This window comes from Nocardia sp. CA-145437, from assembly GCF_050956485.1.
Lineage (GTDB): Bacteria > Actinomycetota > Actinomycetes > Mycobacteriales > Mycobacteriaceae > Nocardia.
In genome coordinates, this window is the sequence record NZ_CP191204.1 from 2954712 (window position 1) to 3067877 (window position 113166).

The window sequence follows — 113166 nt, forward strand, 5'->3', positions numbered from 1 at the left end:
GAACCAGGTGGCGTCGTCGGGGGAGATATTGAGGCAGCCGTGCGAGACATTGGTATTGCCCTGCGCCCACATGCTCTGCGCCAGTTCGTGGACGTAGATGCCGTCGTGGCTGATCCGCACCGCGTGATGGATGGTGGTCCGGTATCCCAGGCTGGCGTTGGTGGGCAGGCCGTAGCTCGCCGAATCCATGATCACCGGATCCGAGCTGTCCAGCACCGTGTAGGTGCCCGGCCGGGTCCAGAACGACAGCCGGCGTCCGCCGATCACCGCGGAGCCGCCCATGCCCATCGAGGTCGGCATGGAGCGCACCAGGTTTCCGTTGTCGAAGACGTCGATCATCTTGGTGTCGTCGTCGGCGATCGCCACGTGGGCCGCGCCGATGGTCACCGACACCCGCTGGTCGCGCAGGCCGAACGCGCCGTCGCCGAGCGGGATGCCGAACAGGTCCGCCGTCACCGTGATCCGGGTGCCGGGCGCGTGATAGAGCTCGGGCCGCCAGTGCGCGTTGCGATCGTCGAGCCAGTACCAGGCCCCCGCGACAGCGGGGGCGGTCACGACCTTCAGCGCGGATTCGGCGGCCGTCCGGTCCACGGCCTCGGTGAAATGGGCGACGAGCACGAAACCGACGCCGTACGTATCGTTTTCGGTGAGCTCCACCTGATTCGCCGACCGCAGCGAGACGTCGACGATCCGATCCGGCTGGGGCGTCGTGTAATTCGCGGTCGCGGTGATATCGCCGGTCTCGCCCTTGGCCACGGCCTTCACCGTGTAGGTGTGGCCGTAGCCGAGCGGTTCGGCGCTGACCCAGCTCTTCCGATCGGCGGCCGGTGCGCCGGGCAGCGGGCGGCCGGTCTCGTCGAGCCATTCCACCGAGGTCAGGGTGCCGTCGGTGACGGCGACCGTGCCGGGCGCGCGGGCCGACACCGGCTGTGGGGCCGGTGCGGGCTCGAAGCGAATCTTGGCGGGCGTGGGCGGTGTCGACGGCTCCCGGCCGCAGCCCGCGAGTACGAGCCCGCCCGCTCCGGCGAATCCGAGCAGTAGTTGACGGCGTCGCACTGCCATCGCGTGCCTCCTTCACCGGGTGCCGATGATCATGATCAGTGGATCAGCATCGGTGGGCGTGACGCGGCAGCCACGCCGACGGGCTGTGTCTCCACCGATCCGTCGTCCAACCGACACCAATTCTCGACACGCCGCCAGGGACAGCGGGAGTCAGGCGCGCAGCGGGCCGATGGTGACCGAGCCGGGCTGGCCGAAGGTCACCGCGCCGAGCTTGCGCCAATCCCAGTACAGGCGCAGCGGACGGGTGTTGTCGGGCGGGGTCACGATCAGTTCGTTGGCGATCCAGTCGGTCCCGCCGTAGGTGTAGGTGAGCGTGGCCGACGCCGATCGTCCCGGCGCGAGCTCGATGGGGTGGCCGGTCGCGCCGTTGCGCGCCGCGTGCTGCCCGGGCTGTCCCCACACCGCCAGGTCCACGCCCGGGTATCCCTGCGTGCGGCAGGTCTGCGCGGAGATATTGCGCAGCGTGATGTTCGCGGTGCGCAGGTTGGAGCCGAGCTGCTCGCCCGCGGTCACCGAGGCCTGGATCCGCGAGGTGGTGCACCACGGCGCGGTCGCGCCGGCGGCGCCGGTGAACGCGGCGGTCGAGCCCGCCAGCGCCGCGGCGGCGAGGGCGAGGGTCAGAATCCGGTATCGCATGATGTCGTCCCTTGATCGTTCGGTACCGGTGGTCGTTCGGTACGACCCGAGATTCGCCGGGCCCACCAACAATCGACCAATGGCCCACTAATGTCCGCGCGGAATACCCGCTCCCACAGTCGGTTTCGTCCAGCCGGGCACGGGTTGCGCCGACATCGCGGGCAAGGGATTCGGGGCGCGGGCCGGGAAGCCACGTCGCGGTGGTCGCAGGCCACCACGGAATCCACCCGTGCGGAGCCGGGGTTCGGCGATCGGCATCCACGCCCGCCGGGGCACATCTCCTCGACCGACCGGTTGTCGTAGGGGGCTGGACACCGGATAGGGACCGGCCGGTCCGCTAAATTCCGCCCGTCACGGCCGTATTTTCTGTCCGAAACTGTAAATTCGCAGCGCTGCCCCAATTTCTGCCGGATTCCCGAGTTGCCGACCCTGAAGCAGGCTGCTAGGAAGTAGCCACATGTTCAGGGTCCATCCATGGCGGATGGGCGAATTCCGGGGGCGGGATGATGACCGAGTCGACCATCGGCGGCGCAGGGCATGAGCATCGCGGCGGGGTCCACGACCCCGGCCCACCCGTGCCGCCGAATTTCGGCGGCACGCTGCGGCGACTGCGCGAGCGGCGGGGAGTCTCGCGGGAACGGCTGGCCTTCGGGGCGGGGGTGAGCGCCAGCTACATCACCCGGATGGAACGCGGGGAACGCGGCCGCCCCACCGAACAGGTGCTCACCGCCATGGTCCGCTACCTGGACCGGGTCGCCCGCCTGACCATGGCCGAATACCGGCACCTGCACGACCTGGCCGCGCTCGGGCAGCACGCCCCGCCGCGCGACGAGCCGTCGCTGACCGCGGCCATGCTGGACAACCTCGACGTCCACCTGCCGCATCCCGCGGCCTATCTCGACCGTCGCCTGAACGTGCTGGCCGCCAACGCCGTCCATCTGCGCACGTTCCCCGGGCTCGGCGACGACGGCAATTTCCTGCACTGGATGCTCACCGACGATCTCGCGCGGCATGTCCTCGTCGACTGGACCGGCTCGCTGCGCCATGCGATCTCGACCCTGCGCGGGCTGCTGGCCATGGAGGAGGGCGAGACCGAGGAGGACGCGCGGGTGCTGGCCGAACTCGGGCGGTTCGAGCCGTTCCGGCGAATCTGGACCGGCGATCATGGCATTCTCACCGGCGCGCCCACGGTCATGCGGCTGCGTGACGCGGTGACCGGGGTGCCGTATTCCCTGATGTGGCAGATCCTGCGGGATCAGTCGGCGACCATGAGTCCCGGGCAGCCGATCTTCGTGGTCGGACTGCCCACGGCGAGTCAGCCGCGAGACCGGGTGGTCGGTCCGTAGGATCGCCCGGGGAGGGGGCCTGGGAGGAGGCGGAACGCGGTGCCTGCCAACAGTCTCGACCGGTCGATCGTGGTGGGCGTCGACGCCTCCGAATCCGCACTGCACGCGGTGCGCTGGGCCGCGGTCGACGCCGCCCTGCGGGGCGCGCCACTGCACCTGGTGTTCGCGGTGCCCCCGGTCGCCGACGCGCCCCTGGACGAGAGCCCGGTCCGGCTGCTGCACGACCGGCTGCGCGGCACCGCGCAGGACGCGCTCGACAATGCCGTCGAGGTCGCCCGGAAAGCGGTGGGGGACCGGCCGGTTCCCGACATTCGCACCTTCCTCGTCGACGCGCCGGCGGTCACCGTGCTGTCGGCGCAGGCCGGGACCGCCTACTTCGTGGTGGTCGGCGTGCGCGGCATGAGCGCTTACCACCGCAGCCTGCTCGGCTCGGTGAGCACCGGCGTGGCGCGGCACGCGCGGGGGCCGGTGGTGGTGGTTCCCGGTGGGACCGAGTCGATTTCGGACCGACCGGTCGTCGTCGGGGTCGACGGGTCGGTGCACAGCGTGCGCGCGCTCGAGATCGCCTTCGACGAGGCCTCGCGGCGCGATGTGCCGCTGCTGGTGGTGCACGCGTGGGAAGAACTGTCCGGCGACAGCCACAGCCAGGCCGTCGAACTGCTGACCGGCATGCTGGACCGCAATGCCGCGGCCTTTCCCGGTGTCGAGGTGAAAACCCTTGTCATGGAGGGGCATCCGGCCCGCATCCTGCTCGATGCCGCCGCGGGAGCGCAATTGCTGGTGGTCGGCAGTCACGGCACCCGCGGATATCCCGGGATGGCGCTCGGATCGACCGGTCACGCGCTGCTGCACGGCAGTGAATGCCCTATCGCGCTGGTCCGTCTGCGCAATTGACCCGCTGCCCGGGCGATTTCGCGGCGACATCGCGGTACGGCCTACAAAACCGGTGCGGATGTAACCGTTTCGCCAGGAATCAGACACCCCAGCAATTTCTGGGTACATCCTGCTGAAGCCGGGCTCGCCCCGGAGGCAAGACAATTCAGAGAGTTACGACCATGCGTAGAGCAACGGCGCTCTTCGCCGCATTACTGTTGGCCATCCTTTTTTCCATCACACACCTGACGGCTCCGCGGGCCCATGCCGATGACTGCACCGGCGATTGGGCCATCGGCATCGGCGGACTGGGCGACAACACCTCGTCCATCTTCGCACCGTTCGTGAATCAACCGGTGGGTTACAACTCCGCCGACCCGATGTCGGGGTTGAACGAACTCAACCGGTTGTTCTGGCAGCATCGCAACGAATGTCCCGGCGACCACATCCGGTTGATCGGGCACAGTGAGGGCGCGGGTCTCGTCCACGCCTGGGTCACCGCACACCAGGACGTCGACAATGCCAATGCCATTCTGCTGTCGGATCCCAAGCGGGCTCCGGGTCCGGGCTGGGGCGGTTTGTCGTCCACGCCCGGCAGCGGCATCATCGGCTACCCGCTCGCGGGCGTCGACGACTGGTTCGGCGGCTTCCCGGTCCTGACGGTGTGCAACCACGACGACCAGATCTGCGACACTTCGGCCGGCTGGTGGGGCTACCTCTTCGGAGGCGCCCATGGTCGTTACGATTTCAATGTCTGGGACTACGGCGACTGGGATTCCGGCGTCTGGTACCGGTGACATCGGTCATCGAACGAATCCGAAGGGGATCAGTAGCCGAAAGGCTCTGGTCCCCTTTGGCTGAACCCGTGCCCCATCGAAGTGCACACGGCCGCACCGGAATAGGTGATCTGACAGGTCGCTCCGGCAAAGGAGACCGAGAATTGCGGATCGTGCCCGCTCACCTGCGCGATGGGCGCCAGCGCCGGATTACCGCCCGGCAGTGTGTGACTGCCGTTGGAGTTCCACTCCGGATGCGCCGGGGCCGCGGTCGAATCGATGACGATCGCGGGCACATTCGGCAGCGGGACCTGCGCGCCGAGGTAGAGCACATTCATGACGGCGGCCGGGACGATGAGATCGCATCCCACCGCGCCGTCCGCGGCGATGGAACAGTTCCATCCGCCCAGGCTGAAATATTGAGCATCCCCGACCTGCACCGGGCCGCCCGCCGTGTCGGCGGACGCACCCCCGGCTCCTGACAAACCGGCAACAATCCCGAGAATGCCCCCGCAAATCCATGCGACGGAAACCTTCACAGTTCTGGACACGCCATCTCCCTGATGCGCGAAGAAGAGTTAATGGGTCGAATCGACCATAGAGAAAAGGTATCACTCCAGGCTGCGGGCCTGGAGTTCTGTCGAGGGGGCTAGCCACAATTGCGCCCTGCTTTTCGCATCCGTGCGAACCGCGAAAGGCCCCGGGTAAGCCGAAAGTGGTACACGGCCGTGTGCTGTCGTCTGATTTCCGGGCCGCGCCCACCCGGCAATCTCGGAGAGGACAGGCGGCGCACCGGGCGTCGCCCTCCGAAGACGAGGTGAACGGAATGATTCAGGCACGCGGACTGGGCAAGCGCTACGGCGACGTGGCGGCGGTGCACGAGCTGTCCTTCGACGTGCCGCCGGGCGTGGTGACCGGGTTCCTGGGCCCCAACGGCGCGGGCAAGTCCACCACCATGCGGCTCATGCTGGGGCTCGACCACGGCAGCGGGCGCACCCTGTTCGACGGGCAGACCTACGCCGAACTCACCGATCCGCTGCGCTCGGTCGGCGTCATGCTCGACGCCCGCGCCGTGCACCCCAAGCGCACCGCCATCGCGCACCTGCAGATGATCGCCGACGGCGCGGGCATCGGCCGGGCCCGGGTCGAGGAGGTGCTGGGCCAGGTCGGACTGTGCGACGTGGCCGGGAAGCGGGCCGGCGGTTTCAGCCTCGGCATGCAGCAGCGGCTCGGGCTCGCGGTCGCGCTGCTGGGCGATCCGGCGACCATCATCCTCGACGAGCCCGCCAACGGCCTGGACCCCGAGGGCGTGCGCTGGCTGCGCGATCTGCTCAAAGGCCTGGCGCGCCAGGGCCGCACCGTGTTCGTGTCCTCGCATCTGCTCAACGAGATGGCGCATCTGGCGGATTCGCTGGTGGTCATCGGCGGCGGGCGGCTGCTGGCCGCGGAGTCGGTGCGCGAGTTCATCGGCCGCAACTCCGCCTCCACCGTCGTGGCCCGCACCGATCGGCCGCACGAACTGGCGCACCTGCTGGGCCGCAACGGATTCCGGGCCCACGTCGAGGCCGACGGCGCGGTGCTGGTGGACGGCGACGACCGCCAGGCCGTCGCGGCCCTCGCCATGCGGGCCGGGCTGATCGTCACCGAGCTGACCCAGGCCCGCAGCAGCCTCGAGGACGCCTACTTCCACGCCACCGCCGACGCCGCTCGCTACCGCGGCCACGTCGCGGCCTGACCGCCCGCATCCTCCGAAGGGAATCACTCTCATGCTCAACGCCATTCGCTACGAAGTCACCCGGCTCGCGACGGTCCGCTCGACCTGGGTGCTGCTCGCCGCCGGGCTCGCCCTGCAAGGGGTCATCGCCTATTTCTCCGCGATCCGTGACTACGCCACCCCGAACGAGCAGTTCACCGCCTCGGCGTCGGGCTTGCCGCTGCTGCTGGGCGCGCTGTTCGCGACGGCGGTGGCCGTCAACGCCTTCGGCCACGAATACCGCTACGGCACCATCACCACCACCATGCTCACCGTGCGCCGCCCCGGCCGGGTGCTGGCCGCCAAAGCGGTGACCACCGGCGCGCTCGCCGCGGTCTACGGCCTCGCGCTGATCGGCGTGACCGTGCTGGTCCAGCTGGTGACCTCGCAGCTGCCCGCCGAGACCTCGGACATCACACGGGCATTCGCCGCCGCGCCGGTGTACGTCACCCTGGCCGCGCTGGCCGGGATGGGCATCGCCGCCGTGACCCGCAACGCCACCCTCGCCATGGTCGCCGCCATCGGCATCCCGACCGTCGCCGAGACCGGCGCGGTGCTGGCGGGCGCCAGCCCGAAGCTGATGCCCTTCCTGGCCGCCGGACAGCTGGCGACGCCCGGCAATGGCAATCCGGTCCTGCTCGCGCTGCCGCTGGCCGCGCTGGCCGCCGGTGTGCTGGCGGTCGGCGGCGTCCTGCTCGCGTGCCGTGACGTGTAGGGATCGCGTGCCGACTAGGGTTGCCGGAATGAGCACGACACGGCGGATCGGCCTGCTGATCCTCGATGTCGTGCTCGCCGTCGCCTTCGGGGCGGTCGGCTTCTCGGAGGTCCACACCTCGCCCATCGGCCTGCTGCCCGCCGCCGCGGGACCGGCGGTGGCGATCGTGGCCGGGGTCGCCCTGCTGTTCCGCCGCTACGAGCCGCTTGCGGTGCTGGCGGTCACGCTGCTCGGGCATGTGCTGTCCGGTGCGCTCGCGCCCGCGCTGCCGGCGTTGTACACGGTCGCCCGCCGCTACGGCACCCGGCGGCCGACCGTGCTGGCGTCGGTGACCGCGCTGATCGTGGCCGTCGTGCCGTGGGGCGCGGGATCGTCGTGGGGACTGTTCTTCGCGCGCGGCGTGATCGTCGCCGTCACCATGGCCGTCCCGCTGCTGTACGGCCTGTGGACCAACCAGCGCGCCGAAACCCTTGCCGCCCTGCGCGAACGCGCCGAGCAGGCCGAACGTGAACAGGGTCTGCGCGCCGCCGCGGCCGTGGAAGCCGAACGGCTGCGCATCGCGGGCGAACTGCACGACATCGTCGCGCACCGGATCTCGCAGATCACCGTGCTCGCGGGCGCGCTGGAGGTCTCCGCCGACGGCAAGCCCGCCGAGATCGCGGGCACCATCCGCGCCACCGGATCCCTCGCGCTCACCGAGATGCGGGAACTGCTCGGCGTACTGCGCGCCCGCGACGGCGGGGAGGAGGCGCCGCTGCGACCCGCCCCCGACCTGTCGGCCATCGCCGAACTGATCGCCGAGGCGACCGAAGCCGGGCAACTGGTGGACCTGTCGACGCCGCCCGAACTGCCGCCGGTGCCGGGGCCGGTGGGCCGGGCGGCCCATCGCCTGGTGCGGGAGGCGCTGACCAATGCCGCCAAGCACGCGGCCGGGGCCGAGGTGCGGGTGGCGCTCACCGTGGACGGCGAACACCTCGACGTGGACGTGCGCAACGGCCCCGGCGAGCGGACCGCACTGGCCGCGGCGGGATCGGGGTTCGGGCTGCTCGGCATGCGGGAGCGGGTCGAACTCGCCGGGGGCACGGTGCATTCCGGGCCGTTGCCCTCGGGCGGCTATCGGGTGCACGCGAGCTTCCCGCTGGCGGTGGCGGAATGAGCGGTCGGGCGAACAATGGTGCGGTGAGGGAGGTTTCGTGATCCGGGTGGTGCTGCTCGACGACGAGGAGCTGGTGCGCTCCGGCATCTCCATGATCCTGGAGGCGGGCGGCGGGATCGAGGTGGTGGCGCAGGACGGGGACGGACGGTCGATCGTGGACCTGGTCGCCAAGCACCGGCCCGACGTCGTCGTCACCGACATCCGGATGCCGCACGTGGACGGGCTGGAGGTGACCCGCCGCGTGCGCGCCCTGCCCGCACCGCCCGCGGTCGTCGTGCTGACCACCTTCGGACTCGACGAATACGTCTATGCTGCACTGGAATCCGGTGCGGCCGGATTCCTGCTGAAGGACACCCCGCCCCGGGAACTCGCCCGCGCTGTCGAGGTGGTCGCCGCCGGTGACGCCATCCTGGCCCCCTCGATCACCAAACGCATGCTCACCGCGTTCACCCAGGGGCCCGGCGCGCAGCAGCCCGACGCCCTGGCCCAGCTCGAGCCGCTCACCGACCGGGAACGCGAGGTCGCCCAGGCGGTCGCCACCGGCGCCGGCAACGCCGAGATCGCCCGCACCCTCCACATGAGCGAGTCCACCGTGAAGGTGCATATCAGCCGGGTCATCGCCAAGCTCGGCCTCGAGAACCGCACGCAGATCGCGATTCTCGTGCTCCGTGCCGGATTGGCGTGAGCGCGCGTCGGTTCAGATCCGGGTCAGCGCCGCGAGCCAGGCCGCCACGGGGGTGGGGTCGGGCAGGATGTCGAGCGTGGCGGGCTCGAGCGAGTCCAGTCGCCAGCCGTCGGTGAAGGCGCGCTCGATATCGGTGCGGCGCAGGCGATGCGGTCCCCAGGTGCCGGGCTGGCGGTCGCTGAACCCCAGCAGGAAGTAGCGGCCGCCGGGGCGCAGGATCGCGGCCAGGCCGGTCACCAGGGCGGCGCGGTCGGCGCCGTCGAAGAGGTGGAACAGGCCGCAGTCCAGGACCGTGTCGAAGGTTTCGCCGAGGGTCGGCAGTTCGAGGGCGCTGTGGCGGCGGAAGGTGACCCGCAGGCCGCGTTCCGCGGCCTTGGCGCGGGCCAGGTCCAGGGCGTGGGCGGACTGGTCGATGCCGGTGGCGTCGAGGCCGTGGCTCGCGGCGAGCAGGGCGTGTTCGCCGGTGCCGCAACCCAGGTCGAGTACCCGGCCGCGCAGTTCACCGGCGGCGGCGAGGTCCGCGAACGGGCGCTGCGGGCGGTCGATGTCCCAGGGCGGCTTGCTGGCGTAGAGGGTGTCGGCGGCGTCCGGGTCGTGGTACTCGGGGTGCGGATCGCGCGGGGGAGGTGTCACCGGGATCTCCTGCCGGGAGCGTGGTCGTGCGGGGACCCTTCGAATTTATCGAGACACTGTGTCTACGGTCAAGCTTCGTTGTCCGCGTGTACCGGGCCGTCGACCTTACCGGGCGACCGGTTTCGGCGTTGGCCCTGCGGACCCAGCGGGATTGCCGCACACTGGGCTCCTGGCAAACGCCGTGTGAGGGCGGCGTTTTCACTCGGGAGTGCCCATGACCGCAACCCAGTCTCGATCCGATGATGACGAACGGCGGCTCGCCGAACTCGGCTACAAACAGGAATTGGCCCGATCCTGGTCGGGATTCTCGAATTTCGCGATCAGCTTCACCATTGTCTCCATTCTCACCGGCGGCCTGGCCAGCTACGGAATCGGACTCGCCAACGGCGGCCCCATCACCATGGCGTGGGGCTGGCCGCTGGTCTCGGTGATGGTGCTGTTCGTGGGCCTGGCCATGGCCGAATTGGCTTCGGCCTACCCGACTTCGGGCGGCCTGTACTGGTGGGCGTCGGAACTGGGCGGGCCGGTGTGGGGCTGGTTCACCGGATGGTTCAACCTGATCGGGCAGATCGCGGTGACCGCCGCGATCGATTACGGCGCGGCAATTTTCACCACCGCCGTGCTCAATGTGATCGGCATCGACATCGGCACCGACCGCACCGCCATCTTCCTGGTGTTCTCCGGAATCCTGGTGCTGCACGCGGTGCTGAACGTGATCGGCCCGCACCTGTCGGCGGTCATCAACAATGTGTCGGCCTGGTGGCATGTGGGCGGCGTCGCCATCTTCGTGGTGGTGCTGGGATTCGGTGCGCAACACCATCAGAGCATCGGATTCGTGTTCACTAAGACGGTCGACAACAGTGCCGTGGGCTTCGGCGGGGTGGCGTTCAGTTTCCTGCTCGGATTGCTGCACGCGCAGTACACGTTCACCGGATACGACGCCTCGGCGCACATGTCGGAGGAAACCCACGACGCCTCGCGGATGGCAGCCAAGGGGATCATCAACACCATCGTGGTGTCGGCGGTCGCGGGCTATCTGCTCATCATGGCGGTGACGTTCGCGATCCCGAATCTCGACGACGCCCTGGACCCGACCAAGAACAGCGGATATCCGGTCATCTACATCCTGCAGAATTCGCTGAATTCGTTCTGGTCCGGACTGCTGCTGATCATCGCCGCCATCGCCCAATTGTTCTGCGGCTACGCCTCGGTGACCGCGGCCTCCCGCATGCTGTTCGCCTTCGCCCGCGACGGCGCGGTGCCGGGATCCAAGCTGTGGGCGACGCTGTCCTCGCGGCGGGTGCCGGTGAACGCGGTCATCTTCGTGTCGGTGTTCGCGTTCATCCTGCTGATCCCGTCGATGCTGGTGCCCGCCGCCAACGCGCCGACCGCTTACGCCGCGGCGACCTCGGTGGCCACCATCGGCCTCTACATCGCCTACGGGATTCCGGTGCTGCTGCGGCTGGTGCGCGGCGATCGATTCCAGGCCGGGCCGTGGCAGCTCGGCCGCTGGTACCGGCCGGTCGGGGTCATCGCCTTGATCTGGATCGTGCTGATCAGTGTGCTGTTCATCCTGCCGACCGACGATCACGGGTATCCGTGGGTGGACGGATTCACCTGGAACTCGGTGAATTACGCGCCCATCACCCTGGTCGGGGTGGTCGGCGCGATCGCCATCTGGTGGTTCGCCTCGGCCCGGCGCTGGTTCACCGGGCCCAAGCGAACCGTGGAGGAGCCGCCGGGGGCCGAGGAGGCCCCCGTCAGCGCCTGACTACAGCGGGGTGACGTACGCCCCGGAGATGCCGCCGTCGACCAGGAACTGCGAGGCGGTGATGAAGGAGGAATCGTCGCTGGCGAGGAAGGCCACGGCGGCGGCGATCTCCTCCGGCTCGGCGAACCGGCCCGTCGGAATGTGCACCAGCCGGCGGGCGGCCCGCTCCGGATCCTTGGCGAACAGCTCCTGCAGCAGGGGAGTGTTGACCGGTCCGGGGCACAGCGCGTTCACGCGAATCCCCTGGCGCGCGAACTGCACCCCCAGTTCCCGGCTCATGGCCAGCACGCCGCCCTTGGAGGCGGTGTAGGAGATCTGCGAGGTGGCCGCGCCCATCACCGCCACGAACGACGCGGTGTTGATGACCGAACCCTTGCCGCGCTCGAGCATGTGCTCGATCGCGTACTTGCTGCACAGGTACACCGAGGTCAGATTGACCTCCTGCACGCGGCGCCAGGCGTCGATGCCGGTGGTGAGGATCGAATCGTCGTCCGGCGGTGAGATGCCCGCGTTGTTGAAGGCGATGTCGAGGCCGCCGTAGGTGTCCACGGCGGTCTGGAACATGGCCCGCACCTGGTCCTCGTCGGTGACGTCGACCTTCACGTAGAGCCCGCCGACCTCGGCGGCGGCGGCCTCACCGGCGACGGGGTCGATATCGCCGACCACGACCTTGGCGCCCTCCTGGGCGAACCGGCGAACGGTGGCGAGTCCGATGCCGCTGCCGCCGCCGGTGACGACCGCGACCCGATCCTGTAAGCGCTGCAACGTATCTCCTTCGGTTGATGGATGTCGGCGGTGCGGGCTATTCGGTGGCGAGGAAGACGTTCTTGGTTTCGGTGAAGGCCCTCGCCGCGTCGGGTCCCAGCTCCCGGCCCAGGCCGGACTGCTTGAATCCGCCGAACGGCGTCCAATACCGCACGGAGGAATGGGAATTCACCGACAGGTTCCCCGCCTCGACGCCGCGCGCCACCCGCAGGGCGCGGCCGACGTCGGAGGTCCAGATCGAGCCGGACAGGCCGTACTCGGTGTCATTGGCGATGCGCAGGGCGTCGGCCTCGTCGTCGAACGGGAGCACCGCGACGACCGGGCCGAACACTTCCTCGGTGAGCACCCGGTCGGTCGGGGAGGTGGGCAGCACCACCGTGGGCGGGAACCAGAATCCGGGGCCGTCGGGGCGGGCGCCGGTGAAGGCCACCTTGGTCGACGGTTCCAGGAATCCGGCGACGCGGTCGCGGTGGGCGGCGGAGATGAGCGGGCCCATCTCGGTGGACTCGTCACCCGGATCGCCGACCCGCACGCCGTGCACGGCCGGTTCGAGGAGTTCGAGGAAGCGGTCGAAGACGCTGCGCTGCACCAGGATCCGGGAGCGGGCGCAGCAGTCCTGCCCGGCATTGTCGAACACGCCGTAAGGGGCGGTCGCGGCGGCGCGCTCCAGGTCGGCGTCGGCGAACACGATATTGGCGCTCTTGCCGCCGAGCTCGAGGGTCACCCGTTTCACCTGATCGGCGCAACCGGCCATGATCTGCTTGCCCACCTCGGTGGAGCCGGTGAACACCACCTTGCGCACGGCCGGGTGGGTGACGAAGCGCGCCCCGACCACCGAGCCGCGGCCCGGGATCACCTGGAAGACATGCTCGGGCAGGCCCGCTTCCAGTGCCAGCTCGCCGAGCCGGATCGCGGTCAACGGGGTGAGCTCGGCGGGCTTGAGCACCACCGTGTTCCCGGCCGCGAGCGCCGGCCCGAAGCCCCACGCCGCGATCGGCATCGGGAAGTTCCAGGGCACGATGATGCCGACGACTCCGAGCGGTTCGCAGAAGGTGATGTTCACCCCGCCCGCGACCGGAATCTGATTGCCCGTCAACCGTTCCGGCATGCCCGCGCTGTAGTGCAGCACATCACGGACATTGCCGGCCTCCCAGCGGGCATTGCCGATGGTGTGGCCGGCATTGCTCACCTCGAGCCGGGCGAGCTGTTCGCTCTCGGCGTCGACCGCCTCGGCGAAGCGGCGCAGCAGCCGCGCCCGATCGCCGGGGGAGACGGCCCGCCAGCCGGCCGACGCGCGGTGGGCGCGTTCGATGGCGGCGTCGGTGGCGGCCGCGTCGGCCGCTTCGATGGTGGCCACCACGGTCTCGGTGGCAGGGTTGACGACGTCGGTCGTGGTCACCGGTTGCGCTCCTTCGCGTACTGTGCGGCCTGATCGACCAGGGCCCGCATGAGGCGGGTCTCGGTGGCGTTCTCCTCCGGATGCCATTGCACGCCCAGCAGGAACGGTCCGTCGCGGGTCTCGGCCGCCTCGATGATGCCGTCCTGGGCGTGCGCGGCGGCGGTGAGCTCGGGGGCGAGGGTGTCGATGGCCTGATGGTGGTGGCAGTGCGCCTTCAACTCCGGGCCGGTGATCTCCGCCAGCCGGGTGCCCGGCACGGTGGTGACGGTCGTGACCGTGAAGACGCCGGGCGTGCGTGAATGATCGGTGTGGCCGACCACATCCGGGACGTGCTGGTGCAGGGTGCCGCCGAGGGCGGCGTTCACGAGCTGGAGTCCGCGGCAGATCGCCAGGATCGGCAGACCCGCCTCCCGTGCCAGCTCGAACAGCCCGAATTCCGATTCGTCGCGGTCGCGCCGCGGCCTGCCCGTCTCGGGATGGGGCGCCGCGCCGTAGCGGGCCGGATCCAGGTCCGCGCCACCGGTGAGCACGAGACTGTCGAGGCGCTCGATCAGCTCGGGCCGCGCGGCGCCGGTGGGCGGCAACAGGACCGGAATCCCGCCCGCCCGCTCGGTCAGGTCCACGTAGGTGCGCGCCAGCACGGCGGCGTCCACGTCCCAGTGGCCGAAGCGGGTGCGTTCGGAGTAGGTGGGCAGGCCGATGATCGGCCGCGGTGCGGGGTCAGAGTCGTTCGAAGCCACGGATGCGCTCCCAATCGGTCACCGCCGCATCGTAAGCGTCCAGCTCGACCTGTGCGGCATTGCGGTAATGCCGCACCACGTCCGCGCCGAACGCCTGCTGGGCGACCTTGCTCTCGCCGAACAGGTGCGCCGCCTCACGCAGGGTCTTCGGTACGCGCGGGCGGTTGGAGCTGTAGGCGTTGCCGTGGAACTCCGGCTCCAGGGGGAGCTGCTGGTCGATACCGTGCAGGCCCGCGGCGATGACCGCCGCGACTGCCAGGTACGGGTTCACGTCGCCGCCGGGGATGCGGTTCTCCAAGCGCAGCGACGGGCCGTGGCCGACGGTGCGCAGGGCGCAGGTGCGATTGTCGCGACCCCAGGCCAGCGCGGTCGGGGCGAAGCTTCCGGCCTGGAAGCGCTTGTAGGAGTTGATGTTCGGAGCCAGGAAGTAGGTGAGGTCCCGTAGCGAGTCCAGCTGCCCGGCGATGAAGTGCCGCATCAGCTTCGAGGGGCCGTCGCCGTCGGTGAATACCGGCTCGCCGCCCGCATTGCGCAGGCTGATGTGGATGTGACAGGAATTGCCTTCCCGCTCATTGTATTTCGCCATGAAGGTGATGCTGCGGCCGTCTTGCGCCGCGATCTCCTTCGCGCCGGTCTTGTAGATGCTGTGGTTGTCGCAGGTGACCAGCGCCTCGTCGTAGCGGAAGGCGATCTCGTGCTGGCCCGGATTGCATTCGCCCTTGGCGGACTCGACATACATTCCCGCGCCGGACATTTCGGTGCGGATGCGGCGCAGCAGGGGTTCGATGCGCGCGGTGCCGAGCATCGAGTAATCGACGTTGTACTGGTTGGCGGGCGTCAGGTCCCGGTAGCCGCCGCGGAACGCGGACTCGTAGGTGTCGTCGAAGACGAGGAACTCGAGTTCGGTGCCGACGTAGGCGTACAACCCGTGCTCGGCCAGGCGATCCAGTTGTGCGCGCAGCACCTGCCTGGGGGAGGCGGTGACGGGCTTCCCCAGGTCGCCATGGGGGTCGACCTGCTCGACGTCGCACAGCACCAGGGCGGTGCCCGGCAACCAGGGCAACAGGCGGAGGGTGCTCAGGTCCGGCCGCAGGACAAAGTCGCCGTAGCCGGTGTCCCAGGACGACATGTCATACCCGTCGACAGTCGTCATCTCCACATCCACGGCCAGCAGGTAGTCGCAGGCCTCGGTGGCGTGGTTGAGCACTTCCTCCACGAAATACCGTGCCGAACAACGCTTTCCCTGCAACCTGCCCTGCATGTCCGTCATGGCCACCAGCACCGTGTCCACCGTGCCCGCCGCGACCCTGGCCACCAGGTCCGTCACGCTCAACATTCCGGCCCGCATCTTCGACCCCTCTCGACGCCAACGTGCTCACGCTAGGCGAACCGGACCGCGGGTGTAGTCGATACACGCAGAGATCATCGGAGTGTCACGAAGCCAAGAAGACCAAAGACAAAAGAGGACTCGAGACAAAGACAAAAGACGCCTGGAGAAGGGAGAGGGTGGCCGAGCTTGCGAGGCCCCTCACGTACCAGCCCCGCTCACGGCTCGGCCGCGCGTCATCCAGGGGAAGACGAAGGGATGGGGTTGGGCGTTTTCTGTAGAAGGTGATCCGTGCGGTCCGTGGGCTGGGATCGACGGGTAACGGCTCCCAACCTGGCGTCAGCCCCAGTGCGGTAGGGCAGGCGAGGCAACCACACTCTTTGTAGTTTTGCGAACGCGCTTGTCGCACGAGCATTCGTGACGGACGCAGGCCGAAGGGCCCCACCGTTGGTGAGGCTCGGACATGTATGAGGGGCGAGACCACCAGCGGGCCGGTGGGCGCGTGCGATCACGCAGTCGCGCCAGCGACGCTGCCATCAACTCACCGGCGTGGTGACGTTCATTTGGGCCGAGTTGGCCAGGCGCTTGGAGCGGCCCAGGTGCAGGGGGCGTCCGGCGTGGTCGAAGATCGCAAGAAACGGCTTGGACTTCTGCGCCAGCTGCAAAGCCTGTTCCAGCGGCACGGTCCCGCCTGAAGCGGTGGTCGCTACACCGGCAGCGGCTTCGACCTCTGCCAGGCTCATGGTGATGATCGTGGACACGGGCAGTCCGCGATGCTGACCCACGTTCGCCGGGCCCATCTCCGGACGCAGGAACGCCACCAACGCGTCGTGGTTGCGCTGCTCGGCGGTGAGGGTGGACATCCCATCAACACCCTGCTTGCCGAGGGTGATCCCGCGACGGCGCTGCCGGTCGGTGTCATCGGTGAGACGCCCATCGGGATCGAGGTAACCGAGGAGTCGGTCACCGACTTTGGGCAGGTCGTCAGGGGTGGAGGTGGCAGCGAAGTGGGCCAGCTGAAATTCGGCACGGTCACGAGTATCAGCGTCGACCTTGGTGGGAATTCGGTTCACGATCTTCGCGATCGCACGGGCGGAATCGACTGACACCAAACCCATTTCCTGGAACGCGGCCGTCCATGCCAGCCAGGGCTCGGCCACCCGCCCGGCTTCCTGGCGCCGCCCGAGCAACTCGGCGGCCCGCACACGAGCGCTAGCTTCGGCATGACCGATCCGCAAAGTCTGCTCGAGGTACTTCGAGGTGCGCTTCACCCCGGCCTTCTCCGGCAACCCGCGGTTCTCCACCTCGCGAATCATCTTGTGCTCGAAGCTCGCCATCCGTCCGGAGCGAATTATGTTCTACCGGACACTAAATTCCGGCCCGGGTAAGAATCCGCCGAGTGAACGGTGCCGCGATGCCCAATACGGCCAGCGCGATCAACAGGGCGACGATCATGCTGGCCAAGCACCCTCCGCTGCCCGCTCCCGCCAGCCGCCCCGACTCCTGTGCGGCCCGCACCGCCCGCCGAGAAGCCTCGGATCCCTGCCAATGCGGAGAGTTCATATCGGTCCCGCCTTACTCCCGAAAACACCGAACAACGCACCCCCGCTGCCCAGTATCTGTCGGCTACGTTCGGGTCATGCCCGGAACCGACGAATCCTCCCCGGCCCCACCCGCCCCGGCGGTGTATCTGATCACCGGCATTCAAGCGTCCGGGAAATCGACTGTCGCCCAAGCACTTGCCGAGCGGCTTCCACGGTCGGCCCATGTTCGAGGCGACGTCTATCGGCGTTTCGTGGTGAACGGTCGTGAGGACATGTCACCCGATCCCACCTCCGAAGCGGTCGAGCAATTGCGCCTGCGGCACCGGCTCGCGGCACGGACCGCCGATGCCTACGCTGACGCCGGGTTCACGGCGGTGGTCCAGGACGTTGTGCTCGGCGAGATGCTGCCGTATCTGATCGGCGAGATCCGGACGGATCCGCTGTACGTGGTGGTCCTGGCACCGAGTAGGGAGGCGGTGGCACGGCGCGAGTCGGCCCGAACCAAGAAGGCGTACGGCACCTTCACGGTCGCCGATCTCGATATCGGCCTTCGCGACAACACGCCACCTCTGGGTCTCTGGCTCGATACCTCGGACCTGACGGTTTCCGAGACCGTCGACGAGATCCTCGTCCGCGCCCGCCCCTTCGGGCGGTAGTCCCGCGCTGTCGCCGGGACTACCGATCAGGCCGTCACGCAGGCTGCATGACCGGGGCCGGGCGGCGGTTGCGCCGCCACGCGTAGACGAGGAACGCGATCAGGCCGATCAGCGGAAGTGTGCTGATCGCCCAGCTGATACCCAGTGGCGGGCCGGGCTGTTCGAGCACCTGGAGGTCGGCGAGATCGCCTTCACCGCGGCCCTGCGGGCCGTCGATGACGAAATGGAACTTCCACACCCCCTCCTGGTCGAGCGAGCGGACGTCCAGGCCCCACACATCGCGCTTGCGCGGATGCCTGGAAAGGGGTTCGGCGCGACGGACTTTGCCATTGGGCTGGTATTCGGTGAGGGTGCCGGTCTTGTCCTCGACACCGCCGTCGGGGATGAACGTGAAGTCCAGGGATTGCATGGCGCGCAGGGGCCATTCGCTGAAGCCGACGGTTATCGAATAGGGACCGGCCTGCACGTGTTCGGTGTGCACGATATTCACCGGTTGATAAGCCGACGCCGTGCCCGCGGTGGCCGCGGTCAGTCCGATGATCGCGAAAAGCGTTGCGGTGAGGGTGACGAGGCGGTTGATCATGCGCTGACCTTCTCGGAGGGGGCGGCCAGACGCAGCATCTCGCCGAACGGCCGGCCCAGGTACCCGGCCAGCGCGCCGAGCACGGCGGCCGCGACGGTGGTGGCCACGATGACCGTGGTCCGGGGTAGGTGGGCGTCGTAGATGATGATCTGCTGGACGGGGTTGAAGCCGCCGATGATCGCCCCGCCGAGGGCGCCGGCCAGGACCGGCACCAGGCGGGCCCGGGCGTCGGCGCGGCGCAGGAGCAGGTCGATCACGATGCCGACGGGGATCAGACAGAACGGGATGAGTGCCGGGGTCGCCGGAATGCCCCGAATGTGTTCGCGCAGAGGCAATCCCACGAAATCGGCGTAGGTCCGGGCCGCCCACGGCGCGAACCACCAGAACACGCCCTGGATGCCGGAGGCGAAGACCGCGGTGACGGTCGCGCCCCACCGTTCGAAGCCGGCGCCGACCACCATCAGCAGGATCACCATGAACGCGGTGACCGCCACGGTCCACCGCACCGACCCGACGCTGAGCCGCTGCACCGCCAGCGCGGTGACGGTGCTCGACGTCGCCAGATGCGCCAGCGCGAACAGCGCGCCCACCCGGCCCCACCGGTGCGCCCGCGCCGCCGCGAACACGATCACCGTGCCGACCGAGATCACCGTGCTGGACAGGAACAATCCGATGTGCGGCGGCGAGTCGATGATGGCGTCGAACCCGTAGAGACTGTGCCACCACAGATCCCACAGCCCGTACAGCAGGAACGAGGCCGCGCCGAGGGCCGCCACCATGTAGCCGAGCGGCGCGGTGAAGGTGCGGCCGAACACGCCGATACCGGGACCGCCCAGTTCGCCGTCCACCCGGCGGCCCGCACGCCCGGCGGCGGTGGTGATGAGAATGACTGTCAGACCGGTGAATCCGGCGACCGCCGCGCTGGCGTAGATGAACAGGTGCGGCAGGGTGAAGAAGGTGTCGGGACCGACATCGGTGTGCCACTGGATGTCCCAGGTGGACCCGACCGCGAAGGTCATGCTGGCGGCGAAGAGGATCGCCGCGGGTAGCCACGGGCGGACGGTGATCGGTGCGGTCGCTTCGGCGGTGAGCCCGCGACCATTGGCGGTGAGGTCCATGTGCTGCTCCTGATCCTCTTTCCTTCGATTCAATGGGCCGGAACGGAGAAGACGGCGCTCCCGGAACCCGGTGCGCCGGACAGTTTCACGGCGATCTCCCACTGCCCGGGCATCGGCAGCGTGACCGTCGCCCGGTAGTGGCCCGGCGTGACCGCGGTGGCGGTGCTCGGCGGGAGGGCATGACCCATCTGCGGCATGGCGGGCTCCACCGACACCTTGTCCGGTGTCGCGGCCGTGCCCCGGGCGTCGGTGATCTCGAGATCGACGGTGTTGTCACCGGCGTGCGCGGAGCCGCCCGACACCCGCAGTTCCACCTGATAGGGCCCGGCGGCGCTGCGGGACACCGACGGCGCGGCATCGGCGGGCCACCACAGCCACGCCGCGGCCGCCGCCAGCGCGGCGACGACGGCCACGATCACTCCGGTGCGCTTGGTCATTGCGGAACCCCCGCTCGAACGTCGACGGTGGCCGGCACGGTCATCACCGAGTAGCCGCGCTCGGCCTGCGCCCACACCAGGTACCGGCCCGGCAGTGGAAAAGTGAAGGTGAAAGCCACATTCGGGCCGAACGCGGCCACGGTCTCGTCGGGTGGTTGCGAGCCGACGGCGGGCAGCGGGGCCATGGCGTGCGCGTGCGCCCAGACGGGGACGCCGGCCGCGGCCGTTCCGGCGGGCACCCCGTCGGGCAGCGGGCCGACCGCGATGAGATGGCCGACCATGCCCAGCCAGGGCTGGAGATCGGCCGGGCCGCCGAATGCGGCCGTGAGCGTGGTGGGTTCGCCCGCGACCGCCTCGGTCGTGGTGAGCGTCGCCCCGCTCGGCGCGACGCCCTGGGCGTCGGCCGGACCGGAGTCGCCTCGGCCACCGATCCGCAGCGAGGAGCGCAGCAGTTGGACGCCGCCACCGCGCCGGGCGATCTCGGCGGCCACCGCGTAATCACCGGATGCGATGGACCCCAGGCTGACCCGATACTCGCCGGGCGCGACCCGGATCGGATGCCGATGCCACAGCCGTCCGGACGGCCCGACCACCATCAGATGCAGCAGTGCGTCATCGCTGACCAGCAGGTCGTCCACCGGCCGCCCCGTCGCCGAATCGGTCAGCGACAGCGCGAGCTCGGCCGGCTTGCCCGCGTCGGCGGGCTGCGCGCGCACCGCCAGATTGGCCGGGGGCCGTGAGTAATTCGTGGTCAGCGGCAGATCCCGCTCCGGATACGGATTTCCGACATTGCCCGAGGTCGGATCGAGCAGACTGCCCGCGGGCCGCGGCTGCGGTGCGTGCGACGACAACATCGCCCCGGTCGTGCCCACCGTCACCGCGGCGATCAACGCGCCCACCGGGATCAAGGTCGGCCAACCCCGCTTGGAGAGCAGCGCGGTGCCCAATGCCACCAGCAGCAGCGCTCCGGCCGCGAAGAATCCGCCGTAAGCCGCTCGCTCCCAGGGCGTCACCACCCGCGCGGCCACGAGGAACGGAATCCGCGCGGTGCGTTCGCCATCGGCGATGGTCAACTCCCACGGTCCCGTGTGATCCACCCGCAGGGTCGCGGCGTAGATGCCGGGCCGATCCCCGAGCTCGACGGTCCCCGTGGACGTCTCACCCCCACGATCGACGGGCGTCGCGGTGAGCGCCAGCGTCCCCGGCGCCGTCCCCGCGTGCGTCACGACCTCGACCCGTAACGGTCCGGCCTCGGCCCGCCGCACCACAACGGTCAGCTCCCGGGCCCCGAGTGACTGCGCCACCGTCAGATCGCCGCCGCTGGCGGCCCCGTCGGCCCGGGCCTGTGGCGCGAACCAGGAACCCAGCAGGGACACGCAGAGCACACCGATGATCAGGCCCACCCCGCGCAGACGAACGTTCAACGGCGGCTGCACCGTTCCGAACCTACCGAAAACCGCCGCCCGGGAAATCCCACCCGCGGGGGATATCGCCTCAGGGCGGTATCAGGGTAAACGCATCACGAGGGGGTGGAAGGCCGCCTACGACAGGTGGTTTCGAAGCCAGCCGGGCCCGACCGTTGTCGCGCCCAGGGATTCGACCCGCGCCCGCAATCCGCGATCGGCCGTCACCACCGTGATCGCGGGCATGGGATCCGAGCCCCCGACCTCGGCGGCCACCACCTCGACGATCGTGTCGTCGCCGGACCCGCCGGCCAGCACTACGCGCAATCCCGCCGACCCGCTCTCACCCGCGTCGGCGTGCCCGTCACCGCCCCGGTCGGCGGCGGCCTTGGCCGCGCCCTCCAGCACCACGATGATCCGCGTCGAGCCGGGCAGTCGCGTCCGCAACGCACCCAGTTCGCCGAGCAGCCGCCGCGCCGCCCCGGCCCGGTCGCGCCACCACCCGTCCGGCCGCGACCCGACCACATTGGCAGCGTCCACCACGATCACCTGCGAGGAATCCTGCATCCGCCCAGTCTCCACCCGATCCGCCGCGGAACGCGGGATGGGCGGTCGCGCGCCGTCCTGTGCTGTCCGGCCCGCCCGTATTGATACGGTTGCTGCCTGGAGAATCATCCGCGAAACGACAGGCAGTGATCAGTTTTGGCGTCCGAATCGATGGCAGGCGAGAGTGCGTCGCGGCGGGCCGCGCCGCCCACCCGGCGTGGACAGCGGACCCGGGGTGCGCTGATCGCGGCCGCGCGGGAGGTGTTCGAGCGGGACGGCTACCTGGACGCCAAGATCGCCGACATCTCCAAGACGGCGGGCATGGCGGCCGGATCCTTCTACACCTACTTCGACAGCAAGGAAGAGATCTTCGCCGCGCTGGTCGAGCAGGTGTCGGAGGAGATGCTGCATCCGCATGTGCGTGAGCGCAGCGGGATCACCGATCCGCGCGCCCTGATCGAGGCGGCCAACCGCGATTACCTGTTGTCCTACAAGCGCAATGCCCGGCTCATGGCCCTGTTCGAACAGGTCGCCCAGATCGACGAGAACTTCCGGCGCATGCGGATGGAACGCGGGAAGGCATTCGCGCAGCGCAACGCGCGCATGATCCGCGAACTGCAGGAGTCCGGGCAGGCCAGCGCCGACCTGGATCCGATGATCACCGCGCACGCGCTGTCGGCCATGGTGAGCCGGATGGCGTCGATGGTTTTCGTTCAGAAGCAACGGATTCCGTTCGAGAAGCTCGTCACCACCCTGACCCAGCTGTGGGTGAACTCGCTGCAACTGAAGACGGACTGACCGATCAGCCCAGGCCGCGCGCGAACTCGATCAGCGCGGCATTGACCTCCTCGGGCCGTTGCTGCTGAATCCAGTGGCCCGCGCCGTCGAGGATGAGCGAGCCGCGCAGATCGCCGAGCACCGCCGCCATCTTGTGCATCGGCGTGAAACGGATGACCGGATCGGTCGACCCGGCGATGAACAGCGACGGGCAGTCGATCTTCACGCCCTCCAGGTGCGCGGTCAGCTCCCAGGTCAGATCGAGGGTGCGGTAGTAGTTCAGCCCGCCGGTGAACCCGGTGCGGGTGAAAGCCTCCACGTAGTAATCGAATTCGGCTTCGCTGAGCCACGGCGGCAGCGGCGGCTCCGGCTCACCGGTGTCCAGGAACGTTCCCGCGGTGACGATGTCGTCACGCAACAGCGTGCGCCGCACATCCGCCGCCAGCACCGCGTCCGCGACGCCGGGCTCCTGGAACCACACCATGTAGAAGTCCTCGCCCAGCCGCTTGCGCATGATCGGCAGCGGTGGCGCCGACGAGCGCGGGGTGGCGGGCACGCTCAACCCCGCCACCGCCCGCACCCGCTCCGGGAACTCGCGAGCCAGATGCCACACCACCGACGCGCCCCAGTCGTGGCCCACGAAGATCGCGTCCTCGAGCCCGTACGCGTCCAGCAGCCCGACCAGATCCCGGCACACCGTGAGCAGGTCGTACGCCTCGATCCCGGCCGGTCGCGAACTGCCGCCGTAGCCGCGCATATCCGGTGTCAGCGTCCGGAAACCGGCCTCGGCCAGCGCGAACACCTGATGCCGCCACGAGAAGCCGAGCTCCGGGAACCCATGGCAGAACACCACCGGCGCGCCCTCGCCGTGCTCGACCACCCGCAGGTCGATGCCATTGGTCGCGACCTGCCAACTGCCCAGGCGATTCCACTCGTCCACCGGATGTGCTGTCCGCATCGGCTGTTCACCTCTCGAGACCGGGACGGTTGACGCCGGGGGAGTCATGAACTTGAATCCGACGCAGGGTTCATATTTCCATGAGCCGGCGCGTTCGATCCAGCCTCCGACGGCCCGGATCGGCGGCCGGAATCGGCTGGAGGGAGCATCCGTGCAGGTCGCGGGTAAGAATGCCATCGTCACCGGAGGAGGCGGCGGCATCGGTGGGGCGATCGCCGCCCGGCTGGTGCGGGCCGGGGCGCGGGTGGTGGTCGCGGATCTGAACGCCGACGCGGCCGCGGCCGTGGTCGCCGCGCTGGAACCGGAGTTCCCGGGCGCGGCCGTGGCGGTCGGCGCCGATGTGGCCGACACCGATCGCATCGCCGAGCTCATCGCCCGGTGCGAGACCGAATTCGGGCCGGTGGACCTGTATTTCGCCAATGCGGGCGTCATGGGCGGGGTCGGGCTCGGCGACGACAAGGACTGGGGTGTCACCCTCGACGTGAACCTCAACGCGCACATCCGGGCGGCGCGGCTGCTGGTGCCCGGCTGGGTCGAACGCGGCGAGGGGTACTTCGTCAGCACCGCCTCGGCGGCGGGGCTGCTCACCCAGATCGGTTCGGCCGCATACTCGGTCACCAAGCACGCCGCCGTCGGATTCGCCGAATGGCTCTCGGTCACCTACGGCGATGCCGGGATCCGGGTCAGCTGCCTGTGCCCGATGGGCGTGGAGACCGCGCTGCTGCGCGCGGGCGAACACTCCGGCGACACTCTCGGCATGGCCGCCACCCGCGCGGTCACCTCGGCGGGCGCGGTCCTGACCCCCGACGAGGTCGGTGAACTGGTCCTGGCCGCCGTCGACGACGAGCGCTTCCTGATCCTGCCGCACCCGGAAGTCCTCGACATGTACCGCCGCAAGGGCGCCGACTACGACCGCTGGCTGGCGGGCATGCGGCACTACCAGGCGCGACTGCTCGAGGGTGCGGGCGGGCAGTGACCACTGGGCGACCGCGCTGAGCCACCCCGAGCAGTCGCCGTGGCGGACGGTGCACGCGGGCCTGTCACAGCGGCCATGCCGGAGGCGGGTAGCCGCAACGCGCGGTGAATACCCGACGCGGCAAGGGCGACCCACGCCGCAGGCCTTGGCGAGTGCACGACGACGGCACACTCTCCGCCACCACACGTGGCTCGCTCGCTGCTGATTCGGCCCTACTTCGCGTCCGCGTAGCACTCGACGATGGCGGTGGTGAAGGGGAAGCGCACCGGCGTCGGGCCGAACGCGAGCTGACCGGCGGTGTCGGCGGCTCGGGCGATCGCGTCGGCGACGGTCGCGGCTTCCTCCGCGGGGCAGTGCACGATGACCTCGTCGTGCTGGAAGAACACCAGTTCCGCGCGCAGTCCGGCGGTGTGCAGGGCGTGGCGCAGGCCCGCGAGCACCAGCAGCGTCCAGTCGGCGGCACTGCCCTGGACGACGAAATTGCGGGTGAAGCGGCCTCGGGCCCGGGCACGCGGGGTGCTGCCGAAACCCGGGGAACCGCCTGCCTCGTCGTCGGTTTGGTCGAAAGCGGTTGCGGGCGGGCAGGTTCGGCCGAACCAGGTGCGGACCAGGCGGCCCTGTTCGCCGGCGGTGGCCGCGTCGTCGACGAAGGCGACCGCGGCCGGATAGCGTCGCCGCAGTTCGGCCATGTGGGTGAGCGCGTCGCCGGAGGTCTGGCCGTAGATCGCGCCCAGCATGGCGATCTTGGCTTGGGCGCGGTCGCCGCCGAAGGCGCGGGCGGCCAGATCGGCGTAGAGGTCCTCGCCGCGGCCCGCCACCTCCATCAACCCGCGGTCGCGGGAGATGGCGGCCAGCACTCGCGGTTCCATCTGGTCGGCGTCGGCGACCACCAGCCGCCACCCGGGGTCCGCGCGGATGGCGCGGCGCACGATCTTCGGAATCTGCAGCGCGCCACCGCCATTGGTGGTCCAGCGGCCGGTCACCGTGCCGCCCGGCAGGTACTCGGGCCGGAATCGGCCGTCGCGCACCCACTGGTCGATCCAGGACCAGCCGTGGGCGGTGTGGAGGCGGTAGAGCTTCTTGTACTCCAGCAGCGGTTCGACGGCCGGATGATCGATGTCCTGGAGCTCCCATTTGCGGGTGGAGGACAACAGGATTCCCGCGCGGGCGAACGCGCGGATGATGTCCTGGGGGAGATCGGGCCGGACCCGCACCCCCGTCCCGAACGCCCGCGACACCTCGTCGGCCAGCTCGGCCAGCCGTCGCGGCTCCGACCCGCTCGGCACGCGCTCGCCCAGCAGGGAATCGAGCAGCTCGCGGTGGACGTCGGCGCGCCACGGAATCCCGGCGCGCGACATCTCCGTCGCCACCAGCAGCCCCGCCGACTCGGCGGCGAGCAACATCCGCATGCGGGCCGGGTACTCGGCCGCGGCCGTCCGCGCCACCTGTCCCGCATAGACCTCGAGCAGCGCGGTGAACTCGTCGGTCCCGGACGGCAGTGGCACCGGCCCGGATTCGAACAGGGTCGGTTCGGTGTCGGCGGCCCGGGCGGGCGCGTCCTGGGGGACAGGGAGGCCGTGCAGGCGCGCCCACGCGGCGGCCAGCGACCGGGCTTGCCCGGACTGGCCCTGTTCGTGCCCGATCAGCAGCGCCTCGGCCGACTCCACGTCATAGCAGCGGTCGACCCGCACCCCGGCGTCGAGCAGCCGCTTGTAGATCGCCGCCGTCGACCGCCACACCCACCGCTCGACCTCCGGCCGCACCCGCACCGCCTCCGCCAGCGAGGACTCCTCGACCACCGGGCCCGCCGGACGGCCGCGCTCGTCCAGCGGGCACACCCGTGCCCCGCCGTCACCCGTCTCCGCCACCGCCCACCGCATACCGGTGAGTCTGGCAGTGGGCACAGACAATTCCGTGACACCCGACCGTGGCGGGTGTCCGCGGGGCGGGCGGCGCTACCGGAATGTCCGCTAGCTGGAGTTTTTAGCCCTGGCGAGCAGGTCCGTCAGGGCCCGCCCCCATTGCGCTGGATCGGACTCGAAGCGAGACGACCGGACGAAGAGCCAGCGCACGATAAGCCTCCGACGCAGGATGCGCCCCAGCCGGGGCCGTCGGCCGGGAGCCGCCGCTCCTGGCCCCGATCCCGGGGGCAAGGGGTGTAGGGGCAAGGGATTTGCCGGGTACGCACCGACCGTTCGCTGACCTAACGTTCAGCGTCGCAGGGTAGTCAGGTGCGGTAACTCTCGGAGGAATCGGTGTGGTTGTGCAGTTGGCCGTCGAGGCGGACGTCGCGGTGACGGGTGAGCCGCGATGGAGTCCGTTGCGGCGGATGGTGTTCCGGTATTCGTTCGTGACGCTGGGTGTTGGAATGGCCGGGGTGTGGGTGCTGCACATGCTGCTGCGGTCGGTGGGAGTCTCGCAGCAGACCGTGGTGGGTGTGGCCAAATGGACGGCACTGCATCCGCTCACGGATTGGCTGGGGGAGCATGTCTTCGGCGTCCATGTCGACTGGTCGTACACGGGAAGCGGAGATACCGCGGCGAATTGGGTGTCGCTTTTCACCCTGCTGTTCGTCGCGGTGCCGATCACGGCGGTGTGGTCGGTGCTGGACCGGCGGCGGCCGGACTATGTGCGGCTGTACGCGTGGTTCCGGATGGTGGTGCGTCTGGCCCTGATGAGCGCCCTGCTGCTGTACGGCGTCACGAAACTATTGCCCTCGCAGATGGCGTTCGCGCTGGATCGGCTGGTGGAGCCGTTCGGCGATCTGAGCCCGATGGCGGTGTTGTGGTCGCAGACGGCCAGCTCTGAGCCGTACGAAATCGCCTTGGGCGCAGCAGAAGTCACCGCAGGTTTGCTGCTGATCCTGCCGTTCACCGCGGGGCTGGGTGCGCTCCTGTCAGTCGTGGTGACCCTCCAGGTGTTCCTGCTGAACCTCAGCTTCGATGTGCCGGTGAAAATACTCTCCGGCGAGCTGCTGGTGTATGCGATGGTGCTGGCTGCCCCGGATATCGCACGCACCGTCCGGGCGCTGGTCGGGCGCGCGGTGCCGGTGCGCCGGCCCGAGCCGCTGGTCTCCTCGCCGCGCGGGCGGCGAATCCTGGTGGCGGCACAGGTGATTCTGGGGATGTGGATACTGTTCACGACTCTCGGCGAGGGGCACGACGCCTGGCAGACGTACGGAAATGGCCGACCGCACTCGCCGCTCTACGGGATTTGGAATGTCACCGAGTACACGGTCGCGGGCCAGGAGGTCCCGGCGCTGGTCGACTTCCGGTCCGCGCCCTCGGATGGCCGTCTCATCGGTCCGGCGGACCGATTCCGCCGTCTCATCTTCGACATCCCGCAGGGCGTGACCGCTCAGCGCATGGACGACTCGCTGGTGTCGTTCCCGGTGGAGATCAATACCGATCTGCACACCGTGACCATTACGAAGGATCTGGCGCACCAGTGGAAGCTTGCCGTCCTGAATTACGAACAGCCCCAGCCTGATCGGCTGATGCTGGACGGTCAGCTGGCCGGCCGTCCGGTCCATCTGCGCCTGACCCGGGTCGATCTCGACCGCTTCCGGTTGATCTCGCGTGGGTTCCACTGGGTCCAGCCGGCGCCGTACCTCCGCTAGCTCGAGTTTCAAGCTCTGCGGGCTGTGTCATGGGCCCCAGATGATCTTGAATGAAGCCCTTCGGCCAGCATCGCCGAGGTCATGGCAGTGTGAATGCGGCGCTGGATCGGGGCCGCATCGAGATCGATCGGCTGCGTCGGGCGCTGGCAGGAATCTCCGGCCTTCAGGCAGGAGATGACGTCAACCAGTATTGATGCTGTGCGCCGTCGGTGTCGGTGATGAAGACGACCGCGTCGGCGCCGTCGAGATCGGCGATCGTGAGCGGGAAATGGCCGCGCACAATCGGTTCGGCGGACACGATCGCGGGGGACAGGGCGGCGACGAGCGCCCGGGCCGGGAACAGGGCGCGGCCGGGGGTCGCCTCGGCGAGCACACCCTGGAGGGTGCCCGGAACCGGGGCGGGGGTCGCGTCGGTCGCCACGAACAGATAGCGCTCGCCCAGGGTGAAGGCGGTCAGCGCGCCCGCGTTGCTCCATACGGGCTGGTCCGGCACCCGGGGATGCAGGTGCGCATTGTGCGCGAAGACGAGCGTCGGCCCGCGCTGCTGCTCGCGCTCGGCGATCGCCAGGATGTTGTCCGCCATCATCTCCGATCGCACACCGGACAGGCCGCCGATGCGGTCGGGGCCCGGGGTGGCCATGGCGGCGTGGTAGCGCAGCAGCCCCAGCGCGGTCCGCGCGTGGGTGACGGCCTGGGCGTAACCGGTCGGATCGGTCGCGCGCAGCGAGGGTCCCGCGCGGTGCAGGGCATCGGCGAGGTCGTCGGCGATCAGGCGCAGCGCGCGGGCGCGGTCGGAGCTGCCGATCGAGGCGGACGGGTCGTACATGGCCGCCTGGTTCGTCCACTCGGCGTCCGCGCCGAGCAGCCCGTCGAGCTCGGCGACCGATGCGGGCAGCAGAGCCTTCGGCAGCCGGTCGGCCAGCGCGCACAGCGCGGACCGGGGGCTCGGCGCACCCGAATACTCCACCGGCGCATCGAATCCGTAGAACCGCACCCGCTCCGAGGGCGCGCGGCCCGCGTTGTATTCGCGCAGCCACTCGACCAGTTCGCGATTACCGGGTATCGATCCGAACCCGTGGCTGAACCCGCTGTCCAGCACGGTGTCGATCGCCACCGCCGACCCATTGACGTAGTCATCGACGATCCCCGCCGCGAGGAAATCGATCTCCAGCGCGATCGACCGGAACCCCCGGTCGGCCAGCCGGCTCAGAATGTCGTTGCGCAGCAGCGGGAATGCCGCGATCCCATGGGTCGGCTCGCCGAGCGCGAACACGGCCGGTGGTGTGGTGCGGGCGGACAACAGCTCGTCCAGAGCGAGGCCCAGGGTCGCGAGATCATCGGCTCGGTGGCCGATCGCGCTCGGCGAGGTGGGGGTGGTTGCGGACATGGCACTCCTTCCAGCAGGACTGCCTTCGACAGTATCGTTGAAGGTTCGAGTGAAACTTGTGTGATGTTCTTCCTGTTCGGAGCGGGAGAACCCTCAAAGGAGGTGGCGGTGCGCCCGATCGATCTGGCCCGCGAGCACGGCCTGTCGGCACAGGCGATCCGCAACTACGACGATGCGGGAATCCTCCCGCCCACCGAGCGCACCGACAACGGCTACCGCCGCTACACCCCCGCGCACGCGCAAGCCCTGCGCGCCTTCCTCGCCCTGCGCGCCGGCCACGGCCACGAACGCGCCGCGGAGATCCTGCGCGCCTGCCATCGCGGCGACACCGAATCCGCCTACCGGCTCATCGACGCCACCCATACCGCGCTGCACACCGAACGCGGCACCCACACCGACGTCGCGGCCGCGCTCGACAGCCTCTCCGCCACCCCGCCCGACCCGATTCCCGGCCGCCCCCTGACCGTCGGCGAACTCGCGCACCGCCTCGGCGTGCACGCGGCCACCCTGCGCACCTGGGAGACCGAAGGCATCCTGCGTCCGGAACGCGACCCCGCCACCGGCTACCGCCACTACCGGCCCGACGCCGTGCGCGACGCGGAGATCGCCCGGCAGCTCCGCCGCGGCGGATATCCGCTGGCACGCGTTGCGCACTTCCTCGAATCCCTGCACGAGGCAGGCGGAACCGAGGCGCTCACCGCCTTCCTCACCGCCTGGCAGCAGCGCCTGAACGCCCGCGGCCGCGCCCTGCTGTCGGGCGCGGCCCAACTCGACGCCTATCTCCTCCTGTGCGAGCGGATGTGACAACCTGCGCCGACATCACAACGGCCCCTGGCGCGCCCACCGGAACGGCCTAGCATCGTAGGGAGATCCCGGACCGACGGCCCGGGCGGCAGGAGGTGCGAGTCATGGCCGGCAAACCCGAGATTCGATCGATCGGCAACCTCTCCGCGCCGTCGTGGGTCCCGGTGGAAGCCTGCGCGCTACCCACCGCCGAACAACCCTTGCGCGTCGCCGAATTCGACGCCCTCTTCCGTGACGCGGTGCTCGGCTGGGACCGGATCTCGGCGACGCGGCTGCGGCTGGACCTCGACGGCAGCGCCGAGCCTCGGGCCCGCGAACTCGCCGCGCGTGAGACCAGCTGCTGTTCCTTCTTCACCTTCGAATTCGCCGCCGCGGGAACCGATCTGGTGCACATGCACATCGGCGTGCCACCCGAGCGGGCCGTGGTGCTCGACGGCCTGGCGGCCCGGGTGACGGCGGCCGGATCCGCCTGACAGCGCGTCATTCCCCCGAATCGGCTCCCGGATACGCGCGGGAGTCGGTCGTGAACTCGGGGTTGCCGTAGACCACGAGCTGCTCGCGCACCTTGCGGACCGTGTAGGCGTCGGCCGCCCGGAGCAGGGTGGGCGACTGGCTCGCCACGGTCATGAGAATGAACCGCAGGATGATGAACGGCGCGGTCAGGCCCACCCGGATCGCGTCGGGGAGGGTCAGCGTCACGCTCATGGCGGCCGCGGCCTTGCGATTGCCGCCGCAGAAGCCGAGGAAGAACACCCGGCTCCAGCTCTTCTCGATCGCGTCGGCGACCCGGTCGTAGCGCGAGCGGCCCGGGCGCAGGTACGCGGACATGGTGGAGCGGACCAGCGCACCGCAGGTGGCGTCGTCGAAGTCGTCGCGCAGGACGGCGGCCCGGCCGTGGAAGACCTCGAGGATGCCCGCCGCGGTGGTCGGCAGCAATTCCTCCGGCAGGCCCAGCAGGAAGCAGCGGTAGCGGCTGAATTCGAGGATCGCGCGTTCGCGGGCGCTGAACTCGGTGCGGCCCCGGCGGATCGCCATCGTCGCGAGCAGATACATATTGATCAGCCCGGCGGGCATCTGATCGACCTGCGGCAGCGGCACCCCGTACACGTCGGCGTCCCACCGGTCCCCGCGCGTCAACGCGTTGTAGCGCACCATCGAATGCATCAGGCGCACCATGGCCGCGGCCTCGAAACCCTCGCCGTGCCGTTCCAGCGCACCGGGCAGCGTGGTCACCGCGAAGAACGAGGCGGTCTCGTTGACCCGCCGCGCCGCCCGCCGCCCCGACAGCGCCCCGGTCAATGTCATCGGCAGGGCCGCATAGGTATTGAGGAACGTCGCCAGGAACGCGCCCCGGATCAGGACCGGTGACAGGAACGCCGCGCCGACCCGCGAATGTCGCGCGCCCTCCTCGACCAGCTCCATGTCCAGCCAGGCGGGCGTCGCCTCCATGACCGCCAGGAACGCCCGCAGTTCATCGGGTGCGCCGGGCACCGAGTCGACCCCCGCGCGGCACGCCTGCCGCAGCATCCCGATCAAGCCCTGGACGCCGTACTCCGGGGCGAGCGCCGCGTACGGGTCGGCCACCACATCGCCGAGCATCGTTGCGGTGCGCATCAATTCGACGACCCGATCGTCGGCCAGCAGCGGCTCGCGCTGCGCGACCCAGCCGGGCAGCGACGACTTGTCGCCGGGATCGACGGTGAAGCGGAAGGGGGACTCGTCGAAGTCGATCGAGCCGTAGAGGCCGGGCTGCAGTGCGCGCTGACTGCGCACGCGCTCGGCGAGTTCGGGGTAGTGCGGCGACATCGGAGCACCTCAACTTTCAACCTGTTAGTTAGAGGCTGACAGGTTGTAAGTTACCCTGTCAAGGGTGACCACCGCTCCCCGGACGCGGCGGCGGATGAGCGCAGAGAACCGCCGCGAGCAGATCCTCGACATCACCCACGAGATCGTCGGGGCGGAAGGCTTCCCCGCGGCCACCCCCAACCGGATCGCCGAGGCGGCCGGGGTCACCCGGCCCGTGCTGTATCAGCAATTCGGCGATATGGCAGGGCTTTTCGTCGCCCTCATCGACCGGGAGAGCGTCCGTGCCGCGACCCAGTTCGCGGAAGGCTTCGCGCAGGTGGACGAGACCGCCGACCCGGACCCGTTCGTGCGGGCCTTCGAGGGCGCGGTCCGAGCCATCGACGCGCATCCTGAGACGTGGCGGCTGTTCCTGTTCCCGCCCGCCGGCGCGCCGCCGGAACTGCACGAGCGCCAGGCCGTCTCCCAGGCGGCCGTCCGGGGATTCCTGGAACAGGAACTGCGGCAGGCGTTTCCGAAACTGCCCGATCCTGAATACACCGCGCGCATCCTGCACGCCTCCGGTCGCGAACTGCTCCAGTTGCGGCTCGCCGATCCCGAGCACGCCACCCTCGAACGGCTGGTCGCGCTGGTCCGGCACCTGCGCACCAACGTGCTTCCGGCGGATCGGGCCGCGGACTGACCGAATACGCTCGGATCCCGTGAGCACATCGAAGATCGTTCTCGTCACCGGAGCCGGAGCCGGATTGGGGCGCGCCATGACCCACGCGCTGACCGCCGCCGGGCATCAGGTCGTCGCGGTGGGACGCACCCGTGCCACCCTCGACGAGACCGCCGCGGCCGCACCCGGCGCGGGCGGCGTGGACGTCGTCCCCGCCGATGTCACCGATCCCGCCGCGGTGGACGAGGTGTTCGCGCACATCACGCGGCAGTGGGGGCGGCTCGACGCACTGGTCAACAATGCCGGGATCTTCGGGCCCAGCAAGCCGATCGACGAACTGTCCGCGGGAGAGTGGCGGCAGGTCGTCGACATCAACCTCACCGGCGCGTTCCTGTGCGCGCAGGCCGCGTTCCGGCTCATGAAGACCCAGACGCCGCGGGGCGGGCGGATCATCAACAACGGATCCATCTCCGCGCACACCCCCCGCCCCAACACGGTGGCCTACGCCGCCAGCAAGCACGGCATCACGGGTCTCACCAAGGCGCTCAACCTGGAAGGCCGCGCGTACGACATCGCGGTCGGGCAGATCGACATCGGCAATGCCGCAACCGAACTCACCGCGGGCATCGCGGCGGGATCATTGCAGGCCGACGGCAGCATCCGGCCCGAACCGACCATCGACGCCGCGCATGTCGCCCGGATCGTCGCCCAGACCGTCGACCTGCCGTTGGACGTGAACGTCCCGTTCGTCACCGTGATGGCGACGGGCATGCCCTACATCGGCCGCGGCTGACCGGACGGGGTGACCGCCGTTCCGGTGTCATCGTGTCGTCGGCGGGGGCCGTCATCCAGAGAGGCCAGCAGCTTCCACTGCTGTGCCGGGATGGTGAACGGCTCCGCCGGTAGGGCCTGCAAGCACACATGATCGGCGCCGGCGTCGATGTGGTCCGTGATCCGTTGCCGGACCTGGTCTTCCCCGATCGCGACCAACGCGTCGACGAGCCGGTCGCTGCCGCCGAGATCGGCGTCGGTGAAGCCGAGTCGCTGCCAGCTCGCACGGTAGCCGGGGTTGGACAGGTAGGCGCCCACGTGTGCCCGTGCGCGGGTCCGGGCGTCCGCGCCGGCGGCCCCGACCACGACAGCCTGTTCGACCACGAGCGTCCGGTCCGGTCCGAGCGCGGCGCGGGCCTGCGCGGTGTGTTCGGGCGTCACGAGATAGGTGATCGCGCCGTCGGCCCGGTCCCGAGCCAGCCGCAACGCGCTCGGACCGAGCGCCGCCAGCACGCGAGGCAACCGGCCGGCGTCCGGCAATCCGAGCTGGGCCCGCAAGGCGTCCGGTGTGTCGAGATCGTCGAGGTAGTCGCGCAGCGCGGCCAGCGGTCTGCGGTATTCGAGTCCGAGCACGCCTTCGACGACGCGGGGATTGGAGGTGCCGGCCCCGAACACGAACCGATCCGGATAGGCATCCAGGACGGCTCGGGCCGAGGCTCGCATCCAGTGCGGATGGCGGCCGTATGTCACCGCGATCCCCGTGCCGACCACCAGTCTGCTTGTCGCGGAGAGCAATCCGGCGGCCGTGACGAACGGGTCGTGCGCGAGCCCTTCGCTGAGCCAGATCGCGCCCAGCCCCAGTTCCTCCAGCTCCGCGGCCAGCCCCGTCGCCACCGTCGGCGCTTGCAGATCGAGCCCGTTCACCCAGATGCCGGTGCGCGGCAAGTTGGTCGGCAACGTCATGTTCGACTCCTGTCCACTACAATTCGGAATGCCATTCCGAATATACGGAATGGCATTCCGATTCGCCCGAGGAGTCCTGTGGAGCAAGCAGAATCACCGCCGCCGGGCGGGGCCCGAGCCGATGCCCGGCGCAGCCGCGCCCGACTGCTCGACACCGCCCGCGCGATGTTCGCCAGCGATGGCGTCGACGTGTCGTTCAATGAGATCGCCCGCCGTGCCGGCGTCGGCCCGGCCACCCTCTATCGGCATTTCCCGCGGCGAGAAGACCTCATCGCCGCCGTGGTCGGCACCAGCCTCGACGAGGTCACCGCGCTCGCGAGCGCTCTCGACGCCGAACCCGACCCCGCGGCCGCTCTCGCGCGGTGGATTGCCGCGCTGGTATCGCACATTCGCCGGGTGCGGGGGCTGTCCGAGGAGATCCTGCGAGCCCTCGAAATCCCCGACAGCCCCTTGGCCCCGCATTGCGCCGCGGCACTGGATGCGGCCGGCGCCGTGCTGGTCCGCGCCCAACGGGCAGGACGCGCGCACCCCGAGGTCAGCACCGACGACATCGTCAAGCTCGCTACCGCCATCGCGTGGACCAGTGACCGGTCCGACGTCGCCGCGGCGGCCACCGACCGCCTCGTCGGCCTTGTGCTGCACGGCATTATCGGCCCGGGCGAAACGCAACCCTCACCCGCCTGACGCCCGGCCGGGTCATCGGCTCAGGGCGGTCACCTGGTCCATGTGCGAGTGCTTCTCCGGGTTGCGGACCGCGTACAGCCCGGTGATGAGGCCGTCGTCGATCCGCAACGCCAGTACGGTGTCCACCTCGCCCTCCCGTCGCATGACCAGCGCGGGATGGCCGTTGACCATTGTGGTGTCGAACGACGCGCTGTCGCCGAATCGCCGCCAGCCCGTGGTGAGTACGCGAGCCACCGTGTCGGCGCCCACGATCGGGTGCGGCAGTGCGGCTCGGAGCCCACCGCCGTCACCGAACGCCACGACATCCGGTGCGAGCAGATCCAGCAGACCTCGCAGGTCACCGGTCTCGACCGCGCGGTGGAACGCGTCGAGCACCTCGCGGGACTCGGCGGGTGACACCGGGCCGCGCGGGCGGCGGGACGCCACGTGCGCGCGGGCGCGGTGCGCGATCTGCCGGACCGCGGCCGCGGACTTGTCCACCGCCGCGGCGATCTCGTCGTACGGCAGGTCGAACACCTCGCGCAGCACGAACACCGCGCGCTCGGTCGGGGCGAGCGTCTCGAGTACCAGCAGCATGGCCATCGACACGCTTTCGGCCAGTTCGACGTCCTCGGCCACATCCGGCGCGGTCAGCAGTGGCTCCGGCAGCCACTGCCCGACATAGGACTCCTTGCGCCGGCCCAGCGTCCGCAACCGGCCCAGCGCCTGCCGGGTGGTGATGCGCACCAGATATGCCCGCTGATCCCGCACCTCCGCGAGGTCGACGCCGATCCAGCGCAGCCACGTCTCCTGCAGCACGTCCTCGGCGTCGGCCGCCGACCCGAGCATCTCGTAGGCGACCGTGAACAACAGATTCCGGTGCGCGACGAACGCATCGGTGGCGGCGGTGGTACCGATCATGGGTGGGCTCCCGTCTTTCGTGTCATCCACTGGACACCGCGGCCGATCGACATGTGACAGCCCGCCTCAGAACACGAACCCGCGCAAGGCGAGAAACCGCATCCCCCCGACCGCCGCCATCACCGCGAGCACGGCCGTCGCCTGGCTGAGCTCCCCGAGCCCGGGCGCCCAGACATCGAGTCCCGCCAGCGCGGCCGTACTGATCACCAGCCCGACCGCGGCCAGCCCGCCGCCCTCCCATTGTGCGCTGAACCATCCGACCCGCCCGGCCGCCCGGAAGGTCAACCGCCGGTGCAGCTCGTTCGCGATCGCCGTACTGACCACCGACCCCGCGATATTCGCCACCAGCGCCCCACTGTCGTTGACCGCCATGAACATCAGCACATACGCGATATTGCTGACTCCGCCGACCACCGCGAACCGGATCAGCTGCGCGACCACATGATCCCCGCGCAGAAACCGGCTCGCGGCGTCGAGCCCACGCTCGATGCCCAGATCGATGGCCTCGAAGTCCATCGGGTTGCCGTGCATCGTCCGCAGTCCGGAATCGGCGATCAGGGTGCTGTTCACGCCACTGACAATCCCCACCCGCGCTTACACGGAGCTGACACCGCCCTGACGTGCCACTGTCACGATTATCGTCACTCGAACAAACGTTCTACTCGAGGTATTGTCCCGGACCATGCCGGAACTCTCACGACGCGACTGGGCGACGATGAACCTCAAAGAGGTGCAGCGGCAGCTGCTGAAGGCGGCGTCGTTCGGAAAGGTGCTCTCGCCCGAACAGTTGGAGAATGCCGCGGGCAAGATCGGGGAGGGCTTGCGGATCTTTCTGGACGAGACGGATGGGGGCGGTGCGGGGCGGCCGCCGTCGGATGCGGGACGGTGACCGTCCGGGTGGCTCAGTCGGGGAGGACGGCGTCAGGGGCTGCGCGGGTGCCGCGCAGGAACGAGCATGCGAGGCAGACGAGTCCGAAGAAGAGGTAGCCGAGGGCGACCTTCGGGGCGGCGGCCCAGGCCACCTCGGCGGCGTGGATGAGGCCGACGAAGCTGAGCGCGGCGCCGACCGTGGCGGCGAGAGCGGCCGCGCGGAAGCGCTTTTCGAGGATGAAGGTAACCATGGTCCCGAGCACCAGCCCGGCGAGCACCGCGCCCGCGCCCAGGGTCTTCAGGCCGTCGTAGACCACGCCGGCCTGGCCGAGCGCGCCCGCGCCGATCTTGTCGGCGGAGGTCCCGGCAGCGCTGAGCGCGTTGTCGATCTGGCCGACGCCCCACTCGGCCAGATTGGGCAGCAGCGCGGCCACCACCGCGACCGCGTGCAGGCGCGGGACGGCCTGGAAAGCCTGAGCGCCGATCAGCAGGCCGATGTAGAGCAGGATCGGGACGATCGCCGGAATGGGGAGCAAGGTGGCGAGCACACCGAAAAGGCCCAGCAGGCACATCAATCCGATGATCGCTCCACTGGCGAGCGAGTAGCCGGTGCGTCCGCCCGCGTCCTTCCAACCGGGATGGCCGATGTAGACGGCGGGCGGGAAGGGCGAACCGAAACCGGAGCCGATGATCGCGCCGAAGCCGTCGGCCAGCAGCACGCTGCGCAGGTTGTAGTTGTCGCCCGCGGCGGCGGCGCTCTCGACATTGCTCATGGCCTCGGTGAAGTTGTAGACGCCCAGCGGAATCGCGGTCGCCAGCAGGGGCGCCAGGTGCCCGAGCCCGTCGAAGAGCAGGTGCAGGCGCAGGTCCGGCAACCCGAGGGCGATATCCTGCGCGGCCCGGGAGACGTCGGGGACCGACATGTAACCGCCGATCCACCCGATGGCGGTGCCCACCAGCAGCGCCACCAGGCCGACCGGAATATTGCCGGGCAGTCGCACATCGGTGAAGAAGCCGATGAGAATGATGGCCAGCACCGGCAACCCGATCCAGGCCGCTTCCCACATCTGCGCGGCGGGCCGCATGGCGATGAAGGTGATCGAGATGCCCGCCAGCGTGCCGAGCATGGCCGCGCGCGGGGTGATCCGGCGAATGTACGGTCCGACGAACGCGCCGATCATGACGATCACGCCGATCATGAACGCCCACGCCAGACCCGCGGACCACGCCCGCATCGGGTCGTTGGTCTTCAGATAGATGGGCAGCATCACCACGAACACCACGATGAACATGTGCGGGACGCTCGGCCCGTAGGGCAGCGCGGTGACCGTCGCGCGGCCCTCACGCCGCGCGAGCCGCCGCGCCAGCAGCATGTAGTACAGATTGCCCAGCACCAGCGCCACACCCAGTGCGGGCAGTACGGTGCCCAGCACGTCGGCGCTCGGGATCTTCACCACCGCGATCGACAGCGTGGTCAGGGTCAGGACATTGACGAGGATGTTGAACGACAGGCCGAAGAAGGCATTGGTGTCGCCGCGGGTCCACCACGGCAGCGACAGCGGTGCGGCGCTGCCGGTTTCACCGGCGATCGGGGTTTCGACGGACATGGGCTTTCCTGTTCACTGGGCCGGGCTGGGGGAGACTGCGGAGGCGAGCGCGGCGCGGACCGCGGCCGAGTCGGCGACCCAGCCGAAGATGCCGCCCTGGGCGGCGATCATGGCCAGCCCGACGCGCTGGAACTCCGGGAAATACGAACCGACGCAGTCGGAGATCACCAGGCACTCGAATCCGCGGTCGTTGGCCTCGCGCACCGTGGTGTGCACGCAGACCTCGGTGGTGACCCCGGTGACCAGCAGCGAGCGGATTCCCCGGTCCGCCAGGACATCTGCCAGCTCGGTCGCGTAGAACGCGCCTTTGCCGGGCTTGTCGATCACCATGTCGCCGTCCACCGGCGCGAGCTCGTCGATGATGTCGTGCCCGTACTCGCCGCGGATCAGGATGCGGCCGAACCGGCCCGGGTCGCCGATGCGCTGGGCGGGATCCCCGCGCAGCAGTTTCGCGGGCGGGCAATCCGACAGGTCGGGCCGATGGCCTTCGCGGGTATGGATCACGGGAATCCCGGCCGCCCGTGCGGTGGCCAGCAGCCCGGCCAGCGGCTCGATGACCGTGCGCAGCAGGGCCACATCATTGCCCAGGCTCTCGCCGAAGCCGCCGGGGAGCAGGAAGTCGCGTTGCATGTCGATGACCAGCAGCGCCACCCTGTTCGGGTCGAAGGTGAAGTCGCCCGGTTGCGCCGGGACGCGGGAGAGTGCCGTCATTGCCGTTCCTTCTGTACGAGCCGGAGATCCGCGTGCGCCACGACCGGGCGCGGTTCGTCGAGCAGGCGGGCCGCCGCGGCGAGCACCACGTCGTCGGCCAACGCCGGGCCGAACACCATCACCGACAGTGGGCGGCCGTCCGCGGCGAGTCCCATCGGCACCGAGATCGCGGTGAGGTCCAGCAGATTGCCGAAGTGGGTGTAGTGGCCCAGCACGGTGTTCGTGGCGATCGGATCGGCCAGCACCTGCGCGACGGTGAACGTGGTGCCGATGGTCGGCGTGATCACCACGTCGACGGCGTCCCAGACCCGGGCCACCGTGGCGCGCAGTTCTTGCAGGCGCTGCTGCGCCCGGAAGACGTCCACCGCAGTGAATCGGAAACCGCCGGTGAGGATTTCGCGGATCACCGGCAGGATCGAATCCGGTCGCTCGGCGAGGAAGTCCTCGAACTCCACCAGCCGCTCGGCCACCCACGGGCCCTGATAGAGCAATTCGCCCGCGGCCAGGAACGGTTCCAGGCTGGTCGGCACGCGGTCGAAGCCGCGGCGTTCCAGTCGATTCCGGGTGTCGAGGTGCGCGGTGCGGAACACCTCGTCCCCGAAGAACTCCAGCTCGCCGGGATCGGGCAGTCCGACCCGCAGCCGCCCGCCGCCGAAGCGCGGCCCGCGCGCCCGGCTCCACGGATCGCGTGGATCCACGCCCGCGATCACCTCGAAGACCCGATCGAGGTCCTCGACGGTGCCCGCCATCAGCGTCAGGCAGTCCAGCGACTTGCACGCCGGGACCAGGCCCCGTGCGCTGATCAGCCCTCGCGAGGGCTTCCAGCCCAGGATTCCGTTGAGCGCCGCGGGAACCCGCCCCGACCCGGCGGTGTCGGTGGCGACGCAGAACGGCACCTCGCCGAGGGCCACCGCGCGCGCGGACCCGGAACTGGAACCGCCGCAGATCAAGTCGCCGCCGAACACCGAGCGCGGGATCGGATACGGCGTGCGGGTGCCGTTGAGGCCGGTCGCGAACTGGTCGAGGTTCGTCTTGCCGACGAACAGCGCGCCCGCCGCCAGCAGCCGCTCGACCGCGGGTGCGGTGCTGGTGGCGGTGTAGGCGTAGTCGGGGCAGGCCAGTGTGGTGGGCAGGCCCGCGACATCGATGCTGTCCTTGACCCCGAACGGCACGCCGTACAGCGGTAGCGTGCGCGCGCCGGGCCGTCGCTCGATCTCGGCGGCCGCGGCCAGCAGCTGTTCGCGCGGGACCGGTGTGATCCAGGTGCCGTCTTCGCCGCGCGCCGCGATGGCGTCCGCGACCCGGGCGGCGGTGTGGGTCGGAGAGCCGCTGCCGCTTTCGTGCGAGGCCAGGATTTCCGCGACCGTGGGGCTCGGGTTCACCATTTGTCGATTGTCGACAGAATGTGTGAAATCGGCGGTGTCGCAATGTATCCGCTGTGTTAGCGGATACCCAGGTCCAGGTAGGCCCGCTCCCCGTGCCGCAACAGCGCCTCGCGCGCGGTCGCGGCGTCACCGGATTCCAGGGCCGTCAGCAGCTCCTCGTGCCGTCGAATGCCGTTGTGGCGCTGGGTGAGCCGGGCCTCGGCGCGCAGGTTGCGCGCCATGGGCAGCTGGAGCTTCACCAGGATCGGCTCGTAGGCCAGTTCCAGCTGCCGATTACCGGACAGCGCCACGATGGCCGCGTGGAACCGGCGGTGGGCATTGTCGCGCTCGAACGCGTCCCCGGCGGCGTCGGCGACACGCATCTCCTCGAGTGCCGCTCGGACCCGTCGCAGTGGGTCGCCGTCGGCGGCCAGCGGGAACGCGCTGTCGATGGCGTAGCGCTCGAGCACCCGCCGCAACTCGAACAGCTCCAGGATGTCGGTCCGCGACCACACCGCCACCCGGAATCCGCGCCGGGGCAGATGCTCGATCAGCCCTTCTTGTGCCAAGAGCCGCAAAGCTTCCCGCACGGGCGCGCGGCTGGTGCCCAGCCGCGCGCACAGCGCTTCCTCGCCGATGCGGTCGCCGGGCGCGAACGCGCCGCTGAGCACCTCCGCCCGCAGATGCCGCGTCGCCATTTCCACCAGGCTGGGTGGCAGCACCGTCCCGTTCCTGCGCGACACCATGATTCGAGACTAACCGGACCGGTCGGGTCACACGGCGCAGGCCAGCGCGTCGGTGCCGGTGGAACGGACGAATTCCCGGTCGCCGTAACGGAATTGGGTGCCATCCCAGTCGCCGCCCAGGCCGGTGACGAAGTCGTGGATCACCGCGGTGTCGGCGCGGTCGCCGACCAGGATCAGATCGCCGGACGTGGTGAACGAGCCGCCGCCGAGCCGTTCGGCCACCGCGGGATTCGCGGCGAGCGCCTCGCCGAAGCGGGTGCGGTCCACGCCGGTGACGGTCACGCTGAAGCCGTCGGCGCGCGTGTCCGCGCCGGGCAGGTATTCGAAGGTCAGGACCGTTTCCTGGCGATAGCGCCCGCGCAGGTCGTCGGCGACCCAGCAGAGGTTCTTGTAGTCGGTGCAGGCCAGCAGGAATCGCTTGGAGCGTTCGTAGGTGAGGCCGGTGCCGGCCGACCAGGCCACGCCGTCGACCAGTTGTGATGCGACCGGCAGGGCCAGTTCGGTCAGGGCGGTGAAGTTCTCGTCGAGCTCGAGCAGTTCCAGCCGATCGGTCAGGCGCGGGTCGGCGGGGTCGGTGATGGTGGCGGTGTTGGTGGTGGCGAACAGCTCGCCGGTGGGGCGCGTGGGGTCGCCGGGGACGCACGAGGCCGGTCCGTAGGCGTGCACGGGTGCGGTGGCCGGGCCGACGGCCACGACCCCGGTGATGACGATTGCGGAGGCCAGAGCAGCGGAAACGCGGGCGGTGGTCATCTGTCCCAGTCTGCGCGCGCCCGGTCGCGGAGGGAGCCGGATCACACCGACCGGCCTTGACTGAAAATTCAGTCAGGGATTAGAGTCGATGGTGCCCGGCTCGGGCCGTTCCGTGTGTGGCGGCCGTTTGATCAGCGGGTTCAGTGGATTCAGCGCGCCGGAGAGGAATCGCCGCGCCGGGCCTTCTTTCAAAGGAGACAGTGCAATGCAAGGACGACGCCGGTTCATGCGATCGGGAATCTTGACGATGGGCGGGCTGCTGCTCGCGGGCTGTGAGGGATCCATCTCGTCGTGGTTCAACGGCGAGCCCTCGACGGGCTCGTCCCACGAGGGTCACTCCGGCGTGATGCCCGACGAGGGCGCGCCGCACAAGCGCACCTGGATGGCTTTCGGTGCGAGCGAAGCGATCTGGGGCCGGCAGCTGCTGCCGCAGGTGCGCGAGAACCTGGCCACCATCGCCTCCACCATCTCCCGCTTCGAGCCGGTGTCCATGCTGGTGCGCCAGGACGAACTCGATCTGGCGCGGCGGCTGATCGGCGGCGCGAACGTCGAACTGATCGTGGCCGACCTCGACGATCTGTGGATGCGTGACACCGGACCGGTATTCGTGCACGGCAATCACGGCAAGTCCGGTGTCGATTTCAACTTCAACGGGTGGGGCGGCAAACAGCAGCACAAGCGCGACAGCAAGGTCGCCACCGTCGTCGACGGCCGCGCCGGCGTGGAGACCACGCACACCGATCTGGTGCTCGAGGGCGGCGGCATCGAGGTCGACGGCGAGGGCACCGCGCTCATCACCGAATCCTGTGTGCTGAACAAGAATCGGAATCCCGGCTGGAAGAAGGCCGACGTGGAGGCCGAGCTCGACCATGTGCTGGGCATCAAGAAGGTGATCTGGTTACCGGGCATCGCCGGGCACGACATCACCGACGGCCACACCGATTTCTACGCCCGTTTCGCCCGCCCGGGCGTGGTGGTCGCGGCGCTGGACAATGACGAGGAGTCCTTCGACTACGACGTCAGCCGCCGCCACCTCGAGATCCTGCACAACGCCACCGACGCGCAGGGACGGCCGCTCGAGATCGAAACCCTCGAAGCGCCGGTCGATCTGCGCTACCGCGGCGCGGGCGACGACTTCGCCGCCGGATACGTCAACTTCTACGTCTGCAACGGCGGCGTCATCGCCCCGGAATTCGGTGACGCGGAAGCCGATTCGGCGGCCTACGCCACGCTGGCCCGGCTGTTCCCGGATCGCCGGGTGGTGCAGATCAATATCGACGCCATCGCCGCGGGCGGCGGCGGCATCCACTGCACCACCCAGCAGGAACCCGTCGACTGACCCGCGCGCGAAGTCCGCTCTAGACCTTCTTCACCACACTGGATTTCAGCTGCATGGCGCCGATGCCGTCGACCTTGCAGTCGATGTCGTGGTCGCCGACGCCCTGGACGAGGCGGATATTGCGGACCTTGGTGCCCGCCTTGATGCCGGTGGGGCTGCCCTTCACCTTCAGCGACTTGATCACGGTGACGGTGTCGCCGTCGGCGAGGACGTTGCCGACCGCGTCCCGGATCACGCCGTCCTCGGCCGCCGCCTCGGTCTCGGCGGTCCATTCGTGCGCGCACTCCGGGCAGGTGAGCAATCCGCCCACCTCGTAGGTGTATTCACTGGAACAGGCGGGACACGGCGGCAGCGAGTCGGACACGATCGGCTCCTCGGTGAGTGGCGGGGACGGAAGTCGGTGGGGCTCAGGCGTGGACGCCGGTGAGGAAGTCGATGATGGTGCTGTTGACCGCCTCGGGCTGCTCCAGATACCCGTAGTGGCCGCACTTGTCGAGCTGCACGTACCGCGCCCCTGGAATCGCCTCGGCCACCTCGCGGCCGAACGTCGGCGGCAGCATGCGGTCGTCGGCGAATCCGACCACCAGGCTCGGGACGGTGATGCGGGCGTAGTCGGCCAGGCGGTTGCCGGTCCGGTCCATGCGCATCTGCGCGAGCACGCCCGGCCCGGGCGCGACACTCGCCGAGTATTCGAAGATGTCGAGCCACTGCTGCGCGGAGTCGTCGGCCTCGAGGGTGGCGGGGGAGAGGTTCAGCATCGCCTTGACCGCGGCCGCGTACTCCGGCGGCAGCTTCACGCCCTGCTGCTGCAACGCCTGCTCACCCTTGTTCAGCGTGCTGGCCAGGGGATGCGAGCGGCCGGTGGTGGCCAGCATGACGGCCTTGGTCACCAGATCCGGCCGGGCCAGCGCGAGTTCCTGGGTGACGCGCGCGCCCAGCGAGGTGCCGACCACGTGCGCGGGACCGCCGAGCAGTTCGATCAGGGCCGCGGTGTCGGCGACCAGGTCCTCGATCCGCATGCCGTGGGCGCTCTCCTCCGAGGGCGCGATACCGCGGTTGTCGAAGGTGGCGACCCGGAAACCCGCCTTCACCAGGGCCGGAACCTGGTAGGTCCGCCAGACCCGGCCCGGGCTGCCGGTGCCCATGACGAGGACGACCAGGGGTCCGTTGCCGGTGACGTCGTAGTTGAGGCGAATCCCGTTGAGGGTGGCGATGGGCACGTTCGGTCTTCCTGTGGGCGGGCCGGGGAACGACCGAACCTAGCATGATTGTCCTGTTTGCTAAACTCTGCAATCACCGGGTCGGGCAGCGCATCCGGATGCCCATCCGCCCTCGGAAGGAGTGGCTCGCGACATGCCAGGACTGCAACGGCCGCTCTATCAAATGAAGGCGGATTTCTTCAAGACGCTCGGCCATCCGGTGCGGATCCGGGTCCTCGAATTGCTGAGCCAGCGCGAGTACGCGGTCTCGGAGATGCTGACCGAGATCGGCGTCGAGGCCGCGAATCTGTCGCAGCAGCTGTCGATTCTGCGCCGCGCCGGGCTGGTCTCGGCCCGCCGCGAAGGACTCTCGGTCACCTACGAACTGACCTCGCCGCAGGTCGCGGAGCTGCTGGCGGTCGCGCGAGCCATCCTCACCGGCGTGGTGACCGGCCAGGCGGAGGCGCTCGAGCACTCCGCGTAGCCGTGGGGCCCACGGTTTTCCCGGGGGTCCGCCGACCCACTGATTGCATGTTTTCTAAAATGAAAACCTAGTTGTTTCGTGAAGAGAGGTTCGCCGTGCCCGAACGTCCTACCGCCACCGTCGCGGCCCCGACCGCGCACCCGGACATCGCGGCCTGGGTCGCCGAGGTCGCGGAGCTGACCGCGCCCGAGCGGATCGTCTACTGCGACGGGTCCCGCGACGAATGGGACCGGCTCACCGCGGACCTGGTCGCCAAGGGCACGTTCGTCCCGCTGCCCGCCAAACCCAACTCCTTCTGGTGCGTCTCCGATCCGGACGACGTGGCGCGCGTGGAGGATCGGACCTTCATCTGCTCCGAGCGCGAGAGCGACGCCGGGCCCACCAACAACTGGGTGGACCCGGTCGACATGCGCACCGTGCTCACCGAGCACTACCGCGGCGCGATGGCCGGGCGCACCCTGTACGTGATCGCCTTCTGCATGGGCCCGCTCGACGCCGGGGAACCGAAATACGGTGTGCAGATCACCGATTCGGAATACGTGGCGGTCTCGATGCAGATCATGACCCGCTCCGGCGCGCAGGTCTGGGAACAGCTCACCCCCGGCACCGAATTCGTGAAGTGCCTGCATTCGGTGGGCGCTCCACTGTCGGAGGGCCAGGCCGACGTGCCGTGGCCGTGCGACAAGACCAAGTACATCGCGCACTTCCCCGAGAGCCGCACCATCTGGAGCTACGGGTCCGGCTACGGCGGCAACGCGCTACTGGGCAAGAAGTGCTTCGCGCTGCGCATCGCCTCGGTCATCGGCCGCGACGAGGGCTGGCTGGCCGAGCACATGCTCATCCTGAAACTGACCTCGCCGCAGGGGAAGACGCACTACATCGCCGCCGCGTTCCCGTCGTCGTGCGGCAAGACCAACCTGGCCATGCTCGAACCCACCCTGCCCGGCTGGAAGGCCGAGACCGTGGGCGACGACATCGCCTGGATGCGCTTCGGCGCCGACGGACGGCTCTACGCGGTCAACCCGGAGGCCGGATTCTTCGGCGTCGCACCGGGAACCGGCGCCAAGACCAATCCCAACGCCATCGCCACCATCGAGGCGGGCAACTCCATCTTCACCAACACCGCCCGCACCGACGACGGCGACGCCTGGTGGGAGGGCCTGACCGAACAGCCCCCGGCCCACCTGATCGACTGGCGCGGCCATGACTGGACCCCCGAATCGGGAACCCCGGCCGCGCACCCGAACTCGCGCTACTGCACCCCGATCGAGCAGTGCCCGTCGGTGGCCCCGGAATGGAACGACCCGCGCGGGGTGCCGATCTCGGCCATCTTCTTCGGCGGCCGCCGCGCCACCACCATCCCGCTGGTCGCCGAGTCCTTCGACTGGGCGCACGGCGTGTTCACCGCCTCGGTGTTGTCCTCGGAGACCACCGCGGCCGCCGCGAGCGCGGTCGGCGTGGTGCGCCGCGACCCCATGGCCATGCTGCCGTTCCTGGGCTACCACGTGGGCGACTACTTCGCGCACTGGCTGGCCATGGGCGCCCGCGAGGGGGCGCAGCTGCCGAAGATCTTCCAGGTCAACTGGTTCCGCCGCAGCGCCGACGGCAAGTTCCTGTGGCCCGGCTTCGGCGACAATGTGCGCGTGCTGAAGTGGGCGCTCGAACGTCTGGACGGCACCGCCGACGCCGTGCGCACCCCCATCGGCCACGTGCCCACCGCGGACGCGCTCGACCTCGAGGGCCTGGGCGCGGGTTACCGCGGCCTGGCCGGCGCGGCCCTGGCCGTGGACGTCGACGAATGGGTGCGCGAGCTGGAATCCATTGACGAGTGGTACGCGAGCATCGGCGGCAACCGCCTGCCCGACGCCTTGCGCGCCGAACTGGCCGCGCTGAGATTACGTCTGGCCGAGGCGCTCTGACCGTGGCCCACCTGCTGCCGAACCGCGCCGACTGGCTGCCCGCCGTGCGCGCCCCGGGCGCGGACCTGCTGGCCGGGCTCGTCGTCGCGCTGGTCGCGCTGCCGCTCGCGCTGGGCTTCGGCATCAGCTCCGGGCTCGGCGCGGCCGCCGGGCTGGCGACCGCGGTGGTGGCGGGCGCGCTCGCCGCGGTCTTCGGCGGCTCCCGGTTCCAGGTCACCGGGCCCACGGGCGCGATGACCGTGGTGCTGGTTCCGATCGTCCACCGGCACGGAGCGAGCGGGGTGCTGGCCGTGGGGCTGCTGGCCGGGCTCGTGCTGGTGGTGCTCGCGATCGCCGGGGTCGGGCGCGCCGTGCGCTACATGCCCGCCCCGGTGATCGAGGGATTCACCGCGGGGATCGCGGTGGTCATCGCGCTGCAGCAGTTTCCTTCCGCGTTGGGGGTCGCGCACGCGCAGGGCGAGAAGGTGTGGCAGTCGGCGTGGGATGCGGTGCGGCAGTTCGCCGTCGCCCCCGGCTGGGTGTCCCCGGGCACCGCGCTGGTGGTGGCGGCGGTCGTGCTGATCGGCGGCCGCTATCTGCCGCGACTGCCGTTCGCGCTGCTCACCGTGGTGCTGGCGACCCTGGCGGCCAAGGTCTTTCACCTGGACCTGACCCTGATCGGGGCCATCCCGTCCGGATTGCGGGCGCCCACACTGGATTTCGTGCACCTGGACCAGCTCGGCGGGCTGATCGCCCCGGCGGTGGCCGTGGCCGCGCTGGCGGCGCTGGAATCACTGCTGTCGGCGACCGCGGCCGACTCCATGGCCGTGGGCACCCGCCACGATCCCGACCGCGAACTGTTCGGGCAGGGCCTGGCCAATATCGCCGCCCCCCTGTTCGGCGGAGTGCCCGCCACCGGGGCGATCGCGCGCACCGCGGTGAATGTGCGCTCGGGCGCGCGGACCCGGCTGGCCGCGCTCACCCATGCGGTGGTGCTGGCGGGCATCGTCTTCCTCGGCTCCGGGCTGGTCGCGTCGATTCCCTTGGCGGCCTTGGCCGGCGTGCTGCTGGCCACCACCGTGCGCATGGTCGAGACCGCCTCGCTGGCCGCCATCGCCCGCGCCTCCCGCGGCGACGCGGCCATCATGGCGATCACCTTCGGGGTCACCGTCGCACTGGACCTGGTCAGCGCGGTCGCCGTCGGGGTGGGCATCGCGGTGCTGCTGGCGCTGCGCACGGTCGCCAAAGAGGCGCGGCTGCACCAGATTCCGCTCGACGACGCCGACCACCTGGCCGAGGAGCACGAGCTGCTGCACGACCACATCGTGGCCTACCGCCTCGACGGGCCGCTCTTCTTCGCCGCCGCGCACCGCTTCCTGCTGGAACTGGCCGAGGTATCGCAGGTGCGGGTGGTCATCCTGCGCATGTCCCACCTCACCGCGCTCGACACCACCGGCGCGCTCACCCTGCGCGACGCCGTCGGCAAGCTCGAGCATCGCGACATCACCGTGCTCATGTCCGGCCTGCGCGAGGACCACCGGCGCACGCTCGCGGCCGTCGGCGCGCTGCCCGGCCCGGGCCACCTGTTCGATCAGACCCCCGACGCCATCGCGGTCGCCCGCGAACTCGTCTCCCATCCCGCCGAAAGCAGGCATCGATGAGCACGAACGACACCCCGAATCCCTGGCAGCGTCTGCGCTATATCGCGGGCGGCGCCCTGCCCGCGTCGATGCACCCGTGGGTGATCGAGGATCTGACCGGGCCCGGGGCGGCCCGCCGCTACATGCTGCGCATCCTGATCCCGATCATTCCGCCGCTGTGCCTGTTCCTGCTGATTCCCGGGCCGCTGTGGATGGGGGCGTCGATGATGGCGCTGCTGTACCTGCCGCTCATCTACTTCACCGCGGCGCTGATGTACGTGTTCCGGCGGGCTCGCCTGGCCAAGCACGGCCTGGACCCGAATCTGGCCGATCAGCGCGAACGCGCCCGCGCCGCCGACGCCCGCGCGGCCTACGAGCGGGCGCACGGGCGCGGCTGAGGTCGCGTGGGGTCAGTGCAGGTAGCGCTGGATGAACTCGGCGAGGATCGCGGCGCCGTTGCCCTTGATCTGATCCCAGGAGAACGGCAGCTGCTTGACCTCGGCGTAGGTGCGGGTGCCCGGGGCCACCGGGATGTCGGTGCGGGCGGGAATCATCTTGTGGGCCGCCGAGATCTGCTGGGCCTCGGGGGTGAACATGTAGTCCACCAGCGCCTTCGCGGCGGCGGGGTTCTTGGTGGTGTTCAGGATGAAGACCGGGCGCGGCGTCACGATGGTGCCCGAGGCGGGCGAGATGACCCGCAGCGGAACGCCTTTGGCGGCCGCGTCGTAGGCCGCGTAGTCGACGCCGCCGAGGATCACCGCGCAGCCGTTGCCCGAGCCGACATCGTCGAGGGCCGGACCGTTGCCGCCGCGCACCACCATCCCGTTGGCGAACAGCGCGTCGAAGACGGCCCAGGTGTCGTCCTTGCCCCACGCGCTGACCATGGCCGCCAGCAGGTCGCGTGCGGTGCCCGATTCGCGGGGGTCGGGCATGATCACCTTGCCGCGGAACTCCGGCGCGGCCAGGTCGGCCCAGTCGTTGGGCAGGCGCGGGGACAGCTTCGTGTTGACCACCAGCGACATTCCGCGGGGATCCTTTCCGAAGGACCCCGACTCACTCCGGGCTCCACAGCAATCTCGCGCGCACAGTAGGTATCGCGGGCGAACTCGCAGGGTGTATCGGGTGAACGAACGGTGATATCCGATTCGCGCCAACGCGTGAGCTGTGTCACAGTTTGGTAGCGGTTCGCATCAATCGCCGCAAACGCTTTTCGTTCCCTTTGCCTTGTCTTTACGCTTACCGCGTTCTGCCTAGCGTCGTGGTTCTCCAGCCTCGCCCGCCGCTGCCTCTCGATGCCAGTACATGTTGACCGATGAACCGGGCGGCCCCGCCGTGCCGGCGAAGGAGAAATATGTCCACCGACACCGATCAGCCTCCACGGACGTCGCTTCCCGGTCCCGCGCGCCGGGACTCGTGGGCCACCCTGGTGCGCCACGACCTCCCGGCCTCGCTCGTCGTCTTCCTCGTCTCGCTACCGCTGTCGATCGGCATCGCGGTGGCCGCGGGCGCCCCCGTCGCCGCCGGTCTCATCGCGGCGGTGGTCGGTGGGGTGGTCGCCGCGCTCTGCGGCGGCTCGGTGCTACAGGTCAGTGGGCCCACCGCGTCGCTGACCGTGGTGGTCGCCGAATCCATCAACCAGTTCGGCTGGGCCGCCACCTGTTTCATCACCATGCTGGCGGGCGGACTGCAGATCCTGTTCGGGCTCAGCCGGATCGCGCGCGGCGTGCTCGCCATCGCGCCGGTCGTGGTGCACGCCATGCTCGCCGGGATCGGCATCGTCATCGCCCTGCAACAGGTGCACGTGCTGCTGGGCGGTGACACCCTGACCTCGTCCTGGGCGGCCATCGCCGGGCTGCCGCACCAGCTGGCCTCGGTGAAGGCCGGCGACCTGTGCATCGGGCTGGTGGTGATCGCCATCCTGGTCGGCTGGCGGCACATGCCCGAACCCGTGCGCAAGGTGCCCGCGCCGCTGGCCGCGGTGCTGGTCGCCACGGTGCTGGCCCGGATGCTGCCGGTGCGCGTCGAGCACATCACCATCGACGGATCGCTGCTGGACGAACTGCGGCTGCCGCAGCTGCCGCACGGCAGCTGGGCCGCCATCGCCCTGATGGCGGTGACCATCGCGCTCATCGCCAGCGTGGAGACCCTGCTATCGGCCGTCGCGGTCGACCGGATGCGTCAAAACGCCACTCGCCGAACCGATCTGGATCGCGAACTGATCGGGCAGGGCGCGGCCAACGTGGTCTCCGGCCTGATCGGCGGCCTGCCCGTGGCCGCGGTCATCGTGCGCAGCATCACCAATGTCAAAGCGGGAGCGCGTACCCGGGCCTCGACCATGCTGCACGGGCTGTGGATCCTGCTGTTCTCGGTGGCGCTGGTCGAGGTGGCGCGCTCGATTCCCAAGGCGGCGCTGGCCGGACTGCTCATCGTGGTCGGGATCCAGCTGATCAAACTGGCCCACATCCGGCGCGCTCAACGCACCGGCGACCTGGTGGTGTACGCGGCCACCGTGTTCGTGGTGGTGTTCTGGAATCTGTTGCTGGGCATGGTCGTTGGTCTCGCACTGGCCTTCGCGCTGCTGCTGTGGCGGGTGGTGCGGGTGACGGTGACCGCCGAGGAGGTCGGGCTGGGCGGTACCGACGCCGTGCGCTGGCGGGTCACGGTGGACGGCAGCTTCACCTTCCTGGCCTTGCCCGAGCTCACCAGTGAACTCGCCAAGGTGCCGCCGAACGCCGAGGTGGTGCTGGAGATGACGGTCGACTTCATGGACCACGCCGCCTACGACGCCCTGCAGGAATGGGTGGACCAGCACCGCGCCGACGGTGGCACGGTCGAGTTCATCGAGGTCGGCGCGGTCCGCATGGCCGATGCCGCGGCGGGTCCGTCCGCGCGCGGGCATTCGCGGCACCTGCTCAACGAGGTGCTCGGGCCGTGGCGTCGCACCGCGACCGATATGGACCCGATCGTCGCGGGTGTGGCGGCCTACCACCGCAGTCACGCGCACGTCGTGCGGCCACACCTGGGTGTACTGCGCGACGGGCAGGAACCGGACTCGCTTTTCGTCACGTGCGCCGACTCGCGCATCGTGCCGAACGTGATCACCAACAGTGGTCCCGGCGATCTGTTCACGGTGCGCAACGTGGGCAATCTGATTCCGCGCGACGCCCAGGACTCGTCCATGGAGGCCGCGCTGATCTACGCCCTCGACAAGCTCGATGTGCGCTCGGTGGTGGTGTGCGGGCACTCCGGATGCGGCGCGATGGGCGCGCTGCACAGTGAACTGGTCACCGGGTCCCGGCTCGACGACTGGCTCGCGCACGCCCGGCCCAGCCTGGACCGGTTCCGGCTCGGGCATCCGGTCGGAATAGCCGCCGCCGCAGCCGGATTCGGTCCTATCGATCAGCTCGGCATGGTGAATGTGGCGGTGCAGCTGGAGACGCTGTACGCGCATCCGGTGGTGCGGCGCGGGGTCGAGGAGCGCGGGGTGGTGCTGTCGGGGCTGTTCTTCGACATCGCCACGGCGCGGGTGGTGGAGGTCACCGTGGACGGGATCGCGGAGATCGACGGCGTGGGGAGGGTGGCCCAGCCGGCGTGAGGCGCGTGTGATTTGGGGTGTTAGTGAGGGTTTTCGGGCAAAAGGGGCGTGAATCCGGCAGGATTCACCCCCTTGTTACGTTGGGCGGCAGTTTTTCTCAGACTTTGCTAAGACTTTACCTTTAGCCTGGCCTTTGCTCGTCCGGTGAGTGCGCGGCCAACGCCGTCCGCGGTCTTTATTCGATGCCCCTGTACATGCTCGCTGAGGAGCGATATGTCTCGCGACACCGATTCACCGCCAGGTAGATCCGAAGGCAGGCTCGACAGCCTGCTGCGTCACGATCTGCCTGCATCCCTCGTAGTTTTTCTCGTCGCCTTGCCGCTGTCACTCGGCATCGCGGTCGCCTCCGGCGCGCCCATCGCGGCCGGACTCATCGCCGCCGTGGTCGGCGGTATCGTGGTCGGCCTGCTCGGCGGTTCCCCGCTGCAGGTCAGCGGCCCCGCGGCCGGTCTGACCGTCGTCGTCGCCGAAACCATCACCCAGTTCGGTTGGAAGACGGCGTGTTTCATTACCGTCCTGGCCGGTCTGCTCCAGATTCTGTTCGGGCTCAGCCGAATTGCCCGCGCCGCCCTGGCCATCGCACCCGTGGTGGTGCACGCCATGCTGGCGGGAATCGGCATCACCATCGCGCTGCAGCAGCTGCATGTGCTGCTCGGCGGCGCGTCCCATAGTTCGGCCTGGCAGAACGTGATCCAGCTCCCCGGTGAGCTGTCCAGCATCCACGGCGACGACTTCCTGATCGGCGCGGTCGTGATGGCCATCATGTTCGGCTGGAAGTACGTGCCCGGCAAGGTGAAGGTGCTGCCCGGCCCGCTGGTCGCGGTCGTCGTCGGCACGGTGCTGTCGCTGGTGCTGCCCGGCTCCCCGGAGCGAATCGTGTTGAGCGGCTCGCTGTTCGACGCCATCGGCCTGCCCGGAATGCCGTCGGGCAACTGGGGCGCGGTGGTGCTCGCCGCCCTGACCATCGCTCTGATCGCCAGCGTGGAGAGCCTGCTGTCGGCGGTCGCGGTGGACAAGATGCACACCGGCCCGCGCACCAACTTCGACCGCGAACTGATCGGTCAGGGCGCGGCCAACATGATCTCCGGCACCCTGGGCGGACTACCCGTCACCGGCGTGATCGTGCGCAGCGCCACCAATGTGCAGGCCGGGGCACGCTCCCGCGCCTCCGCCCTGATGCACGGCGTCTGGGTGCTGGTGTTCTCGGTCGCGCTGGTCGGACTGGTGCAGCAGATTCCGAAATCGGCGCTGGCCGGTCTGCTCATCGTGGTCGGCGTGCAGCTGGTGAAACTGGCCCACATCAAGCTGGCCCGGCGCACCGGCGACCTGCTGGTGTACGTGGTGACCGTGCTCGGCGTGGTGTTCCTGAACCTGCTCGAGGGCGTCATCATCGGCCTGGTGCTGGCCTTCGGGCTCCTGCTGTGGCGAGTTGTCCGCGTGTCGGTGACCGCGGGCGAGGTCGCCGGAACCGATCGCTGGCTGGTCAGCATCGACGGCACCTGCACCTTCCTGGCGCTGCCGAAACTGTCCACGGAACTGGGCAAGGTCCCGACCGGCGCCGACGTGCTGGTCGAGCTGAGCGTCGACTTCCTCGACCACGCCGCCTACGAGGCCATCCACGACTGGGCCGGCCAGCACGAGAACACCGGCGGCACAGTCGAATACGTGGAACTCGGCACCGCCCGCATGGCGCACGCCCTGGCCGGCCCGCCGGTCCGGGGCCGTGCCCGCACCCTGCTCGACGACGTGCTGCGACCGTGGCGCGAGGACGACGGCAACCCGATCACCCACGGCGTGGCCGCCTTCCACCGCCGCAACGCCCACGTGGTGCGCCCGCACCTCGACGAGCTACGCGACGTCCAGAACCCGCACTCGCTCTTCCTGACCTGCGCGGATTCGCGGATCGTGCCCAATGTGATCACCAATACCGGACCCGGTGACCTGTTCACGATCCGCAATGTCGGCAATTTCGTGGTCCCCGGCGGCCGCGACACCTCCGTCGAGGCGGCGCTGTCGTTCGCCATCGAGGAACTGCGCGTCGACAATGTCGTGGTGTGCGGCCACTCTGCCTGCGGGGCGATGAAAGCCCTGGTCGCGGGCGGACCCACCGGACCCGGCCTGGGCAACTGGCTGGTCCACGGCCGCGCCAGCCTGGACCGCTTCCACCCCGACGACCCGGTCGCCGCCGCGGCCGCCCGGGCCGGCTACGGCGTGGACGACCAGCTCTCCATCGTCAACGTCGCGGTGCAGCTGGACACCCTGCGGGCCCACCCCGTGGTCCGGCGCGCCATGGCGGAACACGGCCTGCAGATCAAGGGCCTGTTCTTCGACATCGGCACCGCCCGCGTGCTCGAGGTGACCTCGGCGGGCATCCGGGAGATCGACGCCCCCGAGCTATCGGCCTTGGCGCACACCCACTGATCGACCCGCACCGCGCGGTGGCGCGGGCAGTCCCATCCGGGATTGCCCGCGCCACCGTGCTTTTCGGTCCCGTGGATCATGAAGGGCCGGTGGGTCGAGCTCGCACGGTCGCGTGGTCGGGCCGCATGGCCCTTCGTGATCGGTCTCCTCCGCCGACCGGTGTCGACCGAGGGACGCCGCACCGTCCTCGGGCGGGTTCGCCTGGCGCGTCTGCCGGGCGGTTCGGCGCGCGCGCCGTACGCTGAGCGCGCCTCGCGGAATCGCGGGTTGATCGGGTGCGCGGGAGGGTCGCGGGGGAGCGGTCCACTTCGGCGTCCAAACGTGACATCGTGGGTAGTAATCACCGTGAACGGCCGGATCGGAGTCGAATGGAAATGGTTGCGCAGCCCCCCGTTTCACAGGCCCTCGTGCCGGGCACCGAGCTGCTACGCCCGGAGTGGCTGGCCGAACGGATCGCCGACATGGGGATCTCGTGGGGGACTGCCGACTCGCGGGTCTCGGGCACCCTGTGGTGGTGCATGGCCGCGTCGTCCCTGGTGGACCCGATCGTCGCGGCGATCGCCAGCGATGCGCCCGCGTTCGACCCCGCACTCGAGCGCATCGTCCTCGAGATCCGGCCGGACGGCGGCGTCGAGCGTGTGCTGGGCGAACCGCATGGCTACCGGATCGCCGCCCGCCTGATCGCCCTCGGATCGGACGCGGCGACCGCCCCGGACATGGCCGCCGCGTCGATCGTGGATCCGCTGACGCCCGCGCCCACCGGTGACACCGAGCCCGAAGTTCGCTCCACCGACCTCGGAGGCTGCGTCTCGGGGCCCGAAAGCGGCTGCGCGACAGCATCTGTCGGGCACGCGCTGCGCCACACCCTCTCCCGGGTGATCCCGGTGGTCGCCGAGGTGTCCGGTGCGGGCGTGGCCGCACTGTGGGCGATCGTGGCCGATGCCATCGGCAACCGGGCCCTCGACATCGGAGCCGAGGAAGCGGGTGCGCGGCTGGCCCGCGACGTGGCCGGACGCCTGCCCGTACCCCGATTCCAGGACGTCGGCGGCCGCACCTTCGTCCGCCGCATTTCCTGCTGCCTGGTCTTCGAGGTCCCCGGCTGCACCATGTGCACCAGCTGCCCCAAACGCCCCGCCGCGGAGCGCGAGGTGCTGCTCGCCGAGGTCGCCGCGCGCGGCTGACGGCGTGTGCGGGGCCGAACACCCTGGGGCGCAGGGGTGGTCCATCGGCGCGCGGGGACAACCGTGCCGATAGAGTGGTGGCCGCCGGGGCTCTGCCCTTCACGAGGGGGGTGCCCGGTCGTCATGTCCAACCTGTACGGCGGATGGATCGCCGCCGTGAAACGCCTAGGAGTGTCCAGCCGTGACCACCTCACCCCAGCAGACCCCAGCCGCCCGCGTCCGGGTCACGGCTGGGACTACCGCCGGGGCCGCGGTGCGCGAGGCGGACCTGCCGAGCAAGGGCCCGGGCGCGGTGCTCGTGGTGCGGGACGCGGACGGCGCGTTGAAGGATCTGACCTGGGTGCCGGAGCTGGACACCGAGGTGGAGGTCGTGACCGCCGATTCGCCGGACGGCCGCAATGTGATCCGGCATTCGGCCGCGCACGTGCTGGCCCAGGCCGTGCAGCAGGAGTTCCCCGAGGCCAAGCTGGGCATCGGCCCGTACATCAAGGACGGCTTCTACTACGACTTCCAGGTCGACCGTCCCTTCACCCCGGAGGATCTGGCCAAGCTGGAGTCCCGGATGAAGAAGATCATCAAAGGCGCGCAGCGGTTTTCGCGCCGGGTGGTCGAGATCGACGAGGCCCGGGTCGAACTGGCCAAGGAGCCGTTCAAGCTCGAGCTCATCTCCGACAAGTCGGGCATCGACGATCCGGAGGTCATGGAGGTCGGCGGCAAAGAGCTGACCATCTACGACAACCTGGACCCGCGCAGCGGCGAGAAGATCTGGGGCGACCTGTGCCGCGGCCCGCACCTGCCGACCACCAAGTACATCCCCGCGTTCAAACTGACCCGTTCCTCGGCCGCCTACTGGCGCGGTGACCAGTCCCGCGAGGACCTGCAGCGCATCTACGGCACCGCCTGGGAGTCCACCGAGGCCCAGGACGAGCACCTGCGCCTGCTGGAAGAGGCCGAGAAGCGCGACCACCGCAAGCTCGGCCTGGAACTGGACCTGTTCTCCTTCCCCGACGAGCTGGGCTCGGGCCTGCCGGTGTTCCACCCCAAGGGCGGCATCATCCGCAAGGAGCTCGAGGACTACTCGCGTCGCCGCCACACCGCCGCCGGCTACGAGTTCGTCAATACCCCGCACATCACCAAGGGGCACCTCTTCGAGGTTTCCGGCCACCTGGACTGGTACCGCGAGGGCATGTTCCCGGCCATGCACCTGGACGCCGAACTCAACGAGGACGGCACCGTGCGCAAGCCCGGCCAGGACTACTACGTCAAGCCGATGAACTGCCCGATGCACAACCTGATCTTCCGGTCGCGCGGGCGCTCCTACCGTGAACTGCCGCTGCGCATGTTCGAATTCGGCTCGGTCTACCGCTACGAGAAGTCCGGCGTCGTGCATGGCCTGACCCGGGTGCGCGGCATGACGCAGGACGACGCGCACATCTACTGCACCAAGGAGCAGATGCACGCGGAGCTCACCTCCACGCTGCAGTTCGTGCTCTCGCTGCTGCGCGACTACGGCCTCGACGACTTCTACCTGGAGCTCTCGACCAAGGACCCGAAGAAGTTCGTCGGCTCCGACGAGCTGTGGGAGGAGGCCACCGAGACCCTGCGGAAGGTGGCCACCGACTCCGGTCTGGAGCTGGTCCCGGATCCGGGCGGCGCCGCGTTCTACGGCCCGAAGATCTCCGTGCAGGCCAAGGACGCCCTGGGCCGCACCTGGCAGATGTCGACCATCCAGCTCGACTTCAACCTGCCCGAGCGCTTCGAGCTCGAGTACACCGGCTCCGACGGCGCCAAGCACCGCCCGGTCATGATCCACCGCGCGTTGTTCGGTTCCATCGAGCGCTTCTTCGGCGTGCTCACCGAGCACTACGCGGGCGCGTTCCCGGCGTGGCTGTCGCCGGTGCAGGTCGTCGGCATCCCGGTCGCCGAGGCCTTCGCCGAGCACCTGGACAAGGTGATCGAACAGTTGCAGGACAACGGGATTCGCGCCGAGCTCGACCGCAGCGACGACCGCATGCAGAAGAAGATCTTCAACCAGACCGCGCAGAAGGTGCCGTTCATGCTGCTGGCCGGCGCGCGCGACGTGGAGGGTGACGCGGTCAGCTTCCGCTTCCGCGACGGCACCCAGGTCAACGGTGTGCCGGTGGCCGACGCGGTCGCCACCGTCGTGGACTGGGTGCAGCGGCGGGAGAACAGCTCGCCGACCGCGGAGGGCTTCGAGATCCGCAAGGCGGGTCGATGAGCGAAGCATTCGTACCCGTGCCCGAGCAGATCGTGGACACCGGTGCGGGAGATCCGGATCGCCTGCAGCGGTTGTGGACCCCGTACCGGATGTCCTACATCACCGGCGAGGCCGAGGATCGCGACACCGCGACCGAGCCGAAGGCCGACGCGCCCAAGAAGACCGGGCACCCCTTCACCGACATCCCCGAGATGTCGGACGAGGACGGGCTGATCATCGCGCGCGGTGAATCGGTGTACGCGGTGCTGAATCTGTACCCGTACAACCCCGGCCACATGATGGTGGTGCCCTACCGTCGCGTCGCCAACCTGGAGGACCTGACCGCCGCGGAGAGCGCCGAGCTGATGGCGTTCACCCAGCAGGCGATCCGGGTGATGAAGCAGGTGTCGCGGCCCGAGGGCTTCAATGTCGGGCTGAATCTCGGTGGCGTTGCCGGGGGTTCACTCGCCGATCATCTGCATCAACATATCGTGCCGCGCTGGAGTGGGGACGCGAACTTCATTACCGTCGTCGGCGGAGTGAAGGTGATGCCGCAGCTGCTCCGGGAGACCCGGGCGCTGCTGGCACAGGCGTGGAAGGAAGCGGATACGGCATGAGCGGGTCAGGCCCGGAAGCGGTAGCGAAGCGTGACCATGGAGGGCCCCCGCTCATGCCCGAAGGGCCCCGTATGAGCGGTAGCGGCCGGGAGTTTGTAGCGTGCTGAGCTTCTTCGGTCGCGAGACGTTCGCCAAAGCGACCGCGCCCCTGGGCAAAGCGCTGGTGAGCACGGGGCTGACCCCCGACGCCATGACGCTCATCGGCACCACCGCCTCGATCGCCGCGGCGGTGACGCTGTTCCCGACCGATCACCTGTTCTGGGGAACCATGGTGATCTGGTTGTTCGTCATGTTCGACATGCTGGACGGCGCCATGGCCCGCGCGCGCGGCGGCGGCACGAAATACGGTGCGGTGCTGGACGCCACGTGTGACCGCGTGGCCGACGGCGCCATCTTCGCGGCGCTGGCCTGGTGGGCGGTGTACACCGAGCACTCGAAGCACCTGTTCGTGGCGACGCTGGTGGTGCTGGTGACCTCGCAGGTCATCTCCTACGCCAAGGCGCGCGCGGAGGCCAGCGGGCTCTCGGCGGACGGCGGCCTGATCGAGCGGCCCGACCGGCTGGTCATCGTGCTGGTCGGCGCCGGATTGACCGGTATCGGCGGCTATTTCGGCATCGAATGGCTGTCGTACGCGGTCTATGTCGCCATGTACATCCTGGCCGTGCTCAGCATCGTCACCGTCTTCCAGCGGGTGCTGGCGGTTCGCAATTCGCCCGGCGCCCGCGACATCATCGCCCCCGCGGCGCAGTCCCCGGAGGAACCGCAGCGGTGACAACCGATTTCACGTCCGCGATGACCGACAAGGCATACGCGGCCGGATGGCGGCTGGTTCGCGCTCTGCCCGAACGCACCGCGCGCCGCCTGTTCGACCGGGGCGCGGATCTCGCCGCCCGCAAGGCGAACAAGGCCGCGCGCCGGGGCAATCCGAACCAGCTGCGCAAGAACCTGGCGCGGGTGCTGGGCACCACGCCGGACCTGGTGCCGGACAGCCTGATCCGCGACAGCATGCGCTCGTATGCCCGCTACTGGCGTGAGGCGTTCCGGCTGCCGTCGATGGACCACGTGGCGCTGGGCAAGTCGCTGCGCGTGGAGGGCATCGAGCACGTCGACGCCGCGCTGGCCCGCGGCAAGGGCGTGCTGCTGGTGCTGCCGCATTCGGGCAACTGGGACATGGCGGGAGTCTGGCTGGTCCAGAACTACGGCCAGTTCTCCACGGTCGCCGAGCGTTTGAAGCCGGAGTCGCTGTTCGAGCGGTTCGTCGAATACCGCGAGAGCCTCGGCTTCGAGGTGTTCCCGCTGACCGGCGGTGAGCAGCCGCCGTTCCCGCAGCTGGCGGATCGGTTGCGGGACAACAAGATCGTGTGCCTGATGGGGGAACGCGACATCACCGGCAAGGGCGTGCCGGTCACGTTCTTCGGCGAGGACAGCTGGCTGCCCGCGGGCGCGGCCAAGCTCGCCCAGGACACGGGGGCCGCGCTGCTGCCGGTGCACTGCTGGTTCACCGTCGACGCCGACGGCCGTGAAGGCTGGGGCATGCAGGTGTTCGAGGCCCTCGATCTGGCGGGCGGCATGGCCCCCGCCACCCAGGCGCTGACCGATGTGTTCGCGGCCAATATCGCCGCCCATCCGGCCGACTGGCACATGTTGCAGCCGGTGTGGAAGAGTGATTTATCGCAGGCCAGGCTGGATCGCATCGCGGCCGCGCAGCAGGCGCTGGGCTCTCGGGAGCAGCAGGCATTGGGCTCCGAGGAGCCGGGGACAGGGGCACTATGAAGATCGGCATGGTCTGCCCGTACTCGTTCGACGTTCCGGGCGGGGTGCAGTCGCATGTCGTGGAGCTGGCGCAGGTGCTCATCGAGCGCGGCCACAAGGTGAGCGTGCTCGCGCCCGCCGCCGACGACACGCCGCTGCCCGACTTCGTGGTCTCCGCCGGTAAAGCGGTCGCGATCCCCTACAACGGGTCGGTCGCGCGACTGTCCTTCGGGCCCACCGCCTACACCCGCATCCGGCGCTGGATCGCCGACAACGACTTCGATGTCCTGCACATCCACGAACCCAACGCGCCCAGCCTGTCCATGCTCGCGTTGAAGATCGCGGAGGGGCCGATCGTGGCCACCTTCCACACCTCGACCACGAAATCGCTGGTGCTGAGTACTTTCCAGGGCGTGCTGCGGCCGTACCACGAGAAGATCAGTGGCCGGATCGCGGTGAGCGAGCTGGCGCGGCGCTGGCAGGTGGAGGCGCTCGGCGGCGACGCGGTCGAGATCCCCAATGGGGTCGACGTGCCCGCGTTCGCGCACGCGCCGCTGCTGGACGGCTATCCGAAACCCGGCAAATCGGTGCTGTTCCTGGGCCGGTTCGACGAGCCGCGCAAGGGCATGGAGGTCCTGCTGGGCACGCTGCCCGAGCTGGTCCGCGAGCATGCCGACGTGGAGATCCTGATCGTCGGGCGCGGTGACGAGGACCGGTTGCGCCGTGAGGCCGGGGAGAACGCGGGTCATCTGCGGTTCCTGGGGCAGGTCACCGATGCGGAGAAGGCCTCGGCCATGCGCAGTGCCGACGTGTACGTCGCGCCCAACCTGGGCGGGGAGAGCTTCGGCATCGTGCTGGTGGAGGCCATGGCCGCCGGGACCGCCGTGGTGGCCAGCGATCTGGACGCCTTCCGCCGGGTGCTGCGCGACGGCACCGCGGGCATGCTGGTGCCGGTCGGCGACTCCGCGCGGCTGTCGGCGGCGATCAGCGCCATGCTCACCGACGACGAGCGGCGCGAGGAGTACATCCGCACCGCCAATCAGGTTGTCGGCGAATACGATTGGCCGGTCGTGGCCGAGCAGATCCTGCGGGTCTACGAGACCGTCACCGTCGGCGACGTGCGCGTCAGGACCGCCGGATGATCACTTTCTCCGCGACGACCATTCTGGTTCTCGCGCTCGTCGCGGCGGCCCTCATCGCGGCCGCGGTCTGGGCGTACACCACCGCCAACCGCCTCGACCGCCTGCACGTGCGCACCGACCAGGCCCGCCACGCGCTGGACGCGGCGCTGGCCCGGCGCGCGGTCGTCGCGCGCTCGGTGGCGACCACGCTGGCCGGTCTCTACGATCCGGCGCTGGTCGAGCAGGCCCGCCGGCTGACCGCGCTGGCCGACCGCGCCGAACGCTCCAACTGGCGCGACCGGGAGACCGTCGAGAATCAGCTCGCCGCGGCGCTGTCCGCGGTCGACATCGCGTTGCTGCCGCCGCAGTTGGTGGCCGAGCTGGCCGACGCCGAGGCGCGGGTGCTCATCGCCCGCCGCTTCCACAACGACGCCGTCCGCGACACCCTCGCCCTGCGCACCCGCCGCCTGGTCCGGTGGCTGCACCTCGGCGGTACCGCCCCGCTGCCGGTGTACTTCGAGATCGCCGAACGGGTCACCGCGGCCGCCTCGACCGGCCTCGAGGTCGACACCGTCCGGACCTCGGCCCGCGTGGTGCTGATCGACGAGCAGGATCGGGTCCTGCTGTTGCAGGGCGTCGACCCGAAGATCCCGGATGTGCCGTTCTGGTTCACCATCGGCGGCGGCGTCGATCCGGGGGAGACGTTGCGTGAGGCCGCGATCCGCGAACTCTACGAGGAGACCGGTCACGCCGCCGACTCGTCGGCGCTGCGCGGTCCGCTGTGGCGGCGCGTCGCGGTGTTCCCGTTCAACGGTGAGCTGATCCGCTCGGAGGAACTCTTCTTCGCCCTGCGCGCCAAGAGCTTCGACCCGGTCCCCACCAACCTGAACTTCATCGAACGCCGCTCCATCACCGGCAACAAGTGGTGCACCCCCACCGACATCGCCCACCTCGACCACTCGGGCGAAACCGTGTACCCGTACCACCTCGATCACCTGCTCGCCGAGGCGATCACCGCCGCCGACTCCGACACCGATCCCGAAGTCCGCTCCATCCGCTGACCCCGGGCGCGTCCGCTGGGTGGGACCGCGAGCGCGAACCCGTCCGCCGGAGCCGATCCGCGGTTACGGTGGGCCGATCAATGGTGATCTGTGGCAAGGACTTACGGCATGAAGTTGATGTACGCGTTGTGGGGTGCGGATCTGGGGGAGCGGCTGCGGGGCGAGCAGCTGCGCAAAGAGCTGACCGGGCTGGGGGTCAGCGCCTTGCAGGTGAACGTCCGGGACGCCGACGTGGAGGCCGCCCAGGTGCGGCACACCACCTATGACGCGCCGATCGACGCCATCGTCAGCGTGTGGACCGAGGGTGACCACGAGGCCGTGACGGCCGCGCTGCGGGCGGTGGCCGACGACGTCAACGGGTGGGTAGTGCACGAGCGCCGCCCGATCGAACCGCCCGAGGTCGCCGACGGCGAGCGCACCGACGCACTGGCCAATATCGCCATCCTGCGCATCCCCGAGAACCTCACCCGCGAGGAGTGGCTGCACAACTGGCACGTCCTGCACACCCCGGTGGCCATCGAGACCCAGGACACCTTCGGCTACGTGCAGAACACCGTCGCCCAGGCCGTCACCGAGGGCAAGCAGGTCGACGCGCTCGTCGAGGAATTGTTCCCGATGGCCGCCATGACCAGCGCGCACGCCTTCTACGGCAGCGGCGGCGACGATGCCGAACTGCAGCGCCGGGTCACGGCCATGATGGAGAGCGTGGTCCGGTTCGGGGCGCACCTGAACCTGGACCTCGTCCCCACCAGCCGCTACTTCTTTCAGCTGAGCTGAACGTTCACCGGTCTCGAGCGCTCAGCCGAAGAACGAGCTGCGCACCGGGCCCGGTGAATTCACCGGGCCCGGGAGCCCAGCTGCCAGGTGTCCCGGGTGGTGGCGACGAAATCGGCCAGGACCTGGTCGGGGTCGGGCGGAGTGCGATCGTCCCCCGAGTCCGGGGTGCCGTCGGCTTTGTGCGGTCCGCCAATTCGGCTGTGATCGAGGCCATTTCATCGACGGGGAGGGTGTCGGCGATCCGGCGCAGTGTGCGTGCCGGGCCGCTCACATCGTCCGCGGCGAGCAGCGCGCGGACCTCGTGCGATTCACTTGTCATCGCCGTCGATCCCGGCGGGCGAGGCGTGTTCGGGTCAACGAGTATTTGCGACGCGGTAGCCCCGGAATTGTGACGCCCGTCATTCCGGTGCAGGTGGGCAGTCCAGTCGTGTCGGACTGGCTATGAAGTGGCCTGAACCCGCAGCCTAGAATCGTGGTGTTCGATTCCGAGCCGGTGTTCGAATTCAAACGATCCGATTGGCCCACATGACCCAGGAGTTTGCCGTGACCACGCCCGACACCACGCCCACCATCGGTACCGCCCGCGTCAAGCGCGGCATGGCCGAGATGCTGAAGGGCGGTGTGATCATGGATGTCGTCACGCCGGAGCAGGCCAAGATCGCCGAGGACGCCGGCGCGGTCGCCGTCATGGCGCTCGAGCGGGTTCCGGCCGACATCCGTGCTCAGGGTGGCGTGTCCCGCATGTCGGATCCGGACATGATCGACGGCATCATCAACGCCGTCTCCATCCCGGTCATGGCCAAGGCTCGGATCGGCCACTTCGTCGAGGCGCAGATCCTGCAGTCGCTCGGCGTCGACTACATCGACGAGTCCGAGGTGCTGACCCCCGCGGACTACGCCAACCACATCGACAAGTTCGCCTTCACCGTCCCGTTCGTGTGTGGCGCCACCAACCTGGGCGAAGCGCTGCGCCGTATCACCGAGGGCGCGGCCATGATCCGCTCCAAGGGTGAGGCCGGCACCGGCGACGTCTCCAACGCCACCACCCACATGCGCACGATCCGCGCCGAGATCCGCCGCCTGACCTCGCTGTCCAAGGACGAGCTGTACGTGGCCGCCAAGGAACTGCAGGCCCCCTACGAGCTGGTGTGCGAGGTCGCCGAGACCGGCAAGCTGCCCGTCGTGATGTTCACCGCCGGTGGCATCGCCACCCCCGCCGACGCCGCCATGATGATGCAGCTCGGCGCCGAGGGCGTCTTCGTCGGCTCCGGCATCTTCAAGTCCGGCAACCCGGCCGAGCGCGCCGCCGCCATCGTCAAGGCCACCACCTTCCACGACGACCCCGACGTCCTGGCCAAGGTCTCGCGCGGCCTGGGCGAGGCCATGGTCGGCATCAACGTCGAGGAGATCCCCCAGCCCCACCGCCTCGCCGAGCGCGGCTGGTAATCCTCGCCGAGCGCGGCCGGTAATCGATTCGGCCGCAGCCTGATTCACACCGCCGGGTGGTCCTCGTGACCACCCGGCGGTTTTTCATTGTGCGCGAGGGACTTTCGGCCCTATTGAGTTTGCGGGATGGGTGCTAGCTGTCAAGGGCGGCAGACGTGGAGCGTGGCGGGGCGTGGGGGTGTCCATACCGGTGGCTACCTGCGTGCATACCGGCTGGCAAACTGTGATCGCTTTTCGGGCAGTGGGGTTCGGCAAATTTACTACCTGGTGTTTCGTGGCTAGGGTTCGGCTGAGTCACCGGTGAACAGTCAAATATCGTGTTTCTGGCAAGGAGCCCGCATGCTGGCGATCGACCATTTCACCTATGGCTGGCTGACACCCGTCCTGGCCTATGTCATGTCCGTTACCGGCTCGTTGCTGGCCCTGCGGTGCATGGTGCGGGCGCGGAATCAACAGGGGCACGGCGGGTGGATCATCACCGGGGCGATCGCGCTCGGGGGGACCGGGATCTGGGTCATGCATTTCATCGCGATGCTGGGGTTCTCGGTGCAGGACAGCACTATTCGGTACAACGTGCCGATCACACTGCTCAGTGCCGCCATCGCGATGGGGGTGGTGTGGCTGGGGCTCTACATCGTGGTGCATCAGCACGGGGAGGCGTTCGCGTTGATCACCGGCGGGACCATCACGGGGCTCGGGGTGGGGGCGATGCACTACTCGGGGATGTACGCGATGAAGACCGACGCGATGGTGGCGTACGACCCGTGGGTGGTGTTGCTGTCCATCGTGATCGCGGTGGTCGCGGCCATCGCGGCGCTCTGGTTCACGCTGCACGTGAACGGCATCATCTCCACGGTCAGCGCCGCGCTCATCATGGGGGTCGCGGTATGCGGCATGCATTACACGGGGATGTTCTCGATGCACGCGCACATGGCGGCGCACATGCACGCGCCGTCGGGGGCGCAGCCCGCGCAGTTGCTGACGCCGTTGATCATCGCGGTCAGCATGGCGACCATGATCCTGCTGTTCCAGGTCGGGATCACCGAGATCGACGAGCCGGATCTGAGTCGCATCCGCGGGCAGTACGCCAGCCGGTTCTGGCCCGCGCGCCGCGCCGGGAGCGCCCCCTCGGCCGAGGAGTATCCGACCGACACCTTCGACGCCCGGCATCGGCAGTGGTGAGACACACCGCGACGGTCGTGGCCTGACGGTCCGGTTGCTGGTGTCATGAACGCCAGCATCGCTCCGCACACCCCGGGGAAAGGACCGTCATGCCCACCGCGACCCGCACGGTGACCATTGCCCGCCCGATCGACCAGGTCTTCGCGTTCTTCGCCGACACCACCAACAGCGCGCGGTGGCGCAGCGGCGTCAAGGAGATCACCGCCGAGGGCGTGCCGGCCGTGGGCACCATCTATCGCCAGACGGTCTCCGGGCCGGGCGGGCGCGGTATTCCCGCCGATGTCGAGATCACCGAATACCTGCCGAACCGGGCGGTGGTGCTGCACGGCATCGCCGGACCGCTGCGGCCCACTGTCAGCTACACATTCGTGCCGGTGGGAGACGCCGCCACCGAAGTGACCTTCTCGCTGTCGGCGCAGTTGTCCGGCCTGAAGAAACTGCTCATGAGCGGCCCGGTCCAGAAGACGATGACCGCGGAGGTCTCAGGGCTGGATCGCGCCAGGATATTGCTCGAAACCGGGGCCGCCTGAGACTCTTCGACCGCGCCCGGACCTACCCGGCCTGCACGGCCGGGCGGTCGGGGTGGTCCCAGGCGACGAGAATGTCCGGTCGCTCGGTGTGCTCGCGCTGATATTCCACCAAGCCGTCCACGGTGAACGCCTGCTCCGGATCGGTCCGCCGCCGCAGCGCCCCCTCCGACATGCGCAGGGAGACAGTCAGATCGAAGTCCAGGCCCCGCCCGAGGAGCATGGGCCCGGCGACGAACAACACCGTCGAGCCGGCGGCGTCCCGAATCTGGGCGCGGGCCGACCGGTCGGTGCGCTCGTTCCACAACGCGGGCAGGAATCGCCCGCTGTCCCGAAGCGATTTCACGACTTCGCGATTCACGGCGGCATAGTCGAACCACCCTGTTCGATAGGTGAATTCACTGTCCCGGTCGTATTCCAGCCGCACCGACGCCGGTCGCACGAAGTCGTGCAGAGAAATCACCTCGGCCGGACGCCCGCGCGTCCGCAGCACGTCGGCAACGCCACTCGCCACCCGCAGCGGCTCGGCGGCATCCGCACCGTCCACCGCCACCACCGCGTATCCCGGCAGCGCCCCGGCCCGCTCGGCGATCAGCTCGAGCAGCGCGTCCGGAGCGAGGGCAGTGAAATCGGGCACTGCACCATCTTGCTGGAAGTCTCACACCCGACGCCCGTGGGGGCAACGGCCACCGACCACCACATGGCCTGGGCGTCGCCCGCGGCCTGCCCGGTCATCGGGCGCGACCCCCGGACGGCTCCCACCGTGATCGGCGAGCTCCCCTGGCGCGAACCCGCGCACCGGCGTCAGGGCCGATCCCGCTGCACTGGGGCCCTTCTCGGCGCCGCCGAGCACCGAGCACTGCGGGCGCGGTGGTGATGGGGTGCTCACGGCGGCCGTTGTGTGGGAGTCACTGAATGCGAGGTGTGCGCATTGTGCCGAGCCGTGCGTTCGGTCAGCGGCGGGGTGTTGTGTCGGTGATCTCCGAGACCGCGTCCGCGTACCAGCGGAACAGGCGGATCGGCGGCAGAGGAGCGGCGTCCAGGGCTGCCCAGCATTCGGCGACCACCGCGCGCGCGGCCGCGCCGATCCAGGGCTGGGGGAGCAGTTCGGGCGGTAGCAGCGGGTCCGGGTTGTGGGCGCGGTCGAATTCGGCCGCCAGGGTGATGGCGAGGGTGACGCGTTCGGTCTCCTGCGCGGTCGGAAGGGCCGAGCGCACGTGTTCGGCGATGCCGAGGAGGCGTTCGTGGCCGGCCGCGAGCCGGTCGAGCGGCCACAGGTGGGCTGCCAGCGCACGCGCCGCGGTGGATTCGCCGACGGTCAGGTCGCGGGTGGAGAAGGTGGTGAGGGAGCCTGCGATACCGAGTTCGCCTGCTGCCGAACGGATTCGTTCCTCCCACGGGTGCGCCGAGGCGTACAGGCCGCCCTGGATCGGCGCGCCGCCGAGTTCGACGATGGTGTTGCGCATGGCATCGCGTGCCGTCCGGTCGGTCTCGGGCACCGCGAACGCCGCCACATGCCAGACGCCGTCCCAGCCGGCCCGCCCGCGGTCCTGCGCGTACATCAGTCGCAGGTACTCGAGCTCGGGTGCGAGCACCGCGCGGGTGTCCTCGGTGGCGCGCAGGAGCGCCTTGCGGCCGCGACCCTCGTGCGTGAACAGCCCTTCGGCGACAACCCTCTTGATGCACAACCGAACCTGCTGATCGGTCATGCCGAGCGCGGCCGCGACATCGTAGAGTTCGCCGGCGTCGATGGTGGCGTCCTCGCGGATCATGCTCTCCACGAGCGACCGGGTGGGAATCTCGGTGGCCGGAATCAGGTCGTCCACTGTGTACACCTCACTGTCCGGCCGGTTCCTGCTCGATGACCACCGGTGACGCGCCGCCGAATTCGCGTCCCAGATCGGCGAAGAAGCGGGGCGCGTCGATGACGGCCTCCGGCGGGTGCACGCCCGGGCGGCGGGCACAGCCGTCGATGACCTGGGACATACCCAGTGCCAACGGGATCCCGGTCGCTCGCGCCATATCGGCGAACAGCCTATCGAGACCGCAGGCGGCGTTCGGGTCCAGGTGTGCCAGCACCCGGTGCTCGCGACCGGCGCGCCGGCCCGAGACGGTGGCGAAGAAGGGCGGCAGATTGCCCGGCCCTCTGGTGCGCAGCGCGGTGGGCACCGAGTGGGCGATCCGGCCCAGCGACGGGCGCGCGAGTTCTCGTGCGGCGGCTTCGTCGGTGAGCTTCCCGGCGTCGATGTCGCGGCGCAGCATGTCCAGGTAGGCCAGCGTCGTGGGCGTCACCACCATCAGATTGGCGGCGTCGCCGACCGGTTTCAGGCTGCGCTGCAAGGTGATCGGCTCGGGATGGCCGACGGTGTAGGCGGTGCCGTGCCGCCCGCCGGGCAGGGTGAGCTCGACCGGGCGCAGCGGGCGCTGGGAGACCAGACGTCCCGCTGTCACCGCCGCGATGGTGCCGCTGCTCTGCCGCATCCAGTGCACGGCCGCGGCGGTCGGCTGCCCGCCGGTGAGCAGCGACTCGTCCTCGCCCGCGCCCGGAACATCCACCGGCCACGCGGTATACGCGTCGTGGACGGTGTCGAGCTCGGCCGCCGCCAGCGCGGCCAGCAGGTTGCTGATCCCGGGGCTGGCTCCCATGCCCACGATCGCGCACACCCCGGCCTCGCGCGCCGCGTCGTCGAGCCCGAGCATGTCGAGCGTCGGTTCCCAGTCGTCGCAGATGTCGAGATAGTGCGTGCCGGTGTCGATGGCCGCGCTCAGCACGGTGCGGCCGAAACGGTAGTAGGGGCCGACGGTGTTGAGCACCAGGTCCGCTCGGGACAGCGCGTCGCGCAGGGTGGCCGCGTCGGTGACATCGACGGTGCGCGCGGCGACCGGTACCCGCGCCGCGGCGAACCGCCGGGCGGTGGCGGCGGCCGCGTCGCCGTCGCGATCGGCGATCACGATGTGCTCGACGCCGAGGAGGGTGGCGGCGGTCTCGACGGCGGCGGCTCCCATCGCGCCGGCCGCGCCCAGGGCGAGGACTTTCATGGCGGTGCTCCCGTGACTCGGTGGTTCAGTGTTTCGAAGGATCGGCGGCGAAGTCGCGCAGCGCGTCGAGATAGCCGGGGGCGTACAGGGATCGGGGCGCGAACCGGGCGACCAGGAAGGACCGGACGCTGTCGGGCTTGTCCAGCTCGAACGTGACGATGTTGTGCGAGGCGTCGGGATAGGTGCGCACCGTGTGCAGGCTCGCGGGCATCGACTCGCGGTACACGCGCGCGGTCTCGGCGACGTCGACATGGAGATCGCGCTCGCCCAGTGCCAGCAGCGTCGGAACGCGCACCCGTGGCAGGGCTTCGGTGATATCGGCGAGGTAGTTCTTGCCGACGAACCGCCACCGATCCTCGGACATCGGCGGGGAATCCGTGGTGGCCGTGCGATATCGGGGATAGTCGGCGCCCTCGCGCAAGAGGGTCAGATCGTTCTCGCGCCGCAGCTGGTCGGCGAGCTCGTCCGCGGAGGCGTTGCGCTGATCCAGCTCGGCGCGCAGGTTGTATTCGCCCTGCCGGATCCAGTTGATCGCCGGACCGGCGAGGATCATGAACCGTAGTTCCGGGTGCCGGGCCGCGACCTCGGGCAGCACCCATCCGGCTTGGCTGATGCCCCACAGGCCGATGCGCTGCGCGTCGATCTCGGGGCGTCCGCGTGACCAGGCGATGGCCGCTTCGGTCGCGGTCGGCGGTGGCCACCCCGTCGCCGTGGACGAAAACCACGAGTCCGAAGGGGCCGTCACCCTTTTCGGGTAGCGCCAGGGTGCCGTGCAGGGGCTGTGCTCCGCCGGTGATGGTGACCTGTTCGGTGCGAATGTCGAAGTCGTGCTGCACGACGACGCATCCGCCCGCCGACAACAGCAGGGCGGCAACGCAACTCGCGGCGATCAGGAGGCGGCGCTTCCGGGACATGATTCTATCATATCAGAAACGATCGTACACACATTGATAGATTGCTCCGGTTGTTAGCCTGAGCGGGACAAACGCGAAGGGACGGGTGCATGGCGACGATCGAAGAGGCGCTCGAAATAGAGCAACTCGAACGCGACATCTTCCGCGGCGCGTCCATCAAGACGCAGCTGCCCCGCACATTCGGCGGGCAGGTGGCCGGACAGGCGCTGGTGGCGGCCGTCCGCACGGTGGATCCGCACTATCAGGTGCATTCGCTGCACGGGTACTTCCTGCGGCCCGGTAACCCGGAGCGGCCCACCGTCTACATGGTGGAACGCATCCGTGAGGGCCGCTCCTTCTGCACCCGCCGGGTGACCGGGGTGCAGAACGGCGAGGCCATCTTCACCATGTCGGCCTCGTTCCATGTGGGCGACGAGGGGCCCGAGCATCAGGATCAGATGCCCAACGTCCCGCCGCCCGCGGACCTGCCCGACGCCAAGGAGTCCATGAGCCCGGAACGGCTGTGGGCCATGCGCGAATGGGAGCACTGGGACATCCGCACCATCCCGCAGGACGAGGTGGACCGCCGTGGCGGCCTGGCCGCCCAGCAGCAGGTGTGGTTCCGCTACCGGCACCCGCTGCCCGACGACCCGCTGTTCCACGTGTGCACGCTCGCCTACATGAGCGATATGACCCTGCTCGGCTCCTCGAAGGTCATCCACCCCGACGAGCCCACCCAGAACGCCTCGCTCGACCACGCCATGTGGTTCCTGCGCCCGTTCCGCGCCGACGACTGGCTGCTCTACGACCAGCAGTCGCCCTCGGCGGGCGCGGGCCGGGCGCTGACCGGCGGCCGGATCTGGAACCAGGCCGGGGAACTGGTGGCGGTCGTCATGCAGGAGGGGCTGACCCGCACCCTGAAGGATCCGCAGGCGCAGTCGTACCCGCCCGGAACCGCCTGAGCGACAAACGAATCGAGCACGCCGCCGGTGGAATCCGGCGGCGCGCTCGTTGTTTCGCGATCAGGCGGTCTGCACCCGCAGGTGACACACGACGGTGTCGTTCATCTTGCGCAGCACCCGTTCCAGCTCGTCGCTGCGATGGCTGGGCAGCACGTGATTCCATCCGGCGGGCGGCTCGACCTCCGCGATCACCACCACCTTGCGGCGCCCGGCGAAATGGTCGGCGACGTAGCGCGCCACCGGGCCGCCGACGGTCGAATCGCCGTCCTCGAGCAGGACCAGGCGCACGTCCGGATGCCAGGTCTCCCATTCCTTGGTGAAGACGGTGATGTTCTCGCCCGGCAGGCACACGTGCACCGCGGTCACGTCCCGGCCCAGCGACATCGCCGCCGAGAGCGCCTCCCGGCTGAGCTCCGACACCTCCGACACCGGCACCACGATCGCGGTCTCGGTGGCCTTCGGCTCGGCGGGCACGCAGCCCGCGCCCCGGCAGCCGTCGATGCGGGTGTAGATGGTCCGAATCCGTTCCATGGCGGCCACCAGCAGCGGCAGCACCACCACGATCATCCACGCGCCCTCGGTGAATTTCATTGCGGTGGTGACGATCAGCGCCACGAAGGTGAGCGCCGCGCCGAAACCGTTGAGGACGGCACGCCACTGCCGGCCCGGGCCACGCACCGCCAGCCAGTGCCGGACCATCCCGGCCTGGGCGATGGTGAAGCCCACGAACACGCCGATCGCGAACAGCGGCACCAGTGCGTTCATATCGCCGCCGGAGCCGACCAGCAGCACCGCCGACGAGATGCCCAGCGTGAGCACACCGAAGCGGTACACCTGCCGCTGTGAGCTCACCGCGAACCGGTGCGGCAGGCTGTTGTCGTCGGCGAGGATCTTGGTCAGTGTCGGCAGGCCGCCGTAGGAGGTGTTGGCGGCCAGGGCCAGCAGGATCACCGTCGCGAATTGCACGATGTAGTAGGCGATGCCGTGACCGAGCGCGGCTTCGGTCAGCTGCGACAGGACGGTGGTGCCCTCGATCGGGTGAATCGCGAACTTGCCGATCAGGGTGGCCAGTCCGATCAACATGACGCCGAGCAGCGCACCGAGCGCCACCTCGGCCCGCTGCGCGCGCTTGACTTTGGGCTCGGCGAAGCTGGGTACGGCGTTGGCGATGGCCTCGACACCGGTCAGCGCCGCACAGCCGCTGGAGAACGCCTTGAGCAGCAATAGGATTCCGATGGTGCGCGCGTTCTCGGAGACCGCGGCGCCGGTGGCGACGGTCGCCGGTTCCGTGCGCAGCAGCCCGGCGACGATCACGGTGAGGATGCCCAGCACGAACACCACGGTCGGGGCCATGAAGGCGCGGGCGCTCTCGCGGATGCCGTAGAGATTGAGCACCGTGATGCCCGCCAGCACCGCCAGGCAGATCCAAACCGTGTAGGGGAACAGCTGTGGGAACGCCGATGTCAGTGCGGCCACACCCGCGGCGATGGATACCGCGACGTTCAGCACGTAGTCCACGATCAGTGACGCCGCGGCCACCAGACTGGTTCGCCGCCCGAGCCGTGCCTTCGCCACAGCGTACGCGCCGCCGCCGTTCGGGAAGGCCGCGATGACCTGCCGGTAGGAGGCGATCAGGACCGCCAGCAGCACCACGATCGCCAGCGTGACCGGCACCGTGAAGCCCAGTCCGGCCGCACCCGCGGCGGCCAGGACCAGCACGATCGCCTCGGGTCCGTAGGCGACCGAGGCCATCGCGTCGAGCGAGAGCCCGGCCAGCCCTGTAGCCACCGTCAGCCCGTACATGGACCGACTCGGACCACGCCGGGATCGCGTCCGGCTGTTCGAGGACGGGGAACGCAGGAGGGAAGGCCGCGTCTGCCGATGGTGCGATGAGGTCTGCCCGGGCCGTGACGTCGGCTGCCCGGAGCGGGATTCGGTCAGCCCGGGCTGCGCGGAGGGGGAATGGTCTCCGCCGCGCGGCCCGGGCGAGGTTTGCGGAAGTACATCGGTCACATCCGCGAGTGTTCACCCGAAATCCCCGGTGGACACGCGTCCTGACGAAACCCTGACGCCCTGGGTGAGCAGGGCCACACACCCCGGCAAACGTATGCTCGACGGCGTGAAACCGACGATTGGTGTGCTGGCCCTGCAGGGCGATGTGCGCGAACACCTGCACGCTCTCGAGGCCTGTGGTGCGGAGGCGGTCCCGGTGCGCCGGGAATCCGAGCTCGCCGCCGTCGACGGACTGGTCATCCCCGGTGGCGAATCCACCACCATCAGCAAACTGCTGGAAGTCTTCGAGCTGCTGGAGCCGCTGCGGCAGCGGCTGCGCGACGGCCTGCCCGCCTACGGGTCGTGCGCGGGCATGATCCTGCTGGCCTCGGAGGTGCTCGACACCCGCCCGGACATGCAGGCGCTGCACGGCATCGATATGACGGTGCGCCGCAATGCCTTCGGTCGTCAGGTCGATTCCTTCGAGACCGATCTGGATTTCGCGGGCCTCACGGACGGACCGGTGCGGGCGGTGTTCATCCGCGCGCCGTGGGTGGAGCGCGCCGGTGCCGGCGTCGAGGTGCTGGCGCGAGTGCCGTCGGGTCCGGCCGCGGGCCGGATCGTGGCGGTGCGGCAGGGCAATGTCATCGCCACGTCCTTCCATCCGGAGGTAACCGGTGATCTGCGGGTCCACAGGCTGTTCGTCGACACCGCGGTGCGTCCGCGCGCCGGGGTCTGACGTACGCTCGAATGTCGGAAACCATTCAGCCCCCTGAAACGAGGAAGTAGGGAATGAGCGGCCACTCCAAATGGGCCACCACCAAGCACAAGAAGGCCGGGATCGACGCGAAGCGCGGCAAGCTCTTCGCCAAGTTGATCAAGAACATCGAGGTGGCGGCCCGCACCGGTGGTAGTGACCCGGACGGCAACCCGACGCTGTACGACGCCATCCAGAAGGCGAAGAAGTCGTCGGTGCCCAACGACAACATCGAGCGCGCGCGCAAGCGCGGCGGCGGTGAAGAGGCGGGCGGCGCGGACTGGCAGACCATCATGTACGAGGGCTACGGCCCCAGTGGTGTCGCCCTGCTGATCGAATGCCTCACCGACAACCGCAACCGCGCGGCCGGCGAGGTGCGTCTGGCCGTCACCCGCAACGGCGGCAATATGGCCGACGTCGGTTCGGTGTCGTACCTGTTCTCCCGCAAGGGTGTCGTGGTGCTGGACAAGGCCGGGCAGTCCGAGGACGACATCCTCGATGTGGTGCTCGACGCGGGCGCCGAGGAGATCAACGACCTGGGCGACGAGTTCGAGGTGATCTCCGAGCCGGGCGACATGATCGCGGTGCGTTCCGCGCTGCAGAAGGCCGGGATCGACTACACCTCCGCCGAGTCCGGCTTCCAGCCGTCGGTGACCGTGCCCGCGGACGTGGACCTGGCCCGCAAGGTGTTCAAGCTGGTCGACGCGCTCGAGGACAGCGACGACGTCCAGAACGTCTACACCAATGTCGACATCAGCGACGAGGTGCTGGCCGAGCTCGACGCCTAGCGTCCGCTCTCACGAACCGGCATCGGCTCTCACGACGCGGGCCGCTTCCCTTCCGGGAGGCGGCCCGCGTCGCGTCTTCGCGGTGTGAGCGCTGGATCCGGCCCCCGACCGGCCGTGTCGATGGACAATGTCGCGGCGGGGGTCCGTTAGACTCTCGAACAGTTGTTCGTTCACGGTGAGAGGGGTTTCGGTGCGGGTGATGGGCGTCGACCCCGGGCTCACCCGGTGCGGTCTGTCCATGGTGGTCGGAGCTCTCGGCCGGCAGGTGTCCATGCTGGAGGTCGGCGTGGTGCGCACCCCACCGGAAATGGATCTGGCGCAACGGCTTCTGCGGGTCTCCGACGCCGCCGAGGCCTGGATGGACAATCACCGGCCCGAAGTCGTCGCCATCGAACGGGTCTTCTCCCAGAACAATGTCCGCACCGCCATGGCCACCGCGCAGGCGGGCGGCGTGATCGCCCTCGCGGCCGCGCGCCGCGGGATCCCGGTGCACTTCCACACCCCGTCGCAGGTGAAAGCCGCGGTCACCGGCAACGGTTCGGCGGACAAGGCGCAAGTGACCGCGATGGTGACCCGTATCCTCGGGCTGTCCGTCGCACCGAAACCCGCCGACGCCGCCGACGCGCTCGCCCTGGCCATCTGCCATTGCTGGCGGGCGCCCATGCTGGATCGCATGGCCAAGGCGGAGGCGATGGCCGAGAAGCAGCGGCGGCTGTACGAGGAAAGGCTTGCCCAGCAACGCGGTAACGGCCGCCCTCCGCGCAGCGGAGACGGCCAGCGCGGTGCTGGTTCCCAGCGTGGTGAATCTCCGAATCGGAAGGCGGTAACGCGGTGATCGCGTCGGTGCGCGGCGAGGTGCTCGAGATCGGGCTCGACCATGTGGTGATCGAGGCGGCGGGAGTCGGCTACCGGCTCAACGCCACCCCGGCGACCCTGGCCGGATTGACCCGCGGCGAGGATTCCCGCCTCTACACGACCATGATCGTGCGCGAGGACTCCATGACGCTGTTCGGCTTCGCCGACACCGAGGCGCGAGAGTTGTTCGGGCTGTTGCAGACCGTATCCGGCGTCGGCCCGAAGCTGGCCATGGCGGTGCTCGCGGTGCTGGAGCCCGAGGCGCTGCGCAAGGCGCTCGCGGAATCGAACGTGACCGCGCTGACCCGGGTGCCCGGTGTCGGCAAGCGCGGCGCCGAGCGCATGGTGGTGGAGCTGCGCGACAAGGTGAATCTGGTTCCGGTGCAGTCCGGTCCGCCCGGATCGGGTCCCGCGCCCATGGTCACGCCGGTGCGTGAGCAGGTGGTGGACGCGCTCATCGGTCTCGGCTTCCCGGCCCGGCAGGCCGAGGGCGCCGTCGACGCGGTGCTCGCCGACGAACCCGGCATCGGCACCTCCCAGGCGCTGCGCACGGCGCTGGGCCTGCTCGGCAAGAATCGATAACCGGTCATGGCAGAGGATTTCGACGACTTCGACGACGCGGGCTTCGACGCGGACGAATCCAGCGTCACCGCGAGCTATCTGCAGTCCGACGGCGAGATCGAGGCCAGCCTGCGCCCGAAGTCGCTCGACGACTTCATCGGCCAGCCGCGGGTGCGCGAACAGCTGGCCCTGGTGCTGCGCGGCGCGAAACTGCGCGGCGGCACCCCCGACCACGTCTTGCTGTCGGGCCCACCGGGTCTGGGCAAGACGAGTATGGCCATGATCATCGCCGGTGAACTCGGCACCGCCCTGCGCCTCACCTCCGGCCCCGCCCTGGAACGCGCCGGCGACCTCGCCGCCATGCTCAGCAACCTGGTCGAGGGCGACGTCCTCTTCATCGACGAGATCCACCGCATGGCGCGCCCCGCCGAGGAAATGCTGTACCTCGCGATGGAGGACTTCCGCGTCGACGTGGTGGTCGGCAAAGGCCCCGGCGCCACCTCGATTCCCCTCGACATCGCCCCGTTCACCCTGGTCGGCGCGACCACCCGCTCGGGCGCGCTGACCGGCCCGCTGCGCGACCGGTTCGGTTTCACCGGCCACATGGACTTCTACGAGCCGCTCGAACTGCAGCAGATCCTCGAACGCTCGGCCCGAATCCTGGGCGTACGCCTGGAATCCGACGCCGCCGCCGAGATCGCCGGACGTTCCCGTGGCACGCCGCGTATCGCGAACCGCCTGTTGCGCCGCGTGCGCGACTACGCGGAAGTCAAGGCCGACGGCCTCGTCACTCCCGAAATCGCCCACGCCGCACTCGCGGTGTACGACGTCGACTCCCTCGGCCTCGACCGCCTGGACCGCGCCGTCCTGAGCGCCCTGATCCGCAGCTTCAACGGCGGCCCGGTCGGCGTGTCCACCCTGGCCGTCGCCGTCGGCGAGGAAGCGACCACGGTCGAGGAAGTCTGCGAACCGTTCCTGGTGCGAGCAGGTTTGGTGGCCCGCACACCCCGCGGCCGCATCGCCACCGCCGCCGCCTGGGAGCACCTGGGCTTGGTCCCGCCCCCGGACCTGGTCTTCGGTTCCATCGAGGTGCGGCGGCACGAACCGCAGATGGACCTGTTCGAGCCGTAGGGCGGTGCCGCACCGGCCGTCTCGCGACAGCCGGTGCGCGTCGCGCGCCGTCAGCCCACGGTGAGAACCAATTTGCCGACGGTGTGGCCGGTTTCGCCCAGGGCGTGCGCCGCGGCGGCCTCGGCGAGCGGGAACACTCCCGCGAGGGCGGGCCGCAACGCACCGGTCTCGGCGAGCTCGCGCAGCGCGTTCATGCCCGTGTGATCGGCCTCGACCAGCATGACCGCGGCCCGGACGCCGAGTTCCTCGGCCGCGGCCTTCAGATGGTCGGTGCCCAAGGCGCGCAACGTGACCAGGAGGCCGCCGGGGCGCAGGGTCCGCAGTGAGCGCAGCGCGTGGTCGGCGTCGATGGGGTCGAGAACCACATCGATATCGCGCAGCCTCTCGGCGAAATCGGTGGTGCGGTAGTCGAGTACCTCGTCCGCGCCGATGCTCCGCAGGAAATCGTGATTGGTCGCGCTCGCGGTGCCGATCACGGACGCGCCGCGGGCCTTGGCGATCTGTACGGCGAAGTGGCCCACGCCCCCGGCGGCGGCGTGGATCAGGACCCGCTGCCCGGCCACGACATTCGCGGTGTCGACCAGGGCTTGATAGGCGGTCAGTGCCGCCAGCGGGATCGCGGCCGCCTCCGGGTGCCCCAGATTGGCGGGCTTGCGGGCGAAGGCGCGGGCCGGTGCGGTGACGAATTCGGCCGCCGCGCCGTGCCCGTGCGGGTACGGCAGCATGCCGAACACCTCGTCACCGGGCTCGAACAGGGTGACGCCGACACCGGTGGCGACCACCTCGCCCGAGACGTCCCAGCCCAGCACGGACGGGGGTGCGGGCAGGAACAGCCCCGCGCGGGCACGGTGCCCCCAGTCGGTCGGGTTCAGCGCGGTGGCGCGAACCCGGACCAGCAGCTCGCTCGGACCGGGCTGGGGCACCGGCACTTTCACCTCGTGCAGGACCTCGGGTCCGCCGAGCACGTCCTGTCCGATGGCCGTCATGGTGGTGGGGAGGGTGTAGTCCTTGTCGCTCATGCCTCTCAGCCTGCCGTCAGGGGCGGGCCCGGGAAATGGCATGATCGCCATTATTCGATAGGATCGTGCCATGGAGTCGGAGGTTGCTCGGCCGCACACCGTGGTGGTGCTGGCGCTCGACGGGGTGTATCCGTTCGAGCTCGGCATCCCGAACCGGGTGTTCGGGACCGCGGACGGGCGGTACCGGGTGATCACCTGCTCGCTCGACGGTCGACCGGTGCGCAGCAGCTCGGACTTCGATATCGCGGTGGCGCACGACGCGCGCGTGCTGGAAAACGCGGACACCGTGGTGATTCCGCCGTGCGATGTGAATCCGATCCTGGAACAGGGACTGCCGCACGAGGTTTCGGCGGCGCTGGCGTCGATCCGTCCCGGTACGCGACTCGTGTCCATCTGCACCGGCGCTGTCGTGCTCGCCGCGGCCGGACTGCTCGACGACCGGCCCGCCACCACCCACTGGAACATCGCCGACCGCTTCCAGCGAGCCCTTCCGGGCATCCGCGTCGACCCCAACGTGCTCTACGTCGACGACGGCGACCTCCTGACCTCCGCGGGCGCGTCCGCCGGAGTCGACTTGTGCCTGCACCTGATTCGCGGCGACCACGGCAGCGAGGTCGCGAACGCCGTCGCGCGGCGGTGCGTCGTCCCGCCGTGGCGCGAGGGCGGGCAGGCGCAATTCATCGAGCAGCCGGTCCCGCCGCCGACAGCCGCGGGCACGGCCGAGGCCCGGCAGTGGGCACTGGAAAACCTGCACCGGCCACTGACCATGGCCGACCTCGCCGATCGCGCGCGCATGAGCGGCCGCACCTTCGCGCGACGCTTCCGCGACGAGGTCGGGACGAGTCCCGGCCGGTGGCTGATCCAGCAGCGCGTGTTCCGGGCGCGCGAACTACTCGAATCCACAGAGCTTTCCGTGGACCGGATCGCCGGTGAGGTCGGGTTCGCGACCGGCGCCTCGCTGCGACAGCATCTGCACGAGGCGATCGGCGTCGCACCGCTGGCCTATCGCCGCACCTTCCGGAGCGAAGCGGTGCTCACCGGCGCGGGCGGCTGACCTCGCGAACCTCACGCAGGTGCTGTTCCATCGCCGCCGCCGCGCCCGGGCCGTCGTGGGCCGCGACGGCAGTGTAGATGCGGTGGTGGCCGTCTATGGACAGGGCGCGGGCGTGGCGGGTGCGGTGGGAGAGGGCTCGGGTGCGGCGGGTCCAGTCGGTGGTCATGGTGCAGAGGGTTACCAGCAAGGGGTTCTGGGCGGCGCGGGCGAGGAGGGTGTGGAATTCGATGTCGAGGCGCAGGGATTCGGCGGGGGAGAGTGCGTCGCTGGAGCGGGCCAGGACGTCGTCGAGCGACAGCAGGTTGGATTCGACGGCGCGGAGCGCGGCCAGTTCGGCGATGCGCGGTTCCACCAGGTCGCGGAGTTCGATGGCGTGGCCGAGCTCGATATCGAGATCCGCGAGCCCGCCCGCGAGATCACCTGCCCGGCGCGGGTTCTCGATGACGGTGCTGCCCCGGCCCTGACGGCGTTCGATGAGCTGCTTGGATTCCAGCTCGAACATGGCCTGCCGCAACGAGGATCGCGACACGCTCAAGCCGGCCGCCAGCTCGCGTTCCGGCGGCAGCCGATCCCCGGCCCGCAGTTCCCCGCGGGTGATCAAACCCTCCAGGTGCGCCGCGACCTCCGCGCTGACGCTGCGTGCGCGCCGGCGGAGCGGCGGAATCGATGCCGTCACGCCCCGAGTCTAAATCCCTTCCCAGGCAGACCATTTCGGGTAGGTAAAACGGCAGTTACGTTAGGTTTCGTGGCCCCGCACCGCCGGTCGGGCCGACTTATGGTCGGCATATCGGATGGTCCGACCAATGCTGGCCGGGTAGGGAAGGTAGGGCGCGTGACGTCGATTGTGCGGGGGTTCGCCCCGGCGTTTCCGGTACTGCAACCGGGGGCGGGGATAGGGGACGCCGGGTATCTGCCGGTCGACCCCACGGCGGTGCTGTGGGGGCGGCTGCCGCGAGTCGGCGACAAGCCGGTGGCGACCGTCGAGGCGGGCGGGACCATCGTGGTCGACACCGTGAGTCACGAAGGGATTCTGGAGGATCAGGGGTCCGATCCGCTGGTCTACTTCGGGCGGCACGGGGTCGAGCGGGACCAGGTGCTCGCCGACGCGATCGAGGTGGCCGGAACCCGCCGGCGGGACTCGCTGGCGGGGCCGCACATCATCACCGGGCCGATCGCGGTCGCGGGCGCGAAACCGGGGGACCTGCTCGCAATCCGGATCGACGCGCTGGCCATGCGTGCGCCCTATGGCGTCGTATCCACTCGGCACGGACGTGGTGTGCTGGCAGACAAGCCCGGGTTCGACGGCAATTACGGGCAGTTCTGTGCCGTCGAAGAGCGGGGCGGGGCCTGGTACGGGACGATGCCGCTGCATCCGGATCGGCCGGGGCAGGCCGGGTTTCCGCTGCACCCGTTCCTGGGCATCATCGGCGTCGCGACCGATACGGATACGCGGGTGTCGTCGGTGCCGCCCGGGGCGCACGGCGGCAATATCGACATCCGGAGGCTGACGGCGGGGGCGACACTGTTTCTGCCGGTGCAGGTCGCGGAGGCGCTGTTCTATATCGGGGATCCGCACTTCGCCCAAGGGAACGGGGAAGTGGCGCTCACCGCGCTGGAAGCGCCGCTGCGGGCCACGTTGACGGTCGATGTCATTCCGGCGGCCCAGGTCGCGGCCGGGCTGGGGCGGGGAATCGGACCGTTCGCGGCTTCACATGGGTTATTGATCCCGACGGGTTTGAGCGAGGATCTGAACCAGGCGCTGGAACTGTGTGTCCGGAACGCCATCGAGCTGGTGGTGTCGCTGTTCGACGCGGATCCGCAGCAGGCGTATCTGTATCTCAGTGCCGCGGCGGATTTCACTATCTCGCAGGCTGTGGACCAGGTGCGGGGTGTGCACGGTGAGGTGCGGGTGGCGGACTTCGCCGGTCATGCCGCTACCGAGCTGGCCAGGCGCGTGCTGGCGAGGGTTTGATGACGGCGGCACGCGAATCGGCCGAGCAGACAGCCGAGTTCGATCCCCGGGTGTGGCGGGAGCGGGGCGCGCCGCTGGTTGCCGCTACCGGTGACGGGGTGCTCAGTGGACACACCGTGGCGGTGAAGGATCTTTACGCTGTCGCCGGGTATCCACTCGGCGGCGGGGTCCCGGAGTTTCTGGGAGCGCCCATGGATGCGCATGCACCGGTCGTCGCCTCTCTGCTTGCGGCCGGGGCGGATATCGCCGGGATCGCGCAGACCGATGAATTCGCCTACAGCATCACCGGCGGCAATGGGCGCTATGGGATGCCGATCAATCCGGCTGCTCCGCAGCGGATTCCGGGTGGATCATCGAGCGGATCCGCGGTGGCGGTCGCACGCGGGGAGGCCACCATCGGGTTGGGAACCGACACGGCGGGATCGATTCGGGTGCCCGCGGCGTATCAGGGGCTGTGGGGGATGCGAACCACGCACGGGAGCATCTCCACGGCGGGACTACTGCCGCTGGCGGAGTCCTTCGACACCATGGGCTGGATGACACGGGACCTGGACACGCTGCGAGCGGTCGCGGAATGCCTGCTACCCGAACAGAATTCGGGACCCTACGAGCTCATCGTCGACCCAGACTTGTGCGCTGTGGCCGATGCCGAGGTCTCCGAAGCCGGCTTGAAGGCGGCCCGGCAGCTCGGTGCGGTCGACTACCGCCTGAACGCCGACCTCGAATCGTGGTTCACGGCATTCCGGACAGTGCAGGCGTTCGAAGCCTGGAGGAACCACGGCACGTGGATCTCGGCGCATCCGGGTTCGCTGGAATCGGAAGTGGCGCAGCGGTTTCACATCGCCTCGACAGTTACTGCGGAGGACGCGTGCTCGGCGCGCTCGGTGCTTCGGGATGCGGCGGGCGTGCTTCGGGATGCCTTGCGTGGGCGTTTTCTTGTGTTGCCGACGGTCGCTACGCTTCCGCCGCTTCGGGTGGCATCCGCTGGGGCGTTGGAGTCGGGGCGGGCGCGGACGTTGCATTTGACGTGTTTGGCGTCGATTGTGGGCGGGCCGGCGGTTAGCTTTCCCTTGGCGAGGATCCGGGGAATTCCGAGTGGTTTGTGTTTGGTTGGGGCGCCCGGTACGGATTTGAATGTGATTTCGATATTGGGTGAAAAGATAAGGGATACTGGACATTTCGGGTTCCCGGCGTGATCGAACCGGCGTAAAATTGGGGCATGGATTCGAATGGGGTGACACTCGACGACTGCGGTATCGCTGAACTGGCGGCCGCGGTGGCGACCCTGACCGGATCTGTTCAGGGTGGGAAGATGGTGGAGTTCTCCGACGAGGATGTTGTGTCGTTGATGCGGCAGCTCGAAACCTGTAAGCGTCAGCTCGCCGCTCTGGATACCCCTCTGATCATCGAAGCCGGAGAACGGTCGCTGCATTCGCGCAGTGGCGCGGGGAAGATGGTGCCGTTTCTGCGTCACACCCTCGGGCTGTCCCGTTATGACGCGTCGGTGCGGGTGAAGGTCACTCACCACTGTGGGGAATTCGTGCAGCAGACGGGCCATGTCGCGCCGCCGGTGTTGCCTATGGCGGCTGAAGCGTTTGCGGCGGGTGAGATTTCGCGTGATCATGTGCGTCACATCATGGATGTGATGAACCACCTGCCCCTTGATGTTCCCGCTGAGGCTCGTGCTGAGGCCGAGCAGATCCTGGTCGATTACTCCCGTAACGGGTGGCCGGATGATCTGTTGAAGATCGGGCGTGACATTCTCGCGCGCTTGGATCCTGATGGGAAGGTCGTCTCCGACGCGGATCGTCGTCGCCGTCGCGGGATCACGTTGTGCCGTCCCGGTGTGGACGGGATGACGCGGATCGAAGGGTGGATCACCCCCGAGCTGCGGGCGCTGCTGGACGCTGCTTTTGCGAAGCTGGCGCGGCCCGGTATGTGCAACTTGGAGGACGCTGAGAGCCCGACCGCGCGTGACGGTTTCATCGAGAACGCGGTCCTGGATGCTGCTGCCGGTCGTGACCGTCGTGATGCGGGGCAGCGCACCCACGATGCGTTGTTCGCGTTGCTGCAGCCCGGTGTGGATGTGAGTGATCTGGGTTCGCATCGTGGGATGCCGGTCCAGGTTGTGTTCACGATGAGCTTGTCGGATTTCGAGAATGGGACCGGGGTCGCCACCACCGCCTCCGGGACCCAGGTGTCAGTCGCCGAGGCGATGAAGATGGCCGCGGACTCGCACCCGGTGATCGCGGTTCTCGACGGCGACGGGATGCCGCTGTATCTGCAACGCTCCCGCCGCACCGCCAGCGAAGCCCAACGCCTCGCACTCCTGGCCCGCGACAAAGGATGCACCCGACCCGGGTGTGAGCAACCAGCCAGTATGTGCGCAGCCCACCACATCACCGACTGGGCCAAGGGCGGGCCGACCGATATCGACAATCTGGCGTTCGCGTGCGATCACTGCCACGCGTTGATCAATGATGGCCCGGATGGGTGGAAAACCGTTGTGATGGGTAAAGATTCGCCCTACGCGGGCCGAACGGGGTGGATCGCTCCGAAGAGTGTTGATCCCACCGGCACCCCGCGTGTGAACGATCGTCATCACGTGGGGCAGGTGATCGCTGCTGCGGTCGATTCGAGTTGCCGGCAGTGGCGCTCACGGGTGTCGTCGAAACCGAGCCGTTCGTGCCTGACCGGCGTGCGCAAAGCTACGCGGGGTGTGGTCACCTCGCCTGCCCTGCCGGACTGGGGCTGACGCCGGGCCGGGAACCGCTACCCGCCGCCCCCGGCCCACGGACTACACGCATCACGAGAGAGAAGACCCGAAGAACCCTTGGACGACAAGCCACTTCGAGAAGCCCACCCGCCGCTGTCCCCCTACACCGGGACGATGCACGGCCGAACCTCGAGGAGGCTGGTAGGTGAGGGAGCTTCGTAAACTCGGCCACCCTCTCTTCCTGCTCCTGTCTTCTCCGGTGGGGGCTGGTAGGTGAGGGGCCCTCGCAAGCTCGGCCACCCTCTCTTCCTTCTCCTGTCTTCTCCGGTGGGGGCTGGTAGGTGAGGGAGCCTCGTAAACTCGGCCACCTCTCTTCCTGCTCCTGTCCTCTCCGGTGGCGGCTGGTAGGTGAGGGAGCCTCGTAAACTCGGCCACCTCTCTTCCTGCTCCTGTCCTCCCCGGTGGGGGCTGGTAGGTGAGGGGCCTCGCAAGCTCGGCCACCCTCTCTTCCTTCTCCAGGCGTCTTTTATCTTTGAGTTTCTCTGTCTTTGGGTTTTCGTTCTTAGGGTTCGGCTCGAGTCCCGACAAGCTCCCGAACCCGAGTGGTCCGAGCCGTCAAACGCCCACCCTTGAACACATAGTTCCGGTCAGGCCGATCGAGTAGCGCGTCAGCAACGCGATAGGTCGACAGCACCACGAGATCAGCCTCAGCCCCCACCCGCACGCCATATCGATCCGCGATCCCGATGGTCCGCGCGGCCTCAGTAGTGGCCATCCCGAGAATCCGATTCAAGTCCTCGGGCCCCGACAAATGCCCGGTCTGAGCCAGGAATAGCCCGATATCGAGCATGTCGGCATTCCCATACGGCGTGAAGGCGTTCCGAATGTTGTTGGACGAGTACGCAGTGGTCACCCCGGCCTCCCACAGCTCCCGAATCGGCGCGATCCCACGACGCACATTGGCGACGTCCGACCGACCACCCAGATGCATGTCCGTCGCAGGAAGTGGAACCACGGAGATCCCCGCGGAGGCGAGACGCTCGAGTGTCAGTGCACGATCCGATGGAGATCGACCGGCGAGGGACGTCATGTGCCCCAGCGTCACTCGACCATGACGGCTGGTGAGCTCGGTGACCGAGGCGATGTAGTCCGCCATGGCGTACCGCGGATCGGTGGCGTCGTCGGCGAAGTCGGCGTGAATGTCCAGGGGGACATCGAATTCGGCGGCCAGATCGAAGATGAGGTCGATGTGGCGGCGGCAGTTCTCCACAGTGCGCTCGTTGTACGCGCAGCCACCGAGTACATCAGCGCCCGCGTGCAGGCTTTCGCGCAGCAGGTCGAGAGTGCCGGGGGACTGGAGGATGCCCTCCTGGGGGAAGGCGACGATCTGGAGGTCCAGGCGGTCTCGGTACTCCTCGCGGAGGTCGAGCAGTGCGGTGACGCCGCGGAGACCGACGATCGGGTCGACGTCGGGGTGAGCGCGAATGGCGGTGGTGCCGTTGGCGATCGCCATGTCGAGTACGCGGCGGGCCCGGTCGCGGATGGCGGCCACGGTGAAGCCGCGTTTGAGTTCGGCGGTGACGCTGATGGCTCCGGCCAGGGTGCCGTCGGGATTGGACTTCTCGGCGTCCAGGAGTGCCTTGTCCAGGTGGACGTGGGATTCGACGAGGCCGGGGATGACTACGCGGCCGGCGCAGTCGATCTCCTCGGCGCCGCGCTCCGGGAGCTTGGGGCCGATCGCGACGATGGCGCCCTCGGAGATCGCGATGTCCACCAGGTCCGCGTCGTCGGCGATGCGGGCGGCCCGCAGCAGCAGATCCACCTGGCGCGGAGTCGAATCCGTCATGGCTACCTCCCGGAAACGAAAGTGACTCCGTTTGTATACGAGAGCCGTGTTTCGTCCGGGGGCGGCAATTGCTTCCCCGGTGTTACGAAGCGCGCGGAGCCGAACCGGGCTGTGGCGCAGGGTCTTCGGCGCGCTGCCGGAACCGGTAGGCGGTGGCGGCGTGGGCGATGTGGGCGGTGACCACGGCGGCGGCGCGGTCGGGGTCGCCGGCTTCCAGAGCGGCGCAGATCTGTTCGTGCTCGTGCCAGGAGTCGGTCGCGCGGCGGGGGAGTTCGACCGAGTAGACCCAGGCGATCTTCCAGCTCAGCTGCATGATCAGCTGCGCGAGCAGGGTACTTCCGGACGCCTCCGCGAGGACCTCGTGGAAGCGGCTGTTGAGGCGAGCGAGCTCGTCGAGACGGCCCGCACGCACGGCGTCCTGGCCGAGGGCCGTGAGCTCCTTCAGGCGGCCGAGCTGCTCCGGGGTGCGCCGGACGGCGGCGCGGGACGCGCACAGCGGTTCCAGGCGAGCCCGGATCTCCAGGAGGTCCGCGGCCTCGTCCTCGGTCAGTGCCGCCACGAAAACACCTGCGTAGGGCCGTGACGAGGCGAAACCCTCGGCTTCCAGGGTGCGCAGCGCCTCCCGGACCGGCACCCGGGACACCCCGTAGCTCTCCGCGAGCGCGTCCTCGGTCAGGCGCTGGCCGGGGGCGTAAGCGCCGCGAATGATGTCGTCACGGATGGCGCGACACAGTTGTTGCGGTGTCATACGCCCGGCGGTGCTGGTCACGGCAGCCTCATCAGGGATTCGGTGGAACAGGGAGTTGCATACGATCCATCGTGGCCTCGGCCGACGGGATGTGGCAAATCTACTGTATCCGCCCGAAAGTCACTGGACGGCCGTCGTATTCACGGGTCCGACTGCGCCACAGCGTTTTCGGGTCGCCGTCCTGCGGCAGTTTGTATACGATGCGGCCATTCTGTTCGGAAGGAACTCATGGATCTCGCGCATCTCGTGCTCCTGTTCGCCGCCGGAGTAGGGGCGGGCGTCTGCAATGCCATCGCCGGGGGCGGCAGTCTGCTGTCGTTCCCGGCGTTGCTGGCCACGGGGCTGCCGCCGGTCACGGCGACGGTCACCAACTCGGTGTCGGTCTGGCCCGGCTATCTGGGCGGGGCCGCCGCGCTGCGCAAGCGGCTCGACGAACACCGCACCCTGGTCCCGGGGCTGGTCCTCACCGGCGTGGTGGGCGCCACCGGCGGGGTGATCGCGCTGCTGGCCGCACCGCCCAAGGTGTTCGCGGCGCTGGTGCCCTATCTGATTCTCGCCGCCACCGCGCTGTTCGCGGCGCAGCCGCTGGTGTCGCGCAAACTGTCCGAGCACGGCGGGGACTCACGCCTGCGACTGTTCGCGGGCGTGTTCCTCGGCGCGGCTTACGGCGCGTACTTCAACGGGGGCATGGGGATCGTGCTGCTCACCGCGCTGGCCCTGGGGATCGATGCCTCGATCACCCGGCTCAACGGGTTGAAAAGCCTCCTCACACTCACGGTGTCGAGTACCGCGGTGATCGCGGTCGCGCTGTTCGGGCCCGTCGAGTGGTGGGCGGTCGCGGTGCTCGCCCCGGCCTGCCTGCTCGGCGGCGTTCTCGGCGCCCGGGTGGCGGATCGGCTGCGGCCGGGAGCCTTCCGGGCGGTGGTCATCGTGTTCGGCGTCGGGGCGGGCGCGGCCATGCTGCTGTCCTGACGTTGTTCGGCCCCCCCTCCGTTCTCCCTTCTCCTACGACACAGGTGGTGTATCTCATGAACGATCTCCTGCTCCGCGGCGGCCGGCCCTGGACGCCCGGTACGCCGGTCACGCTCGCCGACATCCTGATTCGCGACGGGCGGATCGCCGCGATCGGGGACGGGCTCACCGCCGACGGCGTCGAGTCCGTGGATCTGGCGGGGGCGCTGGTGCTCCCGGGCCTGGTGGACTCGCACTGCCACCTCGACAAGACCATGTACGGCGGGCCGTGGGTGCCGAACACCGGCGGCGGCACGCTCGCCGGGCGGATCGCCAACGGTGAGGGCCGCCGCGACGAACTCGGGCTGCCGAGCGCCGACTACGCGTCGAACCTGCTGGGGGCCATGGTGTCCGCGGGGACCGCGCACGTGCGCAGCCACATCGACATCGATCCCGAAGTCGGGTTGCGGGGCGTGGAAGCGGTGCGGGCGGCCGCGGCCCGGCACGCCGATCGGGTGGACGTCCAGCTCGTGGCCTTCCCCCAGGGCGGGTTGCTGACCCGGCCGGGCACTGCCGAGCTTCTCGAAGCCGCGCTCGCCGACGGGGTGGAGGTGGTCGGCGGGCTGGATCCCGCCGGGTACGACGGGAATCCGGCCGGGCAGCTGGATGTGCTGTTCGACCTCGCCGAGAAGTACGGGGCGGGCATCGACATCCACCTGCACGACCGTGGCGCGCTCGGCGCCTGGCAGTACGACCTGATCGTGGCTCGCACCAAGGCCACCGGTCTGGCGGGCCGGGTCACCATCAGCCACGCCTACGCGATGGGCGAGCTGGAGCCGGGCGAACAGCGCCGGATCGCGGAAAGCCTCGCCGAGGCCGGGGTTTCGATGGTGACCTGCGCCGTCGGGAGCGCGCCCGTGGTGCCGGTCCGGGTCATGCACGCCGCCGGGGCCGGGCTGGCCCTCGGCAATGACGGCATCCGGGACCTGTGGACCCCCTACGGTGACGGCGACATGCTGCGCCGGGTCATGCAGGTGGCGTTCCGGGATCGCCTGGTCTTCGACGAGGACATCGAACTGGCCCTGGCCGCGGGCACCTACGGGGGAGCGGCCCTGCTCGGGATCGAGGACTACGGGCTGCGGGAAGGCGCGACCGCCGACCTGTTCACGGTGGACGCCGAAACACCCGCTGCCGCCGTGGTTTCCGTGCCGCGACGTTCGCTGGTGGTCAAGCGTGGCCGCGTGGTCGCGCGGGACGGCCGCCTGCTCGGCGACTGACCGCCGAACTGATCCACGCTGATCGTATACGAAACAAGGGTGTAATCGCCTGGACCGCATTCGGCAACGAGCCGCCGATAGAAATGTGGACATGCGCACCACCGCCTCAACCACCGTCAAAGGCCAAGGCCCGGACGGGAATACGGATGCCACCGCGAGCGGGAATGCCACCGCCGCCGCCGACACCGTATACACCGACCAGGCCTTGGCCCTTCATCATGTGGGCCTGACCTTCGAGAACGGCACCCACGCGCTCGACGGCATCGATATCGCCATCCGGCCTGGCGAATTCGTCTCGCTGGTCGGTCCCTCCGGCTGCGGCAAGTCCACGTTGCTGCGACTGGCCGCCGGGTTCGAGAAGCCCACCGCCGGAACGATTTCCCTCGGCACCGGCAAGCTCGGTTACGTCTTCCAGGAGGCGACCTTGCTGCCGTGGCGGTCGGTGCTGCGGAATGTGGAGCTACCCGCCGAGCTCGCGGGCGTGGACAAGACGACTCGCCGGGCCGCGGCGAGGGAGGCGCTGGAGTTGGTCGGGCTCACCGGATTCGAGAACCACAAGCCGGCGCAGCTCTCCGGCGGCATGCGGATGCGCACCTCGATCGCGCGCGCCCTCACCGGAGCGCCCGAACTGTTCCTGTTCGACGAACCCTTCGGCGCTCTCGACGAGATTACGCGGCAACGGTTGAACGAGGAGGTGAGCGGGCTGTACCGGCGCTCGGGATTCACGGGAGTCTTCGTGACCCACTCGGTCGCCGAAGCGGTCTTCATGTCGACCCGGGTCATTGTGCTGACCGGGCGGCCCGGACGCGTAGCGGCCGATATCGCGGTGCCGCTGGACTTTCCGCGCTCGCCCGAGTTGCGGTACACGGCCGAGTTCGGCGCCGTCGCGGCGGAGGTCTCGGCGGCATTGCACGACGCCGAACGGGGCACCGCCCAGACGCTGGGGAGGGCGGCATGACCGCGGCCGCTGACAGCGAGATCGCTGTGTCCGGGTCGGACGAGCCGATCGCCGCATCCGTGGCGGGCGACCCGACGACGGTGCGTGAGGCGGGTGACCTGACGACGTCGCCCGATGACGGGGATGCGACCCCGGTATCCGAGGCGGCCGGCACCACGGCCGCGCCCGAAGCAGGCGGGCAGCCCGTGCGTCGAATCCGGAAGCCGCGCTGGCCCTTCGCGATCGCGCCGGTCCGGGTCTTCGCGCCCATCCTCGTGTTCGTGCTGGTCATGTCCGCGTGGTCGATCGCGAGCCACGTCCTGATCGCGCCGGAATCCCGGTTCCTGCTGCCGCCGCCGGAAGCGGTGGTGTCCAAGGGGCTGCTCGACGCCGCCACCCGCGCCGAGATCCTGCAGGCGCTGGGCGCGACCGTGCAGATCGCGCTGGTGGGCCTGGTGATCGCGATCGTGCTCGGCGTCACCTTCGCGGTGATCATGAGCCAGGCCCGCTGGGCCGAGTACTCGCTCTACCCGTACGCGGTCATCCTGCAGACGATTCCGGTGCTCGCCGTGGTGCCGTTGTTCGGATTCTGGTTCGGCTACGAGTTCGGCAGCCGGGTGATCGTCTGCGTCATGGTGTCGCTGTTCCCGGTCATCACCAACACCCTGTTCGGCCTGAAATCGGTGCAGCCTTCCGAGCATGATCTGTTCACCCTGCACGGCGCCAACCGGTGGCAGCGCCTGCTGAAACTCCAGCTCCCCGCCGCCCTCCCGGCCATGATCTCCGGCTTCAAGATCTCCGCGGGTATGGCCGTGATCGGCTCCATCGTCGCGGATTTCTTCTTCCGCCAGGGCAATCCGGGCATCGGTCGCATGATCGACGTCTACCGGCAGCGGCTCGCCACCGAGGAACTGCTCACCGCGCTGCTGTTGTCCTCCCTCGTCGGCCTGATCCTGTTCTGGATCTTCGACTTCCTCGCCGGACGCGTGGACCGCGCCCACGGCAAGCGCGCTCGCCGCTAGCAGCACCACGGTGTCTCAACTGCACCGTGTCTCAACGCCACTGTGTCTCAACAGCACCGTGTCTCAACCCCACCGTGTCTCAACCCACTGTGCCCAACCCAAGGAATGCTCGTGAAGAAACGTGTCCTCGCTGCTGCCGCGCTCGCCGGTAGCGTCCTGCTCACCGCCGCCTGCGGTGGGGGAGCCACCACCCCCAAGCCCACCGGGCAGGGCGCGCTGGCCGGGGTCTGTCCGGCCACCGTCGTCATCCAGACCGACTGGTTCGCGACGCCCGAACGCGCCGCCGCGTATCAGCTGGTCGGCCCGAACGGCACCGTCGACGCCAAGAAGGGCGCCTACTCCGGCCCGCTCGGCGACACCGGCGTGAATGTCGAAGTGCGACTGGGTGGCCCGTTCCTCGGTGGGCAGCCGGTACCCGCCCAGATGTACCAGGACACCTCCATCACCCTCGGCCTGGTCCCCACCGACGAGCAGGTCCGCGCCGCCGCCAAGTTCCCGCTCACCGGCGTCTTCGCGTCCCTGCAGAAGAACCCGCAGATCGTCATGTGGGATCCGGCCACCTACACGGTCAACTCGTGGAAGGACGTGCCCGGCACCAACGCCCCGATCCTGTACTCCGAGGGCAAGATCTACATGGACTACCTGATCGCCCACGGAGACGTGAAGAAGGAACAGGCCGACGCCTCCTACGACGGCACCCCCAGCCGCTTCGTCGCCGAACACGGCCGCGTCATGCAACAGGGTTACGTCTCCAACGAGCCCTACCGCTGGGAACACGACGTCAAGGGCTGGCAGAAGGCCACCGGCCACCTCCTGGTCGCCGACGCCGGCTACGAGAGCTACCCCCACGCCTGGTCGGTCCGCAGCGGCGAACTCGACAAACTCCGCCCCTGCCTGCAGAAACTCGTACCCCTGCTGCAGCAGGCCGAAATCGACTACGTCACCAACCCCGAACCCACCAACCAGGCCCTGCTCCACATCGCCCAGACCATCCCCGACGGCCCGCCCATGTCCGCCGCGGGCAACACCGACTCGGTCAAGGTGCAGCTGCAGGAGAAGATCGTCGCCAACGGCCCCGGCAACACCCTCGGCAACTTCGACCTCGACCGCGTCACCCGGTCCATCGCCCAGGTCACCCCGCTGCTGAAGGCCCGCGGCCGCGAGGTCCCCGACAATCTGACGGCGACCACCCTGGTCACCAACGAATTCATCGACCCCGCACGAGGACTCAAACAGCAGGGCTGAACTCGAGCAGCGCGGTTGAATTCGAGCAGCGCGGTTGGGCTCGTGTAGCGGGGTTGAACTCGAGCCGGCGGGCCGACAGAAAGCGGTCGGGACAGCAGTCAGGAAGAGGGCAGTCAAGAAAAGAAGAGGGCAGTCAAGAAAAGTAGTCAGAAAAGGGGCTTCAAGAACAGCAGTCAGGAGTGTGCGCGGGGCTGATGTGGCTCCGCGCGCACCGCTTCGAGTTGGCGGACCACCAGGTCCAGGAAGGCGTCGACCTCGTCGAGGTGGTAGGCGGGATCGCCGATGGGCGCGAGGTGGAAGGTGATGGCCCGGACCTCGTCCGGGGTGAGGCCGTTGGGGCCGTGATGGGCGAGGGTGGCGGCCAGGCGGTCCAGGAACGCCCCCACCTCCTCGGCTCGATAGCCGCGGAAACCGTAAGGGGGAGTGGAGAATTGGATGTGCAGGACGTCGTCGGGGGTGAGCTGGTCGTGGGTGCGGCTCACGGGCTGGTGGGTCCGGCCCAGGCGTAGGTACTCCAGTTCCATGCACAGCCGGTCGAGGAAATCGTCGACCTGTTCGATGTCGTAACCGTGTTGCCCGGGTGGGGGACCGTCGAATTCGACGAGCCGGATCTCGGCGACGGTCAGATGGTCGTGGCCCGCCATGGTGTCGGCGATGCGCGCGCAGAAGGCGTCCACCTGGGCGGGGTGGTAGCCGTGCGGCCCGTGCGGTGCGGGGCCGAACCGGCGGCGGCGGACGTCCTCAGGGGTCACTCGCCCCATTGTGCCAAGAGCTTCGTGTCCGAATTACTTCCGCCCCTTGCGGATCCGGCGGCACCGGACATACGGGTCTGTTTGTACACGGGTCTCACCGCCTGCCGGATCGCCGCCTCAGTGCTTGCGCACGCCGTCGATGAGCAGCGCTCGGATGGCATGGCTGAGATTGTCCACCGCCTGCGGGTCGGGGGTGCGGATGCCGTGCACGATGGCCGCCAGCAGCATGCCGGTGACCGCGCGCGCGGTGTTCACGGTGTCGAGATCCGCACGCAGATAACCGTGCTCGACCCCGTGCTCGAGGTATCCGGCGGTCAGGGCGTCGGCGGTGTCGAGCAGGCCGTAGAGCCGCTCGGTCAATTCGGAGTCGATCCCGGTGGCCTGGAACAGCAGCAGCTGCGCCACCCGCCGGTCCTCCAGGAAGATCCGGTTGAGCGCGTCGCCGATCCGGTCCACCTGCGCCCGGTACTCCTCGAGACTGTCGGCCGCGTCGGGGGCGTTGTCGGTGCCCAGCGCTTCGATGATCCGCGCGGCCAGGTCGTCGATGACGTGGTCGATGATGTCGCGTTTGTTCTCGAAGTACCGGTAGAAGGTGCCGTGCCCGATGCCGAGCTCCGCGGCGATATCGGCGATGCCGGTGGCGTGATAGCCCTTCTCGGCGAAACACGCGAACGCGGTGTCGATGATCTCCCGGCGGAGTTCGGCCTTGCGTCGTTCGATTCTCGAGGATGGCTTCGTCACCAGGCCGATGATACGGTGATCACAAACGGAATGAGATGTCATTCCGTGACAGACGAATCAGTTTTCGTAGAGAACACAGCTTCAGCGGGAGGTTCGGCGTGGCACCTCAGTACGACGCCATCGTGGTCGGGGCGGGTTTCGGCGGTATGGGTGCGGGAATCGAGCTGGATCGGCTCGGCCTGGGCAATTTCCTCATCCTCGAGCGCGAGGACGACCTCGGCGGCACCTGGCACGTCAATCACTATCCGGGCCTGGCGGTGGACATCGCCTCCGTCACCTACTCGTACTCCTTCGAACCCAACCCGAACTGGTCGCGACTGTTCGCGCCGGGCTCGGAGCTCAAGAAGTACGCCGAACACGTCGCCGACAAATACGACCTGCGCCGCCGCATGCGCTTCGGCACCACCGTGGGCGGCGCCCGCTGGGACGCCGAGCAGCAGCACTGGGTGGTATCGGTCGAGAACGGTGAATCCCTCACCGCGCGTTACCTGATGGCCGCCACCGGCTTCCTGTCGCAGCCCTACACCCCGCCGTTCCCGGGCATCGACACGTTCGAGGGCAAGATCATCCATACCACCGCCTGGGAGGACGGCTTCGACCTCACCGGCACCAAGGCCGCCATCATCGGCACCGGCGCCACCGCCGTGCAGCTGATCCCCGAGGTCGCCAAGAAGGCGCAGGCGCTCACCGTCTTCCAGCGCACCCCGATCTGGGTGGTGCCCAAGGTCGACGCCCCCATCCCGCCCTCGGTGCAGAAGCTGTTCGCGCGAGTTCCGGCCACCCAGAAGGCTGCCCGCCTGGTCAACACCTCCATGCTGGAGGCGCTCATGGTGGTCGGCGTGCTGCACTTCAAGCAGGCCAAGCCGCTCAACAGGGCCGCCGGACTGCTCGCCAAGGCCCACCTGCGCACCCAGGTCCGCGACAAGCAGACGCGCGAGAAGCTCACGCCCGACTACGATTTCGGCTGCAAGCGGCCGACCTTCTCGAACCTGTACTTCAAGACCTTCAACGAGCCGCACGTGCGCCTGGAGACCAACTCCATCGAGCGCATCGAGCCCGACGGCATCGTCACCGCCGACGGCCACAAGACCGAGGTCGACACCCTCATCCTGGCCACCGGCTTCAACCTGTGGGACGTCAACTTCCCGGCCATCGAGATCATCGGCCGCGACGGGGTGAACCTCGGAAAGTTCTGGCGCGACAACCGTTTCCAGGCCTACGAGGGCATCACGGTGCCGAAGTTCCCCAACTTCGTCAGCCTCAACAGCCCCTACTCCTACAGCGGCCTGTCCTACTTCACCACCATCGAGGCGCAGATGAAGCACATGACGCGCCTGTTCGGTGAGATGTTCCGCCGCGGCGAGCAGGTCTTCGAGGTCACCGAGCGCGCCAACGCCGAATTCCTGGACCGCGTCACCGACAAGCTCGGCTCCTCGGTCTTCTACGGCGGCCAGTGCTCGACCGCGCGCAGCTACTACTTCAACCAGCACGGCGAGGCCGCCCTGCTGCGCCCGACAAGCACCCTGAACGCCCACCGCGAAGCGTCCAGCTTTCCGCTCGACGACTACAACTACGGACAACAGCCGGCCTGAGTGAGACTGCGCGGTCGGCACAGTCGGGGGCCGACCGCGCGGCCCGGGGAATCAGCCCTGGGCGAAAACGGGTGGACTCTGGGACAGGTCGCCGCGCGTTCTCTCAGGGATTACTGGCAGACTGTCTGGAAAACAACCGTCTGACCACTGACCAGGAGCTGACTTCGACGATGGATCTTCTGCTGCCACTGCTGCTGGTTGCCCTGCTCATCCCGATGTTCCTCGGCGTCCGCCGCCAGAAGCGGGAGATGGCGAAGGTGACCGACATGCAGGACGCCCTGAAGGTCGGCGACCGGGTGGTCACCACGTCGGGTCTGTTCGGCACCGTGGTCGAACTCGATGACGCCACCGTCGATCTGGAGATCGCCGAAGAGGTCGTCACCACCTGGCTGCGCAAGTCGGTGCTCGAGGTGCGCAACGACGACGAGGCCGACGACACGGCCGCCGCCGACGACACCGCCGCCCCTGCGGCCGACGACACCGCCGCCACCTCCGTGGCCAACGGCACCGCCGCTGCGGCCAACGGCACCGCGGCCGCCGGGGACGCCGCCTCCGAAGCCGCCGACGACACGCCGCGGCTGACCAAGGACTGAACACATCCGGCGCCATCGGCCGCTCCGGGCTGTACTCGACGTACACCGGCGGCCGGTGGCGCTGCGGTGTGTACCCGCTAGTTCCACCCTCGATCCCGCCTAGGAGATAAGTACTGTGCCACCTTCACAGGGAACGGCGCATCCATTGCGCCTGCTCGGCGTCTACGCCGCGCTGGTGGCTTTGATGTTCGGCCTGATCTTCTTCACCGGCGACAAAGTCCACACCCCGAAGCTCGGCATCGATCTGCAGGGCGGCACCCGGGTCACCCTGACGGCTCGCACCCCGGACGGCGGCAAGCCCAGCCAGGACAGCCTGAAGAAGGCCCAGGACATCATCGAGAAGCGCGTCAACGGACTCGGCGTCGCCGGCTCCGAGGTCGTCATCGAGGGTGACAACCTGGTGATCACGGTCCCCGGCGAGGATGGCGCGCAGGCGAAGTCGCTGGCCACCACCGCCAAGCTGTACGTGCGCCCGGTGCTCAATGTGACGGCACCGCAGGTCGGCAAGCAGACTCAGCCGCAGCAGCCGCCCGCGGGCACCCCGACCACCGCCCCGGCCGCGCCCAGCACGGTGACGCCCGAGACGACCTCGTCCGCGCCGACCACGTCGGCCGCGGCGACCACCGAGGCGACCGTCCCGCAGAACCGGGTGTTCCCGGCCCAGGCTCCCACCACCCCGTCCCCGACCCCGGCGCCGAGCCCGCAGCAGTCGCAGCAGGAGATCGCGGCCGCGAAGGCGTTGCGGCAGAGCACCGATCAGGCCGCGCAGCTGCAGGCCATGGCCACCATGGACTGCACCAAGCCGGATCCGCTGCAGGGCAACGACGATCCGAACCTGCCGCTGGTCGCCTGCAGCAGTGACGGCACCGAGGTCTACCTCCTCGACAAGTCCAAGCTGGACGGCCAGGAGATCAAGAACGCGACCGGACAGCTGGATTCGCGTCAGGGCCGCTGGGTCGTCGACGTCGAGTTCAAGTCGAGCGGTTCGGACGCCTGGGGCAAGCTGACCAACGAGTACCTGAACAAGCAGCTGGCCTTCGCGCTGGACACCAAGGTGGTCAGCGCGCCGCGGGTCGAGTCCGGCAACCAGTTCGGCGGCAGCACCCAGATCAGCGGCAACTTCACCGCCACCACCGCCAAGGAGCTGGCGAACTCCCTGAAGTACGGTTCGCTGCCGCTGTCGTTCACCACCTCCGAGGCCGAGACGGTCTCGGCGACCCTGGGCATGTCCTCGCTGCGCGCGGGCCTGATCGCGGGCGCGATCGGCCTGGTGGCGGTGCTGCTGTACTGCCTGCTCTACTACCGCATGCTCGGCTTCCTGGCCGGTTTCTCGCTGCTCGCGGCGGGTGTCGCGGTGTACGCGCTGATCGTGCTGCTGGGCCGGTGGATCGGGTTCACCCTCGACCTCGCCGGTATCGCGGGTCTGATCATCGGTATCGGTATGACGGCGGACTCGTTCGTCGTGTTCTTCGAACGCATCAAGGACCAGATGCGCGAGGGCCGCAGCTTCCGCTCCGCGGTGCCGCGTGGTTGGCAGCGCGCCCAGCGCACCAACCTCTCGGGTAAGACGGTCTCGCTGATCGCCTCCGCGGTGCTGTACCTGCTGGCCGCGGGTCAGGTGAAGGGCTTCGCCTTCACCCTCGGTGTCACCACCGTCCTCGACGTCATCGTCCTGTACCTGGTGACCGCGCCGCTGATGATGCTGGTCTCGCGGTCGCCGTTCTGGGCGAAGCCGTCGGTGAACGGCCTGGGCGCAATTGCAGAGCTGGCACAGGAACGCAAGGCCACCGGCGGCGTTCTGGTGAAGGAGGCGTGACCATGGCCAAGTCCTCACCCATCGTGGTGGATTCCGACTCCGAGCTCGACTACGAGGCCACGCCCGCGGACAAGCGGCACAGCCTGTTCGAGCGGCTCTACACCGGCACCGGCGGTTTCGAGATCGTCGGCAAGCGCAAGGTCTACTACGGCATCGCCGCCGCGCTGATCGCGATCGCGATGGCCAGCATGGTGTTCAAGGGGTTCACCCTCGGCATCGACTTCGCCGGCGGTTCGCGCATCCAGCTGCCCGCCTCGGACAGTGTCACCACTTCCAAGGTGGAGGATGTCTACCGGTCCGCGCTCGGCCACGACCCGGTGACCGTGCAGAAGGTGGGCTCGGGCTCGTCGTCGACCATCCAGATCCGTTCGGATTCGCTGAACGCCGAGCAGGCCGACAAGCTGCAGAACGCGCTGTACGACTCGTTCCAGCCGAAGGACTCCAGCGGACAACCCAACCGCAACGCGATCAGCGTGGCCGAGATCAGTGAGACCTGGGGTGGCCAAGTCACCCACAAGGCCTTGTTGGCCTTGGTGGTGTTCGTCGGATTGACGATGCTCTACATCGCGATCCGCTTCGAACGCGATATGTCGTTCGCGGCCATCGCCTCGCTACTGTTCAACCTCATCGTGACCGCGGGCATCTACTCGCTGGTCGGATTCGAGGTGACGCCCGCGGCGGTGATCGGTCTGCTCACGATTCTGGGCTACGTGCTCTACGACAACGTGGTCGTCTTCGACAAGGTCGAGGAGAACACCAGCGGTGTGCTGCACCTGACCAAGCACACGTACGCGGAGAAGGCGAACCTCGCCGCCAACCAGACCCTGATGCGATCGATCAACACCACCGTCATCGGCATCCTGCCGATCATCGGCATGCTGGTGATCGCGGTGTGGCTGCTGGGCGTCGGCACGCTCAAGGACCTGGCGCTGGTGCAGCTGGTCGGCATGATCGTCGGTGGTTACTCGTCGATCTTCTTCGCCGTCCCGATCCTGGTGTCGCTCAAGGAGACCTGGGGTCCGGTCGCCGCGCACACCAAGAAGGTGCTCAACCGCCGCGCGGGCGGCAGCCGGGCCCGCGTGGGCGCGGCGGCGGCCGAGCGGGCCGGGGTCGCCGGTCGCGGTTCGGACGCCAACGGCGCCGCGCGCGAGCACGGGCCGCGCAGCCAGGGCACCCGGGCGCCGCGTCCGGGCGCCCGGCCGAGTGGGAAACGACAGCAGCGACGGCACTAGGCGCACAGGGGGTTTCGCGGGTGAAGCAAGACCAGAAGGTTGTGCGCCGGACCGCCGTCGACAGGACCGTGCGCCGGACCGTCGTCGCGCTGATGGCGGGCACGCTCGCCGCCGGCGCGCTGGCGGGCTGCGCGGGTAAGAACCAGGTGCCCTCCATCGGGTACGGCGTGGACGCGGTCGTCGCCTCCTACAACGGCGGCAGCGCGCTCGGCGCGAACAGCGGTGCGACCGCGGTGTTCTCGCGGGTGCTGACCGGGTTCTTCTACACCGGGCCCGACGGGCAGCCGGTGGCCGACACCGACACCGGCACCGCCAAGGAGGTGCCGGGCGAGGCCCAGACCATCCAATACCGGCTCAACCCGGAGGGCGTCTACTCCGACGGCATCCCGACCTCCTGCGACGACCTGGTGCTGACCTGGGCCGCGCGCAGCGGGCGGTTCACCAAGCCCGCTCCGGGCGGACCGGTCCCGCTGTTCGAGGCGGCCGGCACCGACGGCTACCGCGATATCGAACGCGTCGACTGCCAGCCCGGATCCAAGGACGCCACCGTGCTGTTCCGCCCGGGCAAGCACTACTCGGCGTGGAAGACGCTGTTCAACGCCGCCGAGCTGATGCCCGCGCACGTGGTCGCCACCCAGGTGAAGATCCCGAACGTGGTGACCCCGGTGCAGACCGGCGACCAGCCCACCCTGGAGCGGGTCGCCGACTTCTGGAACAACGGTTGGAAGCTCACTCCCGGCAAGGTGGACACCACGGTGCTGCCGTCGTCGGGCCCGTACCGGATCGACTCCTTCACCGACAAGGACGGCCTGGTCCTGGTGAAGAACGAGAAGTGGTGGGGCAACCAGCCCCGGACCGGGCGCATCGTGGTCTGGGACCGGCACTCGGACCTGAAGTCCAAGGTGTCGGACAACTCGATCGGCGTGCTGGACGTGGGCGCGGGATCGCTGGGTGACGTGGGCCTGGGCAGCTTCCACCGGCAGAACCTGCCCGGTCGCGGTGTCGAGCAGCTGGTGCTCGCCACCGGCGGTGTGTTCGACCGCGCGGACGCGCGGCGTGGGTTCGCCTCGTGCGTGCCGCGGCAGGCGCTGTTCGAGAAGTTCGGGCACCCGGACTACACCGTGAAGATCGGACTGGGCGCCGGGCCGCTGAATTCGCGGACCGTGCAACAGGATTCGGTGTACTACCAGTCGATCTCGGGTGCGGGCGACAAGTACAAGGGCGACGGCACCGCCGCCCAGGCCGCCGCGTCCTCGAGCGTGGCCAACCAGACCGTGCGGATCGGCTACGTCAAGCCCGACGAACGCCGCGCGGCCATGGTCGCCGCCATCGCCGACGCCTGCAAGGCCGCCGGAGTGAACGTGATCGACGCGGGCGCACCGGATTTCACCGCCGCGCAGCTCACCGAGGGCAAGGTCGACGCGATCCTGGGCGGCACCGCCGCCATGCCGGGCCCCTCCGGCACGCTCGGCTCGGCCGACGCCATCGCCGCGCTGCGCACCGGCGCGGGCCTGAATTTCGGGCGGTTCGGCAACGGCCGCTACGATGCCATCGCGGATCAGCTTGCGGCGGACGACAACTCGACAGCCGTGCTGAATCTGCTCAACGAGCAGGAGAACCTGCTCTGGAGCGAGATGCCGTCGATTCCGCTGTTCGCCTCCCCCCGCACCATCGGGTTCGGCAACGGCATGGAGAACGGGATCGCCAGCGCCACGAAGGCGGGCGCGGGCTGGAATATGGATCGCTGGGTACTGAAACGGTAGTTGTGCCGGACCGGCGTGGTGAACGAGGAGTGGGTGTAGATGAGCAAGCACGAGATGCTGGAGACGGCCGAACTGGTGGGGGAGCGGGCCGCGCGGGCCGAGGAAGCGGTGCGGCGGCTGACCCGCTGGCACGATGACTTCCCGACGCCGGGCGTGCGTTTCGCCGATCTGACCCCGGTGTTCGCCGATTCCGCGGGCTTCCGTGCGGTGCTCGACTGCTTCGCTTCCTGCGCCCCCGACGCCGATCTGGTCGCCGGTGTCGACGCGCGCGGCTTCCTGCTGGGCGCGGGCGTGGCCGCCATCCTCGGCACCGGCGTGGTCGCGGTCCGCAAGGCGGGCAAGCTGCCGCCGCCGGTGCTGAGCCGCGAATACACGCTCGAATACGGTTCCGCCGCACTGGAAATCCCGGCCGATGGCATCGATCTGAAGGGCCGCAAGGTGCTGCTGCTCGACGATGTTCTGGCGACCGGTGGCACCCTGGCGGCCGCGGCCGAGCTGTTCGCCGCCGCGGGTGCCGAGGTCACGGCGGCGGCAGTCGTCTTGGAGCTGGGTTTCCTGAACGGCCGCGAACGGCAGGGCGACTACCCGGTGACGTCGATCGTCAAGCTCTGATCCGTTCAGGCCGGCGCCTTCCCTTCCCCGCGGCCGCCGCGGGGAAGGGGATCGGGTTGCGGGGCGTGTCCCCGCAGCGCCGCTCGGTCAGCGGGCGATGATGCGGGCCACGAATCCGGTGACCACCAGCCAGAAGATCGCGGCGAGGCCGTAGTCCAGGATGATGTTGAAGTCGGCATTGCTGGTGTGGAACAGCCCCGGGAAGAACAGCGCGAGCGGTTCGGCCAGCCGCTTGATGAAGCCGAAGAACTTGTTGGACTGGTCCGCGTCGAAGACCAGCAGCAGGATGTAGATGCCCTCGATGAGGGCGAAGAGCGCGCCGACGCCGCTGATGATGCCAGCGGCGCGGACTTCATTGCGGGCAAGGTACGGCATATCCGAGGAATGCCCGCATTGCGCCCGCCGAAACAGACACGCGGGTCGGTTCGGTGGAGACACGCACGACGGGTGTGACGGATGCGGACGTCCGTGAAACCGCGTGTCCGCCATGGCATGATGTCCGAGTGATCAGCGCGGCGGCCGGGAGCTTTCGGGCGTGAGGCCCAAGTACCTCGTGGGTGGGGCGATCTGCCTGATATTGGGGATGATGACGCTGCTGCTCGTCATCATCCTGCCCGCCAGTGAGACCAGCTGCGGCCCCGGATCGCCCGCCATCCCCGCGCTCACCTCCGCGCGCACCGAACCCAGCTGCCCGTCCACCGGCTCGCCCGTCGAGGCGGGGCTACAGGAGGGCGCGCTGCGCGTCCTGCGCTGCACGGTGGCCCGCTTCGGGATGATGGACATGCGCGGCGTCGTCGACGACGACGCCACCCCGGACCTGAAGGCCGGGCGCGCCGTGGAATTCATCGTCGGCGGCGATTCCGGCAAGGGCGACGCCATCGTGTCGTTCCTCCAGGAGAACGCCGCCGCCTTCCGCGTCGACTATCTGATCTGGAAGCAGCGCAGCTGGACTCCCGGCGCGGCCGCCGGGATCCAGTGGACGCCGCTGGGCGATCGCGGCGACGCCGCCCGCAACCGCCTGGACCGGGTACTGGTCAGCGTCAAGGACGCGGCACCCACCTCGACCGTGCTCGCCCCCGCCAACGCCTCCATGGCCGCCGCGCCCGGCCGGGTGAACGAGGCGGGCAGCCTCACCGGCGCCGGCCGCCACCAATACCCGCTCGCCGCAGGCACATTCACCGTCTCCGACACCTTCGGCGCGCGCGGTGGCGCGCACCTCGGCGTGGACATGGCCGCCGCCGCGGGCACCCCCATCTACGCGGCCGCCGACGGTCTGGTGGTGGCCTCGGGCGCGGCTTCGGGCTTCGGCGACTGGGTGGTCATCGACTCCCTCGACGAGAGCGGCCGCCGCTACTCCACGGTGTACGGGCACATGTACGAGAACGGCATCTTCGTACGCACCGGCGACATCGTGCAGATGGGCCGCCACATCGCCGACGTCGGCAGCAATGGCGAATCCTCGGGCCCGCACCTGCATTTCGAGCTGGTTCCGGGCGGGCGCATGACCGGCGGGCATCAGGTCGACCCGATGCCGTGGCTGGCCGGCGGCAGCATCCCCGCGCCCTCGGGGCCGTACTGCGAGAACGGATTCGGTACCGCGGGCGGCAATCTCGCCTCCGGGAAGGTGCCCGCCGAACTCGAGATCTGGTACCGGCGCGCGGGTTCGCTGTGCCCGGAGATCGGCGCGTCACTGCTGGCCGCGCAGGGGCAGGCCGAATCCGGATTCCGCACCGACGCGGTCTCCCCGGACGGCGCGCAGGGCATCGCCCAGTTCATGCCCGGCACCGCCCGCGCCCTCGCCCCCGACGGACAGCCCTACGTGATCGACGCCGACGGCAAAGGCTATGCCAGCGTGCTGGATCCGGCCGACGCCATCATCGGGCAGGGTCGCTACATGTGCGCCATCGCCAAGACCATCGAGGGCTGGATGGCCGCGGGCACGGTGTCCGGTGATCTGACCGCGCTGACCGTCGCGGCCTACAACGCCGGTGAGGGCGCGGTACTGGCCTCGGGCGGCATGCCCAACCAGATCTCGCGGCACTACACCGAGACCCGGCCCTACGTGGCGCGCATCCTCGCCGCCGAACCCGGGTTCCGCAGCCTCGGCAGTGAGGGCCGGTTCCAGGCCGACTCGCGGGCCGATCTCGGGCCGCAGATCGTGGCCGCCGGTGAGCAGTGGATCGGGACGCCGTACGTGTTCGGCGGCGGTGGACCCGGCGGGCCCAGCGACGGCGGCTTCGACCAGGCCGGATTGACCGCGGCCGCGGTGTTCGCGGGCAGCGGCAGCACCATCACCCTGGCGCGGACCGCCGAACAGCAGTGGGAACAAGGCGTCGAGGTGCCTTTGCTGTCGGCCAAGCCCGGTGACCTGGTCTTCGGGTCGTTCGGGCCGCGTGGGCCCTCCGACGTCGGCATCTACACCGGTGGCGGCCGCATGCTGCACGCCGAAGCCGGCGGCAAGGTCGGCGAGGTGCCCCTCGCCAATGGCATGAAGGCTCGCCGCATCGGCAGCTGAACGGGGTTGGCCCGGGGTATCGGGACATGTAGTATCCCTATTCATGTTGATGGGTGAAGGCGTCGAATGGGGGCTGCACTGCTGTGTGGCCCTGGGCTGGCTCGACGACCACGCGCCGATCGCCACCGCCCGGCTCGCCGAGATCTTCGAACTGCCGCCGGAGTACCTGAAGAAGCGGCTCCAGCCGCTCGTGCGGGAAGGGATCCTCGAGTCCACGCCCGGAGCGCGCGGGGGATACCGGCTGGCGCGCGCGCCCGAGCGCATCACCTTGATGGACGTGGTGGCCGCCGTCGAAGGGCGCACGGAGGCGTTCCGGTGCACCGAGATTCGCCGTCGTGGCGCCGGGGCCGCGCGGGGGAGTGAGGAATTCGCCAAACCGTGCGGCATCGCCGCGGCCATGGGGCGGGCCGAACTGGCTTGGCGACGGGAGCTGACGGCGCAGACGGTGGCCGACGTGATGGCGGGCACCCCGGCCAACGCCTCGAAGTACGCGCGGCGCTTCTACGAGAACAGGACCGGCTGACCGGTTCGCGCGTCCGCGAGAAACCGACCCGGCATACGCCGGGTTTTTTCGGAAGGAGATTCGGGATGCGAAATATCCCGGTTAGACGTCCGGTGCGAGCCGAGGACCAGGCAGTGGGAGTGGGTGGTGAAGCGGGGTCGGGCGCGGTGGGTGCGTGGAACGGGTTGCGGCGCACGGGGATCCTGGCCCTGGGCACGTTCGCGGTCGGCACCGACTCGTTCATCCTCGCCGGATTTCTCCCGGATGTGGCCGGGACGCTGGGGGTTTCGCTCGCGAGCGCGGGGCTGGCGGTGACCGTCTTCGCCGCCACGTACGCGCTCGGGTCGCCGGTGCTGGCGACGCTGACCGCGCGGCTGCCGCGCCGGACCCTGCTGGTCTCGGCGCTGCTGGTGCTGGCCCTGGCCAATGTCGGCTCGGCGCTGGCGCCGGCGTTCTGGATGCTGCTGGCCACCCGGATCGTGGCCGCGCTCGGAGCCGCGGCCTTCACCCCCAATGCGGCGGCCGTAGCCTCGGCGCTCGTCCCGCCGCGGACCCGGGCGCGAGCGCTGGCCGTCGTCGTGGGCGGCCTGACCGTCGCGACCGCGCTCGGGGTGCCGCTCGGTGACCTGCTGGCCGAGCGGATGGGGTGGCGGTCGGCGTTGATCGGCGTCGCGGTGGTCTGCGCGGTGGCCGCGGCCGGAGTCGCGGCCTGGGTGCCCGCGCTGCCCGGAAATCCGATGGTGCCGTTGGCGACTCGGCTGGCGGTGCTGCGCGATCGGTCCGTGGCGGCCGTGCTGCCACTGACCGTGCTCGGCATGGGTGCGGCCTACACCGTGTACGCGTACGCGGTTCCGGCGTTGGGGGCCTTGGGAATCGGGTCCTCGGCCACCGCGTGGGTGCTGGGGCTGTACGGGGTCGGCGCGATCGCGGGCAATCTGTTCTCGGGTTACGCCACCGATCGGTTCGGACCCGTCCCGGTGCTCACCTCCGGGTACGCGCTGATGGCCGTCTCCCTCGGCGTCATGGCCGCGCTGGCCGCGACCGGTGCGCGGTTGCCCGTGCTCGTCGGTGTGCTTGCGCTCGGCTGGGGCGCGGCGACCTGGTGCCAGACGCCCGCACAGCAGCACCGGCTCATCGCCGCCGCACCCGAGGAATCCGGGCTGGTGGTGGCCTTGAACGCCTCCTGCATCTACCTCGGCATCGGGGCCGGGAGCTTGCTGGGCGGGATCGCCCTCGGGCACGGCGTGACGGTCATGTGCGGTGCGTCGGCCGTGCTGGCGCTGGCGGCGCTCGGGTATCTGCGTGTCACCGCGCGCTGACGTGCGCTGAGACTCGGCTCACGAAATATGTTCTTGCCCCGGCCCGTTGATCTCGGTTACCGTAGTTCGGTTCTCATTCCCGTCTGATCGGAGACATGCCGTTGATCTTCTGAGGTGATCGCCGAGTGGCCCGCAGTCGCGCGCCGCATTCGCTCACTCTCGGGAGGCCCGCATGTCTATGCCTGTTATTTCTGTTTCCGATCTCACCTTCGCGTGGCCGGACGGCACCCCTGTGTTCGACGGACTCGACGCCCAGTTCGGGCCGGGTCACGTCGGCCTGGTCGGCACCAACGGCGCGGGGAAATCGACCCTGTTCCGCCTGCTCACCGGGGAATTGCGCGCCCAGCGCGGCTCGGTGACCATGCCGGGGCGGTTCGGGTACCTGCGGCAGGATCTCGGACTCGCCGCGGGGCAGCGCGTGGACGAGGTGCTCGGGCTGTCGGATATCCGGAAGGCGTTGCACCGCATCGAATCCGGGACCGGCGACGATGCCGACTTCGAGACCGTCGGCACGGCCTGGGACATCGAGGAACGCGCGGTGGCCTTGCTGGGGCGGCTCGGATTGCATTACGTCGCAGGCGATGTCGCGCACCTGGACCGTCGCCTGGACACCCTGTCCGGCGGGGAGACCGTGCTGCTCGGCCTGGTCGCCGAACTGCTGCGCGAACCCGATGTGCTGCTGCTGGACGAACCGACCAACAACCTCGACCGGGTGGCGCGCGAGCGGCTCTACGAGGTCGTCGGCCAGTTCCCCGGCACCGTGCTCACCGTCAGCCACGACCGCGAACTGCTCGACCGGGTCGCCACCATCGCCGAACTACGGCACGGGCAGGTGCGGATCTTCGGTGGCAACTTCACCGACTACGAACGGATCATCGACGCCGAACAGGAAGCCGCCCGCGCGGCCATCCGGGAGGCGCGCAGCGATGTCCGCAAGCAGTCGCGCGAACTCGTCGAAGCCCGCATCAAACTCGACCGCCGCCAGCGGTACGGGCAGAAGATGTGGGACCAGAAGCGCGAACCCAAGATCGTCATGGGCGAACGCAAACGCCAGGCCCAGGTGTCGGCGGGCAAGCTGCGCAACAACCACATCGGCAAGGTCGAGGAGGCCAAGGATCATCTGACCGACATGCAGGACCGGCTGCGCGACGACCGGGAGATCCGTGTCGACCTACCCGGCACCCGGCTCTACCCGGGCCAGGACGTCCTCGACCTGACCGAGGCGCGACTGCCGTGCGGACCCACCGTGACCCTGAAAATCACCGGGCCCGAACGCATCGCGCTCACCGGACGCAACGGCATCGGCAAAACCACGCTGCTGCACCGCATTCAGGAGGAGGGGCCGGCCGTGCCGTGGCGCATGCTGCCGCAACGCCTCGACGTCTTCGACGAATCGAAGACCGTGTTCGAGAACGTCGCGGCCACCGCGCCGCACGCCGCACCCGAGCGGATCCGCGCCCAGTTGGCCCGGTTCCTGTTCCGCGGCGCCGACGCCGACGTCGCGGCCGGGGCGCTCTCGGGCGGGGAGCGGTTGCGGGCGGCGCTGGCCATGCTGTTGCTGGCCGAACCGGCGCCGAAACTGCTGCTGCTCGACGAGCCGACCAACAACCTGGACCTGCCCAGCCTCGCGCATCTCACCGAGGCGCTGGCGAGCTTCCAGGGCGCGCTCGTGGTGGTCAGCCACGACCCGCGATTCCTGGCCGGCATCGGGGTGACACGACGGCTGGAACTGACCCGCGACGGGCTCGCGGCGAGTCCGAGCGAACGGTGAGCAGGACGGGTATCGTTCATCGCTCCGGAGCGGTTGGCACCGGCGGTGGACGCTGCCCCGGTCGTGATCCGATTCCAGGACTAAAGTGGATGATCTGGGTGGTTGAACGGTCCGATATGGTTTTCCTTTCGAGGCCGCGAGCGGAGGTGGCATGACACAGCATCTGGAGAAGGCGAACTCGGGGCAATCGCCCGAGGAAGGATCCGCCACCCCGGCGGCCAACGCACAGTCCGCGGCCGCCGCCCGCAACACCACCGCCGTCCCCACTTCCGCCTCCCGCCGCGTCCGCGCCCGCCTGGCCCGCCGTATGACCGGGCAGCGCGGCATCGCGGCGGTCAAGCCGGTCCTGGAACCGCTCGCCAGTGTGCACCGCGAGCTGTACCCGAAGGCGAATCTGGCTCTGCTGCAACGGGCTTTCGACGTCGCCGACGAGAAGCACCAGCACCAGTTCCGGAAGTCCGGCGACCCGTACATCACCCATCCGCTCGCGGTCGCCAACATCCTGGCCGAGCTGGGCATGGACACCACCACCCTGGTGGCCGCGCTGCTGCACGACACCGTCGAGGACACCGGGTACTCGCTCGACGAGCTGACCGCGGAATTCGGCACCGAGGTCGCCCACCTGGTCGACGGCGTCACCAAGCTGGACAAGGTCAACCTGGGCGCCGCGGCCGAGGCCGAGACCATCCGCAAGATGATCATCGCCATGGCCCGCGATCCCCGCGTGCTGGTGATCAAGGTCGCCGACCGGCTGCACAACATGCGCACCATGCGCTTCCTGCCGCCGGAGAAGCAGGCCAAGAAGGCGCGCGAAACCCTCGAGGTGATCGCGCCGCTGGCCCACCGCCTCGGTATGGCCACCGTCAAGTGGGAGCTCGAGGACCTCGCGTTCGCGATCCTGCACCCCAAGAAGTACGACGAGATCGTGCGCCTGGTCGCCGACCGCGCGCCCTCCCGCGACACCTACCTGGCCAAGGTGCGCGCCGAGATCGTCAACACGCTCGCGTCGAGCCGGATCACGGCCGTCGTCGAGGGCCGCCCCAAGCACTACTGGTCGATCTATCAGAAGATGATCGTCAAGGGGAAGGACTTCGACGACATCCACGACCTGGTCGGCATCCGCATCCTCTGCGACGAGGTGCGCGACTGCTACGCCGCGGTCGGCGTCGTGCACTCGCTGTGGCAGCCCATGGCCGGACGGTTCAAGGACTACATCGCCCAGCCGCGCTACGGCGTGTACCAGTCGCTGCACACCACCGTGGTCGGTCCCGACGGGAAGCCGCTGGAAGTGCAGATCCGCACCCAGGACATGCACCGGACCGCCGAGTTCGGCATCGCCGCGCACTGGCGGTACAAGGAGACCAAGGGCAAGCACTCCAACGACTCCACCGAAGTCGACGACATGGCGTGGATGCGTCAGCTGCTCGACTGGCAGCGGGAGGCGGCCGACCCGGCCGAATTCCTGGAGTCGCTGCGCTTCGACCTGAAGTCGCCGGAGATCTTCGTGTTCACCCCCAAGGGCGACGTGATCACGCTGCCGCAGAAGTCCACCCCGGTCGACTTCGCCTACGCGGTGCACACCGAGGTCGGGCACCGCTGCATCGGCGCGCGCGTCAACGGCCGCCTGGTCGCGCTGGAACGGCAGCTGGAGAACGGTGAGGTCGTCGAGATCTTCACCTCCAAGGCGCAGAACGCCGGACCCTCGCGGGACTGGTCGAACTTCGTGGTGTCCCCGCGTGCCAAGGCCAAGATCCGGCAGTGGTTCGCCAAGGAACGCCGTGAGGAGGCCCTCGAGGCGGGCAAGGACGCCATCAGCAAGGAGGTCCGTCGCTCGGGCCTGCCGCTGCAGCGTCTGATGAGCGTGGACGCCATGAGCGCCCTCGCCCACGAACTGCATTACACCGACATCTCCGCGCTGTACGCGGCCGTCGGCGAGAACCAGGTGTCCGCGCACCACGTGGTGCAGCGGCTCATGGCCCAGCTCGGCGGCGTCAGCGATGTCGAGAACGAACTGGCCGAGCGGTCCACGCCGTCCACGGTGCCGGCCCGCCAGCGCACGACCGGTGACGCGGGCGTGGAGATTCCGGGCGCGCCCGGCACCGTCTCCAAGCTGGCCAAGTGCTGCACCCCGGTGCCCGGCGACGAGATCATGGGCTTCGTGACCCGCGGCGGCGCGGTCAGCGTGCACCGCACCGACTGCACCAACGCCGACTCGCTGCGCTCGGAGCCCGAACGCATCATCGAGGTCAAGTGGGCGCCGTCGCCGTCGTCGGTCTTCCTGGTCGCCATCCAGATCGAGGCCCTCGACCGCACCCGCCTGCTCTCCGACGTCACCAAGGTGCTCGCCGACGAGAAGGTCAATATCCTCTCCGCGGCGGTCACCACCTCCGGTGATCGAGTCGCCATCTCCAAGTTCACCTTCGAGATGGGCGACCCGAAGCACCTCGGGCACCTGCTCAATGTCGTCCGCAATGTGGAAGGCGTCTACGACGTCTACCGCGTGACCTCCGCCGCGTGACGCCCTCCGCCCCGAAACGGGGTGGGGGAGCGGTCATTCGGCGCGCAGCAACGGCTGGGTGGAGCAGCGGAACGCGCCGCCGAACAGCCGCGACACCGAGAAGTCGATGTACTCGACGGTGATGCCGCGCTCCTTCAGCAGGGTGCCGACCCGGTCGAATCGCGGGTCGGTGATGTAGGTTTCGCTGTCGACGGGCAGGCCGTTGGTGGCCATGGCGGCGGCCTCGTCCTCGGTGACCTCGATGCGCTCCCAATCGCGCAGCGCCGCGGGCAAGCCGTCGGGGAGGCGGTCGGGGCAGGCGATGAGCAGGCCCTCGCGGACCAGGCCCAGGGCGCAGTCCAGGTGCAGGACGTGTTCGGGCATGCGGACCGGGGTGACGGTGAAGCCCTGGGGGCGAAGATATTTCGCGAGCCAGTGGTAGCCGAGGGCGTTGCTCGCCATCCCGGACAAGCCCACGAAGACCTGCTTGCCGAGAACCAGGACATCGCCGCCCTCGAGGAACGGTCCGGGTCCCGGATGGCCGATGCCCGGCTGCGGCAGCGAGACGTAGTGCGCGGCGGCGGGCATCACGCGCGCCAGCAGCAGATCCCGGCTGGGCAGGACCTCGCGGCGGCGGTGCGGGAACTGGAGTACGCCCTCGATCACGTTCTCGCCCACCGTGAACCACGGATCGCGGACGAAGAAGTTGGCGTAGCCCTCCGGTCCGGCGGCCGCCTTCTCGGCGGCGGTGAACAGGCGCGGGCGCAGCACCTCCACGCCGTGGCGTTCCAGGACCGCGGCCAGCTCGTCGCGTTCGGCCTCCCACGCGCGTTGCTTGTCGGGGTACACCTCGCCGAACGTCTTGCCCCAGACAGCGTCGAGGATGCCCACCGCGGCCGGTTCCACCGGCATCGCGTGGCCGAGTAGCTCGGTGTTGTCCGGAGCGCGGAATTCGCTCTGGGAGACGACCACGGTCCGCAGGGGCGCGAACTCACTATCTACGCGAACATTCTCAGTTGCAGCAGACATAGGTGAACGATAGCGCCCGTCATCCGGTCCGGCGCGCCCGCGAGTCATGATTGCGGGCCATTCGCTGATCGCCGTACCGTCAAGGACATGGTGGAGTGGCGGGCGCTGGTGCGGTTCGCGGCGGTGTACGCCGCCACCGCGACGGCCGGGCTGGCGATCATGATGCCCGTCAGCTACGGCTGGTTCACCTCCGCACCCCAGAGGGTCGACCTCATGGTGCGCAGCGTGCCGCTGGCCATGGAGTCCGGCGCCATGGTCGCGGTGATCTGCGCGGCCGCGGTGGTCAGCATCGGCAGCAGCCGCGCCGCCTGGTGCGCGGTCGCGGTCGCGCTGCTGGGCATCCTGGTCAATCACGTGGGCATGTCCGGGGTCGGCATGGATTCGCTGACCACGGTCAACTACGTCGACGCCCTGTGCGCCGGTGTCATCATCGGCTGCCTCGCACCCGTGGTGTGGACGCCGTCCCTGGCGGGCGGCGCCTATCTGTTCGGCTGCCTGAGCTCGGTGATCTTCGGGGATCTCGCCCAGCCTCCGGACGAGGATCGGTGGTCGAGCACCCTGGACCGCCTGTTCGGCGGTGCGCCGCCGGTGTGGCTGATCCTGGTGGCGTTGGCGCTGGTGGCGGCGAATCTTCCGGCCCGCGATCACCTCGGGCCGATGCCCGGCGAGGGCCCGGACTTCTCGCTGGCCCCGATCCTGTCCGGTGCGGTCGCCGTGTTCACGCTGGCGCGGGCCGCGCGCTGGCTCGCCGAGAGCGGTGACCGGGTCGAGGTGGTCGTCGCGGGTGTCGCGCTGGTGATCGGCGGGGCGTTCGTGGCCGCGCTGATCCTGCCCGGCCGCGACGGCGTGCTGGTGCTGCTACTGGTCGCCTTCTCCGCCGCGGCGTCCGCGGTGGTCACCGTGCCGCGTCCGGGCTGGGCGAATCTGCTGATCGACGTGGCGGTCGCGGCGGGACTGCTGGTGGCCTGGCTGCGGCCGCGCCCCTCCATCGCCATAGCGGCGTCGGCGGTGCTGGCGGCCGTGGCGGCGCTGCTCGCGGTGACCGGGGTCGCGAATCCGACCTGGGCGGTGCTGGGCGTGGTGGCCATCAGCCTGGTGGGCGGCGGCAATCTCGGGTCCGCGCTGCCGCGGCGCGCGACGAGCGCGGTGGTCGCGCTGTCGGTGCTGTTCGTGCCGTCGGCGGCGGTCGCGTTGCGCGGCAGGCCGTTCGGGCGGATCGGGTATTCACCGCACTGGTATCGACTGCCGCAGGTGCCGCACGAACCGGTGCCCGCCTACGCGGCGCTGGGGATCACCGCGGGCTGTGCCCTGGGGGTCTACCTGCTGCGGCGCTGGCGGCGGGAGCAGCCGAAACCCGTCGGTCCGGTCGTCGTGGAGATGGGAGAACGCCATGGTGACGCGTGACAACTCGGTGTCGACCAGCAGCGAGTCGGTGTCGAGGAGCAGCGACTCGGTGCCGACGAGCAGCACCGCGCCGATCGGCGGCGCGATGCCCCTGGGCGGCGCGGTGCCGACCGGCAAGCGGGTGGCCCTCGCCCTGGGCAGCGGCGGGGCACGCGGATACGCGCACATCGGCGTGATCGCGGAGCTGCGGGAACGCGGCTACGAGATCACCGGGGTGGCCGGGTCGTCGATGGGCGCGCTGGTCGGCGGACCGTACGCGGCGGGCAAGCTCGACGAATTCACGTCCTGGGCAACGACTCTCGGCCAGTTCGAGGTGGCGCGCCTGCTGGATCCGGCATTCAGTGAGCCCGGGGTGATCCGGGCGGGGAAGATCCTGGACCGGATCCGGGAGATGCTCGGCGAACTGTGCATCGAGCAGCTGCCGATTCCCTACATCGCGGTCGCCACCGACATCACCACGGGTCGCTCGACCTGGTTCCGCGACGGCGAACTCGACGCCGCCATCCGTGCCTCGATCGCCATCCCCGGGT

At 69.3% G+C, this 113166-nt stretch carries 104 protein-coding genes and 2 pseudogenes (2 of these 106 running past the window's edge); 64 read left to right on the forward strand and 42 right to left on the reverse strand.

Features of this window, described 5'->3' with window-relative positions; translation table 11 throughout:
- Both ACQPYY_RS13680 and ACQPYY_RS13685 read right to left on the reverse strand, forming a co-directional pair.
- Nucleotides 1-1062: the 5' portion of an Ig-like domain-containing protein gene (locus tag ACQPYY_RS13680; protein WP_433594021.1), read on the reverse strand. It extends 129 nt beyond the left edge of the window; only the first 1062 of its 1191 coding nucleotides appear in the window; it begins with the start codon at nt 1060-1062; its stop codon lies beyond the left edge, outside the window.
- A gap of 150 nt (nt 1063-1212) precedes the next feature.
- On the reverse strand, nt 1213-1698 hold the full coding sequence (locus ACQPYY_RS13685; RefSeq protein WP_379097374.1) for a DUF4232 domain-containing protein: 486 nt from the start codon (nt 1696-1698) through the stop codon (nt 1213-1215).
- Between the two features lie 506 nt (nt 1699-2204).
- Here ACQPYY_RS13685 and ACQPYY_RS13690 point away from each other — a divergent pair.
- From ACQPYY_RS13690 to ACQPYY_RS13700, 3 genes are all read left to right on the forward strand, one after another.
- Nucleotides 2205-3044, forward strand: coding sequence for a helix-turn-helix domain-containing protein (locus ACQPYY_RS13690; protein WP_379097377.1), 840 nt, complete (start codon nt 2205-2207; stop codon nt 3042-3044).
- 39 nt (nt 3045-3083) lie between these two features.
- Nucleotides 3084-3938 carry a universal stress protein gene (locus ACQPYY_RS13695; RefSeq protein WP_433594022.1) on the forward strand — a complete coding sequence of 285 codons (855 nt, stop codon included), beginning with the start codon at nt 3084-3086 and terminating at the stop codon, nt 3936-3938.
- A gap of 161 nt (nt 3939-4099) precedes the next feature.
- Nucleotides 4100-4714, forward strand: a complete 615-nt coding sequence (locus ACQPYY_RS13700) for a hypothetical protein (protein ID WP_357083833.1) — start codon at nt 4100-4102, stop codon at nt 4712-4714.
- A gap of 29 nt (nt 4715-4743) precedes the next feature.
- Here the strand turns inward: ACQPYY_RS13700 and ACQPYY_RS13705 are convergent, their stop codons facing one another.
- Nucleotides 4744-5232, reverse strand: a complete 489-nt coding sequence (locus tag ACQPYY_RS13705) for a hypothetical protein (protein WP_379097384.1) — start codon at nt 5230-5232, stop codon at nt 4744-4746.
- Nucleotides 5233-5519: 287 nt separating this feature from the next.
- Between ACQPYY_RS13705 and ACQPYY_RS13710 the strand changes: the two genes are divergently transcribed.
- From ACQPYY_RS13710 to ACQPYY_RS13725, 4 genes are read left to right on the forward strand one after another with little or no spacing between them, the layout of a single operon-like run.
- Complete coding sequence (locus tag ACQPYY_RS13710; protein WP_433594023.1) at nt 5520-6428, forward strand: ATP-binding cassette domain-containing protein; 909 nt, start codon at nt 5520-5522, stop codon at nt 6426-6428.
- Nucleotides 6429-6459: 31 nt separating this feature from the next.
- On the forward strand, nt 6460-7161 hold the full coding sequence (locus tag ACQPYY_RS13715) for an ABC transporter permease (RefSeq protein ID WP_433594024.1): 702 nt from the start codon (nt 6460-6462) through the stop codon (nt 7159-7161).
- A 28-nt stretch (nt 7162-7189) separates the two neighbouring features.
- Entirely contained in the window at nt 7190-8317 is a 1128-nt protein-coding gene (locus ACQPYY_RS13720; RefSeq protein WP_433594025.1) for a sensor histidine kinase, read from the forward strand.
- 37 nt (nt 8318-8354) lie between these two features.
- Nucleotides 8355-9002 carry a response regulator gene (locus ACQPYY_RS13725; protein WP_433594026.1) on the forward strand — a complete coding sequence of 216 codons (648 nt, stop codon included), beginning with the start codon at nt 8355-8357 and terminating at the stop codon, nt 9000-9002.
- Between the two features lie 12 nt (nt 9003-9014).
- Here the strand turns inward: ACQPYY_RS13725 and ACQPYY_RS13730 are convergent, their stop codons facing one another.
- On the reverse strand, nt 9015-9635 hold the full coding sequence (locus ACQPYY_RS13730; RefSeq protein WP_433594027.1) for a class I SAM-dependent methyltransferase: 621 nt from the start codon (nt 9633-9635) through the stop codon (nt 9015-9017).
- Between the two features lie 214 nt (nt 9636-9849).
- Between ACQPYY_RS13730 and ACQPYY_RS13735 the strand changes: the two genes are divergently transcribed.
- Entirely contained in the window at nt 9850-11406 is a 1557-nt protein-coding gene (locus ACQPYY_RS13735) for an amino acid permease (protein WP_433594028.1), read from the forward strand.
- On the opposite strand, the gene ACQPYY_RS13740 is transcribed toward ACQPYY_RS13735, so the two are convergent.
- The 5 genes from ACQPYY_RS13740 to ACQPYY_RS13760 form a co-directional block, all read right to left on the reverse strand.
- A complete protein-coding gene (locus tag ACQPYY_RS13740; RefSeq protein WP_357083809.1) occupies nt 11407-12171 on the reverse strand; it encodes a 3-oxoacyl-ACP reductase in 765 nt (254 codons plus the stop codon).
- A 37-nt stretch (nt 12172-12208) separates the two neighbouring features.
- The gene (locus tag ACQPYY_RS13745) at nt 12209-13570 is read right to left on the reverse strand and encodes an aldehyde dehydrogenase family protein (RefSeq protein ID WP_433594029.1); all 1362 of its coding nucleotides are present in this window, start codon (nt 13568-13570) and stop codon (nt 12209-12211) included.
- On the reverse strand, nt 13567-14310 hold the full coding sequence (locus ACQPYY_RS13750; RefSeq protein ID WP_433594030.1) for a gamma-glutamyl-gamma-aminobutyrate hydrolase family protein: 744 nt from the start codon (nt 14308-14310) through the stop codon (nt 13567-13569). The genes ACQPYY_RS13745 and ACQPYY_RS13750 overlap by 4 nt, the downstream gene beginning before the upstream one ends.
- Complete coding sequence (locus tag ACQPYY_RS13755; protein ID WP_433594031.1) at nt 14291-15646, reverse strand: glutamine synthetase family protein; 1356 nt, start codon at nt 15644-15646, stop codon at nt 14291-14293. Before ACQPYY_RS13755 ends, ACQPYY_RS13750 begins: the two co-directional genes overlap by 20 nt.
- Nucleotides 15647-16173: 527 nt before the next feature.
- Nucleotides 16174-16974: a DUF222 domain-containing protein gene (locus ACQPYY_RS13760; protein WP_433594032.1), complete on the reverse strand. Its 801-nt coding sequence runs from the start codon at nt 16972-16974 to the stop codon at nt 16174-16176.
- Between the two features lie 302 nt (nt 16975-17276).
- Here ACQPYY_RS13760 and ACQPYY_RS13765 point away from each other — a divergent pair, with 302 nt between their 5' ends.
- Nucleotides 17277-17837 (forward strand): AAA family ATPase, encoded by a 561-nt coding sequence (locus ACQPYY_RS13765; RefSeq protein ID WP_433594033.1) that lies wholly within the window; start codon nt 17277-17279, stop codon nt 17835-17837.
- Between the two features lie 34 nt (nt 17838-17871).
- On the opposite strand, the gene ACQPYY_RS13770 is transcribed toward ACQPYY_RS13765, so the two are convergent.
- The 5 genes from ACQPYY_RS13770 to ACQPYY_RS13790 form a co-directional block, all read right to left on the reverse strand.
- Complete coding sequence (locus ACQPYY_RS13770) at nt 17872-18420, reverse strand: hypothetical protein (RefSeq protein ID WP_433594034.1); 549 nt, start codon at nt 18418-18420, stop codon at nt 17872-17874.
- Nucleotides 18417-19538: a hypothetical protein gene (locus ACQPYY_RS13775; RefSeq protein ID WP_433594035.1), complete on the reverse strand. Its 1122-nt coding sequence runs from the start codon at nt 19536-19538 to the stop codon at nt 18417-18419. The genes ACQPYY_RS13770 and ACQPYY_RS13775 overlap by 4 nt, the downstream gene beginning before the upstream one ends.
- A 29-nt stretch (nt 19539-19567) precedes the next feature.
- Nucleotides 19568-19975: a FixH family protein gene (locus ACQPYY_RS13780; protein WP_433594036.1), complete on the reverse strand. Its 408-nt coding sequence runs from the start codon at nt 19973-19975 to the stop codon at nt 19568-19570.
- Nucleotides 19972-21411 carry a hypothetical protein gene (locus tag ACQPYY_RS13785; protein ID WP_433594037.1) on the reverse strand — a complete coding sequence of 480 codons (1440 nt, stop codon included), beginning with the start codon at nt 21409-21411 and terminating at the stop codon, nt 19972-19974. The genes ACQPYY_RS13780 and ACQPYY_RS13785 overlap by 4 nt, the downstream gene beginning before the upstream one ends.
- A gap of 105 nt (nt 21412-21516) precedes the next feature.
- The gene (locus tag ACQPYY_RS13790; protein ID WP_433594038.1) at nt 21517-21945 is read right to left on the reverse strand and encodes a hypothetical protein; all 429 of its coding nucleotides are present in this window, start codon (nt 21943-21945) and stop codon (nt 21517-21519) included.
- A 150-nt stretch (nt 21946-22095) separates the two neighbouring features.
- On the opposite strand from ACQPYY_RS13790, the gene ACQPYY_RS13795 reads away from it, so the two are divergent.
- The gene (locus ACQPYY_RS13795) at nt 22096-22722 is read left to right on the forward strand and encodes a TetR/AcrR family transcriptional regulator (protein WP_433594039.1); all 627 of its coding nucleotides are present in this window, start codon (nt 22096-22098) and stop codon (nt 22720-22722) included.
- Nucleotides 22723-22726: 4 nt separating this feature from the next.
- Here the strand turns inward: ACQPYY_RS13795 and ACQPYY_RS13800 are convergent, their stop codons facing one another.
- Nucleotides 22727-23659 carry an alpha/beta fold hydrolase gene (locus tag ACQPYY_RS13800; protein WP_433594040.1) on the reverse strand — a complete coding sequence of 311 codons (933 nt, stop codon included), beginning with the start codon at nt 23657-23659 and terminating at the stop codon, nt 22727-22729.
- 151 nt (nt 23660-23810) lie between these two features.
- Here ACQPYY_RS13800 and ACQPYY_RS13805 point away from each other — a divergent pair, with 151 nt between their 5' ends.
- Nucleotides 23811-24635, forward strand: coding sequence for an SDR family oxidoreductase (locus ACQPYY_RS13805; RefSeq protein ID WP_433594041.1), 825 nt, complete (start codon nt 23811-23813; stop codon nt 24633-24635).
- A 212-nt stretch (nt 24636-24847) separates the two neighbouring features.
- Here ACQPYY_RS13805 and ACQPYY_RS13810 read toward each other — a convergent pair whose 3' ends face one another.
- Entirely contained in the window at nt 24848-26539 is a 1692-nt protein-coding gene (locus tag ACQPYY_RS13810) for a bifunctional 3'-5' exonuclease/DNA polymerase (protein WP_433594042.1), read from the reverse strand.
- A 353-nt stretch (nt 26540-26892) separates the two neighbouring features.
- Here ACQPYY_RS13810 and ACQPYY_RS13815 point away from each other — a divergent pair, with 353 nt between their 5' ends.
- Nucleotides 26893-28254, forward strand: a complete 1362-nt coding sequence (locus tag ACQPYY_RS13815; protein ID WP_433594043.1) for a DoxX family protein — start codon at nt 26893-26895, stop codon at nt 28252-28254.
- A 163-nt stretch (nt 28255-28417) separates the two neighbouring features.
- Here ACQPYY_RS13815 and ACQPYY_RS13820 read toward each other — a convergent pair whose 3' ends face one another.
- The gene (locus tag ACQPYY_RS13820) at nt 28418-29641 is read right to left on the reverse strand and encodes an erythromycin esterase family protein (protein ID WP_433594044.1); all 1224 of its coding nucleotides are present in this window, start codon (nt 29639-29641) and stop codon (nt 28418-28420) included.
- A 108-nt stretch (nt 29642-29749) separates the two neighbouring features.
- Here ACQPYY_RS13820 and ACQPYY_RS13825 point away from each other — a divergent pair, with 108 nt between their 5' ends.
- Nucleotides 29750-30445: a TioE family transcriptional regulator gene (locus ACQPYY_RS13825; RefSeq protein ID WP_433594045.1), complete on the forward strand. Its 696-nt coding sequence runs from the start codon at nt 29750-29752 to the stop codon at nt 30443-30445.
- Between the two features lie 104 nt (nt 30446-30549).
- Nucleotides 30550-30918 carry a hypothetical protein gene (locus ACQPYY_RS13830; RefSeq protein WP_379097455.1) on the forward strand — a complete coding sequence of 123 codons (369 nt, stop codon included), beginning with the start codon at nt 30550-30552 and terminating at the stop codon, nt 30916-30918.
- 7 nt (nt 30919-30925) lie between these two features.
- Here the strand turns inward: ACQPYY_RS13830 and ACQPYY_RS13835 are convergent, their stop codons facing one another.
- Nucleotides 30926-32251 (reverse strand): oxygenase MpaB family protein, encoded by a 1326-nt coding sequence (locus ACQPYY_RS13835; RefSeq protein ID WP_433594046.1) that lies wholly within the window; start codon nt 32249-32251, stop codon nt 30926-30928.
- Nucleotides 32252-32345: 94 nt separating this feature from the next.
- Between ACQPYY_RS13835 and ACQPYY_RS13840 the strand changes: the two genes are divergently transcribed.
- Together ACQPYY_RS13840 and ACQPYY_RS13845 are read left to right on the forward strand one after the other, a co-directional pair.
- Nucleotides 32346-32930: a TetR/AcrR family transcriptional regulator gene (locus ACQPYY_RS13840; RefSeq protein WP_379100207.1), complete on the forward strand. Its 585-nt coding sequence runs from the start codon at nt 32346-32348 to the stop codon at nt 32928-32930.
- A gap of 19 nt (nt 32931-32949) precedes the next feature.
- A complete protein-coding gene (locus tag ACQPYY_RS13845) occupies nt 32950-33702 on the forward strand; it encodes an SDR family oxidoreductase (protein WP_379097461.1) in 753 nt (250 codons plus the stop codon).
- Here the strand turns inward: ACQPYY_RS13845 and ACQPYY_RS13850 are convergent.
- Nucleotides 33684-34643: a TIGR03620 family F420-dependent LLM class oxidoreductase gene (locus ACQPYY_RS13850; protein ID WP_433594047.1), complete on the reverse strand. Its 960-nt coding sequence runs from the start codon at nt 34641-34643 to the stop codon at nt 33684-33686. The two genes, ACQPYY_RS13845 and ACQPYY_RS13850, sit on opposite strands and share 19 nt — an antisense overlap.
- 78 nt (nt 34644-34721) lie before the next feature.
- Between ACQPYY_RS13850 and ACQPYY_RS13855 the strand changes: the two genes are divergently transcribed.
- Nucleotides 34722-35327 (forward strand): TetR/AcrR family transcriptional regulator, encoded by a 606-nt coding sequence (locus ACQPYY_RS13855; RefSeq protein WP_433594048.1) that lies wholly within the window; start codon nt 34722-34724, stop codon nt 35325-35327.
- A gap of 12 nt (nt 35328-35339) precedes the next feature.
- On the opposite strand, the gene ACQPYY_RS13860 is transcribed toward ACQPYY_RS13855, so the two are convergent.
- Both ACQPYY_RS13860 and ACQPYY_RS13865 read right to left on the reverse strand, forming a co-directional pair.
- On the reverse strand, nt 35340-36227 hold the full coding sequence (locus tag ACQPYY_RS13860) for an RNA polymerase sigma-70 factor (protein WP_433594049.1): 888 nt from the start codon (nt 36225-36227) through the stop codon (nt 35340-35342).
- Nucleotides 36228-36293: 66 nt separating this feature from the next.
- Nucleotides 36294-36743: a GtrA family protein gene (locus ACQPYY_RS13865; protein WP_433594642.1), complete on the reverse strand. Its 450-nt coding sequence runs from the start codon at nt 36741-36743 to the stop codon at nt 36294-36296.
- 166 nt (nt 36744-36909) lie between these two features.
- On the opposite strand from ACQPYY_RS13865, the gene ACQPYY_RS13870 reads away from it, so the two are divergent.
- Nucleotides 36910-37116: a DUF6374 family protein gene (locus ACQPYY_RS13870; RefSeq protein ID WP_379097472.1), complete on the forward strand. Its 207-nt coding sequence runs from the start codon at nt 36910-36912 to the stop codon at nt 37114-37116.
- Nucleotides 37117-37129: 13 nt separating this feature from the next.
- On the opposite strand, the gene ACQPYY_RS13875 is transcribed toward ACQPYY_RS13870, so the two are convergent.
- From ACQPYY_RS13875 to ACQPYY_RS13895, 5 genes are read right to left on the reverse strand one after another with little or no spacing between them, the layout of a single operon-like run.
- Nucleotides 37130-38704 carry a regulator gene (locus ACQPYY_RS13875; protein WP_433594050.1) on the reverse strand — a complete coding sequence of 525 codons (1575 nt, stop codon included), beginning with the start codon at nt 38702-38704 and terminating at the stop codon, nt 37130-37132.
- A 12-nt stretch (nt 38705-38716) separates the two neighbouring features.
- Nucleotides 38717-39415 carry a cysteine hydrolase family protein gene (locus tag ACQPYY_RS13880; protein ID WP_433594051.1) on the reverse strand — a complete coding sequence of 233 codons (699 nt, stop codon included), beginning with the start codon at nt 39413-39415 and terminating at the stop codon, nt 38717-38719.
- Complete coding sequence (locus ACQPYY_RS13885; protein ID WP_433594052.1) at nt 39412-40800, reverse strand: allophanate hydrolase; 1389 nt, start codon at nt 40798-40800, stop codon at nt 39412-39414. The genes ACQPYY_RS13880 and ACQPYY_RS13885 overlap by 4 nt, the downstream gene beginning before the upstream one ends.
- Nucleotides 40801-40856: 56 nt before the next feature.
- Complete coding sequence (locus tag ACQPYY_RS13890) at nt 40857-41525, reverse strand: GntR family transcriptional regulator (protein WP_433594053.1); 669 nt, start codon at nt 41523-41525, stop codon at nt 40857-40859.
- Nucleotides 41526-41552: 27 nt separating this feature from the next.
- Nucleotides 41553-42275: a hypothetical protein gene (locus ACQPYY_RS13895; RefSeq protein ID WP_433594054.1), complete on the reverse strand. Its 723-nt coding sequence runs from the start codon at nt 42273-42275 to the stop codon at nt 41553-41555.
- A gap of 205 nt (nt 42276-42480) precedes the next feature.
- On the opposite strand from ACQPYY_RS13895, the gene ACQPYY_RS13900 reads away from it, so the two are divergent.
- Entirely contained in the window at nt 42481-43614 is a 1134-nt protein-coding gene (locus ACQPYY_RS13900) for an agmatine deiminase family protein (RefSeq protein ID WP_433594055.1), read from the forward strand.
- A gap of 19 nt (nt 43615-43633) precedes the next feature.
- Here the strand turns inward: ACQPYY_RS13900 and ACQPYY_RS13905 are convergent, their stop codons facing one another.
- The gene (locus ACQPYY_RS13905; protein WP_379097491.1) at nt 43634-43978 is read right to left on the reverse strand and encodes a zinc ribbon domain-containing protein YjdM; all 345 of its coding nucleotides are present in this window, start codon (nt 43976-43978) and stop codon (nt 43634-43636) included.
- Nucleotides 43979-44021: 43 nt separating this feature from the next.
- A complete protein-coding gene (locus ACQPYY_RS13910; RefSeq protein ID WP_433594056.1) occupies nt 44022-44834 on the reverse strand; it encodes an alpha/beta fold hydrolase in 813 nt (270 codons plus the stop codon).
- Nucleotides 44835-44967: 133 nt separating this feature from the next.
- Here ACQPYY_RS13910 and ACQPYY_RS13915 point away from each other — a divergent pair, with 133 nt between their 5' ends.
- From ACQPYY_RS13915 to ACQPYY_RS13930, 4 genes are all read left to right on the forward strand, one after another.
- Nucleotides 44968-45297, forward strand: coding sequence for an ArsR/SmtB family transcription factor (locus ACQPYY_RS13915; protein WP_357285311.1), 330 nt, complete (start codon nt 44968-44970; stop codon nt 45295-45297).
- Nucleotides 45298-45392: 95 nt separating this feature from the next.
- Nucleotides 45393-47216, forward strand: coding sequence for a phosphoenolpyruvate carboxykinase (GTP) (locus ACQPYY_RS13920; protein ID WP_433594057.1), 1824 nt, complete (start codon nt 45393-45395; stop codon nt 47214-47216).
- 2 nt (nt 47217-47218) lie between these two features.
- Nucleotides 47219-48856: a SulP family inorganic anion transporter gene (locus ACQPYY_RS13925; protein ID WP_433594058.1), complete on the forward strand. Its 1638-nt coding sequence runs from the start codon at nt 47219-47221 to the stop codon at nt 48854-48856.
- Nucleotides 48853-49233, forward strand: coding sequence for a DUF5313 family protein (locus ACQPYY_RS13930; RefSeq protein WP_433594059.1), 381 nt, complete (start codon nt 48853-48855; stop codon nt 49231-49233). The genes ACQPYY_RS13925 and ACQPYY_RS13930 overlap by 4 nt, the downstream gene beginning before the upstream one ends.
- Nucleotides 49234-49245: 12 nt before the next feature.
- Here ACQPYY_RS13930 and ACQPYY_RS13935 read toward each other — a convergent pair whose 3' ends face one another.
- The gene (locus tag ACQPYY_RS13935) at nt 49246-49857 is read right to left on the reverse strand and encodes an ABC transporter substrate-binding protein (protein WP_433594060.1); all 612 of its coding nucleotides are present in this window, start codon (nt 49855-49857) and stop codon (nt 49246-49248) included.
- A 329-nt stretch (nt 49858-50186) separates the two neighbouring features.
- On the opposite strand from ACQPYY_RS13935, the gene ACQPYY_RS13940 reads away from it, so the two are divergent.
- From ACQPYY_RS13940 to ACQPYY_RS14000, 13 genes are all read left to right on the forward strand, one after another.
- Nucleotides 50187-52430: a SulP family inorganic anion transporter gene (locus tag ACQPYY_RS13940; RefSeq protein ID WP_433594061.1), complete on the forward strand. Its 2244-nt coding sequence runs from the start codon at nt 50187-50189 to the stop codon at nt 52428-52430.
- A 213-nt stretch (nt 52431-52643) separates the two neighbouring features.
- Nucleotides 52644-54851, forward strand: a complete 2208-nt coding sequence (locus tag ACQPYY_RS13945; protein ID WP_433594062.1) for a SulP family inorganic anion transporter — start codon at nt 52644-52646, stop codon at nt 54849-54851.
- 374 nt (nt 54852-55225) lie between these two features.
- Nucleotides 55226-56032, forward strand: a complete 807-nt coding sequence (locus ACQPYY_RS13950) for a (2Fe-2S)-binding protein (protein ID WP_433594063.1) — start codon at nt 55226-55228, stop codon at nt 56030-56032.
- 181 nt (nt 56033-56213) lie between these two features.
- A complete protein-coding gene (gene thrS, locus ACQPYY_RS13955) occupies nt 56214-58271 on the forward strand; it encodes a threonine--tRNA ligase (RefSeq protein WP_379097516.1) in 2058 nt (685 codons plus the stop codon).
- Nucleotides 58268-58867 carry an HIT family protein gene (locus ACQPYY_RS13960; RefSeq protein WP_379097519.1) on the forward strand — a complete coding sequence of 200 codons (600 nt, stop codon included), beginning with the start codon at nt 58268-58270 and terminating at the stop codon, nt 58865-58867. The genes thrS and ACQPYY_RS13960 overlap by 4 nt, the downstream gene beginning before the upstream one ends.
- A 100-nt stretch (nt 58868-58967) precedes the next feature.
- Entirely contained in the window at nt 58968-59639 is a 672-nt protein-coding gene (gene pgsA / locus ACQPYY_RS13965) for a phosphatidylinositol phosphate synthase (protein ID WP_379097522.1), read from the forward strand.
- A 20-nt stretch (nt 59640-59659) separates the two neighbouring features.
- Nucleotides 59660-60640 carry a phosphatidylinositol mannoside acyltransferase gene (locus tag ACQPYY_RS13970; RefSeq protein ID WP_433594643.1) on the forward strand — a complete coding sequence of 327 codons (981 nt, stop codon included), beginning with the start codon at nt 59660-59662 and terminating at the stop codon, nt 60638-60640.
- Nucleotides 60637-61761, forward strand: a complete 1125-nt coding sequence (locus ACQPYY_RS13975; RefSeq protein WP_433594064.1) for a glycosyltransferase family 4 protein — start codon at nt 60637-60639, stop codon at nt 61759-61761. Before ACQPYY_RS13970 ends, ACQPYY_RS13975 begins: the two co-directional genes overlap by 4 nt.
- Nucleotides 61761-62801: an NUDIX hydrolase gene (locus ACQPYY_RS13980; protein WP_433594644.1), complete on the forward strand. Its 1041-nt coding sequence runs from the start codon at nt 61761-61763 to the stop codon at nt 62799-62801. The genes ACQPYY_RS13975 and ACQPYY_RS13980 overlap by 1 nt, the downstream gene beginning before the upstream one ends.
- A gap of 108 nt (nt 62802-62909) precedes the next feature.
- Nucleotides 62910-63578: a hypothetical protein gene (locus tag ACQPYY_RS13985; protein WP_433594065.1), complete on the forward strand. Its 669-nt coding sequence runs from the start codon at nt 62910-62912 to the stop codon at nt 63576-63578.
- Nucleotides 63579-64121: 543 nt separating this feature from the next.
- Nucleotides 64122-65024, forward strand: a complete 903-nt coding sequence (gene pdxS / locus ACQPYY_RS13990) for a pyridoxal 5'-phosphate synthase lyase subunit PdxS (RefSeq protein WP_033089600.1) — start codon at nt 64122-64124, stop codon at nt 65022-65024.
- 339 nt (nt 65025-65363) lie between these two features.
- Nucleotides 65364-66206, forward strand: coding sequence for an MHYT domain-containing protein (locus ACQPYY_RS13995; RefSeq protein WP_433594066.1), 843 nt, complete (start codon nt 65364-65366; stop codon nt 66204-66206).
- 89 nt (nt 66207-66295) lie between these two features.
- Nucleotides 66296-66736: an SRPBCC family protein gene (locus ACQPYY_RS14000; protein ID WP_433594067.1), complete on the forward strand. Its 441-nt coding sequence runs from the start codon at nt 66296-66298 to the stop codon at nt 66734-66736.
- Nucleotides 66737-66758: 22 nt separating this feature from the next.
- On the opposite strand, the gene ACQPYY_RS14005 is transcribed toward ACQPYY_RS14000, so the two are convergent.
- The 4 genes and pseudogenes from ACQPYY_RS14005 to ACQPYY_RS14020 all read right to left on the reverse strand — a co-directional run bounded on the left by ACQPYY_RS14005 (nt 66759) and on the right by ACQPYY_RS14020 (nt 70686).
- A complete protein-coding gene (locus ACQPYY_RS14005; protein WP_433594068.1) occupies nt 66759-67370 on the reverse strand; it encodes a hypothetical protein in 612 nt (203 codons plus the stop codon).
- Nucleotides 67371-67686: 316 nt separating this feature from the next.
- Nucleotides 67687-68505 (reverse strand): PaaX family transcriptional regulator C-terminal domain-containing protein, encoded by an 819-nt coding sequence (locus tag ACQPYY_RS14010; RefSeq protein WP_433594645.1) that lies wholly within the window; start codon nt 68503-68505, stop codon nt 67687-67689.
- Nucleotides 68506-68569: 64 nt separating this feature from the next.
- On the reverse strand, nt 68570-69772 hold the full coding sequence (locus tag ACQPYY_RS14015) for a saccharopine dehydrogenase family protein (RefSeq protein WP_433594069.1): 1203 nt from the start codon (nt 69770-69772) through the stop codon (nt 68570-68572).
- Nucleotides 69773-69797: 25 nt separating this feature from the next.
- Nucleotides 69798-70686, reverse strand: a pseudogene (locus ACQPYY_RS14020) (alpha/beta hydrolase family protein).
- Nucleotides 70687-70775: 89 nt separating this feature from the next.
- Between ACQPYY_RS14020 and ACQPYY_RS14025 the strand changes: the two are divergent.
- On the forward strand, nt 70776-71627 hold the full coding sequence (locus tag ACQPYY_RS14025; RefSeq protein ID WP_379097545.1) for an acyl-CoA thioesterase: 852 nt from the start codon (nt 70776-70778) through the stop codon (nt 71625-71627).
- 60 nt (nt 71628-71687) lie between these two features.
- Here the strand turns inward: ACQPYY_RS14025 and ACQPYY_RS14030 are convergent, their stop codons facing one another.
- Nucleotides 71688-73430, reverse strand: a complete 1743-nt coding sequence (locus ACQPYY_RS14030) for an APC family permease (protein WP_433594070.1) — start codon at nt 73428-73430, stop codon at nt 71688-71690.
- A gap of 304 nt (nt 73431-73734) precedes the next feature.
- On the opposite strand from ACQPYY_RS14030, the gene pdxT reads away from it, so the two are divergent.
- From pdxT to ruvB, 5 genes are all read left to right on the forward strand, one after another.
- Nucleotides 73735-74358, forward strand: a complete 624-nt coding sequence (pdxT, locus tag ACQPYY_RS14035; RefSeq protein ID WP_433594646.1) for a pyridoxal 5'-phosphate synthase glutaminase subunit PdxT — start codon at nt 73735-73737, stop codon at nt 74356-74358.
- Between the two features lie 53 nt (nt 74359-74411).
- Entirely contained in the window at nt 74412-75164 is a 753-nt protein-coding gene (locus ACQPYY_RS14040) for a YebC/PmpR family DNA-binding transcriptional regulator (RefSeq protein WP_357285273.1), read from the forward strand.
- 190 nt (nt 75165-75354) lie between these two features.
- A complete protein-coding gene (gene ruvC / locus ACQPYY_RS14045) occupies nt 75355-75999 on the forward strand; it encodes a crossover junction endodeoxyribonuclease RuvC (RefSeq protein ID WP_379097549.1) in 645 nt (214 codons plus the stop codon).
- Nucleotides 75996-76601: a Holliday junction branch migration protein RuvA gene (gene ruvA, locus ACQPYY_RS14050; RefSeq protein WP_357083645.1), complete on the forward strand. Its 606-nt coding sequence runs from the start codon at nt 75996-75998 to the stop codon at nt 76599-76601. The genes ruvC and ruvA overlap by 4 nt, the downstream gene beginning before the upstream one ends.
- Nucleotides 76602-76607: 6 nt before the next feature.
- Nucleotides 76608-77711 carry a Holliday junction branch migration DNA helicase RuvB gene (gene ruvB, locus ACQPYY_RS14055; RefSeq protein WP_379097554.1) on the forward strand — a complete coding sequence of 368 codons (1104 nt, stop codon included), beginning with the start codon at nt 76608-76610 and terminating at the stop codon, nt 77709-77711.
- A 50-nt stretch (nt 77712-77761) separates the two neighbouring features.
- On the opposite strand, the gene ACQPYY_RS14060 is transcribed toward ruvB, so the two are convergent.
- Complete coding sequence (locus ACQPYY_RS14060; protein WP_433594071.1) at nt 77762-78730, reverse strand: NADP-dependent oxidoreductase; 969 nt, start codon at nt 78728-78730, stop codon at nt 77762-77764.
- Between the two features lie 70 nt (nt 78731-78800).
- Here ACQPYY_RS14060 and ACQPYY_RS14065 point away from each other — a divergent pair, with 70 nt between their 5' ends.
- Complete coding sequence (locus ACQPYY_RS14065) at nt 78801-79784, forward strand: GlxA family transcriptional regulator (protein ID WP_433594072.1); 984 nt, start codon at nt 78801-78803, stop codon at nt 79782-79784.
- Here the strand turns inward: ACQPYY_RS14065 and ACQPYY_RS14070 are convergent.
- A complete protein-coding gene (locus tag ACQPYY_RS14070; protein WP_433594073.1) occupies nt 79765-80460 on the reverse strand; it encodes a FadR/GntR family transcriptional regulator in 696 nt (231 codons plus the stop codon). The two genes, ACQPYY_RS14065 and ACQPYY_RS14070, sit on opposite strands and share 20 nt — an antisense overlap.
- A 156-nt stretch (nt 80461-80616) precedes the next feature.
- Between ACQPYY_RS14070 and ACQPYY_RS14075 the strand changes: the two genes are divergently transcribed.
- Genes ACQPYY_RS14075 through ACQPYY_RS14085 form a run of 3 tightly spaced genes read left to right on the forward strand, consistent with a single transcriptional unit; the run spans nt 80617 to nt 84511 of the window.
- Complete coding sequence (locus tag ACQPYY_RS14075) at nt 80617-81756, forward strand: acetamidase/formamidase family protein (RefSeq protein ID WP_433594074.1); 1140 nt, start codon at nt 80617-80619, stop codon at nt 81754-81756.
- Nucleotides 81756-82952, forward strand: coding sequence for an amidase family protein (locus tag ACQPYY_RS14080; protein WP_433594075.1), 1197 nt, complete (start codon nt 81756-81758; stop codon nt 82950-82952). Before ACQPYY_RS14075 ends, ACQPYY_RS14080 begins: the two co-directional genes overlap by 1 nt.
- A gap of 23 nt (nt 82953-82975) precedes the next feature.
- A complete protein-coding gene (locus ACQPYY_RS14085) occupies nt 82976-84511 on the forward strand; it encodes a DUF222 domain-containing protein (protein WP_433594076.1) in 1536 nt (511 codons plus the stop codon).
- A gap of 523 nt (nt 84512-85034) precedes the next feature.
- On the opposite strand, the gene ACQPYY_RS14090 is transcribed toward ACQPYY_RS14085, so the two are convergent.
- On the reverse strand, nt 85035-86318 hold the full coding sequence (locus tag ACQPYY_RS14090; RefSeq protein ID WP_433594077.1) for an amidohydrolase family protein: 1284 nt from the start codon (nt 86316-86318) through the stop codon (nt 85035-85037).
- Nucleotides 86319-86400: 82 nt separating this feature from the next.
- Nucleotides 86401-87087 carry a GntR family transcriptional regulator gene (locus ACQPYY_RS14095; RefSeq protein WP_433594078.1) on the reverse strand — a complete coding sequence of 229 codons (687 nt, stop codon included), beginning with the start codon at nt 87085-87087 and terminating at the stop codon, nt 86401-86403.
- Between the two features lie 207 nt (nt 87088-87294).
- Here ACQPYY_RS14095 and ACQPYY_RS14100 point away from each other — a divergent pair, with 207 nt between their 5' ends.
- From ACQPYY_RS14100 to ACQPYY_RS14120, 5 genes are all read left to right on the forward strand, one after another.
- Entirely contained in the window at nt 87295-88038 is a 744-nt protein-coding gene (locus tag ACQPYY_RS14100) for a sulfite exporter TauE/SafE family protein (RefSeq protein ID WP_379097580.1), read from the forward strand.
- 56 nt (nt 88039-88094) lie between these two features.
- Entirely contained in the window at nt 88095-89294 is a 1200-nt protein-coding gene (locus ACQPYY_RS14105) for an amidohydrolase (RefSeq protein ID WP_379097583.1), read from the forward strand.
- Nucleotides 89295-89385: 91 nt separating this feature from the next.
- Nucleotides 89386-90252, forward strand: a complete 867-nt coding sequence (locus ACQPYY_RS14110; protein WP_433594079.1) for an ABC transporter ATP-binding protein — start codon at nt 89386-89388, stop codon at nt 90250-90252.
- Complete coding sequence (locus ACQPYY_RS14115; RefSeq protein ID WP_433594080.1) at nt 90249-91253, forward strand: ABC transporter permease; 1005 nt, start codon at nt 90249-90251, stop codon at nt 91251-91253. Before ACQPYY_RS14110 ends, ACQPYY_RS14115 begins: the two co-directional genes overlap by 4 nt.
- Nucleotides 91254-91364: 111 nt before the next feature.
- On the forward strand, nt 91365-92498 hold the full coding sequence (locus tag ACQPYY_RS14120) for an ABC transporter substrate-binding protein (protein WP_433594081.1): 1134 nt from the start codon (nt 91365-91367) through the stop codon (nt 92496-92498).
- Nucleotides 92499-92671: 173 nt separating this feature from the next.
- On the opposite strand, the gene ACQPYY_RS14125 is transcribed toward ACQPYY_RS14120, so the two are convergent.
- A complete protein-coding gene (locus ACQPYY_RS14125; RefSeq protein WP_379097593.1) occupies nt 92672-93250 on the reverse strand; it encodes a DivIVA domain-containing protein in 579 nt (192 codons plus the stop codon).
- A gap of 117 nt (nt 93251-93367) precedes the next feature.
- Nucleotides 93368-94033 carry a TetR/AcrR family transcriptional regulator gene (locus ACQPYY_RS14130; RefSeq protein WP_433594082.1) on the reverse strand — a complete coding sequence of 222 codons (666 nt, stop codon included), beginning with the start codon at nt 94031-94033 and terminating at the stop codon, nt 93368-93370.
- 56 nt (nt 94034-94089) lie between these two features.
- Here ACQPYY_RS14130 and ACQPYY_RS14135 point away from each other — a divergent pair, with 56 nt between their 5' ends.
- The 6 genes and pseudogenes from ACQPYY_RS14135 to ACQPYY_RS14160 all read left to right on the forward strand — a co-directional run bounded on the left by ACQPYY_RS14135 (nt 94090) and on the right by ACQPYY_RS14160 (nt 101599).
- Nucleotides 94090-95583: a flavin-containing monooxygenase gene (locus ACQPYY_RS14135; protein WP_433594083.1), complete on the forward strand. Its 1494-nt coding sequence runs from the start codon at nt 94090-94092 to the stop codon at nt 95581-95583.
- A 170-nt stretch (nt 95584-95753) separates the two neighbouring features.
- A pseudogene (gene yajC, locus ACQPYY_RS14140) lies at nt 95754-96059 on the forward strand (preprotein translocase subunit YajC); the annotation flags it as partial.
- A 232-nt stretch (nt 96060-96291) separates the two neighbouring features.
- On the forward strand, nt 96292-97992 hold the full coding sequence (secD, locus tag ACQPYY_RS14145) for a protein translocase subunit SecD (RefSeq protein WP_379097602.1): 1701 nt from the start codon (nt 96292-96294) through the stop codon (nt 97990-97992).
- A 2-nt stretch (nt 97993-97994) separates the two neighbouring features.
- Entirely contained in the window at nt 97995-99224 is a 1230-nt protein-coding gene (secF, locus tag ACQPYY_RS14150; RefSeq protein ID WP_379097605.1) for a protein translocase subunit SecF, read from the forward strand.
- A 92-nt stretch (nt 99225-99316) separates the two neighbouring features.
- A complete protein-coding gene (locus ACQPYY_RS14155; RefSeq protein ID WP_433594647.1) occupies nt 99317-100987 on the forward strand; it encodes an ABC transporter substrate-binding protein in 1671 nt (556 codons plus the stop codon).
- A gap of 39 nt (nt 100988-101026) precedes the next feature.
- A complete protein-coding gene (locus tag ACQPYY_RS14160) occupies nt 101027-101599 on the forward strand; it encodes an adenine phosphoribosyltransferase (protein ID WP_379097608.1) in 573 nt (190 codons plus the stop codon).
- 87 nt (nt 101600-101686) lie between these two features.
- Here the strand turns inward: ACQPYY_RS14160 and ACQPYY_RS14165 are convergent, their stop codons facing one another.
- Entirely contained in the window at nt 101687-101974 is a 288-nt protein-coding gene (locus ACQPYY_RS14165) for a hypothetical protein (RefSeq protein WP_379097611.1), read from the reverse strand.
- Nucleotides 101975-102134: 160 nt separating this feature from the next.
- Between ACQPYY_RS14165 and ACQPYY_RS14170 the strand changes: the two genes are divergently transcribed.
- The 5 genes from ACQPYY_RS14170 to ACQPYY_RS14190 all read left to right on the forward strand — a co-directional run bounded on the left by ACQPYY_RS14170 (nt 102135) and on the right by ACQPYY_RS14190 (nt 110224).
- Entirely contained in the window at nt 102135-104114 is a 1980-nt protein-coding gene (locus ACQPYY_RS14170) for a peptidoglycan DD-metalloendopeptidase family protein (protein ID WP_379097614.1), read from the forward strand.
- Nucleotides 104115-104157: 43 nt separating this feature from the next.
- Nucleotides 104158-104637: an RrF2 family transcriptional regulator gene (locus ACQPYY_RS14175; protein ID WP_433594084.1), complete on the forward strand. Its 480-nt coding sequence runs from the start codon at nt 104158-104160 to the stop codon at nt 104635-104637.
- Nucleotides 104638-104750: 113 nt separating this feature from the next.
- A complete protein-coding gene (locus ACQPYY_RS14180) occupies nt 104751-105935 on the forward strand; it encodes an MFS transporter (protein ID WP_433594085.1) in 1185 nt (394 codons plus the stop codon).
- 172 nt (nt 105936-106107) lie between these two features.
- Nucleotides 106108-107706, forward strand: coding sequence for an ABC-F family ATP-binding cassette domain-containing protein (locus ACQPYY_RS14185; RefSeq protein ID WP_433594086.1), 1599 nt, complete (start codon nt 106108-106110; stop codon nt 107704-107706).
- A gap of 151 nt (nt 107707-107857) precedes the next feature.
- Nucleotides 107858-110224, forward strand: coding sequence for a RelA/SpoT family protein (locus tag ACQPYY_RS14190; RefSeq protein WP_357288192.1), 2367 nt, complete (start codon nt 107858-107860; stop codon nt 110222-110224).
- A 33-nt stretch (nt 110225-110257) separates the two neighbouring features.
- Here the strand turns inward: ACQPYY_RS14190 and ACQPYY_RS14195 are convergent, their stop codons facing one another.
- On the reverse strand, nt 110258-111232 hold the full coding sequence (locus ACQPYY_RS14195) for a dimethylarginine dimethylaminohydrolase family protein (protein ID WP_433594087.1): 975 nt from the start codon (nt 111230-111232) through the stop codon (nt 110258-110260).
- Between the two features lie 87 nt (nt 111233-111319).
- Between ACQPYY_RS14195 and ACQPYY_RS14200 the strand changes: the two genes are divergently transcribed.
- Together ACQPYY_RS14200 and ACQPYY_RS14205 are read left to right on the forward strand one after the other, a co-directional pair.
- Complete coding sequence (locus ACQPYY_RS14200) at nt 111320-112636, forward strand: hypothetical protein (protein ID WP_433594088.1); 1317 nt, start codon at nt 111320-111322, stop codon at nt 112634-112636.
- An 85-nt stretch (nt 112637-112721) separates the two neighbouring features.
- Nucleotides 112722-113166, forward strand: the 5' portion of a protein-coding gene (locus ACQPYY_RS14205; RefSeq protein ID WP_433594648.1) for a patatin-like phospholipase family protein. It continues 485 nt past the right edge of the window; the window shows 445 of its 930 coding nt (coding positions 1-445); the start codon lies at nt 112722-112724; its stop codon lies off the right edge, out of view.

Excerpts from the sequence above, each read along its gene's own strand:
- ACQPYY_RS13685 (WP_379097374.1), bottom strand. The coding sequence starts at position 1,698 with ATGCGATACCGGATTCTGACCCTCGCCCTCGCCGCCGCGGCGCTGGCG.
- ACQPYY_RS13690 (WP_379097377.1), top strand. The coding sequence starts at position 2,205 with ATGACCGAGTCGACCATCGGCGGCGCAGGGCATGAGCATCGCGGCGGG.
- ACQPYY_RS13700 (WP_357083833.1), top strand. The coding sequence starts at position 4,100 with ATGCGTAGAGCAACGGCGCTCTTCGCCGCATTACTGTTGGCCATCCTT.
- ACQPYY_RS13710 (WP_433594023.1), top strand. The coding sequence starts at position 5,520 with ATGATTCAGGCACGCGGACTGGGCAAGCGCTACGGCGACGTGGCGGCG.
- ACQPYY_RS13715 (WP_433594024.1), top strand. The coding sequence starts at position 6,460 with ATGCTCAACGCCATTCGCTACGAAGTCACCCGGCTCGCGACGGTCCGC.
- ACQPYY_RS13720 (WP_433594025.1), top strand. The coding sequence starts at position 7,190 with ATGAGCACGACACGGCGGATCGGCCTGCTGATCCTCGATGTCGTGCTC.
- ACQPYY_RS13735 (WP_433594028.1), top strand. The coding sequence starts at position 9,850 with ATGACCGCAACCCAGTCTCGATCCGATGATGACGAACGGCGGCTCGCC.
- ACQPYY_RS13755 (WP_433594031.1), bottom strand. The coding sequence starts at position 15,646 with ATGTTGAGCGTGACGGACCTGGTGGCCAGGGTCGCGGCGGGCACGGTG.
- ACQPYY_RS13760 (WP_433594032.1), bottom strand. The coding sequence starts at position 16,974 with ATGGCGAGCTTCGAGCACAAGATGATTCGCGAGGTGGAGAACCGCGGG.
- ACQPYY_RS13765 (WP_433594033.1), top strand. The coding sequence starts at position 17,277 with ATGCCCGGAACCGACGAATCCTCCCCGGCCCCACCCGCCCCGGCGGTG.
- ACQPYY_RS13770 (WP_433594034.1), bottom strand. The coding sequence starts at position 18,420 with ATGATCAACCGCCTCGTCACCCTCACCGCAACGCTTTTCGCGATCATC.
- ACQPYY_RS13775 (WP_433594035.1), bottom strand. The coding sequence starts at position 19,538 with ATGGACCTCACCGCCAATGGTCGCGGGCTCACCGCCGAAGCGACCGCA.
- ACQPYY_RS13780 (WP_433594036.1), bottom strand. The coding sequence starts at position 19,975 with ATGACCAAGCGCACCGGAGTGATCGTGGCCGTCGTCGCCGCGCTGGCG.
- ACQPYY_RS13790 (WP_433594038.1), bottom strand. The coding sequence starts at position 21,945 with ATGCAGGATTCCTCGCAGGTGATCGTGGTGGACGCTGCCAATGTGGTC.
- ACQPYY_RS13795 (WP_433594039.1), top strand. The coding sequence starts at position 22,096 with ATGGCAGGCGAGAGTGCGTCGCGGCGGGCCGCGCCGCCCACCCGGCGT.
- ACQPYY_RS13800 (WP_433594040.1), bottom strand. The coding sequence starts at position 23,659 with ATGCGGACAGCACATCCGGTGGACGAGTGGAATCGCCTGGGCAGTTGG.
- ACQPYY_RS13820 (WP_433594044.1), bottom strand. The coding sequence starts at position 29,641 with ATGTCCGCAACCACCCCCACCTCGCCGAGCGCGATCGGCCACCGAGCC.
- ACQPYY_RS13830 (WP_379097455.1), top strand. The coding sequence starts at position 30,550 with ATGGCCGGCAAACCCGAGATTCGATCGATCGGCAACCTCTCCGCGCCG.
- ACQPYY_RS13835 (WP_433594046.1), bottom strand. The coding sequence starts at position 32,251 with ATGTCGCCGCACTACCCCGAACTCGCCGAGCGCGTGCGCAGTCAGCGC.
- ACQPYY_RS13840 (WP_379100207.1), top strand. The coding sequence starts at position 32,346 with ATGAGCGCAGAGAACCGCCGCGAGCAGATCCTCGACATCACCCACGAG.
- ACQPYY_RS13850 (WP_433594047.1), bottom strand. The coding sequence starts at position 34,643 with ATGACGTTGCCGACCAACTTGCCGCGCACCGGCATCTGGGTGAACGGG.
- ACQPYY_RS13860 (WP_433594049.1), bottom strand. The coding sequence starts at position 36,227 with ATGATCGGTACCACCGCCGCCACCGATGCGTTCGTCGCGCACCGGAAT.
- ACQPYY_RS13865 (WP_433594642.1), bottom strand. The coding sequence starts at position 36,743 with ATGGACTTCGAGGCCATCGATCTGGGCATCGAGCGTGGGCTCGACGCC.
- ACQPYY_RS13870 (WP_379097472.1), top strand. The coding sequence starts at position 36,910 with ATGCCGGAACTCTCACGACGCGACTGGGCGACGATGAACCTCAAAGAG.
- ACQPYY_RS13875 (WP_433594050.1), bottom strand. The coding sequence starts at position 38,704 with ATGTCCGTCGAAACCCCGATCGCCGGTGAAACCGGCAGCGCCGCACCG.
- ACQPYY_RS13880 (WP_433594051.1), bottom strand. The coding sequence starts at position 39,415 with ATGACGGCACTCTCCCGCGTCCCGGCGCAACCGGGCGACTTCACCTTC.
- ACQPYY_RS13885 (WP_433594052.1), bottom strand. The coding sequence starts at position 40,800 with ATGGTGAACCCGAGCCCCACGGTCGCGGAAATCCTGGCCTCGCACGAA.
- ACQPYY_RS13890 (WP_433594053.1), bottom strand. The coding sequence starts at position 41,525 with ATGGTGTCGCGCAGGAACGGGACGGTGCTGCCACCCAGCCTGGTGGAA.
- ACQPYY_RS13895 (WP_433594054.1), bottom strand. The coding sequence starts at position 42,275 with ATGACCACCGCCCGCGTTTCCGCTGCTCTGGCCTCCGCAATCGTCATC.
- ACQPYY_RS13900 (WP_433594055.1), top strand. The coding sequence starts at position 42,481 with ATGCAAGGACGACGCCGGTTCATGCGATCGGGAATCTTGACGATGGGC.
- ACQPYY_RS13915 (WP_357285311.1), top strand. The coding sequence starts at position 44,968 with ATGCCAGGACTGCAACGGCCGCTCTATCAAATGAAGGCGGATTTCTTC.
- ACQPYY_RS13930 (WP_433594059.1), top strand. The coding sequence starts at position 48,853 with ATGAGCACGAACGACACCCCGAATCCCTGGCAGCGTCTGCGCTATATC.
- ACQPYY_RS13935 (WP_433594060.1), bottom strand. The coding sequence starts at position 49,857 with ATGTCGCTGGTGGTCAACACGAAGCTGTCCCCGCGCCTGCCCAACGAC.
- ACQPYY_RS13940 (WP_433594061.1), top strand. The coding sequence starts at position 50,187 with ATGTCCACCGACACCGATCAGCCTCCACGGACGTCGCTTCCCGGTCCC.
- ACQPYY_RS13945 (WP_433594062.1), top strand. The coding sequence starts at position 52,644 with ATGTCTCGCGACACCGATTCACCGCCAGGTAGATCCGAAGGCAGGCTC.
- ACQPYY_RS13950 (WP_433594063.1), top strand. The coding sequence starts at position 55,226 with ATGGTTGCGCAGCCCCCCGTTTCACAGGCCCTCGTGCCGGGCACCGAG.
- ACQPYY_RS13960 (WP_379097519.1), top strand. The coding sequence starts at position 58,268 with ATGAGCGAAGCATTCGTACCCGTGCCCGAGCAGATCGTGGACACCGGT.
- ACQPYY_RS13970 (WP_433594643.1), top strand. The coding sequence starts at position 59,660 with ATGACCGACAAGGCATACGCGGCCGGATGGCGGCTGGTTCGCGCTCTG.
- ACQPYY_RS13975 (WP_433594064.1), top strand. The coding sequence starts at position 60,637 with ATGAAGATCGGCATGGTCTGCCCGTACTCGTTCGACGTTCCGGGCGGG.
- ACQPYY_RS13985 (WP_433594065.1), top strand. The coding sequence starts at position 62,910 with ATGAAGTTGATGTACGCGTTGTGGGGTGCGGATCTGGGGGAGCGGCTG.
- ACQPYY_RS13995 (WP_433594066.1), top strand. The coding sequence starts at position 65,364 with ATGCTGGCGATCGACCATTTCACCTATGGCTGGCTGACACCCGTCCTG.
- ACQPYY_RS14000 (WP_433594067.1), top strand. The coding sequence starts at position 66,296 with ATGCCCACCGCGACCCGCACGGTGACCATTGCCCGCCCGATCGACCAG.
- ACQPYY_RS14010 (WP_433594645.1), bottom strand. The coding sequence starts at position 68,505 with ATGATCCGCGAGGACGCCACCATCGACGCCGGCGAACTCTACGATGTC.
- ACQPYY_RS14015 (WP_433594069.1), bottom strand. The coding sequence starts at position 69,772 with ATGAAAGTCCTCGCCCTGGGCGCGGCCGGCGCGATGGGAGCCGCCGCC.
- ACQPYY_RS14025 (WP_379097545.1), top strand. The coding sequence starts at position 70,776 with ATGGCGACGATCGAAGAGGCGCTCGAAATAGAGCAACTCGAACGCGAC.
- ACQPYY_RS14030 (WP_433594070.1), bottom strand. The coding sequence starts at position 73,430 with ATGTACGGGCTGACGGTGGCTACAGGGCTGGCCGGGCTCTCGCTCGAC.
- pdxT (WP_433594646.1), top strand. The coding sequence starts at position 73,735 with ATGCTCGACGGCGTGAAACCGACGATTGGTGTGCTGGCCCTGCAGGGC.
- ACQPYY_RS14040 (WP_357285273.1), top strand. The coding sequence starts at position 74,412 with ATGAGCGGCCACTCCAAATGGGCCACCACCAAGCACAAGAAGGCCGGG.
- ruvB (WP_379097554.1), top strand. The coding sequence starts at position 76,608 with ATGGCAGAGGATTTCGACGACTTCGACGACGCGGGCTTCGACGCGGAC.
- ACQPYY_RS14060 (WP_433594071.1), bottom strand. The coding sequence starts at position 78,730 with ATGAGCGACAAGGACTACACCCTCCCCACCACCATGACGGCCATCGGA.
- ACQPYY_RS14065 (WP_433594072.1), top strand. The coding sequence starts at position 78,801 with ATGGAGTCGGAGGTTGCTCGGCCGCACACCGTGGTGGTGCTGGCGCTC.
- ACQPYY_RS14080 (WP_433594075.1), top strand. The coding sequence starts at position 81,756 with ATGACGGCGGCACGCGAATCGGCCGAGCAGACAGCCGAGTTCGATCCC.
- ACQPYY_RS14085 (WP_433594076.1), top strand. The coding sequence starts at position 82,976 with ATGGATTCGAATGGGGTGACACTCGACGACTGCGGTATCGCTGAACTG.
- ACQPYY_RS14090 (WP_433594077.1), bottom strand. The coding sequence starts at position 86,318 with ATGACGGATTCGACTCCGCGCCAGGTGGATCTGCTGCTGCGGGCCGCC.
- ACQPYY_RS14100 (WP_379097580.1), top strand. The coding sequence starts at position 87,295 with ATGGATCTCGCGCATCTCGTGCTCCTGTTCGCCGCCGGAGTAGGGGCG.
- ACQPYY_RS14105 (WP_379097583.1), top strand. The coding sequence starts at position 88,095 with ATGAACGATCTCCTGCTCCGCGGCGGCCGGCCCTGGACGCCCGGTACG.
- ACQPYY_RS14110 (WP_433594079.1), top strand. The coding sequence starts at position 89,386 with ATGCGCACCACCGCCTCAACCACCGTCAAAGGCCAAGGCCCGGACGGG.
- ACQPYY_RS14115 (WP_433594080.1), top strand. The coding sequence starts at position 90,249 with ATGACCGCGGCCGCTGACAGCGAGATCGCTGTGTCCGGGTCGGACGAG.
- ACQPYY_RS14130 (WP_433594082.1), bottom strand. The coding sequence starts at position 94,033 with ATGACATCTCATTCCGTTTGTGATCACCGTATCATCGGCCTGGTGACG.
- secF (WP_379097605.1), top strand. The coding sequence starts at position 97,995 with ATGGCCAAGTCCTCACCCATCGTGGTGGATTCCGACTCCGAGCTCGAC.
- ACQPYY_RS14155 (WP_433594647.1), top strand. The coding sequence starts at position 99,317 with ATGGCGGGCACGCTCGCCGCCGGCGCGCTGGCGGGCTGCGCGGGTAAG.
- ACQPYY_RS14160 (WP_379097608.1), top strand. The coding sequence starts at position 101,027 with ATGAGCAAGCACGAGATGCTGGAGACGGCCGAACTGGTGGGGGAGCGG.
- ACQPYY_RS14165 (WP_379097611.1), bottom strand. The coding sequence starts at position 101,974 with ATGCCGTACCTTGCCCGCAATGAAGTCCGCGCCGCTGGCATCATCAGC.
- ACQPYY_RS14175 (WP_433594084.1), top strand. The coding sequence starts at position 104,158 with ATGTTGATGGGTGAAGGCGTCGAATGGGGGCTGCACTGCTGTGTGGCC.
- ACQPYY_RS14185 (WP_433594086.1), top strand. The coding sequence starts at position 106,108 with ATGTCTATGCCTGTTATTTCTGTTTCCGATCTCACCTTCGCGTGGCCG.
- ACQPYY_RS14190 (WP_357288192.1), top strand. The coding sequence starts at position 107,858 with ATGACACAGCATCTGGAGAAGGCGAACTCGGGGCAATCGCCCGAGGAA.
- ACQPYY_RS14195 (WP_433594087.1), bottom strand. The coding sequence starts at position 111,232 with ATGTCTGCTGCAACTGAGAATGTTCGCGTAGATAGTGAGTTCGCGCCC.
- ACQPYY_RS14200 (WP_433594088.1), top strand. The coding sequence starts at position 111,320 with ATGGTGGAGTGGCGGGCGCTGGTGCGGTTCGCGGCGGTGTACGCCGCC.